The sequence below is a fragment of the Phormidesmis sp. 146-20 genome, from assembly GCF_052939475.1.
Genome location: NZ_JBJPHT010000002.1, coordinates 189,129 through 304,471 on the forward strand (window position 1 = coordinate 189,129; position 115,343 = coordinate 304,471).

The 115,343-nt window shown below is 49.1% G+C and carries 108 protein-coding genes and 3 pseudogenes (1 of these 111 only partly in view); 61 read left to right on the forward strand and 50 right to left on the reverse strand.

Annotated features, from left to right (window positions below; all coding sequences use genetic code 11):
* The first annotated feature begins 105 nt into the window (after positions 1-105).
* Entirely contained in the window at positions 106-1,107 is a 1,002-nt protein-coding gene (locus tag ACKFKH_RS03005) for a GH25 family lysozyme (protein ID WP_446856746.1), read from the forward strand.
* Positions 1,108-1,272: 165 nt separating this feature from the next.
* On the opposite strand, the gene ACKFKH_RS03010 is transcribed toward ACKFKH_RS03005, so the two are convergent.
* Complete coding sequence (locus tag ACKFKH_RS03010) at positions 1,273-1,659, reverse strand: NfeD family protein (RefSeq protein ID WP_446856747.1); 387 nt, start codon at positions 1,657-1,659, stop codon at positions 1,273-1,275.
* 1,195 nt (positions 1,660-2,854) lie between these two features.
* Here ACKFKH_RS03010 and ACKFKH_RS03015 point away from each other — a divergent pair.
* Both ACKFKH_RS03015 and ACKFKH_RS03020 read left to right on the forward strand, forming a co-directional pair.
* Complete coding sequence (locus ACKFKH_RS03015; protein WP_446856748.1) at positions 2,855-3,532, forward strand: type II toxin-antitoxin system HicB family antitoxin; 678 nt, start codon at positions 2,855-2,857, stop codon at positions 3,530-3,532.
* A 681-nt stretch (positions 3,533-4,213) separates the two neighbouring features.
* Positions 4,214-6,286 (forward strand): calcium-binding protein, encoded by a 2,073-nt coding sequence (locus tag ACKFKH_RS03020; RefSeq protein ID WP_446856749.1) that lies wholly within the window; start codon positions 4,214-4,216, stop codon positions 6,284-6,286.
* Positions 6,287-6,390: 104 nt separating this feature from the next.
* Here ACKFKH_RS03020 and ACKFKH_RS03025 read toward each other — a convergent pair whose 3' ends face one another.
* Together ACKFKH_RS03025 and dxr are read right to left on the reverse strand one after the other, a co-directional pair.
* On the reverse strand, positions 6,391-6,612 hold the full coding sequence (locus ACKFKH_RS03025; protein ID WP_446856750.1) for a hypothetical protein: 222 nt from the start codon (positions 6,610-6,612) through the stop codon (positions 6,391-6,393).
* Between the two features lie 192 nt (positions 6,613-6,804).
* Positions 6,805-8,001, reverse strand: coding sequence for a 1-deoxy-D-xylulose-5-phosphate reductoisomerase (dxr, locus tag ACKFKH_RS03030; RefSeq protein WP_446856751.1), 1,197 nt, complete (start codon positions 7,999-8,001; stop codon positions 6,805-6,807).
* Between the two features lie 113 nt (positions 8,002-8,114).
* On the opposite strand from dxr, the gene ACKFKH_RS03035 reads away from it, so the two are divergent.
* Positions 8,115-8,297 carry a hypothetical protein gene (locus ACKFKH_RS03035; protein ID WP_446856752.1) on the forward strand — a complete coding sequence of 61 codons (183 nt, stop codon included), beginning with the start codon at positions 8,115-8,117 and terminating at the stop codon, positions 8,295-8,297.
* On the opposite strand, the gene ACKFKH_RS03040 is transcribed toward ACKFKH_RS03035, so the two are convergent.
* Positions 8,264-9,322: a glycerate kinase gene (locus ACKFKH_RS03040; RefSeq protein WP_446856753.1), complete on the reverse strand. Its 1,059-nt coding sequence runs from the start codon at positions 9,320-9,322 to the stop codon at positions 8,264-8,266. The genes ACKFKH_RS03035 and ACKFKH_RS03040 overlap by 34 nt on opposite strands.
* Before the next feature lie 585 nt (positions 9,323-9,907).
* Between ACKFKH_RS03040 and ACKFKH_RS03045 the strand changes: the two genes are divergently transcribed.
* Entirely contained in the window at positions 9,908-10,231 is a 324-nt protein-coding gene (locus ACKFKH_RS03045; protein WP_446856754.1) for a carbon dioxide-concentrating mechanism protein CcmK, read from the forward strand.
* Between the two features lie 92 nt (positions 10,232-10,323).
* Positions 10,324-11,232: a glutaminase A gene (gene glsA / locus ACKFKH_RS03050; protein WP_446856755.1), complete on the forward strand. Its 909-nt coding sequence runs from the start codon at positions 10,324-10,326 to the stop codon at positions 11,230-11,232.
* Here glsA and ACKFKH_RS03055 read toward each other — a convergent pair.
* Both ACKFKH_RS03055 and ACKFKH_RS03060 read right to left on the reverse strand, forming a co-directional pair.
* Positions 11,229-11,495, reverse strand: coding sequence for a hypothetical protein (locus ACKFKH_RS03055; protein ID WP_446856756.1), 267 nt, complete (start codon positions 11,493-11,495; stop codon positions 11,229-11,231). The two genes, glsA and ACKFKH_RS03055, sit on opposite strands and share 4 nt — an antisense overlap.
* 386 nt (positions 11,496-11,881) lie before the next feature.
* A complete protein-coding gene (locus tag ACKFKH_RS03060) occupies positions 11,882-12,253 on the reverse strand; it encodes a hypothetical protein (protein ID WP_446856757.1) in 372 nt (123 codons plus the stop codon).
* Between the two features lie 228 nt (positions 12,254-12,481).
* On the opposite strand from ACKFKH_RS03060, the gene ACKFKH_RS03065 reads away from it, so the two are divergent.
* From ACKFKH_RS03065 to ACKFKH_RS03085, 5 genes are all read left to right on the forward strand, one after another.
* On the forward strand, positions 12,482-12,718 hold the full coding sequence (locus tag ACKFKH_RS03065) for a hypothetical protein (RefSeq protein WP_446856758.1): 237 nt from the start codon (positions 12,482-12,484) through the stop codon (positions 12,716-12,718).
* A gap of 284 nt (positions 12,719-13,002) precedes the next feature.
* Positions 13,003-13,680, forward strand: coding sequence for a hypothetical protein (locus tag ACKFKH_RS03070; protein ID WP_446856759.1), 678 nt, complete (start codon positions 13,003-13,005; stop codon positions 13,678-13,680).
* 198 nt (positions 13,681-13,878) lie between these two features.
* The gene (locus ACKFKH_RS03075; RefSeq protein WP_446856760.1) at positions 13,879-14,151 is read left to right on the forward strand and encodes a hypothetical protein; all 273 of its coding nucleotides are present in this window, start codon (positions 13,879-13,881) and stop codon (positions 14,149-14,151) included.
* Positions 14,151-14,519, forward strand: coding sequence for a clan AA aspartic protease (locus ACKFKH_RS03080; RefSeq protein ID WP_446856761.1), 369 nt, complete (start codon positions 14,151-14,153; stop codon positions 14,517-14,519). The genes ACKFKH_RS03075 and ACKFKH_RS03080 overlap by 1 nt, the downstream gene beginning before the upstream one ends.
* Positions 14,520-14,586: 67 nt before the next feature.
* Entirely contained in the window at positions 14,587-14,832 is a 246-nt protein-coding gene (locus ACKFKH_RS03085) for a hypothetical protein (protein WP_446856762.1), read from the forward strand.
* A gap of 41 nt (positions 14,833-14,873) precedes the next feature.
* On the opposite strand, the gene ACKFKH_RS03090 is transcribed toward ACKFKH_RS03085, so the two are convergent.
* The 3 genes from ACKFKH_RS03090 to htpG all read right to left on the reverse strand — a co-directional run bounded on the left by ACKFKH_RS03090 (position 14,874) and on the right by htpG (position 17,726).
* Positions 14,874-15,368: a DUF3368 domain-containing protein gene (locus tag ACKFKH_RS03090; protein WP_446856763.1), complete on the reverse strand. Its 495-nt coding sequence runs from the start codon at positions 15,366-15,368 to the stop codon at positions 14,874-14,876.
* The gene (locus ACKFKH_RS03095) at positions 15,365-15,610 is read right to left on the reverse strand and encodes a UPF0175 family protein (RefSeq protein ID WP_446856764.1); all 246 of its coding nucleotides are present in this window, start codon (positions 15,608-15,610) and stop codon (positions 15,365-15,367) included. Before ACKFKH_RS03095 ends, ACKFKH_RS03090 begins: the two co-directional genes overlap by 4 nt.
* 109 nt (positions 15,611-15,719) lie before the next feature.
* A complete protein-coding gene (gene htpG, locus ACKFKH_RS03100; protein WP_446856765.1) occupies positions 15,720-17,726 on the reverse strand; it encodes a molecular chaperone HtpG in 2,007 nt (668 codons plus the stop codon).
* Between the two features lie 207 nt (positions 17,727-17,933).
* Here htpG and ACKFKH_RS03105 point away from each other — a divergent pair, with 207 nt between their 5' ends.
* From ACKFKH_RS03105 to ACKFKH_RS03115, 3 genes are all read left to right on the forward strand, one after another.
* Positions 17,934-19,238: a HEAT repeat domain-containing protein gene (locus tag ACKFKH_RS03105; protein ID WP_446856766.1), complete on the forward strand. Its 1,305-nt coding sequence runs from the start codon at positions 17,934-17,936 to the stop codon at positions 19,236-19,238.
* A 356-nt stretch (positions 19,239-19,594) separates the two neighbouring features.
* Entirely contained in the window at positions 19,595-21,631 is a 2,037-nt protein-coding gene (locus ACKFKH_RS03110; RefSeq protein ID WP_446856767.1) for an adenylate/guanylate cyclase domain-containing protein, read from the forward strand.
* Positions 21,632-21,802: 171 nt separating this feature from the next.
* Entirely contained in the window at positions 21,803-22,939 is a 1,137-nt protein-coding gene (locus tag ACKFKH_RS03115; protein WP_446856768.1) for a tetratricopeptide repeat protein, read from the forward strand.
* 45 nt (positions 22,940-22,984) lie between these two features.
* Here the strand turns inward: ACKFKH_RS03115 and ispD are convergent, their stop codons facing one another.
* A complete protein-coding gene (ispD, locus tag ACKFKH_RS03120) occupies positions 22,985-23,692 on the reverse strand; it encodes a 2-C-methyl-D-erythritol 4-phosphate cytidylyltransferase (RefSeq protein ID WP_446856769.1) in 708 nt (235 codons plus the stop codon).
* Between the two features lie 222 nt (positions 23,693-23,914).
* Between ispD and ACKFKH_RS03125 the strand changes: the two genes are divergently transcribed.
* The 3 genes from ACKFKH_RS03125 (at position 23,915) to ACKFKH_RS03135 (ending at position 26,859) form a co-directional block, all read left to right on the forward strand.
* Positions 23,915-25,177 carry an RNA-guided endonuclease InsQ/TnpB family protein gene (locus ACKFKH_RS03125; protein ID WP_446856770.1) on the forward strand — a complete coding sequence of 421 codons (1,263 nt, stop codon included), beginning with the start codon at positions 23,915-23,917 and terminating at the stop codon, positions 25,175-25,177.
* Between the two features lie 87 nt (positions 25,178-25,264).
* On the forward strand, positions 25,265-26,230 hold the full coding sequence (locus ACKFKH_RS03130) for a glycosyltransferase family 9 protein (protein WP_446856771.1): 966 nt from the start codon (positions 25,265-25,267) through the stop codon (positions 26,228-26,230).
* Between the two features lie 5 nt (positions 26,231-26,235).
* On the forward strand, positions 26,236-26,859 hold the full coding sequence (locus ACKFKH_RS03135; RefSeq protein WP_446856772.1) for a CatB-related O-acetyltransferase: 624 nt from the start codon (positions 26,236-26,238) through the stop codon (positions 26,857-26,859).
* A 115-nt stretch (positions 26,860-26,974) separates the two neighbouring features.
* Here ACKFKH_RS03135 and ACKFKH_RS03140 read toward each other — a convergent pair whose 3' ends face one another.
* The 5 genes from ACKFKH_RS03140 to miaA form a co-directional block, all read right to left on the reverse strand.
* Complete coding sequence (locus ACKFKH_RS03140; protein ID WP_446856773.1) at positions 26,975-27,646, reverse strand: HEAT repeat domain-containing protein; 672 nt, start codon at positions 27,644-27,646, stop codon at positions 26,975-26,977.
* A 196-nt stretch (positions 27,647-27,842) separates the two neighbouring features.
* Positions 27,843-28,634: a YdcF family protein gene (locus tag ACKFKH_RS03145; RefSeq protein ID WP_446856774.1), complete on the reverse strand. Its 792-nt coding sequence runs from the start codon at positions 28,632-28,634 to the stop codon at positions 27,843-27,845.
* A 25-nt stretch (positions 28,635-28,659) separates the two neighbouring features.
* Positions 28,660-29,211 (reverse strand): Uma2 family endonuclease, encoded by a 552-nt coding sequence (locus ACKFKH_RS03150; protein WP_446856775.1) that lies wholly within the window; start codon positions 29,209-29,211, stop codon positions 28,660-28,662.
* Between the two features lie 18 nt (positions 29,212-29,229).
* Positions 29,230-29,712 carry a glutathione peroxidase gene (locus tag ACKFKH_RS03155; RefSeq protein WP_446856776.1) on the reverse strand — a complete coding sequence of 161 codons (483 nt, stop codon included), beginning with the start codon at positions 29,710-29,712 and terminating at the stop codon, positions 29,230-29,232.
* Positions 29,713-29,718: 6 nt separating this feature from the next.
* The gene (gene miaA, locus ACKFKH_RS03160) at positions 29,719-30,786 is read right to left on the reverse strand and encodes a tRNA (adenosine(37)-N6)-dimethylallyltransferase MiaA (RefSeq protein WP_446856777.1); all 1,068 of its coding nucleotides are present in this window, start codon (positions 30,784-30,786) and stop codon (positions 29,719-29,721) included.
* Positions 30,787-30,912: 126 nt separating this feature from the next.
* Here miaA and gyrB point away from each other — a divergent pair, with 126 nt between their 5' ends.
* A complete protein-coding gene (gyrB, locus tag ACKFKH_RS03165) occupies positions 30,913-34,158 on the forward strand; it encodes a DNA topoisomerase (ATP-hydrolyzing) subunit B (RefSeq protein WP_446856778.1) in 3,246 nt (1,081 codons plus the stop codon).
* Between the two features lie 271 nt (positions 34,159-34,429).
* Positions 34,430-35,029 carry a Uma2 family endonuclease gene (locus tag ACKFKH_RS03170; protein ID WP_446856779.1) on the forward strand — a complete coding sequence of 200 codons (600 nt, stop codon included), beginning with the start codon at positions 34,430-34,432 and terminating at the stop codon, positions 35,027-35,029.
* A 637-nt stretch (positions 35,030-35,666) separates the two neighbouring features.
* Here the strand turns inward: ACKFKH_RS03170 and ACKFKH_RS03175 are convergent.
* A complete protein-coding gene (locus ACKFKH_RS03175) occupies positions 35,667-36,209 on the reverse strand; it encodes a DUF3291 domain-containing protein (protein ID WP_446856780.1) in 543 nt (180 codons plus the stop codon).
* Between the two features lie 94 nt (positions 36,210-36,303).
* Here ACKFKH_RS03175 and ACKFKH_RS03180 point away from each other — a divergent pair, with 94 nt between their 5' ends.
* Positions 36,304-36,591 carry a hypothetical protein gene (locus ACKFKH_RS03180; protein WP_446856781.1) on the forward strand — a complete coding sequence of 96 codons (288 nt, stop codon included), beginning with the start codon at positions 36,304-36,306 and terminating at the stop codon, positions 36,589-36,591.
* A 387-nt stretch (positions 36,592-36,978) separates the two neighbouring features.
* Here the strand turns inward: ACKFKH_RS03180 and ACKFKH_RS03185 are convergent, their stop codons facing one another.
* Positions 36,979-38,046, reverse strand: a complete 1,068-nt coding sequence (locus ACKFKH_RS03185; protein ID WP_446856782.1) for a hypothetical protein — start codon at positions 38,044-38,046, stop codon at positions 36,979-36,981.
* Between the two features lie 672 nt (positions 38,047-38,718).
* Between ACKFKH_RS03185 and lysS the strand changes: the two genes are divergently transcribed.
* Positions 38,719-40,248, forward strand: coding sequence for a lysine--tRNA ligase (gene lysS, locus ACKFKH_RS03190; RefSeq protein WP_446856783.1), 1,530 nt, complete (start codon positions 38,719-38,721; stop codon positions 40,246-40,248).
* Positions 40,249-40,410: 162 nt separating this feature from the next.
* On the opposite strand, the gene ACKFKH_RS03195 is transcribed toward lysS, so the two are convergent.
* Complete coding sequence (locus ACKFKH_RS03195; RefSeq protein WP_446856784.1) at positions 40,411-41,100, reverse strand: hypothetical protein; 690 nt, start codon at positions 41,098-41,100, stop codon at positions 40,411-40,413.
* Between the two features lie 164 nt (positions 41,101-41,264).
* Positions 41,265-43,172: an iron uptake porin gene (locus ACKFKH_RS03200; protein WP_446856785.1), complete on the reverse strand. Its 1,908-nt coding sequence runs from the start codon at positions 43,170-43,172 to the stop codon at positions 41,265-41,267.
* Positions 43,173-43,396: 224 nt separating this feature from the next.
* On the opposite strand from ACKFKH_RS03200, the gene ACKFKH_RS03205 reads away from it, so the two are divergent.
* The 12 genes from ACKFKH_RS03205 (at position 43,397) to ACKFKH_RS03260 (ending at position 52,891) form a co-directional block, all read left to right on the forward strand.
* Positions 43,397-44,386: an ABC transporter ATP-binding protein gene (locus tag ACKFKH_RS03205; protein ID WP_446856786.1), complete on the forward strand. Its 990-nt coding sequence runs from the start codon at positions 43,397-43,399 to the stop codon at positions 44,384-44,386.
* Complete coding sequence (locus ACKFKH_RS03210; protein WP_446856787.1) at positions 44,383-44,703, forward strand: nucleotidyltransferase domain-containing protein; 321 nt, start codon at positions 44,383-44,385, stop codon at positions 44,701-44,703. The genes ACKFKH_RS03205 and ACKFKH_RS03210 overlap by 4 nt, the downstream gene beginning before the upstream one ends.
* A complete protein-coding gene (locus ACKFKH_RS03215) occupies positions 44,700-44,999 on the forward strand; it encodes a HEPN domain-containing protein (RefSeq protein ID WP_446856788.1) in 300 nt (99 codons plus the stop codon). Before ACKFKH_RS03210 ends, ACKFKH_RS03215 begins: the two co-directional genes overlap by 4 nt.
* 99 nt (positions 45,000-45,098) lie before the next feature.
* Positions 45,099-45,887 carry an ABC transporter permease gene (locus tag ACKFKH_RS03220; RefSeq protein ID WP_446856789.1) on the forward strand — a complete coding sequence of 263 codons (789 nt, stop codon included), beginning with the start codon at positions 45,099-45,101 and terminating at the stop codon, positions 45,885-45,887.
* A gap of 111 nt (positions 45,888-45,998) precedes the next feature.
* Entirely contained in the window at positions 45,999-46,781 is a 783-nt protein-coding gene (locus ACKFKH_RS03225; protein ID WP_446856790.1) for an ABC transporter permease, read from the forward strand.
* A gap of 77 nt (positions 46,782-46,858) precedes the next feature.
* Entirely contained in the window at positions 46,859-47,554 is a 696-nt protein-coding gene (locus tag ACKFKH_RS03230) for a gamma-glutamyl-gamma-aminobutyrate hydrolase family protein (RefSeq protein ID WP_446856791.1), read from the forward strand.
* 140 nt (positions 47,555-47,694) lie between these two features.
* Positions 47,695-48,678: an ABC transporter ATP-binding protein gene (locus tag ACKFKH_RS03235; protein WP_446856792.1), complete on the forward strand. Its 984-nt coding sequence runs from the start codon at positions 47,695-47,697 to the stop codon at positions 48,676-48,678.
* The gene (locus tag ACKFKH_RS03240) at positions 48,675-49,475 is read left to right on the forward strand and encodes an ABC transporter permease (RefSeq protein WP_446856793.1); all 801 of its coding nucleotides are present in this window, start codon (positions 48,675-48,677) and stop codon (positions 49,473-49,475) included. The genes ACKFKH_RS03235 and ACKFKH_RS03240 overlap by 4 nt, the downstream gene beginning before the upstream one ends.
* 19 nt (positions 49,476-49,494) lie before the next feature.
* Positions 49,495-51,057 (forward strand): GldG family protein, encoded by a 1,563-nt coding sequence (locus ACKFKH_RS03245; RefSeq protein ID WP_446856794.1) that lies wholly within the window; start codon positions 49,495-49,497, stop codon positions 51,055-51,057.
* Between the two features lie 147 nt (positions 51,058-51,204).
* Positions 51,205-51,483, forward strand: coding sequence for a hypothetical protein (locus tag ACKFKH_RS03250; RefSeq protein ID WP_446856795.1), 279 nt, complete (start codon positions 51,205-51,207; stop codon positions 51,481-51,483).
* A 291-nt stretch (positions 51,484-51,774) separates the two neighbouring features.
* Complete coding sequence (locus ACKFKH_RS03255; protein ID WP_446856796.1) at positions 51,775-52,389, forward strand: TetR/AcrR family transcriptional regulator; 615 nt, start codon at positions 51,775-51,777, stop codon at positions 52,387-52,389.
* 103 nt (positions 52,390-52,492) lie between these two features.
* Positions 52,493-52,891: a hypothetical protein gene (locus ACKFKH_RS03260; RefSeq protein ID WP_446856797.1), complete on the forward strand. Its 399-nt coding sequence runs from the start codon at positions 52,493-52,495 to the stop codon at positions 52,889-52,891.
* Positions 52,892-52,894: 3 nt separating this feature from the next.
* On the opposite strand, the gene ACKFKH_RS03265 is transcribed toward ACKFKH_RS03260, so the two are convergent.
* On the reverse strand, positions 52,895-53,029 hold the full coding sequence (locus ACKFKH_RS03265; RefSeq protein WP_446856798.1) for a hypothetical protein: 135 nt from the start codon (positions 53,027-53,029) through the stop codon (positions 52,895-52,897).
* Between ACKFKH_RS03265 and ACKFKH_RS03270 the strand changes: the two genes are divergently transcribed.
* The 6 genes and pseudogenes from ACKFKH_RS03270 to ACKFKH_RS03295 all read left to right on the forward strand — a co-directional run.
* Positions 53,016-53,762, forward strand: coding sequence for a class II glutamine amidotransferase (locus ACKFKH_RS03270; RefSeq protein ID WP_446856799.1), 747 nt, complete (start codon positions 53,016-53,018; stop codon positions 53,760-53,762). The genes ACKFKH_RS03265 and ACKFKH_RS03270 overlap by 14 nt on opposite strands.
* A 151-nt stretch (positions 53,763-53,913) precedes the next feature.
* Positions 53,914-55,005: a sulfate ABC transporter substrate-binding protein gene (locus ACKFKH_RS03275; RefSeq protein WP_446856800.1), complete on the forward strand. Its 1,092-nt coding sequence runs from the start codon at positions 53,914-53,916 to the stop codon at positions 55,003-55,005.
* A 177-nt stretch (positions 55,006-55,182) separates the two neighbouring features.
* Positions 55,183-56,037 carry a sulfate ABC transporter permease subunit CysT gene (gene cysT, locus ACKFKH_RS03280; RefSeq protein WP_446856801.1) on the forward strand — a complete coding sequence of 285 codons (855 nt, stop codon included), beginning with the start codon at positions 55,183-55,185 and terminating at the stop codon, positions 56,035-56,037.
* A complete protein-coding gene (cysW, locus tag ACKFKH_RS03285) occupies positions 56,030-56,896 on the forward strand; it encodes a sulfate ABC transporter permease subunit CysW (protein ID WP_446856802.1) in 867 nt (288 codons plus the stop codon). The genes cysT and cysW overlap by 8 nt, the downstream gene beginning before the upstream one ends.
* 2 nt (positions 56,897-56,898) lie before the next feature.
* Positions 56,899-57,171: an NIL domain-containing protein gene (locus ACKFKH_RS03290; RefSeq protein ID WP_446856803.1), complete on the forward strand. Its 273-nt coding sequence runs from the start codon at positions 56,899-56,901 to the stop codon at positions 57,169-57,171.
* A 386-nt stretch (positions 57,172-57,557) separates the two neighbouring features.
* Positions 57,558-57,686 (forward strand): annotated as a pseudogene (locus ACKFKH_RS03295) (hypothetical protein); the annotation flags it as partial.
* Positions 57,687-57,794: 108 nt separating this feature from the next.
* On the opposite strand, the gene ACKFKH_RS03300 reads toward ACKFKH_RS03295, so the two are convergent.
* On the reverse strand, positions 57,795-58,037 hold the full coding sequence (locus tag ACKFKH_RS03300) for a hypothetical protein (RefSeq protein WP_446856804.1): 243 nt from the start codon (positions 58,035-58,037) through the stop codon (positions 57,795-57,797).
* A 169-nt stretch (positions 58,038-58,206) separates the two neighbouring features.
* Positions 58,207-59,322: a tRNA (guanine-N1)-methyltransferase gene (locus ACKFKH_RS03305; protein WP_446856805.1), complete on the reverse strand. Its 1,116-nt coding sequence runs from the start codon at positions 59,320-59,322 to the stop codon at positions 58,207-58,209.
* Between the two features lie 87 nt (positions 59,323-59,409).
* On the opposite strand from ACKFKH_RS03305, the gene ACKFKH_RS03310 reads away from it, so the two are divergent.
* Together ACKFKH_RS03310 and ACKFKH_RS03315 are read left to right on the forward strand one after the other, a co-directional pair.
* Positions 59,410-61,461, forward strand: a complete 2,052-nt coding sequence (locus ACKFKH_RS03310; protein ID WP_446856806.1) for a hypothetical protein — start codon at positions 59,410-59,412, stop codon at positions 61,459-61,461.
* A 104-nt stretch (positions 61,462-61,565) separates the two neighbouring features.
* Entirely contained in the window at positions 61,566-61,787 is a 222-nt protein-coding gene (locus tag ACKFKH_RS03315) for a DUF4351 domain-containing protein (protein WP_446856807.1), read from the forward strand.
* Here the strand turns inward: ACKFKH_RS03315 and ACKFKH_RS03320 are convergent.
* Positions 61,784-63,118 carry a class I SAM-dependent methyltransferase gene (locus ACKFKH_RS03320; RefSeq protein WP_446856808.1) on the reverse strand — a complete coding sequence of 445 codons (1,335 nt, stop codon included), beginning with the start codon at positions 63,116-63,118 and terminating at the stop codon, positions 61,784-61,786. The genes ACKFKH_RS03315 and ACKFKH_RS03320 overlap by 4 nt on opposite strands.
* Before the next feature lie 54 nt (positions 63,119-63,172).
* Positions 63,173-64,510, reverse strand: coding sequence for a class I SAM-dependent methyltransferase (locus ACKFKH_RS03325; RefSeq protein WP_446856809.1), 1,338 nt, complete (start codon positions 64,508-64,510; stop codon positions 63,173-63,175).
* A gap of 451 nt (positions 64,511-64,961) precedes the next feature.
* Here ACKFKH_RS03325 and trxB point away from each other — a divergent pair, with 451 nt between their 5' ends.
* Together trxB and ACKFKH_RS03335 are read left to right on the forward strand one after the other, a co-directional pair.
* A complete protein-coding gene (trxB, locus tag ACKFKH_RS03330) occupies positions 64,962-66,323 on the forward strand; it encodes a thioredoxin-disulfide reductase (protein WP_446856810.1) in 1,362 nt (453 codons plus the stop codon).
* A 165-nt stretch (positions 66,324-66,488) separates the two neighbouring features.
* Positions 66,489-67,388 (forward strand): ABC transporter permease, encoded by a 900-nt coding sequence (locus tag ACKFKH_RS03335; protein ID WP_446856811.1) that lies wholly within the window; start codon positions 66,489-66,491, stop codon positions 67,386-67,388.
* Between the two features lie 246 nt (positions 67,389-67,634).
* On the opposite strand, the gene ACKFKH_RS03340 is transcribed toward ACKFKH_RS03335, so the two are convergent.
* From ACKFKH_RS03340 to prfC, 4 genes are all read right to left on the reverse strand, one after another.
* Positions 67,635-68,111, reverse strand: coding sequence for an RNA recognition motif domain-containing protein (locus tag ACKFKH_RS03340; RefSeq protein ID WP_446856812.1), 477 nt, complete (start codon positions 68,109-68,111; stop codon positions 67,635-67,637).
* Between the two features lie 72 nt (positions 68,112-68,183).
* A complete protein-coding gene (locus ACKFKH_RS03345; RefSeq protein ID WP_446856813.1) occupies positions 68,184-68,330 on the reverse strand; it encodes a hypothetical protein in 147 nt (48 codons plus the stop codon).
* Positions 68,331-68,690: 360 nt separating this feature from the next.
* Positions 68,691-70,997 (reverse strand): M48 family metalloprotease, encoded by a 2,307-nt coding sequence (locus tag ACKFKH_RS03350; protein ID WP_446856814.1) that lies wholly within the window; start codon positions 70,995-70,997, stop codon positions 68,691-68,693.
* A 236-nt stretch (positions 70,998-71,233) separates the two neighbouring features.
* Positions 71,234-72,862, reverse strand: coding sequence for a peptide chain release factor 3 (prfC, locus tag ACKFKH_RS03355; RefSeq protein ID WP_446856815.1), 1,629 nt, complete (start codon positions 72,860-72,862; stop codon positions 71,234-71,236).
* Positions 72,863-73,139: 277 nt separating this feature from the next.
* Between prfC and ACKFKH_RS03360 the strand changes: the two genes are divergently transcribed.
* The 5 genes from ACKFKH_RS03360 (at position 73,140) to ACKFKH_RS03380 (ending at position 79,899) form a co-directional block, all read left to right on the forward strand.
* Positions 73,140-73,475: a DUF4870 domain-containing protein gene (locus ACKFKH_RS03360; protein WP_446856816.1), complete on the forward strand. Its 336-nt coding sequence runs from the start codon at positions 73,140-73,142 to the stop codon at positions 73,473-73,475.
* Positions 73,476-73,822: 347 nt separating this feature from the next.
* A complete protein-coding gene (locus ACKFKH_RS03365; RefSeq protein ID WP_446856817.1) occupies positions 73,823-75,997 on the forward strand; it encodes an FG-GAP-like repeat-containing protein in 2,175 nt (724 codons plus the stop codon).
* 626 nt (positions 75,998-76,623) lie between these two features.
* A complete protein-coding gene (locus ACKFKH_RS03370) occupies positions 76,624-78,138 on the forward strand; it encodes an MBOAT family O-acyltransferase (RefSeq protein WP_446856818.1) in 1,515 nt (504 codons plus the stop codon).
* Between the two features lie 289 nt (positions 78,139-78,427).
* Entirely contained in the window at positions 78,428-78,844 is a 417-nt protein-coding gene (locus ACKFKH_RS03375; RefSeq protein ID WP_446856819.1) for a phosphomannose isomerase type II C-terminal cupin domain, read from the forward strand.
* 17 nt (positions 78,845-78,861) lie between these two features.
* Entirely contained in the window at positions 78,862-79,899 is a 1,038-nt protein-coding gene (locus tag ACKFKH_RS03380; RefSeq protein WP_446856820.1) for an isochorismatase, read from the forward strand.
* Between the two features lie 23 nt (positions 79,900-79,922).
* Here ACKFKH_RS03380 and ACKFKH_RS03385 read toward each other — a convergent pair whose 3' ends face one another.
* The 5 genes from ACKFKH_RS03385 to cruF form a co-directional block, all read right to left on the reverse strand.
* Positions 79,923-80,555 carry a Uma2 family endonuclease gene (locus tag ACKFKH_RS03385; RefSeq protein WP_446856821.1) on the reverse strand — a complete coding sequence of 211 codons (633 nt, stop codon included), beginning with the start codon at positions 80,553-80,555 and terminating at the stop codon, positions 79,923-79,925.
* 25 nt (positions 80,556-80,580) lie between these two features.
* A complete protein-coding gene (locus ACKFKH_RS03390; protein ID WP_446856822.1) occupies positions 80,581-81,429 on the reverse strand; it encodes a DNA-formamidopyrimidine glycosylase in 849 nt (282 codons plus the stop codon).
* 118 nt (positions 81,430-81,547) lie between these two features.
* Positions 81,548-81,907 (reverse strand): photosystem I reaction center subunit IV, encoded by a 360-nt coding sequence (locus ACKFKH_RS03395; protein WP_446856823.1) that lies wholly within the window; start codon positions 81,905-81,907, stop codon positions 81,548-81,550.
* Positions 81,908-82,092: 185 nt separating this feature from the next.
* Positions 82,093-83,340, reverse strand: coding sequence for a 2'-O-glycosyltransferase CruG (gene cruG, locus ACKFKH_RS03400; RefSeq protein ID WP_446856824.1), 1,248 nt, complete (start codon positions 83,338-83,340; stop codon positions 82,093-82,095).
* An 81-nt stretch (positions 83,341-83,421) separates the two neighbouring features.
* Complete coding sequence (cruF, locus tag ACKFKH_RS03405) at positions 83,422-84,354, reverse strand: gamma-carotene 1'-hydroxylase CruF (protein WP_446856825.1); 933 nt, start codon at positions 84,352-84,354, stop codon at positions 83,422-83,424.
* A gap of 364 nt (positions 84,355-84,718) precedes the next feature.
* On the opposite strand from cruF, the gene ACKFKH_RS03410 reads away from it, so the two are divergent.
* The 4 genes from ACKFKH_RS03410 (at position 84,719) to wecB (ending at position 89,011) form a co-directional block, all read left to right on the forward strand.
* Positions 84,719-85,741, forward strand: a complete 1,023-nt coding sequence (locus ACKFKH_RS03410) for a permease (protein ID WP_446856826.1) — start codon at positions 84,719-84,721, stop codon at positions 85,739-85,741.
* Between the two features lie 79 nt (positions 85,742-85,820).
* Positions 85,821-86,576 (forward strand): TIGR03943 family putative permease subunit, encoded by a 756-nt coding sequence (locus ACKFKH_RS03415; RefSeq protein ID WP_446856827.1) that lies wholly within the window; start codon positions 85,821-85,823, stop codon positions 86,574-86,576.
* Positions 86,577-87,198: 622 nt separating this feature from the next.
* Positions 87,199-87,573 (forward strand): hypothetical protein, encoded by a 375-nt coding sequence (locus ACKFKH_RS03420; protein WP_446856828.1) that lies wholly within the window; start codon positions 87,199-87,201, stop codon positions 87,571-87,573.
* A 325-nt stretch (positions 87,574-87,898) separates the two neighbouring features.
* Positions 87,899-89,011: a non-hydrolyzing UDP-N-acetylglucosamine 2-epimerase gene (wecB, locus tag ACKFKH_RS03425; protein ID WP_446856829.1), complete on the forward strand. Its 1,113-nt coding sequence runs from the start codon at positions 87,899-87,901 to the stop codon at positions 89,009-89,011.
* A gap of 12 nt (positions 89,012-89,023) precedes the next feature.
* Here wecB and ACKFKH_RS03430 read toward each other — a convergent pair whose 3' ends face one another.
* Positions 89,024-89,311 (reverse strand): DUF7219 family protein, encoded by a 288-nt coding sequence (locus ACKFKH_RS03430; RefSeq protein ID WP_446856830.1) that lies wholly within the window; start codon positions 89,309-89,311, stop codon positions 89,024-89,026.
* Positions 89,312-89,417: 106 nt separating this feature from the next.
* A complete protein-coding gene (locus tag ACKFKH_RS03435; protein ID WP_446856831.1) occupies positions 89,418-89,912 on the reverse strand; it encodes a TIGR00725 family protein in 495 nt (164 codons plus the stop codon).
* A gap of 113 nt (positions 89,913-90,025) precedes the next feature.
* Between ACKFKH_RS03435 and ACKFKH_RS03440 the strand changes: the two genes are divergently transcribed.
* The 3 genes from ACKFKH_RS03440 to ACKFKH_RS03450 all read left to right on the forward strand — a co-directional run bounded on the left by ACKFKH_RS03440 (position 90,026) and on the right by ACKFKH_RS03450 (position 92,167).
* Positions 90,026-91,006: a glycosyltransferase gene (locus ACKFKH_RS03440; RefSeq protein WP_446856832.1), complete on the forward strand. Its 981-nt coding sequence runs from the start codon at positions 90,026-90,028 to the stop codon at positions 91,004-91,006.
* Positions 91,007-91,015: 9 nt separating this feature from the next.
* Positions 91,016-91,273, forward strand: coding sequence for a hypothetical protein (locus ACKFKH_RS03445; RefSeq protein ID WP_446856833.1), 258 nt, complete (start codon positions 91,016-91,018; stop codon positions 91,271-91,273).
* A gap of 201 nt (positions 91,274-91,474) precedes the next feature.
* Positions 91,475-92,167 (forward strand): response regulator transcription factor, encoded by a 693-nt coding sequence (locus tag ACKFKH_RS03450; RefSeq protein WP_446856834.1) that lies wholly within the window; start codon positions 91,475-91,477, stop codon positions 92,165-92,167.
* Positions 92,168-92,174: 7 nt separating this feature from the next.
* On the opposite strand, the gene ACKFKH_RS03455 is transcribed toward ACKFKH_RS03450, so the two are convergent.
* Positions 92,175-93,083 carry a sensor histidine kinase gene (locus tag ACKFKH_RS03455; RefSeq protein ID WP_446856835.1) on the reverse strand — a complete coding sequence of 303 codons (909 nt, stop codon included), beginning with the start codon at positions 93,081-93,083 and terminating at the stop codon, positions 92,175-92,177.
* 447 nt (positions 93,084-93,530) lie between these two features.
* Between ACKFKH_RS03455 and ACKFKH_RS03460 the strand changes: the two genes are divergently transcribed.
* The gene (locus tag ACKFKH_RS03460; protein ID WP_446856836.1) at positions 93,531-94,244 is read left to right on the forward strand and encodes a PHP domain-containing protein; all 714 of its coding nucleotides are present in this window, start codon (positions 93,531-93,533) and stop codon (positions 94,242-94,244) included.
* Between the two features lie 471 nt (positions 94,245-94,715).
* Here ACKFKH_RS03460 and uvrC read toward each other — a convergent pair whose 3' ends face one another.
* Positions 94,716-96,653 (reverse strand): excinuclease ABC subunit UvrC, encoded by a 1,938-nt coding sequence (gene uvrC / locus ACKFKH_RS03465; protein ID WP_446856837.1) that lies wholly within the window; start codon positions 96,651-96,653, stop codon positions 94,716-94,718.
* A gap of 221 nt (positions 96,654-96,874) precedes the next feature.
* Between uvrC and ACKFKH_RS03470 the strand changes: the two genes are divergently transcribed.
* Positions 96,875-97,081, forward strand: a complete 207-nt coding sequence (locus ACKFKH_RS03470; protein ID WP_446856838.1) for a hypothetical protein — start codon at positions 96,875-96,877, stop codon at positions 97,079-97,081.
* Between the two features lie 71 nt (positions 97,082-97,152).
* Here ACKFKH_RS03470 and ACKFKH_RS03475 read toward each other — a convergent pair whose 3' ends face one another.
* The 7 genes and pseudogenes from ACKFKH_RS03475 to ACKFKH_RS03505 form a co-directional block, all read right to left on the reverse strand.
* A complete protein-coding gene (locus ACKFKH_RS03475) occupies positions 97,153-97,554 on the reverse strand; it encodes a response regulator (RefSeq protein ID WP_446856839.1) in 402 nt (133 codons plus the stop codon).
* Between the two features lie 265 nt (positions 97,555-97,819).
* Positions 97,820-99,904: a cation:proton antiporter domain-containing protein gene (locus tag ACKFKH_RS03480; RefSeq protein ID WP_446856840.1), complete on the reverse strand. Its 2,085-nt coding sequence runs from the start codon at positions 99,902-99,904 to the stop codon at positions 97,820-97,822.
* A gap of 280 nt (positions 99,905-100,184) precedes the next feature.
* Entirely contained in the window at positions 100,185-100,841 is a 657-nt protein-coding gene (locus tag ACKFKH_RS03485; protein WP_446856841.1) for an HAS-barrel domain-containing protein, read from the reverse strand.
* Positions 100,842-100,945: 104 nt separating this feature from the next.
* Positions 100,946-101,143: pseudogene (locus ACKFKH_RS03490) on the reverse strand (NAD(P)H dehydrogenase subunit NdhS); the annotation flags it as partial.
* Positions 101,144-101,287: 144 nt separating this feature from the next.
* Entirely contained in the window at positions 101,288-102,565 is a 1,278-nt protein-coding gene (gene rodA, locus ACKFKH_RS03495; RefSeq protein ID WP_446856842.1) for a rod shape-determining protein RodA, read from the reverse strand.
* 68 nt (positions 102,566-102,633) lie between these two features.
* Positions 102,634-103,695 (reverse strand): Mrp/NBP35 family ATP-binding protein, encoded by a 1,062-nt coding sequence (locus ACKFKH_RS03500; RefSeq protein WP_446856843.1) that lies wholly within the window; start codon positions 103,693-103,695, stop codon positions 102,634-102,636.
* Positions 103,696-103,821: 126 nt separating this feature from the next.
* A complete protein-coding gene (locus tag ACKFKH_RS03505; protein ID WP_446856844.1) occupies positions 103,822-104,334 on the reverse strand; it encodes an SRPBCC family protein in 513 nt (170 codons plus the stop codon).
* A gap of 500 nt (positions 104,335-104,834) precedes the next feature.
* On the opposite strand from ACKFKH_RS03505, the gene hemF reads away from it, so the two are divergent.
* Positions 104,835-105,878 (forward strand): oxygen-dependent coproporphyrinogen oxidase, encoded by a 1,044-nt coding sequence (gene hemF / locus ACKFKH_RS03510; protein WP_446856845.1) that lies wholly within the window; start codon positions 104,835-104,837, stop codon positions 105,876-105,878.
* A 339-nt stretch (positions 105,879-106,217) separates the two neighbouring features.
* Complete coding sequence (locus ACKFKH_RS03515) at positions 106,218-106,577, forward strand: STAS domain-containing protein (RefSeq protein WP_446856846.1); 360 nt, start codon at positions 106,218-106,220, stop codon at positions 106,575-106,577.
* Positions 106,578-106,722: 145 nt separating this feature from the next.
* On the opposite strand, the gene ACKFKH_RS03520 is transcribed toward ACKFKH_RS03515, so the two are convergent.
* Entirely contained in the window at positions 106,723-107,307 is a 585-nt protein-coding gene (locus ACKFKH_RS03520; protein WP_446856847.1) for a CpcT/CpeT family chromophore lyase, read from the reverse strand.
* A gap of 73 nt (positions 107,308-107,380) precedes the next feature.
* Here ACKFKH_RS03520 and tadA point away from each other — a divergent pair, with 73 nt between their 5' ends.
* Positions 107,381-107,887, forward strand: coding sequence for a tRNA adenosine(34) deaminase TadA (tadA, locus tag ACKFKH_RS03525; RefSeq protein WP_446856848.1), 507 nt, complete (start codon positions 107,381-107,383; stop codon positions 107,885-107,887).
* Between the two features lie 12 nt (positions 107,888-107,899).
* On the opposite strand, the gene ACKFKH_RS03530 is transcribed toward tadA, so the two are convergent.
* The 3 genes from ACKFKH_RS03530 to ACKFKH_RS03540 are packed head-to-tail and all read right to left on the reverse strand — an operon-like array spanning position 107,900 to position 110,228.
* Entirely contained in the window at positions 107,900-108,790 is an 891-nt protein-coding gene (locus ACKFKH_RS03530) for a glycine betaine ABC transporter substrate-binding protein (protein ID WP_446856849.1), read from the reverse strand.
* Between the two features lie 29 nt (positions 108,791-108,819).
* Positions 108,820-109,446, reverse strand: a complete 627-nt coding sequence (locus tag ACKFKH_RS03535) for an ABC transporter permease (RefSeq protein WP_446856850.1) — start codon at positions 109,444-109,446, stop codon at positions 108,820-108,822.
* A complete protein-coding gene (locus tag ACKFKH_RS03540) occupies positions 109,434-110,228 on the reverse strand; it encodes an ATP-binding cassette domain-containing protein (RefSeq protein ID WP_446856851.1) in 795 nt (264 codons plus the stop codon). The genes ACKFKH_RS03535 and ACKFKH_RS03540 overlap by 13 nt, the downstream gene beginning before the upstream one ends.
* A gap of 209 nt (positions 110,229-110,437) precedes the next feature.
* Between ACKFKH_RS03540 and ACKFKH_RS03545 the strand changes: the two genes are divergently transcribed.
* Complete coding sequence (locus tag ACKFKH_RS03545) at positions 110,438-113,047, forward strand: sensor histidine kinase (RefSeq protein ID WP_446856852.1); 2,610 nt, start codon at positions 110,438-110,440, stop codon at positions 113,045-113,047.
* Between the two features lie 36 nt (positions 113,048-113,083).
* Here the strand turns inward: ACKFKH_RS03545 and ACKFKH_RS03550 are convergent, their stop codons facing one another.
* On the reverse strand, positions 113,084-114,859 hold the full coding sequence (locus ACKFKH_RS03550; protein ID WP_446856853.1) for an alpha/beta hydrolase: 1,776 nt from the start codon (positions 114,857-114,859) through the stop codon (positions 113,084-113,086).
* Between the two features lie 159 nt (positions 114,860-115,018).
* A pseudogene (locus ACKFKH_RS03555) lies at positions 115,019-115,343 on the reverse strand (DNA-directed RNA polymerase subunit beta') (it continues 5,690 nt past the right edge of the window).

Genomic DNA, 115,343 nt, shown 5'->3' on the forward strand with positions numbered 1-115,343 from the left:
TGTCTCCAGCCCGTTCTTGCCGCACGATCGCAATTAGCGTTTAAAATTTGGAATTCTGATCCGTTCAATTGAATTGATTAAAACAAGCAGTATAAAGGGGCAAACATGGCTTTAGAAGGAATTGACGTTTCATATTATCAAGGCGATATCGATTGGCCGACGGTGGCCAGTCAGGGCGTTTTTTATGGATTTGCGAAAGCAACCGAGGGCGCAAGCAGCAGTGATCCCTCATTTGCCAAAAATTGGGCTGGCATGAAAACAGTCGGACTGGTGCGCGGTGCCTATCACTTCTTTCGAGCAGGCAAAGATCCGATCGTGCAGGCCAACAACTTTTTACAACAAATCAAAGGCAAATATGAGCCATCCGATTTACCGCCCGTTTTAGATTTAGAAATTTTAGACAATCTGGATGCCGCTACCGTGATCAATCGCGCCGCTCAATGGCTCACAGCGATCGAGTCAGCCACCGGACGCAAACCCCTCATCTATACCTACCCCGTCTTCTGGGAAGAAAAGCTGGGTAACACTACTCGATTTAGCTCCTATCCGCTCTGGATCGCCAACTTTGGCACCCGCACTCCCTTTGTACCAAGCGCCTGGAAATCCTGGGTATTTCATCAATACTCCGAATCCGGAACCGTCAAAGGCATCGATGGCAATGTCGATCTCAATCAATTTAACGGCGATTTAGATGGGCTACAAAAGCTGCTTAAGGGCAAGATTCCCTTAAGTGTGGGCTGCAAAGGTCAGGTCGTCAAAGAACTGCAAAACTTGCTCAACGCTAAAGGCTTTAATCTCGGAACGCCTGACGGTTCATTTGGCCCTCGCACCAAAGCCACTGTGATCACCTTTCAACAGTCTAGAAAACTCCCCGCGACTGGTGTAGTGGGTTCTGAAACCTGGGCCGCCCTGCTCTCTAATCCGACTCCGACTCCAACGCCTGCGCCAACTCCAGCACCAACCCCCGCACCCAGCATCAGTTTGATCAGCGTTGCCAAAAATTACCGATCGCTCCCGCATCAAGACCGGGCACTCGAATGGCTACAGGGGCAAGTTCCTAAAGCGACGATCGACGAATTCGCCAAGCGTTGGCGACAAAACAGTTAGCGTTGACAACTGTATGACAAAGGGTGCCCTCTGACTTTGCATTTCTGTCGGAAGCGCTGTTGCATCTTGTGACTATTGCTTCAACCAATGCGCGATAAAGAACACTCAACCCAAAACCTTTGTTTTCAGAAGAAGCTCTGGTAGCAGTAACTCTCTGAAAGCCCTTCAAGATGATGGCTTCTTGTTTTGATTAGTTGCTTCGCACACCAGAGTACAAAAGGCATTTTTAGCAGAGGTTTCTGGCAGATTTTTAACAGGTCGGGCGAACGGATCAGGGATGACATACTGTGTCAGAACATGTTGTCGAACGATCACGTAAACAATGTCCCCTGGTACTAGGGTCACTTCTTCATAACAGCGAGCCGTCCACCAAGAGCCTTGATATTCAATTTGTCCGGCTCGTCGAGGTGAGATGGTCTGAGTGACGATCGCCTCTTGTTCCGGATTGGGTCTAAATGAGCTATTACACAGTTGGGCAGGTCGGAAAGTCACGATCGACGGACTGCTTTGCGGTGAGAGAAGTTGTTGGAACCAGCTTTTGAGCTTCAACACAGGATGCCTCCGTTTGAGTGAATTGATTTAACGCGAATTCGATGAACCTTTCTGCCACCTGCTCTTTGAGATACCCGTAAGGCACTACCAATCCTAAAGATCTACTTTGGTTCCACAACGCTGACTAGAGTAGGTTCGCCGTCTTGGATTTGATACTAGTCGTTCTCTAATTAAGGGCGTATCAGAGATTGCCGAGAGGGTGACTTGATGGGAGCAGGCGTAGATTGGAAGAAAGACGATCGCTGAACTAATACCAGATTAGCGGCTAAAATTAATATCAATAAAAACAGCAGAAAAGGGTTATGCCGAACTCTATCTCCGATATCACGCTCTAACCCACATTTGAGACAGATATAGCGTCTAGGGCGCTGAGGATCGCTGACAAAGGGACAATTGCTTGGATTGCAGTCAGAAGAACAGGTCATATTTAAGCCCTTTTTGAAAAGTTTGAGTACTTGCTGTTGCCGAGTGAGGCACACTAAAACTCTAAATCAAAGATTTTATGATGTCAATACTGCCCATATTTTTGATATCAAAACTGATACTGCAAAACTCACAAACGGACTAAAATAGTTGACAATGATATTTCGGAGTGATATCATCATCGAATGTGCATCAAAGGTTGGACTAACCGATAGTTTTTGCACCAATCGCTTCAGGTTCTGGATAATTACTGAACGCTAACTGCGAACTCAGTAAAATCCCTTAGCCAGGCTCTAGTATTCATGTGGAGCTTCAGGTTATGCTGAAGTAAAATCTTGGTCAGAAAATTTCTGTCAGGAGGTTTCTGGCTCGTGAGTAATACTGAAATCGCCTGCTCTCAGAAACCTGTCAGCATGGCGACAGCTTTTAGTGTTTGCTCAAGATTTATAGGTCAGTCCAACCTGTGATCACTAAGAATCTGAATGTGCATCTACCCTCGTGAACTTACCAATGAGCAGCAAAACACCCTCACATCTATCCTTACAGAATCACCACCCCCCCGTATCTCCTGGTCGAGTGTGATTGACTTACTCAATGCTCTGAGGGAAATCAGAGTAAGACCCATCGACGACAGAATTTGTGTTGTGGTAATGTGCTCCGGGCGGGTTGTCCTGTTCTTTCGCCGACCGCAAGAAGAAACTGTCACAGATTGTCAACTAATTGATATTCGAGACTTTTTGATCAAGCTGGAAAATGGAGAAGAGTAAGATTCATGCTGACTTACCGGAACTACACGGCATCCCTTTGGGTAGACGAAAAGGCAGGGCTAATCTGTGGCAAAGTGACCAATATTAGTCGTGATTCCTTGCCCTTTGGGGGAAAAACGGTAGAAGAGGCTGAACAAGAATTCCGTAAAACGATCGATACCTATTTAACGTTTTGCGAACAAGAGAACATCGAGCCAGAGAAGCCTGTGACCTTTTCTGGAAAATTGCCCTTCCGCACTAGCTCAGAGATTCATCGAGACATTTCTCATCAGGCGAAACAGGCAGGAAAAAGTATTAATACCTGGCTTGAGGAAGCCGCAATTAAAGCGTTGGGCGAGTCGGCGAGTGAGGCTCCTCCAGAGTCCAGATTGCCCGAACTGCTGCAACAGCTTGAAAAACAGCCCGAACTAATGGAGCGCTTTTTTGAGAAAATCACACCCTACCTAAAAAATCGCGGCCCAGTTGGCACGATTAAGTTTCTTGGTGCGGTAGAGCAAGTTTTACCCAGTTTGGAGACGGTGCGATCGCACTTAAAGGCACCCAACCCCGAAGTGATGGCAGACATTATCAACGCGATCGAAACCTGGACATTAGAGGCTGAAATCACCGATTCAGGTCAACCTGCGCCCAAGCCGTTTGTTAAAGAAGAGCAAAAACCAGGACATTATGTAGTTCGTAAATAACCCACCAAACTCATGAAGATACACAGGTTCTATTGTGCTAGTTGCTTAACCTGCACAGTATTTGACAGGAATCTTGCGGAGTCGCTCATCAATCTCTCTGTGTTTCAGACAATTTTTAGACGTGTATTTGATACAGCGTTTCAGATGCTGTCACAACTGTCACACCTCAATTCCTTTCGTAGAGGCAAAAAATATTACACTCTTCAGTAGTTCTTCTGAGATCGCCCAAGTCTATTCTGCGCTCCGAGAGTTTGAGAGTAATAGTACCTCGGTACTTACTTCATTGTGATAGGCTATGTGACAAGCAGACTACCAGAGAATAAAATCAGAACTGTATTCACTCCTAGCTTTGATTGCTGCCTTGCTGCCTCAATTGAGAGCGCTAAATTTTCCGTTTCTGGAATCGGGAGCTTCTGTACCTGACTCGACCTTTGGTGTTTTTTGTCTGTCTGATAGTTTTTTGGGTTCAGAGGGTTCTGATCTCTTCTTTCATCAACAGGGGTGCAGCGATCAGTGAGTAACAAACCACTGCCAATTCTTCTTGCCTGTGACACTTTAGCCCATCTTTACACCGAAGAGAAACCATATCTCGTAAGAAGTCATCGAACACAATCTGAGCAATTGATTTTAGAAACTCAACGTCTGTTAGTTGATTCTGAAATACGTGTCAGAGTGATTGCAATGACGGCAACACTGAGTTATTTGTTCAGCAGCTTTGAGCCGAGTCGTACGCCCCAGATCCTTCAGAATTTGCAGGAACGGGGCGTTAATGTTTTGCCAAGTCACATCTTTGAGCAAGTGAGCCATGATGACGAGGTGACGCTTTACGAGACTGAGGTAGAGAATGCATTGGAGATTGCATCAGAGATCGCGTGCTCGAAGATAATTTTGGTAACGCATTTCCCCGATCGCTACTCAAGATTTCTCACGGCACAAACGTTAGAGATTTGGGAAGTGGCTAAGTTTCTCAATTTGATTCAACAAAACCAGTTGTACTTACTCAATGAGGAGCAGTGCTTTCAGCCAGAGGAGGCTTCTACCCCAACGGTTGCCCAACACCCAGCGGCTGAATCAGAAGAGCATCCTGATCCTGCAACTCGGTTCATTGTATTAGCCATCCTGCGTCGCTGGTTGCAATCCAAAACCTCTCAAGAAAACGCTTCTACGCCTGTTTCCAGCAAGTCATCTGGTTCAAGACCGATCGAACCCATTCCCGCAAAAAAAGCGACTGCCTTTCATGCCCCCACTGCTTCAGAAACTAACCTTGCTGATGATTTACCGACCATTGGAAGCAACTCAGTTAGCCAGGCTGGATCTGAAAAACTAAACCAATTAGTGACTCGGAGTTTTCAATTTTCTGGATTGGTGACAATTGTTCAAGCTTCAACAAATTACGATCGTTCCTATGCCTTACCTGAGACAACACAACAATTGCCTGCTTCCATCCCTGCCTCTTCAGCGCAGAACTACAATTTGAGTACATTGACAACTGCACGAAACACTGAACGACAGCGCACCAGTTTCCCTAATCGCGCCTCCCCTGAATTTTTTGAATTGAAGGGCGATCCGTCTGTTTCCATCCCCACCTCTTTCACGCTTACCCGCAGCAATTTTAATAACCCAACTGTGGCATTTGACGATGCACTGCTTTTGAGGACTAACGCGCTTACAGAAACGCTCCGCGTACTAGCAGGGGGGCCTTCTCTTCCAGTTGATCGACCGGATTCTATCTCACCGACCAATCCTATCAGCAATCCAACACCGTCGAACGATCGTCCCACTCCAACTACTATAGAGACTCGCGATCCCAGCCCTCAAGTTCCAGAAGATCTAATTGTTCTTTCAGGCGCGATCGTTCCCTCTGATCTAGTTGTGATCACGCCTCCTCAAATCCTGGATGGTGCTGGAGGAACCCGCTCCTTTACGCTGACAACAGGCAGCTATGAAATCAGAAATTTTGGCGGCGTTGGCACCAGTAGAGTTCCATCAGAAGACATCGTTCGAGAAGTAGACACTCTCTATTTTCAGGGGTCACAACTGATCGCCAAAAACCTGCTCCTCAATCAGCAAGGGAAGGATCTGGTCATGACATTTGAAGGAGTGCAAGATATAAGCATTCTGATCAAAAACTTTGAGCTAGAAGATCTCGACAACTTCTTGACAGAAAGCAATGTGCCGACCATGTTGGGCAACATTGTATTTAATGGAGAAACTTCCATTCAAGACTCGTTTGATGTGCTGAATGTGAATGCCATCATTACTCAAATCTTTAACCGCAACTCAGTAACCTTCTTGAATAATTTGGACAACGAGGTGACAGGCTTTGACGATTCTAATGATGTAATCAACGGTCAGGAAGGAAACGACTCTTTACAGGGACTTGGCGGCGATGACATTCTCCGCGGGGGTGCAGGGGACGATATTCTCTGGGGCGGTACAGGGGCCGATATTCTCGATGGCGGAACTGGTAACAACGAATTAACGGGAGGTGACGGTGCTGATGTTTTCAGGCTGTGTCGGGGTGGATTTAGCGAAGTTACGGACTTTCAAGCAGGGATCGATCGCATCGGTTTGCCTGCGGATATCCAACTCAGTGAGGTGGCGATCGAACAGGGAACCGGACTCAACTCCAGCAGCACTTTGATCCGATTTAAGCCAGATGGCTCACTGTTAATGTCGCTATCGGGTATTGCAGCCAGTTCCTTAACAACCGATATCTTTTTGCCAAACGCTTCTAGCTTGATGAGAGAGTAGAAAACTGCAAAATTGAGCGTGCAGAATGCAGAACGTAGAAGCCGTAGCCGTTGGTCATTCTGCATTTAGCAACACCCAAAGAGCCGATTTTTCTACCTGAGCGATTACAGGCTTCGATCGTCGTACTTTTGTCGCCAACAATGTTCGAGCAAATGGAACTCAGACAAGAGCCAGCATCGCTCTAGTTCTTGAACATGGTGATAGCGCTGAAATCGGGATGGTTTGAGAATAAAGGGCTGATTGGGGTGAAAAAGCGGTTGATTGAGGTACGCCCAAAATGGAAAGCGAACTTTCCGAACGTTCTCTGTGTGGGAGCGATCGTTCATGAGACTGTCTGAAGGATAAACGGCTGAAAATTGGCTATCGCAGTGATCACGGTCTATCTCAGCGGTAGCCCCAAGTAGAGATTCAAGAGACAAACCTCTATCTCAGGAATGATTTCAAAATCACCAATCAGCAGATCAGTATGGCACTTTATTTTTAACTTTCACAGAAAGATAGCTTGAAGTGTCAGGGTTTCATGGCTTGGCTAAGAAATATTCACGTTGAGTTGATGATTGGCTGGTCGTTAAAACGGCTTGTCTGGCCCATTGGTCAGCCGCGATGATGTCTTCTAGGCTGGGGTCTGACTTGTTTTGAGATTGGTAGCGATCGCAGGTCTCTTCGATCAGGCGAGGAATGTCCAGGAAGCGAATTTTCTCATCTAAAAAGAGGGCGACCGCTTGTTCGTTAGCGGCATTGAGAACGGCGGGTAAACAGCCTCCAGCGCGACCTGCGGCGTAGGCCAGATTCATACAGGGATATTTTTGGTGATCGGGCGATCGGAAGGTGAGACTGCCGACTTTGACCAGATCGAGACGTTCCCAGCCAGTGGGGATGCGATCGGGGTAGGACAATGCATAGAGGAGGGGCAACCGCATATCAGCCCAGCCCAATTGCGCCAATACGGAGGTATCCTGCAATTCGATCAGCGAGTGAATGATGCTTTGGGGATGGATGACGATTTCGATGTCGTCGTAGTCCCACCCGAACAAGTAATGCGCCTCAATGACTTCCAAGCCTTTGTTCATCAGGGTGGCAGAGTCGATGGTAATTTTGCGACCCATTGACCAGTTGGGGTGCTTGAGTGCGTCGGCGACGGTGACTTCAGAGAGGCGATCGACTTCCCAATCGCGAAACGACCCACCGGACGCAGTGAGAATAATCTTCTTTAGTCCATCTTGAGGAACGCCCTGCAAACACTGGAAGATTGCAGAATGTTCTGAGTCGGCGGGCAGCAGTTTGACGTTGTGTTTTTTGACCAGCGGCAAGACGACCGGCCCGCCTGCAATCAGGGTTTCTTTGTTGGCGAGGGCGATGTCTTTTCCAGCTTTGATCGCGGCGATTGTGGGCAACAACCCAGCACAACCAACAATGCCCGTAACAACCGCTTCTGAGTCGCCATATTGGGCAACTTCGACAACACCCGATTCGCCTGCCAGAATGATGGGTTGGGAATCGAGGTCAGCGATCGCCTCGCGCAGGTCTGATAATTTATCCTGATCACAAATGGCGACGATTTGAGGACGAAACTGGCGAATTTGTTGGGCAAAGAGTTCGACGTTGCGGCCGGCCGCCATGCCAACGATACGAAACTGATCGGGTGCTTGGGCGACAATATCAAGCGTTTGTGTGCCGATAGAACCTGTTGAACCGAGAAGGGTGATTGCTTTCACGATCGCTGATCCGGTGATACTTTAGAGTTATCTTAAGGTTTTGCGGGACTCATTTAGCCGTTGGTGGTCAGGCTCACACTACTTTTTCAGGCTCACACTACTTTTTGATGAATATGGCGACTTCTAAACGTCAAAAAAGAGGGGATGCTTTGTTTTGGTTTGGCTGTCTGGGAATGGCGTATTTTAATGCGTTTTCTAGTTGGGAGATCGGTGGGAGCGTGAGACTGGGAGTGGCGATCGTGCCGATTTTGATTGGAGTTCTCTATGCAATGCGCCGCACGGCTCCGGGTGAATGATCGGGGTTAATTTCAATCACCAAATCGACGAATTCTGACTGGCTGACCAGAGGTTTGATAAACAATTGGGGATGCAACGCCTGCCAAAAGTACTCCACAAAGGCATCAATCTCGGCATCTGACAGTCCAGGTTTACCTTGAGCGATCATTTTGTGTTCGGCTTCTTTGCGCCACGCTTTGCTCAAATGGTAATCGGGAACGTAGAGCACAATTAAGCGATCGAGGTGTTCCCACAGCGGCAAGTAGTTGTGAAGGCGATCGTTCATATCTCGCGCAAAGGTGCGGTCGCTGGCTGTGACGATCGGATCGGGTGCCGTCTCAAAGTCACTCGCCTCAATAGAACGCACTCCTACAAACCAGCCTTCAAAGAGCACAATGTCAACCGCTGAGACGAGTTTTGGATGAATGCGATCGCCTGCCCCCTGCCAGAGTGATTTGTCAAACTGAGGAATCTGAGTCGGTTGACCTTGCTTGAGTTGAGTGAGAATTTGTAAGCCGAGTTTGGTGTCGTGAGTGCCGGGTGGCCCGCGGTGAATGATGCGAGGATCTTGGGCTTGCAGACGTTGGCGATCGTCGTAGGTCAGATATAAGTCATCCAGCGAGAAACTAACAGCATGGTATCCCAGGTGTTTTAGAATCAGTTTTAGAATTTCTGTAAGTGTAGTCTTTCCGGTTCCTTGTCCGCCCAAAAATCCTTGAATTAGAGGATTCGATTTAGCTCTGCGCCAGTCTGCGATTTGTATTGCCAACGGCAACCATAAATTCCATAGTGTCTCATTCGCCAAACTGGTTATTTTAAGTTTGTTTTGGCACAACTCTAGAAATTCAGGATAGACTTTTTGGAACAACTCAATTCTCAAGAGCGTGGTTTCTGTAGCATTCTCTCTAGTGATTCCAAATGCGTTTGCGCGAATGTTATCTTGCAGTATTAGAGCTTCTAGCTGAGGCGCGACTTCTTGCGGGTGACTCGAAGCGATCGATCGTCCTGCAATTAATGCTTCTAGCAGTTGACTAAGTGATTTCATTTTGTGCGAGTTGATTTCTGGGATGAGTGTTTTTTAGGGTGCGATCACAATTCCAAAACGACCCTGGAAGCTTACAAAGTGGGGAGAGGATCGCTAGATTTTACAATTCTCGATCGCTTTGCTGTCATTCTTAATAAATATCGATTCTCATAAAGTTGCATAGATTAGATCCCTCTAGCCCCCTTACAAAAGGGAACCGGACTCTTTTATTTTCCCTCCTTCTTATCTCAACTCAACGTTTACTGGCTACAGATCCTCGCTCCCTAAATCCCGCATTCTGGGGGACTTTGAGGAATTATCTGGCGCAGTCTATTTTCAATTTGGTATTCAAGGGATTAGGGAAGATTTAAAAAACGTGCAGCTTTACAGAGAATTGGTACAAACCACGCAGGGAGACTTAAAAGAAGTCGCAGATTCGCTAAATATGCCGTAGACTCCACTTTTCATGCCTACCCTTGCCTCTCCTCGAACCTTTTCCCCTGCTTTTTTAAGGCATCTCTGTTGAAGAAGCGCCATTTTTGACCAAAAGGTTGAGAAGCTGCGTAAAATGATTCTTGGTATCATGCGATCGGAAGGGAAATTGTCATGGCATATGCGGTGGGTATGGTTGAAGTGCGGGGATTGCCCCCAGCGCTGGCAGTTGCGGACGTAATGGTGAAAGCTGCCCGTGTTACCCTGGTCGAGATGGAAAAGGTGAGCGGCGCTTACATCACAATTATTGTTCGCGGAAACGTTTCTGAAGTTAAGATCTCAGTCGAGGCAGGCATCGCAGCAGCCAAAAAGATGACAGCCTGCAAAGAAGGCGACAAATTGTTCCTTTCGTCACATTACATTCCTCGACCTAACGAAAACTTGATGGCGGTTTTGCCGATCGACTACACCGACGAAACAGATGAGTTTAGAGTGTAGCCGTTGAAAACTGGCGATTTGGTTAGTTAGTCGATCGCAGACCGCCAAAAGCCAACTGCTCAAAACAAAGGCTAATCTTGAGAAATTTCTCAGTGGGACTGAATGCACTAACTCAGGCTGAACTATCTACATGGGTCGATCAAGCTAGAGTGCGGACGCAGTGGGGGCGACTGCCAGATTACATCCCGCTGTTGGCTCAAACCGATGCAAATGTGCTGGCGGTCAAGATTTTGGCGGGAGCAGGGCAAGAATGGTCAGCCGGAGAAAAAAAACAGCGATTTGCCTTGATGAGTGTGATCAAACCCTTTGTGCTGATGTTTTTGCTGGAGCAATCAGGAGCCGAAGAGGTCTTTAAATATGTGGGCATGGAGCCATCTGATCAGCCGTTTCACTCGTTGACACAACTGAGCCAAGATCGAGGTCATCCCCGCAACCCCATGCTCAACAGTGGCGCGATCGCTTTGGCGGCTCGACTCCCTGGCAGAGATGGCTTTTCTCGCTGCGAACAGGTGCGTCAGTGGCTCAACCATTCTGCAAACAGTCACCTCGTGTTGGATCGCAGAATGCTGGAATCGGTGCGATCGCTCTCGAATGAATCGAATCGAGCGATCGCCAAAATGCTGACTCAAGCCGGAAAATTAGACCAGGTAGAAGTCGCTCTCGACACTTATAACCATATTTGCTGTCTGTCTGGCACGGTCGAAGATTTGGCACGTTTGGGGTTGTTGTTGTCCCAGCCTGGGGTCGTCACTCAGTCTCATCAGCAAATCGTCAATGCTTTGATGCTGACCTGTGGGCTGTATGAAGCATCGGCTCAGTTTGCAGTGAAGATTGGGCTACCCATCAAATCGGGAGTCAGTGGGGCCCTGTTGGCGATCGTGCCTCATCAAGGGGCAATTGCTTGTTATAGTCCGGCGATCGATCCGATGGGCAATTCAGTAGCGGGGTTGTTTTTGTTAGAGAAACTGTCAACCAGTCTGCATCTCAGCGTCTTTGGTTAGTCGGGGATGATGAGTGGATGCCAATAGGGGTCGTTCATTTCTTCGAGGCGGGCCATGTCACCTTGATAGTGAGCATTGATTTTTTCGGCTTTGGGTTTGAGGCGATCGGGGACGTAGCACAAATCAACGGGTAGCCCATGCCCCAACAAAAACTCAGCCAACTGGTCAGGATGAATCAAAATTCCTTCTTGGTGTAGTCGGGTCAGCAGTTCGGCAAAGGTGGGCCAGCGATCGGGGTCGTCATTGGGGGCTGGGTGATGCATGACAGGTGACGGCAAGAAGGTTGGAGAAGAGAGCGATCGCCTGACTCCAGTTTGAAGACATGATCTGCATGATCTATGGTAGTGCTGAATACAATCGTTCGATTCCTGGGTTGTGAAAGTTAATCGATCGGTGAGTAAGAACTCATTTTGTTGATTTGGTTTGCAGGCGATTAAGAATGGCGTTACCAGATTGAACTAAATCGCTTTTGATTTGGTAACGCCTGACTTTTTTGGAGTTGATTTTTAGGCATTGCTGATTGAAAGGATGAATCTGTGGGAAGTGTCAACTTTTCCGCCCCCTAAATCCCCCAAAATTGGGGGACTTTGAACATTTAGTTCCCCTTCGCATTAGGGCAATTCATTCCGTGGTTCAGCAATGCCGATTTTTACAGTTGAATTGTTGTCCTGGTGTTGAGTTCCTCCACATAAATCAGGGCTGGATCATCCATCACAATGTCAAATCGAGTAAACGATCTCTGAAGTCGATAGGTGGGCAAAATGCGGATCAGTTGATATTCAGTCATCAAGTCACTGGTGCCATCCCATTTGAGCAGGGCCAATTGATTAGACACGATCTCGCTGAGTTGAGACACAAATTCTTGAATGCTATCGCCAATATCGGGCAGAATGCCAGACGCAACGATCAAAAACCGCTCTTGCAAATCTAAAGTAACCTGAACTCGATAACGTCTACCTGTCGAGAGGTGCAACTCACTGGTGAACGCTACCGAGTCAGGAAAAATAAGCCTGACTGCCATATAAATATGTTCTCCCTGGATTAGTACAAAGAGAACAAAAACATGAGAGCCATTATGCGACTAATGATGCTTGGGGCCTGATTCCAACCTTTCAGAACCCCACAGCAAAGCTGACGGTGTACAATCATGAACGCCTCCTGAGTTAGTGTGTTTAACAAGGGATGGAAGTCCTCGGAGTTCTGATCTGGTACATCAGTTCTTCGGGGCGCTCCTCCACCACTGCGGAGTATGATACACAAATTTTTCGCTTTTTGGAATCCTAAAAATCTTAAATTTGGTTGGCATTGTTCAACGGGGTTTGGGCCAACTTTTAAGCGGATCTCTGAGGAGTCGTTTCGCTGCAAGGTGAGTTGTGACGATCGTCTGCAATACATCGCCCATTACAAATCTGGCTGCGATCGCGCTCAAGTTAGAGAATTTCGGCGGCTTTTGGATGCGGGAGAGGCAGTCTCTGCAATTGATTGACAATCAGATACTCCGTACAAAATTTTGAAGTCATGTGGAAGGATTCAGAGTAATTTCAGTGGAGTCATATACTATGTGAAGAGCTTGGGGGCGGTCGCATTAACAGGGTCAATTGTCCTGAAACTTTCAGTCGAACAAGTTGTTACGCGGCTGAGTCCTTGATAGAGAGGTGACGAGAGTCTACCTGTAACCCATCTGAATTGATACTTTAAAGGGAAATGCTAATCTGTCAGCTTTGTGGACTTGAGAAACAACTCATAAAGGCTCATATAATTCCTAGAAAGTTGTATGAGCCTATTCGAGAATCTAGCAGTAGTGAGCCTCCTAGCGATCAAGTTCCAAGGCTGTACATAGTTGGTTCAAAACAGAAACCAAAGCAATTTCAAAGTGGAATATATGACTCATCTATTTTATGTAGAGAGTGCGACGGTAATCTGATAGGTTCTTGGGACAGATATGGGCAGACATTTTTGCTAAGTCCACCAGATTCAGAGAAATATATTACTGACACTGCTGGCAAACCTGCTTATAAGGTTGATTCCTTCGATTACAAGCAACTCAAGCTCTTTTTCATGTCAATATTATGGCGAGCAGCTATCACCAGCCATGAATTTTTTGCTCAAGTCAAGCTCACTTCTTGGGAGGAGAAGCTGAAGAGAATGATTTTGGCAGAAGATCCAGGTGATGAAAATGATTTTTCAGTAATCCTCTTCAAGTACGAAGGAGATTTCAGTGAAATGATGTACAACCCAATTAAGAAAAGACAAGATGGAATTAACTTTTATCGCTTCAAACTTCCAAGATATACATTTTTAATAAAAGTAGATCAAAGAAGTTTTTCATCTGAATTAGCTCCATTTGTTCTTAGTCCTAATCAGCCTCTCCTGATGTGCATTAGGGAGTATACGGGTTCCAAAGAATACAAGCGAATTTTAGCGGCTTGGAATCAGATCTCTATTTGAATTAGTTGGTGAGTTGTCAAGGGTATCTGCGTTCCTTGAGTGGGAGCGTTAGACCGTTGAATACGATCGTCACCTTACCCAATCAACCTGGCTGTAGTTGAAAGTTCTTGATCAAAGTCTGGGCGATCGCTGCACCTGATCGCAGATAGAACGATCGAAGCTAAAATATAGAGGCATGGTTGAAATGAGGTCAAGCTAATGACAGGTAGACAACCCCGCTATAGCAAAGAAGAGTTCGCTCGACGGGGGAATGAAATCTATGAAGCTCAGGTGCGTTCCCAAGTCGAGGCGAGCAACCACGGAAAGATTGTGGCGATCGATATCGAAACCGGAGCCTTTGAGATCGGCGACGATAGCCTGACCGCTGCCAAGCAACTGCTAAAACGCTACCCTGACGCGCAAATCTTTGGAATTCGGATTGGACATCGTGCCGTCCATCGCCTTGGGTTTCGCCCTACTGTATCTACATGATGATTGGAAGCGTGAATGCAAATCGAGAGGCAATTGTACAATTGGCGGTGCTTGGAAAAGATCAGCAACGCCAAGGAATTAGAGCAGTTATTGACACAGGATATACAGGTTTTCTAACTTTGCCATCTATCGTCATTACCACTTTAGAAATGACTTGGTATATGCAGCAAGAGGGTATTTTGGGTGATGGCAGTCTATGCATGTTTAATGTCTACGAAGCCTCTGTAATTTGGGATGGGCAGGTTAGAACCATTGAAATCAACGAGTCAGAAACCGAGCCATTGGTTGGAATGGGTTTGCTTGAAGGGTATGAGTTGAAGATTCAGAGCATCGCTGGCGGATTGGTGACGATTACAGCATTGCCTTAAAGATTACTTGAGCGCATATCTAAGCCGATTTGTGCCCGTCCACTTACCCGCCAAGAACGTAAAGCTTATGAGTCAGACCTCTGAAATGGATGATGACCTGCGCCCCGAATACGACTTTACCCAAATGCCTGTTGTAGCGCGGGGTCAAGGACGTAAGCGATCGACCCTCACAGTTCAACTTGATCCTGATGTAGCCGCTATGTTTCCTGATGCTGCGGCAGTCAATGAAGCGCTGCGTCTATTGATGAGGACGATTCAACAGGCATCGACTCAGCAAAACGTACAGGATGCAACGACATCACAAGACAAATAGAGGTTCAGAGATTAGGCGATGCAAAATCACCAATAGTGTCATCACAATTTATCTTCGTCAACAAGCCGTAAAACGCTATTGTACAAAGGTTCAGCGACCCAGAACCCAGCTTGGTTAATCAGAGCATCCAACAATGGCCTCACCTCAACAATCAAACCTTGACCTTTGGCCTCAACCAGAATGCCCAAGATTCCTACGTATCGTAGATTGAGTCTAGCCGCCACCAACCGCCCTCGGCGTTCATCAATCAACACCTGATCAGCCTGAACTTCAACCGCCAGAGCAACCGCCTCAGCTTCCCCAACATCAAGTTCATTGCTAAGTGCTTCGACAACTGTGCGATCGCTAACAGCACGAGTTTGAATCCAATCAAAGGTTTGTACTTCAGTTGCACCTGCAACCGGAAAACTGGGATCAGTCAGTTCTCTATAAACAGCTTCAGGAATGAGAACCGTCCCATATAGTCGATGCAAAAGATGAAGGTGATTAATGGCTGCAAGATTGTTGATGGGCGACGTGTCACTGACAATGATCACAACCTACCCATCTCCCGCAAGTTTTTAATATCCTGCTCAAAATCTTCTACATCGTAATGGGCTGAGATGTGACGACTGGCAAGTAAGTGTTGAAAAGCAATGCGGTGCATTCCTGCAAACCGAGCGGCTTGAGCAAGCGTGAGCTTTTCCTTTTGAAAGAGCATGACTGCAATTTCCTGACGCATTTCAGCTTCAGTCATGTGTGTTGCACTTAAAACTTCGTCAGAAACAACAATGCTCATAGCTACATTTCCTTCCCTAGGCCTTATTCTACGACTCTTACCACAGTTTCCTGCCAATGCTGGTAGTCCGCAATGAGAATGACATCACTACGGACTACAGATTTGGGAATTAGGAAGCGCGGCCCGTGAGCTTGGTTAACACCTGGTTCGATCGCTCCACAAACGCCTTCATACCATCTGCGTCAAAGCCTTTTTGGGCCATCAACGCCAGATCGTAGACATGGTGACAGATCAGATTTGCCAACTCCGCAGAAGGAGACTGACCATCAGTTGTGGTAATGGCACCCTGACTCAAATTGATCACATTTTGAATCATTGGATGAGAGGTATTGATCAGCAGAATGTGATCTTCAGGAAACTGCATCACTTGTTGTTGTAATAATGCATTCATCTCCTGCATTCGGCGCAGATGTTCGGGTAACAAGACCATTGCTGGCGGGGTGCTGGCGGGGTCGTCACCTTTGAGCGATTCCGTCCGAATGATCAGTTTGGGCTTGTTGAGCGCTTTTTGGAACAACGCTTTGATCTGTTCGCTGCGAGTCTGATTGGTCGTCGGATCGACAATTTCTGACTGATCTTTGTCAATCAGCGTGTCGTCCAATTCGGCATCAACTCGTGAGAATTTGATGTGAGAATATTCTCGTTCTAGAAACCCGACAAAGTGACTGTCGATAAAGGAATCCATGAACAGCACTTCTAAGCCTTGACTGGTGTGCAGTTGAATGTAGGTGGCTTGTGTGACTTCATCGGTGCAGTAAAAAACGCGATTCTCGTGGCGTTCTTTGTTGCGTTCTAGATATTCTTTGAGTGTGGTGTAAGATTTGCCATCTACGACATTCGTTGCAGCGTTAGATGAGTCTTGCCAAGCGTCTCCTTCGGCGGTTTGCACTTCGATCTTTGGCGTATTGTCGCTCAGATTCGCTGTAGTGCGGTAGATCAGAATATCTTCGATCTGTTTTTTGAATTTGTCGTCGTTGATCGAGCCAAATTTGACAAACGTTCCCAAGTCTTGCCAGCAGCGAATGTATTCTGCCCGATCGTCGCGATACAGTTCTTTTAGTCGATCGCCGACTTTCTTGGCAATGTAGTTGGCAATTTGCCGGACGGTACGATCGTTCTGCAAAAAGCTGCGCGACACATTCAGCGGGATATCTGCACTATCAATCACGCCTCGCAGCGGCAGCAAAAATTTGGGAATAACTTCTTCGCAGTTGTCGCTGACAAACACCTGATTGCAGAAGAGTTTGATCTGACCTTTACTCACATCCACATCGGGCTTGAGCTTGGGAAAGTAGAGAATCCCATTCACAACAAATGGATGATCCGTATTCAGATGTACCCAGAGTAAAGGGTCTTCCTGAAACGGATAGAGATAGCGGTAGAACTCCAGATAATCTTCTTTGGTGAGATTGCGCGGAGACTCCTTCCAGGGGGCTTTTTGGCGGTTGATCTGTTCGGGAGCTTTGACTTCTTCGCCTTCGGTGGGTGGCTCGATCAGTTTGATCGAGAAGGGCATAAAGTCGCAGTAAGTTTTAATTAGCTGACGAATCCGGTATGGCTCCAGATATTCCAGTTCTTCGTCTTGCAGCGTTAGCGTAACTGTTGTACCTCGCGTTGTACGATCGCTATCTGACAGTTTAAATTCAGTCGATCCATCACAAGACCAATTCACTGCTTGCGCGCCAGTCCGATATGAAAGGGTGTCGATCGTGACGTGTTTGGCCACCATAAACGACGAGTAAAAACCCAGACCAAAGTGACCAATAATTTGCTGATCGCTGGTTGCCTTATATTTCTCAACAAACTCCTCAGCGCTAGAGAAAGCCACCTGATTGATGTATTTTTTTACCTCATCGGCGGTCATCCCAATCCCATTGTCAGAAATCGAGAGAGACTGATTGGCTTTGTCGATCGCGATCACAATTTCTGGTTCGCCCACTTCCCCCGAAAAATCATCCGAGTTAGACACCATTTTGAGCTTTTGAATGGCATCCACGGCGTTTGATACCAGTTCTCGAATAAAAATCTCGTGGTCAGAGTAGAGCCACTTTTTGATGATCGGAAAAATATTCTCAGTATGAATACTGATGTTGCCTTGTTCCAGAATGGTTGTCATAGTCAATTCCTGGTTACTCAGAAGACCTCAGACCCTATTTTGGTCGAAGAGGGTGCGATCGCTTCTATTGTAATGAGTACAGGTTTCCGATGAGTGAGATCGGATTTCCCTACCCGTCATTCAGGCCGCGCCGCTTGAGGAAAAATTGTTTCAAATGTGGGAAAGTAAAGCTGGAAACCTACATTTAGCCGATTTGATCGAAAAGCCGTGAACCAAAGCCATCGTGAAATTTTGCAGCAGGCACAACAGGCTGCCCAGCAGGAAGAGTGGTCGATCGTTAGTCAAGACCTTCAGCAACTTCTATTAAGTGAATCTCAGGGTGCGATCGAGACACCCATCGAACTTGACTCACTTCTAGATCTGGCGCTACGGGTTCTTGAGGGCGGCGACTTTCAGGATCGATGGGACGTTGCCAAAGTGTTTCCGACCCTGGGAAACCGAGCGATCGCGCCTCTCATTGCCCTTCTCGAATCTGACGCAGATTCTGAGGCTCAATGGTTTGCGGTGCGTATTTTGGGCGGGTTTGCTCATCCCGATGTGTTGGCGGCGATCGTGCGTCTGCTCAAAACCTCTGATCAAGAAGAACTGCGGGGCATGGCGGTGAGCGTGTTGGTAGCTTTGGGAGAGGGGGCGATCGCAACTTTGCAAGGGTTGCTGCAATCCGATAAGACTCGTTTAGTCGCAGCCCAGGCGTTGACTCAGATGCGTCGTCCGGCAACCGTTCCTTTATTGCTAGAAGTGGTGAATGATGCTGATCCTCAGATTCGGGCGATGGCGATCGAGTCCTTGGGAAGCTTCCATCATCCTGAAATTTCTGCGGCTTTGATCGGTGCGCTTCAAGATCCGATCGCTGCGGTCAGACGCGCTACCGTGATTGCTTTAGGATTTTGTGCCGCCGAAGCGACAGCGCTCGATCTCGTTGCTCACCTGCGTCCGTTGCTGTTGGATTGGAATCTAGACGTGTGCAAACAAACCGCGATCTCCCTGGGTCGATTGGGCAGCTTGGAGGCGATAAAAGCGCTTTTTCAATCTCTTCAGTCGATTCACACCCCCGAACCGTTGGCGATCGAGCTAGTTCGCGCTTTGAGTTGGGCAGGTCGATCAGAGGCGTTACAGTATCTCCATCGCGCCCTGATCCAATTGCCTTTGGCGGAAGCGGTACGTCAGGAGATTTTAGTCGTTTTGGGACGAGTCGATCAGCCTGACCTCAAACCCCAAGCCACCCAAATCTTGTTAGACCTGCTGACTCACGAAGCGGCTTTTGCGCGATCGACCACTGCCCGTCAATCTCTCGCCCTGGCCCTCGGACAACTCGGCGACCCCAACGCTGTCAACCCACTGATCGATCTGCTGGCTGATCCCAGTGTCAACGTCCGGCTGCATGTGATTTCTGCCCTCAAAACCCTCGCGCCTGACACGGCATACCAGCGATTAGAACAGCTATCTCAACGTGAGCGTGATTCAGAACTGGGACGAGGAGTTGCGATCGCCCTTCAAGAATGGAGACGCTAAGGATCGTGAATTAAACAGCCTGTAATTCTCGCGGTTTCGCGTCGTTTAATTCGGCTTCTGCCCCCTAAATCCCTCAAATTTGGCGGACTTTGAACCGCGAAACTGCCTTAAATTCTAGAATGTCTGCTTTCTCAAAGTCCCCCAGACTGGGGGATTTAGGGGGCGAAGCAACCAGGCAATCATCGATCTTATTCAATTCACGCTCCTAAGAACCCAAGCAAAGCGTTGGATCTTTCAACCAGAGTGGGAACTGTAGTCACCAGGGTACGTGCGTCTCAACAGAGTTCTGATGTGAAACAGCTTGAGGTGAGTGTCCACCCCAACAACTTCAAGCGTTTGGTCACAAACTCAGCAGAATGACGGCTCTATTCAAAAACTTATTATCGCTGCGTGGAATTGAATATCTGACGCTCAATCAGCAGCTAGAAATCGTAGAAACCTCGATCGACGTTCATCAATACGCAGACACCTCAGATGGATTTGTCCCCGGAAAGCATTGTTGTCTGGGGTTGCCAGAGTTGTTTGGGGTCGAAGCTGATCTAGAAGCCGTCATACAAGGACAGCGATCGGACTTTCGCCTCAGCGCGATCGCTCGTGCTTTGCCAGATGGTTCTCAGCGTTACTTTGACCTCTACGCCCTCAAGCATAACGAAGGTGACTGCAACCGTTCGCTGATTCTTTTTTTAGAAGACGTTTCTGAACGCATGACGCTCGAACAAAGTCTGGTGCAGGGCGCTAACGAAATGAGCCTGCTTCTTGGCGCATTAGAAACCTCTAAAAAATATGTCGATAAAATCATCACATCGATGGCGGACGCGCTAATCGTCACCACTTCGCTAGGAATCATCAAAACCGTCAATCAAGCGACTCAAGAACTGCTGGAATACGATCGCCAAGACCTCATTCACCAGCCGCTCTCCCTGATCATTGCCGACCCAAACTTTATGCCTCAAGCCATTCAGCCGTCGGTGGCTTTTCAGGGCAGAGTCTTGAGAGAGGTTGAAGTCGTCTGTCAAACCAAAACGGGAGAGAAGCGATCGATTGCTTTTTCTTGCTCAATGATCCAGACCGGACTCGATCAAAACACAGACTTTATCTACATCGGTCGAGATGTCACCGAGCAGCAGCGCACTCAGCAGCGGTTGATGGCTCAGTATACGACCAGCGGCATTCTCTCCAGATCTCCAACGCTGGCGACGGCCGTTGCAAAACTCTTGCCCGCGATTTGTCAAAGCCTGGAATGGGACATCGTTGAACTGTGGATGCCTCAAGAACACGTCACCGAAGAATGGCCCCTTTTGCCAGAAGAATTTCCGCGCTGTTCTGCGTTGGGCTTGCACTGTGTAGAAATCTGGTCTAGACCCTTGAGCGGCGCTCTAAAGTATGTGAAGGCCATGCGCGAGACCACGTTTACCTTCGGCGCAGGGCTGCCCGGACAAATCTGGAAAGACCAATCTCCCCTGTGGATCTCAGATGTAGCTCAGGCAGATTTTTTGCCCTCGACGATTTCTTCGAGTTACCCGCAAGGGGTCGCCGTCCAAGCCGGACTACACGCAGCCTTCGGCGTTCCAATTTACAGCAACAACGAAGTTTTGGGCGTGGTGACATTTTTGAGCCGCGAGGTCAGACAGCCCGACCCTGCCTTGATTCAGACTTTGATGGTAATTGGCAATCAGTTGGGTGAATTTATCCAGCGCAAACGAGCCGAAATCGCCCTTTCTGATCAGCAGCGCCAGACTGAGCATCTCTTGTGCAATGTGCTGCCCCGATCGATTGTCGATCGTCTCAAACAAGAACAAATCAAACTCGAACAACCGGGCAATCAATGGAGCGGTATCGCCGAACAGTTTGATGAGACAACGGTTTTGTTTGCGGATCTGGTGGGGTTTACACAGTTGACAGTCAGCCTTTCGCCGATCGAATTGGTCAGCTTGCTCAACGAAATCTTTTCGGCATTTGATCACTTGAGCGATCGCTACGGGTTAGAAAAAATCAAAACGATCGGGGATGCCTATATGGTTGTAGGAGGCGTGCCCAATCGACGCAAGGATCACGCTCAGGCGATCGCAGAAATGGCGTTAGAAATGCAAGCAGCCCTGGCTCAATTTAATCTCAAGAACCACAAAGAGTTTAGAATGCGGATTGGAATTCACAGTGGCTCGGTCGTCGCAGGCGTGATTGGGGTTAAAAAATTTATTTACGATCTGTGGGGTGACACTGTGAACACTGCAAATCGCATGGAGTCTCACGGATTAACCGGACAAATCCAAGTTTCGGCAACCACTTATCAATTACTAAAGCATCAGTATCACTTCACCAAAAGAGGTGCCATCTCTATCAAAAGCAAAGGAGAAATGAAGACCTATCTCCTCACAGGTCGGCAAATTTTCTGATCGTGTAACGTGAAGTTATGTAAAAGGATGAGATGTTGGTAGAATCATAAAACTTTCTTGGACGGAGCTTTAGTGCTTTCAGGAGGGCAGTCTTTTCCATTTACAAAAACAAGTAATATTACAAAAACAAATAATAACCGATCTGATACTTCCATTCCTCTGCACCGCACCATGTCTAGAATTTCTGATCGATCGCCTTGGCACGGATCAAACGTCGCGCTCTCGAAGAGATATCTGCTGACGCAGATGGCCTGCCTGCTATTGGGCGGATTGTTGATTTTGCCTCCTCAAAGCGTTTTGGCACAAGCGTCTAATCTAAACGCCACCCAGTCAGACCTCAATGATTTGCTGCAACAGGGGCGTGACTTGTTAGACGGAGGCAACCTGGCAGAAGCCCTGGCAATCTATCAGAGAGCCGCCGCGATCGACGAAAAAAATCCCCGAATCTTTTCTGGAATCGGCTACATCCAAGCCCAAAAAGGTAACTTTCAGGCAGCGGTGCAGGCTTATCAGCAAGCGATCGTGCTTGATCCGAGCAATCCTGATTTTGAGTACGCCCTCGCCTTTAGTCTGGCTAATTTAGGAGACGATGCCGCCGCCACGACCGCTTATCGTCGAGCTACTCAGCTTGCTCCCAAAAATCTCAATGCTCATCTGGGTTTGGGAGCCGTTCTACTGCGTCAGGGTCAATACGACAAAGCGATCGAAACCTATCGACGAGTCATCTCTCTCGATCCCAAAAATGCTCAAGCTCAAGCTTCGATCGGGTTCATGCTGCTTCAACAAGATCAGCCCAAACAAGCGATCGCTGCCTTAAATCGCGCCGTTGAGCTTGATCCTCGCAACAGCAACGCTCAAATTGGATTAGGGATGGCCTGGTTGAGTCAGGGCGATCGACCTGCGGCACTAGCAGCTTTTAATCGAGCTATCAAACGCGATCCCACCAACGGCAAGCTGCACCTTCAAGTCGGCAAAATCTTGCAGCAAACGGGCGATATCCAGGGCGCTCTGTCTTCTTATCAACGGGCGGTCAATGTCAGTCCCAAACTGGTGGATGCTCAAGTCGCTTTAGGAGAGTTGGCACTAGAGCAGCAGGAATACATGCGGGCAATTTTGGTTTATCGAGAAGTCATTGAGCTTGAGCCACAAAATCCTCGTGCGTACTTTCAATTAGGAACGGCGCTCCGGGCCCGCAATCGATCCTCTGAGGCAATCTCTGCTTTTGAGCAGGCCCGCTCTCTCTATCAGCAACAGGGCAAGTCCGAAGAAGTCAGTCAAGTAGAGAAGGTGCTCAAAGAGTTGAAGTGAGCCGTTTTTTGGCATGGATTCAATCTTCTCACCGTAACCAGTTACCTACGCTTCTCGTTGTCGAAGAATAAAGTCAGCGATCGCCAAATCCATCGGAGTCGTCACTTTCAAATTGGCTTCTTCGCCTTCAACAATTTGTACGGGCAAGCCACATTTCTCAAACAGGGCTGCGTCGTCTGTCACTTCCCATCCATGCTCACGGCCCTCAGCATGGCACTTCTTAAGTAGCGGGACTGAGAAGCCTTGAGGCGTTTGGGCGGCCCAGAGTTGACTGCGATCGGGCGTACTTTTGACCACGCGATCAGCATCGACGACCTTAATCGTGTCTTTCACGGGAACCGCCGCCACAAATCCCGAACAGGTCAGCAGCGCTTGAGAACAGCGATCGAGCAGATCCGGAGTTGCCAGACATCTCGCCCCATCATGAATCAACACCTGATCTGCATCGGGGGGAAGTGCCTGTAAGCCGTGATACACCGATTCTTGCCGGGTTGCGCCTCCTTGAATGAACTGCACAGATTTGGTGAGCGCCAAGGATGCGATAATCTGCTTAAACGCTTCCCAGTCGTCGGGTTGACCGATTATGCCAATCCAGCGAATCGAGTCGGCAGCTTCTGCGGCAATCAGCGTCCAAGCGATCAGAGGCTTGCCCCGAAGTTGCAGCAGTAGTTTGTTGCGAGGGGGTTTGCCCTGACTTTGCCACGCGCTGCCCATGCGTCGCCCTGATCCGGCTGCGGGAATGAGTAAATACACGAAAATGCCTCAAATTAGAAAGAGAAAAAAGATCAATTGGTCACGTTCGGATGAGTTTAATCGATCTACCTGGATCATGCCGAGAGCCTTCGGTTTCTAACCGAGGGGTGAAAGCTAACCACAGGCTTTAGCCTGCTGTGTGTCCGGGTTCTAGAGTATCTATCGGTTTTCCCGGAATCCTCTTACTAAACAGTATACAATTTAGTAGGAGGGAATTGAACAATGTTAAGCCTAACTTACGAGTACAAAGCAATGCCCACAGATGAGCAAGTCCAGCTAATCGAACACACCTTAACCGTGTGTCGAAAGGTGTGGAATTTTGCGCTTCGTGAGCGTAAAGACTGGCTGAATTCTCGCAAGTGTCCAATTAACGCCTGTTCGATTACTTCTGAATACATCATCTCTGCTGACGAGCCTTCTCCTAACTGGGCTGCACAGTGCAAAACACTGACAGCAGCTAAGGAGCAATTCCCAGAACTTAAAACGGTCAATGCTCAAGTATTGCAGCAAGTTCTGAGAAAGCTGGAAGCGGCTTTTGTAGACATGAAGCGTAAGGGGATGGGATTCCCTCGATTCAAGCACCGATATCGGATGCGCTCGTTTGTGTATCCGCAGTTGGGAAAAGCTCAGTTCCTCAAAGGCAATCAAATCAAGCTGCCTCAGTTGGGCTGGATAGAGTATGTCAAGTCTCGTGAAATACCGGACGGCTTCGTTGTGAAGCAGGTTCGCGTGGTTCGCAAAGCTTCGGGATACTTCCTCATGTTCACGCTCGAAAGTGATGTGAACGTCCCTGATCCAGTTCCGAGTGGGTATCCGCGTGGGATTGATTTGGGACTGGATAAGTTTGCTGCAACGTCCGATGGAGCGTTGATTGAACGCCCTCGATTCTTAGATTCATTGCACCGTAAGCTGAAATTGCTACAACGCAGACTGAAACATAAGCAGAAAGGCTCAAACAATCAACACAAACTCACTCGGAAGATTGCAAGGTTGCATCAGCGGATTGCGGACACTCGTAAAGACTGGCATTTCAAGCTGGCTCACAAACTCTGTGACGAAGCTGGAATGCTGTTTATCGAGGATATCGATTTCCGCACATGGGCGAAAGGAATGCTCGGAAAGCACACGCTCGATGCTGGGTTTGGGCAATTTGCTTCAATCCTGGAATGGGTGTGCTGGAAGCGCGGCGTTTACTTTGACAAGGTGAACAAGGATTACACCTCGCAGGTGTGCCCACAGTGCGATACGCATACCGGAAAAAAACGTTTGAGTGACAGGCTTCATGCTTGTCCTGAATGCGGTTACACGACTCATCGAGATGTGGCAGCCGCACAAGTGATCCGCAATCGCGGCATCTCTGCGCTGGGACGCAGCGTGGATCAAATTGCCTGTGGAGACGGTCTGACGGGGACTGGTAACAGTCTAGTTAAGAGTCCAAGAAGCAGGAAGAAAGGTGGAGAAGTGGTGCTTCAGCCCACTTCATAGCTGCCTTTGAGAATCCCCCGCGCTTCAGCCGGGGAAGTACGTCAAATTCACATAGAATAGTGAGCGGACAGCGCTTAAAGAAATGTTATGAGAATCCTTGCTCTAGTTCCTGGCGGAATTGGCGATCAAATTCTATTCTTCCCGACGATCGAAGATCTCAAAAAGGCGTATCCTGATGCCCAGATCGATGTAGTGGTTGAGCCGAGAGCGAAAGGCGCTTATCGAGTTTCTAAGTCTGTCAACGATACGATTTTGTTTGACTTTAAAGGCAGCAACAGCCTCGCTGATTTTGGCAATCTGTTGGGAGTGATTCGCGATCGCGAGTACGATCTGGCGCTAACACTAGGACAGCGGGGATCGGTGGGATTTTTGCTATGGTTGAGTGGTGTTCCGACGCGGATTGGCTACGGGTCGGGGTCAACGTCGAAGCTGTTTTTGACGAAGACCATTCCGCTTAACTCGGATCAGTATGCGGCGACGATGTACCATGACCTGCTCAAAGGCTTGGGGATCAATACGCCAACGCCAGAATTATCGGTGAGTGTGCCGACCAAAGATTTGGAGTGGGCAGACGGTGAGCGCAAGCGGTTGGGCATTCAAGACGGTCGCTATGTGGTGATTCACGGCGGCGCGAGTGAGCTTTCTCAACAGAAAGGCATCGACAAACTTTATCCCGTCGAAAGCTGGCAAGCGATTATTCGGGATTTTCAGCAACGTCAACCAGAATTACCGATCGTCCTGATCAAAGGCCCGGATGATGGGGCGATCGTCGGCGCTCTGACCCAAACCCTTCCCAAACTCAAAGTCACGTCACCCGACAATATTGGCAAACTGGTAGCGATGATTGCGGGAGCGAGTCTGATGCTCTGTACTGATAGCGCTCCGATGCATTTAGCGATCGCCGCTCAAACTTACACGTTGGCGTTATTTGGGCCGACTGATCCCGACAAACTGCTGCCCAAGAGTGAACGAGTTTTGGGCATTAAGTCCCCTACCGGGAAGATGACAGACCTCTCACCGCAGACGATTCTCGATCGCGTGTGGAATGGCTAGTTGAGATGGAACCTGACCCCCATCAGCGCTATCCGATCGCTCATCAACCGCGCATCTGTTTCCTCAAAAATTGTGTGATGTCGCCCAACATCATCGTGGGTGACTTTTCGTATTATGACGATCCGATCGATCCCCAGGGTTTTGAGCGAAACGTTCTCTACAACTATGGGAGCGATCGACTGATCATCGGTAAGTTTTGCGCCATTGCGACGAATGTTAAGTTCATCATGAATGGCGCAAACCACAAGCTAGATGGCATTTCCACGTATCCATTTCCCATTTTTGGCGGAGACTGGGAAGCCGAAATGTCTAAGCTAATGGATCTGCCCAGTCGAGGCGATACGATAGTCGGAAACGACGTGTGGATTGGCTATGAATCGCTGATCATGCCAGGTGTACAAATTGGAGATGGGGCGGTGATTGCTGCGAAGTCAGTTGTGGTAAAGGACGTTCCGCCTTATACGATCGCGGGGGGAAATCCTGCTCGTGTGCTCAAACTGCGGTTTAGTGAGGCTGAGATTGCCCAACTTTTAGAGATTCAATGGTGGAATTGGGCCATCGACAAGATCACCCGCAACATTGGTTTGATTATGGACACTGACATTCGAGCGCTGAGAAATGCTGAGTAGAAGAATTATCAGATCTCTGGTTCCCTTGAGTGCGATCGAGGCTCGTTTTGATCACTCCAGACTCGATCGGCATTCAACAAATTCTGAATCTGACAAACAAAGGAACCTCTGTCTTTTATGCTTCTTCCCTCATCAGCTTTTGCAGCGACAATCGAGAAGCCTGCGCCACACTGGGGTTGCTGTCTTTTTCTAAATACTTGAGGGCTGAAATACTCTTTTCGCTGGGCATGTGGCTCAACGCTTCGGCCAATCTCTGGCGCACCAGCCAATCGTCGGACTGAGCAAATCTCAACACCTGATCGACTGCATCGACCGCTTTGATTTCACCAAGAGCCGCGATCGCCGCCTGTTGTAGCACGACTTCTTCACTATCCAGGGCGCGAACCAGCACATCTCTGGCGCGAGGATCTTTGAGATTGCCCAACGCGACGGCCGCACTAAATCGCACCAGCCAATCCGTGTCTTCGTAAAAGGCGCGAACTAACGGTTCAAAAGCCCGAATGTCTTCTAGATACCCCAGCGCACCCGCCGCATCTGCACGAATTCCATAGTCTTTCTCATTTTCCAACAGGTGAATCAAAATCGGATAGCATTCGTCGGTTTGCTTGAGTCCCAGTGCAAAGACCGCCATCGATCGAATCTGTAAGCTCTCGTCATTCAACACTTTTTTGATCAACGGCACCGCTTCTTCGGCAGGAATATGTCGCAGAGATGCTAAAGCAATCATGCGATCGCGCGAACTTTCACTGTCAAGCTGGCTCGAAATTTCGTCGATGCTAAGACTCATAATTTTTACAAAACTTTATATTGCTCTCCTATTGTAGAAGCTAGACCAACACTCGAACATTAAAAATACCTCAATTTGACTCCGTGCGGGTCACTCGAAGAGATTGAGGTCTTCCGCTGCGTTATTTGTCCTTCTGCCCCTAATTCTGGAGGACTTTGAGACAAGATTTCTAACCCAAAGAATTTTACAACCTTGGTTAAATCCAGCCTCTTAGCCAATAGACGGCAATACCTACATATTCTTTGAGCGCTCTGGTGGTGCGTCGGAGTTGCTCGGCATCGGGTAGCGTGTTAAGCGTGTTTAACTCTAGACTGGCTCTGGCTTCTGGCTTGTCAAGCTGTAGGGCAGTAAAGTCGGCTGGAGCGGCGATCGCAGTTACGCCCACCCTTTTGAAAATTAATAGCGATCGGGGCATGTGCAATGCAGAAGTGACTAACAAAATTTGTCGAATCTTTTGCGCGTCCATGATCTGTTTTACATTCACAGCATTCTCGCGCGTGTTGAGCGAAGTGGAGTCTTCGAGTATTGCTGATTTGGGTACACCCATCGCTTCTAATAGTGTTGCCATATCGGATGATTCGGCGTTGACTCCACGATTCCACTCAAGGCGGCCACCGCTGAGAATCAAACGGGGTGCTTTGCCCTCGCGGTACAGTTTTGCAGCGTAGAGAACGCGATCGCCTTCTTCTCGAATTTCGACCCAGGGACGCGGGGGAACTTGCGACTCGGTTGCGCCACCCAGGACGACGATCGCCTCTGCTTTGGGCACTTCACCCGATGGAATATTTTGAAATTCGAGCGATCGTACCAGCCAATCACTGGCCCAGGCGCTACTGCTGACGAGAAGAATGATCAAGGTGAGCGCGATCGTAAAGGCGGCTAATCTCGGTCGCTTCCACACCAAAATAAAGGTCACAATCAGCAACAAACAACTCAACCCCAATGGATAAAAAAACAAAGGCAGCAGTTTAGACAGAAATAAAAACATGAATCAAAAAGTAAGGGTGCTCGTCTTATTTCTTCAATAGCTGACTGATAGAAACCGAAATATCTGGGAATGAAATAGGCGTTATTTCTGCTTCATTTAGCGTGATTTGAGATTGATAATTGCCGTCGATCGATTCTCGAAAAACAATTAATTCCATCTTCTGCAAATTAACGACCCAATATTCAGGAATGCTCACTTTTGCATAAATTTTGCTCTTGATCTCTAGATCTTTTGCCAAACTAGAATTAGAGAATTCAATCAGCCAAAAAATGTCTTCTGGATAGGGATGATGATCGAAATAAATATCACCTAAAGATTGAACGATCGCAATGTCGGGTTCGGGTTCTGAATTGCCTGGTAATGTGATCGGTTTGTCTACTCGAATGTGGGCGCGACCTCGCAATAACTCTCTCAAATAGTCAGCCGATCGAGTGCTGAGGTGGGCGTGGGGTTCTCCTTCGAGCGACATTTCTGTGATTTCTCCGTTGAGTAATTCGACGTGGCGATCGTCCAAAATGCCCGCTTCGATCATCTTGTGATAGTCGTCAATTGTCCATTTTGCAAGGATGATAGTCATTGGTCGATCGCTCTCCGATTACTTGGCTAATGCTTGCTCGATCGCACTCGCTAATTCTGAAGAATTGGGTGCCACACTGCTGCGATATCGAGCGATAACTTCACCTGTTTTGCTAATGAGAAATTTCTCAAAATTCCAACTCACATCGCCTGCGGGAATCACAGAATCCGTCAAGGTTTTGTAGAGTGGATGCTGATTGGCTCCTTTGGCGTGAACTTTGTCAAATAGCTCAAACGTTACCCCATAGCTGCTATCGCAAAACTGCACAATTTCCTCATTGGTTCCAGGTTCCTGCGCTCCAAAATCGTTGCAGGGAAAGCCCAACACGCGCAACCCTTTGTCTTTGTATTGTTGATTGAGTTGTTCTAGCCCTTTGTATTGAGGCGTATAACCGCAGTAAGAAGCCACATTGACCACGAGCAACACGTTTCCGGCGTAGTCTGCCAGCTTTTTGTCTGTGCCGTCGATCGTCTTCACTGTAATCTCAGAAACGCTGCTCATAAATTTTCACTCTGCTTTAGCGACTTCATTATCTACAAAATTCTGGATTCGCTGCCAGACCTGTTCTAGTAAATCGGGGCGATCGGCATCAAACCATTCAATTCTCAAATCTGCTCGAAACCAGGTGCGCTGACGTTTGGCAAATTGGCGCGTATGCAGAACGATCGCTTTCTGCGCTTCAGTTAGAGAAATCTCACCTCTAAGATACGATTTCATTTCGCGATATCCGAGCGTATCCAATAGGGGCAAATCTTCGCCATACTTCTCGCACAGCGATCGCACTTCTGTTTCAAATCCCAACTCGATCATTTGGGCTGTGCGTTTTTGAATGCGACGATCTCCTCGAGTTACCCGCAAGGGGTCGCCCGCCTCGACATCGACACAATCCAGTCCAATTTGCAGAATCGGATACATGGGCGGAGTCTCACCCTGCTGCTCAGAAATCGGGCGACCCGTCACATAAAACACTTCCAATGCTCGCAGCGTTCGCACCTGATCATTGGCATGAATCTTTTGAGCGGAAGCGGGATCGACCTGCTGTAAGAAGTGATAAAGCTGACCCTGACCGAGAGATTGAAGCTGCGATCGCAATTCTGGCTGAGGCGAGACTCTGGGAATTTTGAGACCTTGAACGATCGATTTAATATAGAGTCCGGTGCCGCCGACTAAAAGTGAGGCGTGAGGCGTGAGGCGTGAGGCGTTTTTTGTAGAACCTTCTGGTTTGGAGAGGGGAAGTGAGAAACCAGGATGTTGCTCGATCGTTTGTCTTGCTTGCGTTTGATACTCTGCCAGGGTCAGCGTTTCGGTGGGGTCACAAACGTCAATGAGATGGTGGGGAACTTGTTTTTGCTCTGAGAGGGTTGGTTTTGCAGTTCCGATGTTAAACTCTCGATACACTTGACGGGAATCGGCGCTGACAATGGCTGAATTTAACCGTTGGGCGATCGCAAGCGCCAACCCAGATTTTCCTGTGGCGGTGGCTCCACAGATTACAATGAGATAGGGTACGTTTGTATTGGTTTGAGGGAGAGGGCGATCGTTTCCAAAATCTTTAGGCAAAATAGACTGATCCATCCCCATCATGAAATCCGCTTGAGATTGCTCATAAATCGCTTATAAGGCTTTTGTGCTAAAATTTTTATAGAATTTGTCCTCTGAATCATTAGAGAGTTTCAGACTGCCCAATGGAGCGCTTCACTTATGACAACTAACTACGGTGCTGATCAGATTCAAGTCCTCGAAGGTCTTGAGCCTGTTCGGAAGCGGCCCGGAATGTACATCGGAAGTACAGGCCCACGAGGACTTCACCACTTAGTTTACGAGGTTGTAGACAACTCAGTCGATGAGGCGCTGGCGGGCTACTGCAAAAATATCGAAGTCAGCCTCAATGCCGATGGTTCCGTCTCGGTCACAGACGATGGGCGCGGCATCCCGACCGACATTCACCCCCGCACGGGTAAGTCGGCCCTCGAAACGGTCATGACGATCCTCCACGCAGGCGGAAAGTTTGGCGGCGGTGGCTACAAAGTCTCTGGCGGCCTTCACGGCGTGGGGATCTCGGTCGTTAACGCCTTATCTGAATGGGTCGAAGTCAGCGTTTGGCGTGAGAAAAAAGTCCACACTCAGCGCTTTGAGCGCGGCATTGCGATCGGCACTCTAGAAGTCAAACCATCGCCAGACCCCGCTCGTACAGGCACCTCCGTTTCTTTTTTGCCTGATACCACGATTTTTGTAACGAGTATTGAGTTTGACTACTCGACGATCGCCGGCCGCCTCAGAGAGTTGGCCTACTTGAATGGTGGCGTGAGAATCACCTTTAGCGACAGCCGCCCCGACTCGCTCGAAGACGGTCAGCCACACGTCGAAACCTACTTCTATGAAGGCGGGATTCGCGAATACATCAGCTACATGAACCGCGACAAGCAGCCGCTCCACGAAGAAGTGATCTTTGTGCATGGCGAACGCAACAATGTCCAGGTGGAAGTCTCGCTGCAATGGTGTGTGGATGCTTACACCGATAATATTCTCGGCTTTGCCAATAACATTCGCACGATCGACGGCGGCACCCACTTAGAAGGCTTGAAGGCGGTTCTGACTCGAACGCTGAACGCGATCGCTCGTAAACGCAACAAAATCAAAGAAGGCGAATCCAATCTTGCCGGAGAAAACATTCGCGAAGGGTTGACGGGCGTGATTTCGGTCAAAGTCCCTGACCCCGAATTTGAAGGACAAACCAAGACAAAGCTGGGCAATACCGAAGTTCGAGGCATCGTCGATTCGCTGGTGGGCGAGGTGTTGACGGAGTATCTGGAGTTTCGTCCTGGCGTTGCGGATGCCATTCTCGAAAAGGCGATTCAGGCCTTTAATGCGGCAGAAGCGGCCCGTCGAGCTAGAGAATTAGTCCGACGTAAGTCTGTTTTAGAATCTTCGACGCTGCCCGGTAAGCTGGCGGATTGTGCGTCGCGTGACCCTGGCGAATCGGAAATCTTCATCGTGGAAGGTGATTCTGCGGGCGGTTGTTTTCGGGGAGATACACAGGTTGCTTTGGCAGATGGTCGTCATCTCAGCTTTGAAGAAATCGTGGCAGAACAGGCGATCGGCCGAGAGCATTTCTGCTACACCATTCGCAAAGACGGCTCGATCGGACTGGAGCAGATCATCAACCCGCGCATCACAAAACAGAATGCGACTGTCGTCAAGGTCACACTAGACAATGGTGAAGAAATTGTCTGTACGCCTGACCACCGCTTTATGTTACGAGATGGCACCTATAAGCCTGCCGCTGAGTTGACTTCTCACGATTCGCTAATGCCGCTCTACCGCAAGCTCTCCAGCACAGCCGAAAGCGGAATCACGATCGACGGCTACGAAATGGTCTGGAACCCCCGCAGCGACTCATGGCTATTTACCCACGTTTTAGCGGATTGGTATAACTGCTGGCAAGGGGTCTATTCCAAAGCTTCTGGAGATCATCGTCATCACCTTGATTTCAACAAACGCAACAACAATCCCTCCAACATCCAACGCTTATCTGCAACCGAGCATCTAGAACTGCATCGTCTTCAATTATCTAAAACACTGCATCGAGCCGATGTGGTTGAAAAGTGTCGATCAATTCATCAAGATGCGGCATTTCGCGCCAAGATGAGCGATCGCATGAAGCAGCCCAAAACACGCCAAATTCTTTCTGAGCAAGCAAAGGCGCAATGGCAAGATAAGACTTACAAAGCCTACATGATGGCGCAGTGGCAGACGTTCTACAACACAAACTCATTGTATCGTCAGCAAAACGCGGCTTATCTCAATCAGGCGCAGCGAGACTATTGGAGCGTTCAAGAAAACCGTTTAGCTCAATCAGAACGAGTTACTCAGTTCTTTGCACAACATCCTGAAGCACGAGAAATGCTGTCTCAGCAAGCAGAAACACAGTGGCAAGATGCCGATTTGCTGGCTTGGCGGCGACAAAAAACAAAAGAGCAATGGACACCTGAGTTTCGATCGCAGCGCAAACTTGCCTTGCAGCAGACCTATTATCAGAAAACCCTCAAGGTTCTCAAGCAAATTGAAGTTGAGCAAGGAACGACAGATTTGGAGGCTTATCGAGCTTACCGAATCCAAACCAGAGATAAGTCACTGCTGAAGTTTGAAACCTTTTGCGATCGCTATTTTGACGGTTCGCCGAGTCAAGCGCTGGAAGCAGTTTCAAACTATAATCATCGCGTTGTTTCAGTGGAGTCGTTGACTGAGCAGTTTGATGTCTATGACATTGAAGTGCCCCACACTCATAACTTTGCGTTGGCGGGTGGTGTCTTTGTTCATAACAGTGCCAAGCAAGGGCGCGATCGGCGTTTTCAGGCAATCTTGCCGCTGCGGGGTAAGATTCTCAACATTGAGAAAACGGATGACGCGAAAATTTACAAGAATACTGAAATTCAAGCGTTGATCACGGCGTTGGGATTGGGGATTAAAGGTGAAGAGTTTGACTCGTCTCAACTGCGCTATCACCGAATTGTAATCATGACTGATGCAGACGTAGATGGCGCACACATTCGCACGTTGCTGCTGACGTTCTTTTATCGCTATCAGCGGTTGATGGTTGACCAAGGCTTTGTGTATATCGCCTGTCCGCCGCTTTATAAATTAGAGCGAGGACGCAATCATTTCTATTGCTATAGCGATCGCGAGCTGCAACAGCGCATCTCCGAATTTCCCCAAAACGCCAACTACACGATTCAGCGATTTAAGGGACTGGGCGAAATGATGCCTCAGCAACTCTGGGATACGACCATGAATCCTGAAACCCGGACGCTAAAACGAGTTGAGATCGAAGACGCTGCTGAAGCCGATCGCGTGTTTACGGTGCTGATGGGCGATCGAGTCGCTCCCCGTCGCGAGTTTATCGAAACCTATGGGCCGAAGATGAATCTGACCGATCTGGACATTTAAGCTACTGCCTGGTCGCCCGTAAGTTGCAATTTGTCACGCAAAAACTAAAAAATTGTCGCGCAATACTTGCAAATCACTCAGTCCAGTCAGGCTAAAAGTGTCTGTTAAACTCAGCACCAAATCTAGCCATAACCGCACCTGACCCCAGTACTGGTTGAGGTTCGCTGGTGGTTTCTTCTCTGTATGCGAAGTCTAGAACTGATGCTGAGTTTAAAATAGACAAAACGATTTGGCGGATGGATCACAGAGAGCATTTGGAGCGAAGCCAATCATGACACAGGCGCTTGAAAAACCAAGATTGTCAGAAGATAAGGTAGCCGTCTACTACGATCGCACCTGGGAACAATTCAAATGTATTCAAAAGGGCTTAGAAGGACACCCAGGTGTGCGGTTGAGCTTTTATGAAGGAGTGGTTGAAGTATTCATGCCAGGGCAACCGCACGAAATTTTCAAAAAAGTCATCGCGGCTCTCCTCGAAACATTCTTTTTTGAGTGGGATATTCGGATAATTCCGACCGGCGCTGTTACCCAGGAGCAGGAAGGAGTGGCTTCTGCTCAGGCGGATGAATCCTACTGCTTTGGGGAAGCTAAATCCATTCCAGATCTTTCCATTGAGGTCATCTTTACAAGCGGTTCTGTCACAAAGTTAGAACGTTATCAAGCGTTAAGAGTACCTGAAGTTTGGCTTTGGAAGGATGGACTGCTCACCCTGTATCGGTTAGGAGAGAGCGGGTACACCCGAATTTACAAAAGCCAAATTCCCGAACTAGCAAATTTAGACATTGAGCTACTTTCTCGCTGTGTTTTAATTGGCGAAACAGACTGGCTAGAAGCTATGCGGACGTTTAAGAGTGCAATTTCAAGAGTCTAGTAGACAAAGCGTAGAGATAAATTGTGGTTCTAGAGAATTACAGATGCGCGATTCATTTAGTGATTTTGCAACTTAAGTACGAGGAAATTGCAGTTTAATGCGACTAAAAGAATGTAAGAGGATGTCTTAAAAGTCATCTCGCTGCTAGCAGAACGGGTTAGATCCCCCCTAGCACCCTTAAAAAGGGAGGAACCAGGTTTAAAATCCCCCTTTTAAGCGGGCGGGATCTCCGAGTCTCTATCTTCACAACAAAAGACCTTTAAAGCATCCTCTAAAACCTTGCATTCTCGTTCAAACATTTGCAGCCTATGTGCGATCTTATACTGCTCTAGAAACGCTCCCACAATCCCCTATTCTGGAAGAGTTTGAGCCAAAAATCTGGTCTTAAAGTTCTCTAGAATGGGGAGATTGGGGTCCGAGCGCGCAAGCAATAAACTTTCTCGAATTGACGTTAACAATTACGTGAATTCGATGAAATCCTTCGCTGCCGTTACAAATCCGGGCAGCCCCCTAAATCCCCCACGAGTGAGGGACTTTGAACGAAGACTATGATCTAAAAGTCCCCCAGATTGGGGGGTTGGGGGGCAGAAGCGCTGAAGACCGAAGCGAAAAACTCCCATCGAATTCACGTTAACAATTAGACGGCCGTAACCTCTGGAGTGACGATCGCAGATGGGTGAGTCACAGCAACCCCTGGATAACTCGGAGAAATCGCCGCAGGACTAGGAAACGGCTTGCCAAATGAGAAAGCGTAGGCAGTGGAACCGTGTAAACACAAATGTTTCAGGCGTTCTTTGGCCTGCTCAACGGTGGGGAATTCTCCAACTGGGAGCCACCAGAGTGCGAGAATCGGTTGATTGGTTTTGACAAACCAGCGGCGGCGATCGCGCATTACTCCCGCATGAGCACCCTGATAAACATAGTCAGATAGCGCCTGGAGCGATCGCCAAACGGTGAGGGTGATCAAGATGCGATCGTCCTCAAAGGCTCGAATGTTTGTCGCGTCGTCTTCTCCTTCACTGCGTAAGCGCCAGACAAAACCAGGGTCAACATCGGCAACTCGATTGACATCGCGAATTTGGGCGACAAAATCAGCCATCTGTGGGTCGTGTAAAGGAGCGCGAAGCGTTGCAATATTAACTTGGGCAAGATGAAATAATTCCGGGTAAATTCGCTGCATCGTCTAAACCAGGTAGATAGTTAGTGAAAATCTTCGCACAAATCATCTATCTCAAGGGGTATCTATTGACGCGATTTAGTTAATAACTTTAGATATGAAAACAATTGCTCTGTTGCTGTCTCTTTTGCTGTTTGTCGGGATCGTACCTTCGGTAGAGGCTGCAACCTGTCGCACGTTAAACGAGCAGCGGATTTGCATCATTCAAATCAAACGCAGCGCCAAAAACCACTGGGAATATCGTGCATCTGTCAGCGTGGATGGCGTAGTGACTGCGATGGAATTTTATGATTGTCGCCAAAAAATTAAGGTACAAAACGATGGGCGGGTGGTGCACTCCGATCGAGATCCCTCCGTCCAATTAATTTGCAGTTTCTTTAAGTGATGAAAAAGTTTCTTGAATTTGAGCAGTTGTCTCTCAAGTCTCAGATGTCAGGTTTCAACACGAATTCGACAAACTTCTTCACTTCAGTTGCCAATCCGAGAACGCTTCCTAAATCTTTCATAAATAGAGGACTTTGAACTAAAATTCTTGTCTTAAAGTCCCGCAGAATTTGGGGTTGGCAGGCAGAAGCTTGACAGCAAAGCGAAGAAACTTTGTCGAACTTACAGCAGGTTTAACTTCTAGAATCTGGAGTAGTGACCTCGCACCTGTAGCCTTTGGGCAACTATGAGAGAATCTCCCCTAACCGTCGATCGAGGTTATTCAACACGATAAGAGTCTTTGGATTTCAACTTACAAAACTGCTCCTGACACTTCCTGGGTAGCTTACTAAACTCCCTGAAAGACATCTGTCGAAAACATTTCTGATAATGTCCGTAGATAAGGAATCAAGATCGTCATGTCTGCGGGAGAGAGTTGTGCGTATAGCTCCCAGCCGATCACCTGCAACATATCCTGCACCATCTGCCACTTGACCTTTAGGCGAGGATAGAGCATCACACACAGTGGAAACAATTGGCGCTGCACCGAAGAGACATTTCCCTCTAGCGCGCATAGACATAGATAGACCAAAAACATCTCAACATCGCGCAGGCTAGAAGTCCTCACATCTGATGAGTTGAGACTGCCGCTGTAAGTTTGATAACCCGGATTGAGACGACGAATTTGATCACAAACGCGATGGGCGACGCGACTACTAATCGGCAACAAATTTTGCACAGCCACTAGCTCAGGAGAATCGGCATCATGGTTTGCCGCCGCCTGATAAGCATCTCGCAATGGCATATACATGTGATCGTCCATTACTTTGAGGTAGGGCGAAAATAGCAGATGCTCGGCAGGAGAAAGCTGGTCTAAAAGAACCTTGCCCGTATGGTGAAACTGCATACTGACAAAGCCGATCGTGCGCGGATCTTCGGCTGTATATTTTTGGCGGAGCCGCCCGCAGTCATCCCCAATTACGACTGAGAGACGCTGGGGGGTGAGTCGATCGCCATACGCCACTAGGGCCTTCTCAAATAGCTGATGGGAGTCTGCTGCAATTTGCCAGGGGTCAAGCAAATCAGAATCAATCCCATGACGCAACACTTCGACTGCCAAAAGATTTTCGGTCATCGACCAGGCCTGAGCGCTGGCTGATTTTAGACTTTTCATCAGCTTCTCAGTGGTATATTGTCGCCCTTCTAAAGAAGCGTAATCCGAGAAGCGATCGACCTTCTTGATCTGCGCTTCGTCATAATCTGAAGTGACTGAGACGATGTACTTTCTCGCCCAGGCCGCCGCCAGTGTGTGCAGATTTGATTTGGCTGTGTCTGTCGGGGGACGCTCGTCAGAAGGAGTCTCGGAGGTACGAGCAGGGGGAACAATCTGAGTCTGGATGGATACCGATCGCGTCATTGTTTTAGCCCAAACTTGTCAAAAAATTAACGATAAACAGAGTGACCAAACGTACAGCACAAATTGTTTGCGTTCGGTTACTTCTGGAACTTTATTAGAGCAAACTAGCAGCCAGAGGATAACCTGAGTCCAGATCGCTCTTGATGGCTAACCTGGGTAAATACTGAAAATGCCTGAATCAAGATCTCATTTAATGAGAGTAAATATACCGTAAGGAAGAATCAAGCACAACCAGTTTGTGAGATTGGAGATTCTTTTTTCACTAGATTTTTATTATTTCTTAATACCATTCTGCAAGTTTCACTATCTACACACTAGTTATGCGAGGAATGCACTAGCTAAATAATTGTATATTCCAGAGAACACCTACTTATCTTGAAATATGCAGTTTGGGAGCAACCAGGATCGTTTGTCTAAATTCCTACTGATATCGCCAGATGAAGCGATCGTCTCTCCCACCCACTTGCTATCACTGGGCAGAACCCTCCTCCCTCCTCCCTCCTCCCTCCTCCCTCCTCCCTCCTCCCTCCTCCCTCCTCCCTCATTCCTCCTCCCCCATCCCTCCTCAAAAGCTCACGCCGAGGTCTAGCTTGGTATCTTCCCTCTATAATTAAGGATTGTAATTTAGACCCAGAAAGCCCCCTGGTATTGTCCCCAGGAGTTTGTAACCCTATGTCAGAAGAACTTCGTGCCACTCGTATCGAAAAAGCTGAACAACTTAAGCAACTGGGCATTAACCCCTACGCTTATCGCTGGCAGTCAACCCACTCCGCTCACGAACTGCAAGAGAAATATGCTGAGTTGTCCAATGGGGAAGAAATTGAGATCGAGGTGGCGATCGCAGGCAGAATTCTTGCGCGGCGGGTGTTTGGTAAACTGGCGTTTTTTACGTTGCAGGATGAAACAGGCAGCATTCAGCTTTACCTGGATAAGAAGCGCATTCAAGAACACATGGGCGAGGCAGATCCGCAGGCATTTGACCATCTAAAACAGCTTACCGATGTGGGAGATATCATCGGCGCAAAAGGCACGGTAAAACGCACCGAGAAAGGCGAACTCTCGGTCTATGTCAAAGACTATACAATGCTAACGAAATCGCTGCTGCCACTGCCTGATAAATGGCATGGACTCACCGACGTGGCAAAGCGTTACCGCCAGCGATATGTCGATTTGATTGTCAATCCTGAAGTGAGAGAAACGTTTCGACGACGCGCCTTAATCACTGCGGGGATGCGTCGCTACCTTGATCAGCAAGGCTTTATCGAAATCGAAACGCCCGTTCTGATGTCAGAAGCTGGGGGCGCAGATGCTCGTCCGTTTGTGACTTATCACAACACAATGGACATGGACTTGTATCTGCGAATCGCCACAGAATTGCACCTAAAACGGTTGGTCGTCGGCGGGTTTGAAAAGGTGTTTGAGATGGGGCGGATCTTTCGCAATGAGGGGATTTCGACTCGACACAATCCGGAGTTTACGACGATCGAGGTTTATCAAGCCTACGCCGACTATCAAGACATGATGGTTCTGACTGAAACCATGATTACAACCGTCGCGCAAACGGTTTTAGGAACGCTGCAACTCACCTATCAGGGCGAATCGGTTGACCTGACTCCTCCGTGGCGCAGAGTAACCATGCACGACATTGTTCAGGAAAAAACGGGCGTTGATTTTTCGCAATTCTCCTCTCTAGACGAGGCAAAATCGGCTGCCAAAACTGCGGGATTGATGGATGTAGAGAACTGTGACTCGATCGGCAAACTTCTCAACGAAGCCTTTGAGCAAACAGTGGAGACGACCTTAATTCAGCCAACTTTTGTGTTGGATTATCCGATCGAGATTTCTCCGTTAGCCAAGCCCCATCGCACCAAACCTGGACTGGTGGAACGATTTGAGTTATTTATGGTCGGCCGTGAAACTGCCAATAGCTTTTCTGAGTTGACCGACCCCCTAGATCAGCGAGAACGTCTCGAAGCGCAAGCTGCCCGCAAAGCTGCCGGAGATCTCGAAGCGCATGGCGTTGATGAAGACTTCTTAACTGCGCTGGAATATGGAATGCCGCCGACAGGAGGATTGGGGATCGGCATCGATCGTTTGGTGATGGTGCTCACTGATTCCGCTAGTATCCGCGATGTGATCGCCTTCCCATTGTTGAAACCTGAGAAATCTGATTCTGAGGGCGAGGAAGATTCAGAAAGTTAGGGCGAATGAATCCTCTTCGCTTCGGTGTTTCAATTTTCTGCCCCCCAACCTCGAACTCTGAGGAACTTTTAGATACGACGTTCAAAGTCTCTCTCTGCTGGAATTTGGGGAGCGGACTGGACTGACAACCGCAGTGAAAGATTTCCTCGAATCCACGTTTAACTAACATCCGTTGACCAAAGTGCTTCTCGGATCGGCGGGTTCGCTGTTAGAAAGCCAGCCAAAACTGGGTGAAATTCCGAAATTTCTGCCAAACGTTCGCTGGAGGTCAACTTCTACCCACACTTCGCCGTTTGCATCTTTTCGAGTAGTCGTCACCCCTCCAACCTGTGTGACAAAAACGCGCTGATTAGCCCCGACGGCCGCGATCGCCGCTGCCCCACGCTTGGAGTCTCGGCGCACATCCATTGAAATGACGGTACTTCTCACGAGGCGACACACACTCGTTTTGGTGGCATTTGGCGGAGTGACGGGAGTCGTGGGTCTTCCACAATCGAGCGCGGCATAATCCACAAATCCACTCGGCTTAATCTGGACACGGGCAGGCGGAACGCTGGGTAACGGTTCTACTAGAGCCACCGCAGTCCCCACATTCAGCGGACGAATCGGCAGCACCTCTGGGTCTCTAGGATTTGGCGTTCTAAAAACCGAAGTCGTCTTACTGACCACACAAGCCACTTGAGCCAATCGCATCGGAGCAGGTCGAGAAACCGCCAAAACAGGCAACTCTACCGCGATCGTCGCTATCGTCACCCCGGCTAAAACTCTGACCAAAAGGCTGCGATCGTTCACCTTATTCATCCATAAAGCTCCCATATCCATCACACCCAAACCTCTAAATTGCTGAGACATACTGAACTCATATTCTTTCAGTACCACAATTTAACGGGTAAGTCCACAGCTTTAGAAGGTTGTGCGAGAGTTGTGACAATCGGGGAGCCTATAGAACGCGATGGGCAACTTCTTCAGAAATGGTGAGTTACCCACCTGCGAGGTCGTCGTCTACTAACCGCTCGTTAGAAGGAGAAGGTTGTGCGGAGCGTGCCGATCACAGAATCGGCGTTGTTTCTGGACTGATCGGGAGCCGTAACCCAGATAACGCCGGGCGTGATGGAAATCCGATCGTTCACTTGATATCGATAAAACGCTTCGACATGCAGTGAGGTGTCATTGGCCAATCCCAATTGAGTGAGGCTGATGTTGTTGCGATCGACACTGCCAAGATATGGCTCGACCCCAACGACAACCCCACCCAAACTGCCCTTCTTCAACAGATCTGGAAAGGCTAACCCTACGCCGTAGTACCAGATTTCACCATGAAAGGTGCGATCGTTCACCATCAGATCGGTGTAGCCCCCAAAGGCATTGATTGCAATTCCAGGACTGAGCCTAAACGCGACAGATGCCCCATAGGAGTTGGTAAACGCATTTAACCCCAGTCCCGTGTTGAGCGCATTGGCGGGAGCCGTCCCGGTGAGAAAGCGATCGCCGCCCATATCAAAGATCGAATTGCCCGAAAAATGGAAGCCATGTACAAAGGTCAATCCTACTTGCAGCGCAGGACTGGGTTTGAGCGTCAGTTGTCCGACGACCGCATCATTGCCACCAAACAAGCCGCGATCGGTCGCAGGATCAGGCGCATTCTCAGACAGATAACCGCCCGTCAGCACAAATCTCTCGTCACGGTCAAGCGCAAAGCTCACTGCAAAGCCTGCCCCACCCCCAATTCGATAAATGGGATTTTGTTGCCCAAAGGTCGAAATTGAGCCATTGCCACCATCCTGATCATCAAAAAACGGATTAGCCGTCGAGACAAAATGGCTGCTGCGTCCGCCCGTTGCCGCAACATAGACTTTAATTTGTTCGCCAATGGGGAAGGTGTAATCTAAGCGATCGAGCGAAACTTGATTGCCACTATCCCCATTGACGCTTGAACTCAACGTTCCTTCGGCCGTGCCCTGTGGAACAGCAGGCGCGAGACTCGCAGGTGAATTCGGTGTGATGAAATTTCCAGCCGTGAGACGAGTGTGCAAAATGTCTCGACCGCTAAAGCTGGTTTGCAGATCTACCCGCACGCGATCCTGCAAGACGGCGTTGTTGTTGCCAAAATCAGAGGCTTGATCGCCAAAGAAGTCTGTTACCGCAAAAATCGCTTCTCCACTCAGCTTGGTGGTGGTTGAGAACTGCTGCTTTTCTAACGTCGTAGTGCGCGCTTCTAATGCATCAACTCGTCCGCGTAGCGTTGCCAATTCTCCAGCAAATTCTTCTTGCAGTCTTTGTAGCGTCACTAAATCTTCTTTTTTGACGAGATCTGCGGTTGATGCAGCGATTAACTCATTGACGCGATCGAGACACGCATTCAATCCGGCTGCAAATTCATACCGTGTCATGGCTCGATTACCACGATAGGTTTTATCTGGGTATCCCGCGATACATCCGTAGCGTTCCACCAAGGATTGCAGCGCTTGAAAGGCCCAGTCTGTAGGGCGCACGTCTGACAGTTGAGAGACGGAGGTAACTTGAGGCTGCGATGTGTCTGAAGGGGCTTGTGAAGGGGCGGCTTCTGCGGGAACGGACGGGGCGGCGGTGGGAGTTTCTGAAGCCTGTAGCGGGACGGTTTCAATCTTGGGAACAGGAGCGATCGGTTGAGAAGCCTGTGGCGGAGCGGTGACGGGAGCAGCGATCGGCGTTCCTGCTGGCGGCGGGGCAGTTTCGCTAACTGGGTCTGACGGTTTCGGTGGAACAGTTTCGATCTTTGCAGGAATATAGGATGATTCGTCGATCGTTCCAGGAGGCGCGGTCTGCGGCGGCATGGCTTGTGCAATGAGAGAAACCGACGACTCGGCACCTCCAGGACTCGCTAACAAAACGCCCAACATTCCTGAGAGCATCAACACTGCTCCTCTGCCCTTAAGATTCACCATACTAACCTCACAGCTATTAACAACAGGAACTCCAATAGAGTTCGCTTCTATTTAAGGTCAAATTTTGATTTTGGCACGAGAAAGTTTGGAAATGAACAATTAACTTTATAAAAACTAGCGACTTGTGCCTCCTTAAATGCTCCAGGAAAATCCTCCAAGATTGTCAGTTCACAACATTTTCAAATCATCTACGCTAGAAATAGTCCTGCATCGCAAATTTCAACATGTCTACCATCGAGGTCAAACACCTGAGCAAGGTTTATCCGGTCTCAGTTAAAGAATCTGGACTCAAAGGCACTTTCAATCACTTTTTTAAGCGCAACTATCGATTGATCAAAGCAGTTCAGGATGTCTCGTTTCAGATCGAAGCTGGCGAAATGGTCGGATTTTTGGGAGCCAACGGAGCCGGAAAAACCACGACGCTGAAAATGTTAACGGGATTGATTCACCCTTCAGAAGGTCACGTCAACGTTGCGGGACACACACCGTTTGAGCGACGATCGCCCTTTCTCAAAAAAGTTACCCTGGTCATGGGGCAAAAGCAGCAATTGATCTGGGATCTACCTGCAATGGATTCACTTAAGATCAATGCGGCGGTTTATGGGATTCGCGATCGCGACTTTGATCATCGGGTGAGCGAACTTTCAGAAATGCTGTCGCTAGAAGGCAAACTTACGCAGCCTGTTCGCAAACTGTCTCTTGGCGAACGCATGAAAGCCGAACTGTTGGCCGCCTTACTGCACCAGCCCGAAGTTCTGTTTCTGGATGAGCCAACCCTGGGATTAGATGTGAATGCTCAAGTCGCGGTTCGAGAGTTTTTGCGAGACTATAACCAACGCTATCAAGCCACCGTTTTGCTGACCAGTCACTATATGGCAGACATTACTGCATTGTGTCAGCGAGTTTTGATGATTCATCAAGGACAATTAATCTACGACGGCAGTCTTGAAGGGTTAGTCGATCGCTTTGCGCCCTGTCGAGAAGTCAGTGTCGAATTTGCGCGGCCTTACTCAAAAGATCAGCTTTCTATCTATGCAGATCTGCAAGCATTTGACAAACAATCGGCCCGTTTTTTAGTCCGACAAGAACATCTCACAACTGTAGTAGGAAAGCTTTTGGCTGATCTGGAAGTGGTTGATCTAACAGTGACTGATCCGCCGATCGAAGAAGTCATCGGTCAGGTTTTTCAAGCCGGAACCGCACAATTATCATGAATGAGAAAATACAACCAATCTTGGTGCAGTTGCGCTGTCAACTTAATGAAATGTATGGCGATCGCTTGATTCGAGTCGTTCTTTATGGTTCTCAAGCGAGAGGTGATGCACTACCTGATTCAGATATTGATGTGTTAGTTGTTCTGAGAGAACCTGTTAATTTTGCGTTAGAAATTGAGCGCACGAGCCATCTAGTGACCTCTCTTTGTTTGAAACACAATGTTCTACTTTCCTGTACTTTTGTTGGAAGCGATCGTTTTGATCAAACTCAAGGTGGCTTCCTCCGAAACGTTCGCCAAGAAGGCATCACAGTATGACTTCCGAACAGCAAGCTTTGCTGCAAAAAGCGGTGAGAAGTTTAGAAGCTGCAAAAGTTCTTAATCGGGAAGGTTTGCCAGAGTTTGCAGTGACTCGTGCCTATTACACGATGTTTTATATTGTTGAAGCATTTCTAGAAGGAGACAACTTATCTTTTTCTAAACACTCTGCGGTAATTTCAGCATTTGGTCAACGCTTGCAAATACTGGAAGAGTTCCTGTTGAGTTTCACCGCTATCTCATTACAGCCGAACAAATTCGTCGTCAAGGTGATTATGATACAACCCCAGAACTGACCGAAGTACAAACAGCAGAACAAATCCTTCGGGCAGAACAGTTTTTAGAGTTAGCAGCGCAAATGCTAGAAAGTTAATTTACAAGCTCAGTTTACAACTATGAAACGATTATTTAGAGTCATCAAAACCATGCTGCTGGTCTACTACGACTACATGGTGGAATATCGAGCAGAATTGATTTTGTGGGTGTTGTCTGGCTCATTGCCAATCATACTCATGGGCGTGTGGATACAAGCAGCCCAACAGACAAATTTTGGCTTGTCACCGACTGATTTTGCGCGTTATTTTTTGGCGGTTTTTTTGGTCAGACAGTTAACGATCGTCTGGGTAATCTGGGAATTTGAACGAGAAGTGATTGAAGGAAAATTGTCGTTTCGCTTGATGCAGCCGATCGATCCCGCTTTCTATCATGTGATTTCCCACATTTCAGAAAAGTTTGCGCGGGTGCCATTCGCAATTCTGTTGATCGGACTATTCTTCTGGCTGTATCCCACAGCATTTTGGATGCCTAGCTTGACTAACTTCTTGTGGTTCCTATTAGCAACAGGGCTAGCGTTTGCGCTGCAATTTGTCATGCAGTATACGATCGCCATGCTTTCCTTTTGGACAGAACGAGCCAGTGCATTACAAGAATTCTGGTTTTTGTTCTATCTATTTCTCTCTGGTGTGGTGGCTCCATTAGAGGTGTTTCCACCCGAAATTAGAACGATCGCGCTCTTTACGCCGTTCCCCTATTTGATCAATTTTCCCGCTAGTATCCTCGTCGGATTGCCCACTAATTTGCTGCAAGGATTTCTCGTCATGTTGGCCTGGGGACTGGGATTTTTCGCCCTCAATCGCTGGCTGTGGCGCAAAGGCTTGAAGCAGTATTCGGGAATGGGAGCGTAGGGAGGGATGAGGAATGAGGGATGAGGGATGAGGGATGGAGTCGCGTTTTTAGTCTTCGGTCTTCGGTCTTTTGTTTTCGGTCTTCTGTACGACATGCGAGAGGGATGAAAAATGAAAAGATATTTTAGGTTGTTGAGATTGTTTTGGAGTACGGCGATCGCCGCTGAGTTAGAGTATCGGGCCAACTTTGCGATCGCTTCCCTCACTAGCTTGGGTGGGTTGGCAGGTAGTTTGTTTGGGCTGTTTTTGTTTTATCGGACGGGCTACACATTTCAGGGGTGGCGATGGGAAGAAGCGCTGATTGTGCTGGGAATCTTCACCATGCTAGAAGGCTTTTCGGGGACGTTTTTGGCTCCTAACTTAAATCGCATCGTCAAGCATGTACAACAGGGCACTTTGGATTTTGTCCTGCTCAAACCCGTTAGCTCACAGTTTTGGTTATCGGCTCATACGATTTCACCCTGGGGATTGCCCGATCTGATTTTTGGAGCGATCGTCGTTTTCTACGCAGGTAATCAATTAGGGGTGAGTCTTTCTGCTTACTTAACGAGTCTGATACCATTGGCGTTCGGGTTAACGATTTTATACAGTTTGTGGTTTATGTTGGGTGCAACGAGCATTTGGTTTGTCAAAATTTATAATGTGACAGAAGTGCTGCGAGGATTACTAGAAGCGGGACGGTTTCCAATGGCGGCCTATCCCGTTGCCTATCGATTTTTCTTTACCTTTCTAGTTCCTGTAGCGTTCTTGACCACACTTCCCGCCGAAGCCATGTTAGGAAGAGTCCAAATCGGCTGGACGATCGCCGCCGCCCTTTTAGCCACTGCCTTATTCATCGCCGCCTCATTCTTCTGGCGCTTTGCTCTCCGCTTCTACACCAGCGCCTCCAGCTAACCCCTCACGCCTCCTCGCGCAGCGGATTACCGCCCAAGGGGGAACAGATCATCGAAGTTCTCCCTCATCCCTCCAAAATGTCACCGTCGCCCATCATCGGAATCACCACCCATAGCCGCAACGAAGCCGGAGAACTGTGCCTACCCGGAACTTATGTCGATGCGGTGCAACTGGCAGGCGGATCGCCCATTTTGTTGCCGCCCAATCAGCCTGACCAGATTCTCAACATCTTGGATGGACTGATTTTTACAGGGGGCGGTGATATCAATCCTGCTCTCTATGGCGGCGAGGCGCATCCGACGATTTATGCCGTCGATCCCGATCGCGATGAATTTGAGTTAGCGCTGGCAAAAGTCGCCCTGACCACCCAGATCCCAATTTTGGGAATTTGTCGCGGAATGCAGGTGCTAAATGTGGCAACGGGTGGCGATCTGGTGCCCCATGTACCCGACGCTTATGGAGACGCAATCGCGCATCGGCTTGATCATCCTCGTCGCCCCACTCAGCATGATGTACAAGTTTTTCCAGATAGTCGGCTGGCTCAGATTTTAGAAACCAAAGCTTTGACGATCGTCACCTGGCATCATCAAGCCGTTCGCACCTTTTCAGCCGATTGGCGACTGGCAGCCCAAGCGTCTGATGGACTCGTCGAAGCCTTGGAGCATCAGCATCATCCCTGGGCGATCGGACTCCAGTGGCATCCCGAAATGTCAGCCCAAGACCCCGCCCATTTGAAGCTGTTTCAGGCATTGGTCAAAGCAGCCAGAAGTTAGATTTTTGGGAAGGCTAGCCCTGATCCCAATATTCTGATATTCTGACAGGCTGCATCGGATCAATGAAAAGATTTTCAACGATTGGTCACACGATCGTCATTTCTGAGCGTTAAATTGAACCATTCAGCCCCCGCTTTTCTATGATCGAAGTCGAACATCTCAGCAAACTCTACGGATCAACGCCTGCGATCGCCGATGTCACGTTCTCAGTGGAGCCAGGAGAAATTTTGGGCTTTTTGGGCCCCAATGGAGCCGGAAAAACGACGACGATGAGAATTTTGTCGGGCTATCTTCCGGCGACTCAAGGAACGGCCAAAGTTGCGGGATTTGAGGTTCATGAAGACTCGATGGCTGTGCGGCAGCGGATTGGATATTTGCCCGAAACGCCGCCCCTGTACCCGGATATGACGGTCGAAGGCTATCTAAACTTTGTGGCGCAGATCAAAGGAGTCAACGCGGGCGATCGCCCCACTCGCATCCAGTCGGCTCTCGAACGATGCACTCTGCTCGAAAAGCGCAAGACGATCATTCGCAAGCTGTCTAAGGGATTTCGGCAACGGGTCGGCATTGCTCAAGCGATCGTGCATGATCCCCCAGTGATTATTTTGGACGAACCGACCGTCGGACTCGATCCCCGACAGATTATTGAAGTTCGCAATCTGATCAAAAATTTGGCAGGCGATCACACGGTCATTTTATCGACCCACATTTTGCCCGAAGTCAGTATGACCTGTAGCCGAGTGGCTATCATTAATCGAGGTCAGGTCGTCGCCACCAATACGCCTGAGAATTTGATGGCGCAACTGATGGGGCGATCGGGCTATGAGCTAGAGGTCGAGGGCGACTGGGCGGACGTGCAGCGCTGTCTACAATCGGTGGTTGGAGTCAAGTCTGTGGAAACGATCGGGACGTTAAGCACCCGTCTCAAAGTCAAAGTGGTGTCTGATTCAGAAACAGAATTGGGGCGAGATTTGGCGGCGGCCCTGGTCGGTCATCATCTCGGACTCTATGAAATGCGGCGAGTGCAAGCCAGTTTAGAAACCGTATTTTTGCAGCTAACGACTGAGGAGAAGCCTTTAGATCAGCCTGAAACTGATCCGTTAGACTCTGGGGACGAAGTATGAATACGATCGCCTACAATTTTTTGGCCATCTATCGCCGTGAGTTGCAGAGCTATTTTGCGTCTCCGCTGGCTTATGCGATCGCTGCCATTTTTTGGCTATTGGCTGGCATTCTATTCACCGCGACGCTAGACGGCATTATTCAACAAACGGCCGCCTATGATTTGCAGGCTCAGTCAGGGTTTCAGCTTCCGGCTGTGGATGCGCCTTATGAATTCATTCGAGCATTCCTCGGTCTGATGGGGTCGCTGTCGCTGTTTGTGTTGCCGCTGTTGTCAATGGGATTGTACGCCGAAGAACGTAAGCGTGGCACGTTAGAATTATTGGCCACTTCACCCATTACAAATTGGGCCGTTGCAGTTGGTAAATTGTTGGGCGTGTTGACGTTCTTTATTACGATGTCGCTGCCGTTGCTATTGTATGAAGCGATCGCACTCAGTAGTGTCAATCCTCCCGTTCAATTTAGTGTGTTGCTGTTGGGTCATGCTGGCTTGATCTTATTAGCTGCCGCAGTGCTGTCATTGGGAATGTTTATTTCTTCGCTTACAGATAGTACAATTCTCGCGGCGATATTCACGTTTGCGTTGGTGTTGTCGCTCTGGATTGTTGATGTCGCGGCTAAAAGTTTGGGTGGCGCTTTTGGGGATGCGCTATTGCATTTGTCATTATTGAAGCATCACACCAATTTGATCCAGGGCATTGTCGATACGAGTAGTTTAGTCTTGTTTGCCAGCTACACTTTATTGGGCGTTTTTCTGACTGCACAGTCGATCGATGCCCTACGATTTCAGCGTTCCTGACTTTTAAGAAGCCCCTTTTATGAAAACCATCAAGCGCCTCAAGCCTCTCAAATACTTGTTTTGGCTCGGTCTGTTTCTCACCGTGATGGGCATTTCTGCGGGAATCGTCTCAGGCACCTGGGGCGCGACTTCGTTGGGACTGGTGATTGGGGGAGTCGCGATCGTGGGGCTGTGGCTGATTTTTTTGGGACGACTGGAAGACTCGTTTCAGCCAAAATTTTGGAGCCGTCGATCGACCCAATCTGGCACAAACGCGCTGGTGGGGTCGATCGCCATTCTCTTGATTTTGGGGCTGACCAATTTTCTCGCAGTGCGCCACTCCACCCGCATCGACCTGACCGAATCAAAACTCTTCACCCTCGCCCCCGAAACACAGCAGGTTCTAAAGGATCTCAAACAGGGCATCAAAGTCTATGTGTTTGACAATCAGCAAAATCCTCAAGACCGCGATCTGTTAGAAAACTATCAGCGCAAAAATCCTCAATTTAGTTTTGCTTACGTTGATCCAGAAGCCAACCCCGGATTAGCCGAAACCTTTGGCATCAAAAATTCGGGCGAAAACCGCGATGTGTATCTGGAGCTTCAGCCCACCCAACGCAGACAATTTCTGCAAAACGTCAATTCTCAACTTCGTCTCTCAGAGAGCAAGCTGACGAGCGGCATTGTGCAAATTACCAGCGATCGCCGCTCCAAGGTTTACTTTATCCAGGGACATGGAGAACGATCGCTCACCGGAGAAGGCGGCATTTCTCAAGGGGTGAAGGCGCTCGAAGACAAGAACTTTTTTAGCACTCCGCTCAATCTGGCTCAGGCGGGTAAAGTGCCTGCGGATGCAACCGTTGTGGTGATGGCTGGCCCGACTCGTGCCTTGTTAGATGCCGAAGTAAGCGCGATCGAAACTTACCTCAATCAAGGCGGCAATCTGCTGGTCATGGTCGATCCTAAAAACAAATCTGGATTGGAAAGTTTGCTCAATCAGTGGGGCGTAAAGCTGGACGATCGCATTGCTATCAATGGCTCCGATCGCCAGGTCAAAGGCTGGGGCGTGACGGGCATGGTCGTCGATCAGTATGGCACTCACCCGATCACTCAAGATTTTCGCAACGGCATTTCACTCTATCCCCTGGCGCGTCCTTTAGAAATCACAACCGTCTCTGGGGTACAAGCCACTCCCTTACTGTTAACCGACCCCAAAAGCTGGGCAGAAAGTGACCTCAAAGAACAACCCCCCAAATTGAATGGTGGCGATCGACCCGGCCCGCTTGCTCTGGGAGCCGCCTTTACTCGATCGGTGTCCTCAACTACTTCGGGCGCTCAGGCTCGGCTCGTCGTTTTTGGCAACTCCAGCTTTGTCAACGACAGCCTGTTTGGACAACAACTCAATGGTGATGTCTTTCTCAACTCGGTGCGCTGGCTCAGTCAACAAGATGAGCAACCTTTATCGATTCGTCCCAAAGATGTCAAAAACCGCCGCATTGTCTTGACGATCGAGCAGGCAAACGTGTTGGGATTCATCGCTTTGGCAGCCGTTCCATTACTGGGATTGGGGAGTGCTGGTTTTATTTGGTGGCGACGGCGGTAGGGGTGTGACCCTGTGACAGAATCTACCAGGAAAGGGGTAACTTAAGGAGGGTTATTGGGTGAGCCGATTGGAAGATGCTAGTGTATCCTCCCGCCACCGATACTAACCCCTACAGTTAACGTTGCCTTTTGTTGCGGGTGGTCAGTTATGTCAGCAGAGTTTCAAGAACTAGAAGCCTTGGCACAAGAAGACTTTGACTGGGGACAATCCACTTTCCCTGCCCAAATTGAGCAGTTCCGAGATGCTACGCTCGAAGAAGTGGTGGATTTGCTAGATGAAGCGGTCGAAGTCCATCGCCGTCTAGCGCCTACCTTGCCGATTCATTTATTACAAAGTGCCCGTCAAGAAGTTGAGTTTCTGACCACGGTCTGCCGTCAAAGATTTGGCTATCCGCTGTCCGTCCTTTCTCAATACAGCAGATCTTAGGATTATAGATTCAATCAATCCAGTGAATGCAGTTCGCTTCGCAAGTGTCTTCGGCGGTGAGAACTTGACTTCACGGGTTAAAATGCCCTCCTAGTCAGTGAAGGCAGACTTTGTTTTGATAGGCGCGGTTTGAACGACCAGCCAAAATTACGGGTGATTAAATCATCGAGCTTGAGAATTTTAGAAGCGTTTAAAATCTGTAAACTACATAACGCTGCGCTCGATCGTCGGATTTACCCTGGAAAATAGACCCACAGACGTTCTATTTGCGATCGCGTCTGCCTATTATCTATGCCACTGATCAATCGAGTCTCTCAACCCGAAACCGAAACCCGCACCCGCATTCTCAAATCAGCGTTAAAGTTGTTTGCCAAACATGGCTATGACGGCACCACCACTCGCGATTTGGCCGAACACGCAGGCGTGGCTGAAGGAACGCTGTTTCGGCACTTTAGCAACAAAAAAGCGATTTTGATCGAGGTGGCAACGCAGGGATGGATTGACATTCTCACTGACTTGCTGACCGAGTTGAGCGAGATGGGCAGCTACAAAGCGGTGGCTCAAGTGATGCGGCGACGAATGCTCAACCTGCACAAGAATGCTGACATGCTCAAGGTTTGCTTTATGGAGGCGCAGTTTCATCCCGATTTGCGCGATCGCATTCAGATTGAGGTGATCGAGAAAATGACCGATGTTGCCGAAGCGTTTTTTCAGACCGCGATGGATCAAGGCATTTACCGTCCAATGAATCCAAAATTAGTTGCACGAGTGTTTTTGGGCATGTTTGCGGTCGCCGGATTTAGCCAAGACACGATCATGGGCCCCGATAGCTCTCCGGCTGAAATGCAAGAAATGGCAGAAGGGTTGGCTGAGATCTTTTTGAATGGCGTTCTTGTGAAAGGGTGAGGAGTAAGGGGTGACCGATCGCTTGATTCCTCTTGACCCAGTATAAATTCGACAGAATGCTCCCCTAAATCTTTCGCTAATAAGGGACTTTGAACCAGAAATCTTGTCTTATAGTCCCCCAGAATTGGCAGCTTGGGGGGCAGAAGCTCTCCACATCGAAGCGAAAGAACTGCATCAAATTGATGTCAATTTAAACCTCCGCATTCCCCATGTGCCAACTGCTCGGATTGACATCCTCACCGGGCTAAAGCCACGGCGATTCCAAGAATCACTTCTTAGATCTTTCTGCTTCCTAGCACCCGCCTCCCCTCTCAAGGAGTTTTGGTCTTACAGTCGCTCCACAGACTATCCCCGCCAGCCCAGCGGTTCTGATGGGTCGATACTCACAAGGAAATATCTAGGTGTTTTGTTGACTCCAGGGTTGTCTCCATTGCCCTCTCCTCTTTTCCTGGTCTACCGATTTTTCTTCCCCGTTGCAATGGCTTGCAAACTTTGGTGTTAGGGTTTATGTCTCCATCGTCGCGGGTGGGTCAGTGACCAGTTCTAGTGTATCGGTTAGTGCTTCGGCTTGCAAAGCTGTCGTAGAACGACGGGGTTTCCACCCACATTTTTCGATGAACTGCAACGTGCCGACTGACATCTGCTTTTCGTTTGAGGGATTTTGTGCGCGGGGCGGCAAGACTGATGAACACCGAGACGGCTGGGGAATTGCCTTCTTTGAAGGGGCGGGCTGTCGAGTATTTTTGGATGTGAATCCGTCGATCGACTCCCCGATCGCTCAATTCATTCGTCGCTATCCGATTCACTCTAAACATGTGATCGCTCACATTCGCAAAGCGACCTTTGGCGGATTGGCCCTCGAAAACTGTCATCCCTTTCAACGCGAACTTTGGGGACGCTATTGGGCGTTTGCTCACAATGGAGACTTACTCAATTTTTATCCTGAGAATGCTGGATACTACCGTCCCGTCGGTCAGACCGATAGCGAACGGGCGTTTTGCCTGATTTTGGAAACGTTGCGGCAAACATTTCCTGATGGCAAACCAGACTTAAATCAGCTACGGCACATTTTACAAGAGATTACGAACACGATCGCCACCCACGGTACTTTCAATTATCTACTGTCGGATGGAGAGCATTTTTTTGCCCACTGTTCCACAAAGCTTTGCTACATCGTGCGTCAGGCTCCTTTTGCGGCGGCGCATTTGATCGATGAAGATGTCACCGTCGATTTTCAGGAATTGACTCAGATCAGCGATCGCGTTGCGGTCATTGCCACTACTCCTCTCACCGATAACGAAATTTGGACGACGATCGCACCCGGTGAACTGCTCGTCTTTCGAGATGGCTGTCCAGAAAGCGTCAATTTTTGAGCTTCAGAAGCCAGTCTGAGGATAATTCCCACATTCCCGACCGACAAACAGGAATTCTTCTTGCTTTTTCTCAGATTCATCGGTAGGATTTATGATCAGTATCAAATACGGTTACTTGACCAGCAAGCCGTAGATTTCAGGAGCGCGCGCAATGAAGAACTGGCGGTTTAAATTCAATTCGTTGAAAAGCATTATTTCGTGGTTTGTGGTGGGTGTGACGCTGAGTTTTGCGATCGCCGCTTGTGGAAGCAACACGGCTTCGACTTCGACCAGCCCAGGCGGGGGAGCTAGTCCGGTTTCTGACCAAAAGAAAGACATCGAATTGACGCTGGTGGCTTATGCGGTTCCCAAGGCGGCCCATGATGCGATTATTCCTAGGTTTGTTGAGCAGTGGAAAAAAGAAAAAGGTCAGACCGTTATTTTTAGACAAAGCTATGGCGGATCGGGGTCACAAACACGAGCGATCGTCGATGGATTAGAAGCTGATATCACTCACCTGGCACTGGCCGCCGACACCCTAAAGCTGGTGAAAGCGGGACTTGTCAACCCAGACTGGAATACAAAAGTTCCCAATGATGGCATCGTCGCCAAGTCGGTAGCGGCAATCATTACTCGCGAAGGCAATCCCAAAAATATCAAAACCTTCAACGATTTAACGCGAGATGACGTGAAGTGGGTAACCGCAAATCCCAAAACTTCGGGGGGAGCGCGCTGGAACTTTTTGGCTCTGTGGAATGCGGCAATCAAGTCAGGGAGCGACGAAGCTAAGGCAACTGAATTTGTCACCAAAGCCTTCAAAAATGTAGCGGTCTTAGCCAAAGATGCCCGCGAATCAACCGACGCTTTTGCCAAACAGGGACAGGGCGATGCGTTGATCAACTACGAAAATGAAGTAATTTTGGCTCAATCGAAGGGCGAAAAACTGGAATACGTGGTGCCAGAGGTGAACATCTCGATCGACACTCCCCTCGCCGTTGTGGATAAAAATGTAGACAAACATGGCACACGAGAAGTCGCCGAAGCCTTTGCCAAATTTATGTTTACTCCCGAATCGCAGGCGGAGTTTGTCAAGCTAGGATTCAGACCAACGGATGAAGCCTCAGCCAAGCAAAAAGAAAACGCAGACAAGTTTCCCCCTGTGAAGACGTTGGCGACGATCAAAGACTACGGCGGCTGGGATCAAGTCCAGACAAAATTCTTTGAGGACGGTGCAGTGTTTGACAAGATCGAAGCGGGCAAGTAGGAGGGATGAGGGTTGCAATTCTACTGCGATCGCTCCTTGCCACTCATCCACTCTCCCTCTCAATCTTCTCCTATTAAGACATTGAAGGTTAGGAGACAATTAGGAGACAAAAAACCGAACAACGAAGCAAAAAGTCCCAAGTCCCCGCTCATCCCTCATCCCTCATTCCCAGTTCTCATGACGACCACTGCTCCTCAAATCAATACCTCTCCTCGGAAATCGATCGTTCAGCGACTTTCTCAAGTGCCCTGGACTTGGCGAGTGATGTTGGGCTACTTGTCGGTGATGTTGTTTTTGCCGATCGCCGCCATGTTTCTCAAGGCGGCCACTGAGTCTCCTGCTGAGTTTTGGCGAATTGCGACCAGTCCGATCGCGCTGTCTACCTATGATGTTACCTTCACCACTTCGCTGATTGCGGCTCTAATCAATGGCGTATTTGGGACTTTGCTGGCGTGGGTTTTGGTGCGCTATGACTTTCCGCTAAAACGGATCATTGATGCGTCGGTTGATTTACCGTTTGCGTTGCCGACTTCGGTCGCGGGTTTGACGCTGGCAACGATCTATAGTCAAAATGGCTGGGTTGGCTCTCTAGTCGCGCCCTTTGGCATCAAGATCGCCTTTACTCGTCTGGGAGTGGGGGTGGCAATGCTCTTTATCTCGCTGCCCTTTGTCGTGCGGACAGTACAGCCTGTCTTGACAGAAATGGAAAAAGACATTGAGGAAGCAGCTTGGTGTCTGGGAGCCTCACAGCTACAAACTTTTTTGCGCGTTGTGTTGCCGCCGTTGTTGCCGTCTATTCTCACGGGTGTAGCGTTGGGATTCTCTCGTGCAGTCGGTGAGTATGGATCAACTGTAATCATTGCTTCTAACACACCATTCAGAGATCTGATCGCGCCTGTGTTAATTTTTCAGCGACTTGAGCAGTATGACTACTCGGGAGCCACTGTCATTGGAGTGGTCTTACTGATGATCTCGCTGGTGATGTTGTTGGCAATCAATCTTTTGCAAGCTTGGGGTAAGCGATATGGCTAGTGTAGATTCTTCTCTCAGTCCCGCTCGATCGAAGGTGTCTGCTTCAGCTAAGAAAAAAAGCTGGGTGCCGACGATTTTGATTGGGGTGGCGATCGTTTATCTTGCTCTAGTGATTTACATCCCCGCGCTGAATGTGTTCGTTCAAGCCTTTAGTAAGGGCGTGGGGCCGTTTTTTGCAAATCTGGCTCGTCCTGATTTTCAGGTGGCGATTCGATTGACGGTGATGTTGGCGTTGATTGCGGTGCCGTTGAATCTGGTGTTTGGGCTGTGTGCGGCCTGGGCGATCGCGCGTCGGCGGTTTCGGGGTCGGGCCTTTCTTTTGAGCGTGATTGATCTGCCGTTTTCGATTTCGCCTGTCGTGGCTGGTCTGATGATTGTGCTGCTCTATGGGCGCAACGGCTGGTTTGGTGGCTGGCTACAAGCCAATGATTTCAAAATTGTCTTTGCCTTTCCGGGAATGCTTTTGGCTTCGATGTTTGTGAGTATGCCGTTTGTGGCGCGAGAAGTGATTCCTGTTTTAGAAGAAGTGGGGGCTGATCAAGAAGAAGCCGCGCAAACGTTGGGTGCGAATCAGTGGCAGACCTTTTGGCGGGTGACGTTGCCAAGTATTCGCTGGGGCTTGCTGTATGGGTTGATTCTCACTAATGCTCGTGCGATGGGGGAGTTTGGGGCTGTTTCAGTCGTGTCGGGCAACATTGCGGGCAAAACCCAGAGTTTACCGCTGTATGTAGAAGATGCCTATAAACAATATGAAACTCAGGCGGCTTATTCTGCGGCGGTTTTGCTGGCTTTTTTGGCGGTGGTAACGCTGGTGTTAAAGGAGATTGTAGAACGTAAAACTCGCATTAAGGATCAATAGTCATGGGTACGAAAATCGACGATCGCTTAACCGAAAAACAGATCAGAATCCGCATCCCAAAAGAGTATCATCGTGAACCTGTAATCTCTCGATTGGTCTCTGACTACGGTTTGACCGTGAATATCAAAGGTGCAATTTTGGGCGCAAATGCAGTCGGCGACGGCTGGTTTGATCTCGAACTTCAAGGAACTAATCGCCACATCGAAAGTGCGTTGACTTATTTGAATGAACTGGATCTAGAAATCTGGAATAGCAGCGATGCAGACGGTTGGTAATTTTAGAATCAAGCTCCTAGATTTGTCACCTCCTCATTCAGGAGGGGGTTTTTTAATGTGGATTCAGTGAGAGAGTTTGCTTCCTTGTTCAGAGGCTCCTGCGTCCAATAACGAAGCAAAAAACTTGATCGCTTCGAGTGACCCGCAAGGGGTTAAATTCACGTCTAGTTAAAAAGATCTCATTCTTAATTCCTTTTGCTCAGTGCGACAGCGTTGGTAGTTTTTTTGATTTGCCATACGCTGACCTGTTTAAATAGATGTGTAAAATTACCCAACTTTGTAATCAGACTACTGAAATAGATTCCTTCATTTATTCCTTCATTTATATTGACGGCGATCGTCATTCCCACTATTTCAGTTTCTGATCATTCTGTTCTGATCATTCTGTAATGTTGACTTATACTAACTCTGGTTTGATTGGTGCAAGCGTCGCAGTCCTCACAAGCTACTGGACAAAGAATTTGTTATGGACGATCGTACTGGAAATGCTGGCGTTTTTTAGCTGGTGTAAGTAGCTTATAGAAGATCTCAATCCAGTGAAGAAGATCTCGGAAACCAATTCCTCACTGGACTGAGAGCCGTTGTAAGCAGGTAGATCAGAACGTTATTTACCCAACCAGTCGCTAAGGAGAAGTGGTTGGACTAGCAGTGGGCGAAGCGCCAGCACCAGGAGTCGTTTCGGGCGATGCCGTGGGCGCGATCGTCGGGCTTGTCGTCGGAGAAACCGTAGGACTCACAACAGGCGGCTCAGTGACCGCAGGAGAAGTCGTCGTGCCCCCCGTACCATCCGTTCCGCTGGGCCCACAAGCGCCTAATAGCAGGGTTAATCCTAGGGCTGATGTGAGAATGATATATTTGCGATTCATGACTCCTCTCCGGTAAAGTGCAACATGAAAATTTATGAAATAGGGAGGTGTAAAAACCCATCTCAAACGTGCACCATCCTCAGTGATTGACACTCAATTAGCATCTACCTATGGGGATAGTCATTAAACGCTTAGGAAGATAAATACAACGCACACGATATAGAAGATTCTACCCTGGATGGCGAGCCGTCAGAATACAAGTTTGTAGATCAGCATTGGTTTTGATTGCTTGAGCGTGAATATGAGTTGGACTAGCTCGATACCCTACAGTTTGTAACGCTTGAATCAGATACGATCGCTTGGGAATATCCAGTTTTCCGCGTCTTCCAATCTCGCCCAACGTGTAGAAATAGGGCGGCAATTCGGCTTCGTCGGCCATCAGTTTGAGAAGATGGGATTGCTCGATCCAATTCCAGGAAGTGGCAAGTTCTTCAAGCTGCTGAAGTTTTTGTGAATGCTGTAAGGCACCTAACCACAGTGGCCCGGTGAGGGTGAGAGTGTGGCGATCGTAAGGACAATTCACCCGTCCCAAATCGCGCCAAAAGACCGTTTGATAGTCTCCGCAGTGATGACAGTATCCCAAAAAACCGTAGTTCTGACTGTTGAGTAACGGCTGAGAAATTAAGCGCACCATTAATCGATAGGTTTCTCCCACAAACAGAGAGAAAATTGGCTCAATGCCAAATCCTTTGGTCGCAGCAACTTGTTGTAAACTGCCGAATAAAATTCTCAAACCTTGCTCATGAATGGCAGGATGAGAACGTGAATAGGAGCCATAAAGTGCCAGACAACTTTCGGGTTCGTGTCCGGTGACGGTGCGGCCGTCTGTGCTAGTTAAATAGAGAAGTCCGCCAATTTTTGTAGCATCGAGACAGACGCTTAAATAAGAAGCAGGAGATCCAAATCCATCAACATCCACTAAGTCGTAAAAGTCCTGGCGATCGTAACAGTTGAAAAAGATCTTTTTAGCATCCAAACAAGTAATTTGAGCCTGATTTTTAGCAAGGATGGGTTCTAAATTTTGGTGTAAAACAGCGCTGATTTCTGGATTGCCGTCGTTTGTCCAGATCCAATCCGCCTGACTTTCGAGCCAATAGCGAAGCGATCGTACACCTGACCCTGCCATCGCATCCAACACGCGCAACTGACCTGTTTCTTGCTTGTAAATTGCTGCCGCCAAAACGCCCAAGTCTCGCGCAACTTGACCCGACGATCGATAAAAGCTGTTGCCTATTTGAAATCTCGCTTTTCCCTCCGTTTGCCAGTCCATGAGTGTTTTGTTCACGACCTTAGAATTTTACAGACTTCTTTCACGAGACAGAGGGGAATTTTTTCGCCGTCTTCTAAGATTCCCGGAGATGTCGCGGATGTCATGAGTATGAAGGCCCTGTTTCCCTTTCGATCAGCGATCGTCACGATCGTGCTTCTCATTGCGGTGGGAGTGTTGGGCTATACGATCGAGCTTTCTTTTCCTGTCAGGGCACCCAAATTAGAAAATACTTACACGCCCACGATTCAAAAAACGCCGCAGGAAGTTGGCTCGTTTGATGTGTTGGGCAGCGTGGTTTCTAAACGGGAAGCGACTAAACTACTTGAGACAGCCGAAGGACGAGCCAGCCTTGCGCCCGAAAATGGAGCAGTCGAAATTACTCAAGATCTGATCGATTTGGGACGGGATGCGTTTTATCGAGAGACGTTTGGCAATGAGTATTTTTTTACAGATGTGTTGGGCGTGATTGATGGCAAGTTGAATTTGATTTCAATTGGCAAAGCGATCGCCGCTCTCGGCGGCAAACATACGACGAATTTGCAAGTTCCGTTAGATGAAGATGTGACGATCGGAAATCGCCTTTTTAGAGCGGGAAGCGTGGTGAATACAGGGTTAGACGTTCCCGCAGGGTCGCTAATTCCGTTGGGAATGCAAACCTTTAAGCAAGGTGCAAAAATTCGGGTTGGCATCACCTGTGCAGCCTGTCACGCAGCCGTAGACAAAGACACCGGACGCATTCTAGAAGGTGCCCCCAACAACGATTTGGACACGGGACTGTTGCAAGCGTTTGCGACTAATTCGGCGGCAATGTTTCGGCAAACGGGCGTAAATCCGACGAAGATCCCGCTGGGCGATCGTACTTACATTAATGCCGCTGGACAAACCGCAAACTTACCCGACGCAAAAGCCGTAGAAGACGCGGTAGACGCTCAGTTAGTCGGGTGGGCCCCCGGAAATTTTGACTCGACGGGCGACAATCACAACAACCCTTCTCAAAATCCGTCTTCTTATACCTTTGAGAGCTATCCCTATGGCTGGAGCGGGTTTTCATCAGTCGGCTGGTTCCACGGATTATCGACGCTGAATAACAACGTTCACGCCACCAATTCTGATCCGACAACGGGATCATATGCCAGTCAACCAATTTTGGGCATCGACAAAGAAACGTATTTAGGCATCATGTTGCAGAATGCCGCCGATCGTCGCTTTCGATTGCCCAATGGCGCAAAACCTTCAGAATTCTTGGTCAAAGGTGACCCGACTCCGGGTAATCCCGCGATGAATGAAGTGATTAAAATGCCGGGTTATCCGAGAGGTTCAATTTTTATCGTCGATGGCTTGATGGCAAATTCTCCAGGCTATCCGGTGGGTCAACAAATCAACGCCATGTCCGCCTATCAAAATACCTTAGCGCCCCCGCCGACTGAGATGCGCGATCGAACGGCCCTACAACGAGGGGCGGCTGTTTTTGAGAAAGCAAATTGCGCTCAATGTCACAGCGGTCGTTATTTCACCAATCATTCAGTCATCGCGGCCAGCGAAATCAAGTCTCAACCCTCTCGCGCCGCCGCTCTCAAACAGTTTCCCAAAACCTTTATTTCACCAGAAACTTATCCGCCCAATACACCTGTCCCGGTTCCGCCCGATCCGCCTGTGTTAGCGGTGCCGATCGACATTACTCCACAAAGCGATCGTGATTTATCCTACGCAGTGGGCAATGAGGGCGGTTATAAAGTACCTAATTTAATTGGACTTTCGGTAACGGCTCCTTACTTACATGATGGAGGAGTGGCTGCAAGTCAAGATGCGATCTCTTTGAGTAACCCGCAAGGGGTCGAGTTGTCGAGTGATCAATTCATCGTCTCTAACCCCGATCACATGGGCATAGCAGGAACCTCAATGCAGGGGATCTTACCCGATCCGGCGGCGAGTTTGCGGGTGTTAGTCGATCGCACGCTTCGGCAAGTAGCAGTGAATGCCAATCGCAAAAATCGTGACCTACAAATCGACGAAATTGACGGCAGCGGACACGAATACTGGATTGATCCGCAAGCAGGTTTTACAACGCAGGAGCAAACAGATCTGATTCAATTTTTACTGTCGATCGATGATGATCCTGCAATACTTCCGAAATCAGTATCAACAACAGAATAATTGAGAAACGATCATTGGATTGTAATACTGCTGCTGCAAGTAGCAATTACTGAAAACTTCACATCACAGGAGGCCCAAATGGCACTGTCACAAGCATTCCTAAAGTGGGGACAAGCCACTCGACAAAGCGCACGCCAGGAAGGACAGGACAGCGATCGCTCATTCGTCTCCTTTTAGAACAGCGAATTGAACCGCTTTCTCAAGCCCAGAGCGATCGCATTTCCTCCCTAAATTTGGATCAACTTCAGAGGTTAGCGATCGCCCTTCTCAATTTCTCAAATGTGAGTGATGTAGAAACCTGGCTCAGTGATAATCAAGCCGATTAAGCCTTTCTACCTAGAAGCACATAGAGAAAAACCTCTAAACTTCTTAGTAGACCTGTAACTTCCTCAAAAGCCTCTTGTCTGGTTACAGGTGCCAGCGTCGCCGGATCGACCGGCCTAATTTGTAGCCACCGCTCTATCAGGGCCTCGATCGTCTGTACGCCTTCCCAGAGCGGTAACAAACAGGCTGCTTGACTGCCTTCCAAAATGATGGGCGTGATCGAGGAAGTCGGAATATATTTTGAAATCTCAAAGGGGTGGTGCTGCTTGAGTGACTCCAACAAATCGGCTTTGATGCGATCGCTGCTCAAAACTGGATGCAACTGAATCTCGGCATTTTGCCAATCAGACGCTTCCCACTCAGAAACAGGCAGCATCAAAGTTGGCTCAGTGGGATGAGTACACCAAAAATCTAAAAGCCGATGCACGGGATGAAACAATTCAAACAATCGCAACTGTTGGGGTAGAGGAACTTCTGAAAAACTTAACTGCCAAAAAACAGGCAGATCGTCTGGCTCCCTAAACAACTCCATCAAATCCCACTGTCGCCAATTGACCATGCTGAGAAACTCTAAATCAGTGGTTTCCAAAGCGGCAAACATATCGAGAATGGTATAGCCTTTGTCTCCTTGAAGTAGACAATTTAATAAAGTCTCTTCTTTGAGATTGTTTCCTTTTAATAAATCGCCTTCCCAGACTCTTTTCCTGAGTTCGACACTGGGCTTTAGCGCCTTCAAGGTTTCGATCGCAATTTCAATCTCTGAATCTCCCGGCTTAGAATCCATCAAGCCCAATAACTTGAAGACCTTTTGAGCGCGATAAAACCCATATCTTTGAGTCGAGCTATGCAAGTTGCCGCGAATGATTCCTTCCGGCTTTAAAACAGATTTCATTGCTCGCAGAGCCACTTCTGGATCAGGCAAAAGATAGAGAACTTCATCACAGTTAATGTAGTCAAACTCTAACCCTAATGTTGGTAGATCTTCGATCTTCAACACATGAAACTCGGCTTGATCAAATCCATGAAATTGCAGCCGTTGTTTGGCTAAACGAATAGATTCTTCGGATAAGTCAATGCCAACAATTTTTGCGCCTGGATTAGCTTCTGCCAAGATTAGAGAGGCAAAACCAGTCCCACAGCCTGCGTCTAGAATGACTTTTCCTTTTGTGTCGATCGCTGCTTGATGTTTGAGATAGTAAGGCGTGACCAAACTATGGACAAATAGAGAACTGTAATCCTCTTTAGAAGATTGTTCAAGTGGGTTTCTAGGATAGGGAGCGTTATCAAACTGGTGACGGATCTTCTCTAATAATTCGGGTGTTTGTTTGTTCATCTCGATTGCCTCAAAAACTGCTAGTGGGTAGTGGGTCAAGCGTGCCAAAAATCTCTATTTCGATCGCGCTAACAAAACAAATAGACAGCCTTCTAGACCCGTCAGAAGTTGCTTAACTTGCTCAGAGGCTTCCTGCTTGGTCACAGGCTCAAATGCTGCATTCAACGGTTTAAACTTGAGCCAATATTCCACTAATGTTGTAAACGGCTGCTCCTTTTTCCACAGGGGTAATAGACAAGCGATCGCACCAGAATCCATCATAAATCTCGTCTTTGTGGCTTTAGGGACATAGCGAGTGATTTCAAACGGCTGCTGCTGGGAAACGGCCTCCACTAGCTGTTCTTTGATGTGCGAAGTTTTTAGAACAGGATGGAGATGAACGGTTGTCGTTTGCCAATCTAGATCAGTCCACTCAGAAAGAGGCAGCTTAGGATGTGACGTATTAATATGACCACACAAAAAGTCTAGTAGTCGATGCTCAGGTTGAATCAGTTCAATGATTTCTAAGCGCTGCCCGATCGACAACTCCGGCAGTTTGTTTTTCCAAAAGTCAGGCAATTTGTCTGGATCTTGGAAGAGAGACAAGATATCCCACTGTTGCCAGTTTGCCATGTTGATAAACTCTAGATCGGCTCCCTTGATAGCGCTGAACATGTCAGAAATGGTATAGCCGCGATCGCCCAACAAAAGATAATTGACCAGAACTCTCTGTTTAGCTTCTGAAGAGTTTTGTGCATACAATTCAGGCTTGTAAACCATTGTCTTTAAGTTGACTTGATCTTTGAGAGCCTGCATGGTTTCTATTGCAATTTCAACCTCCATATCATCTGGCGTTCCATCCATCAAGCCCATGATCCCAAACGCTTCTTGAGCGCGAAAGAAGCCAAACCTTTGAATCAGACTGTGTAAATTAGCGCGAATAATTCCATTGGGCTTGAGGACAGATCTCATGACTTCTAAACCTGCTTTCATGTCAGGCAGAAGGTAGAGAACTTCATCACAATTAATATAGTCAAACTTTAATCCTAGCTGTGGCAGATCATAGATAGAAAGTGCATGAAATGCTGCGTCATCAAATCCATAAAACCGTAAGCGTTTGTGAGCCAGATCTACAGATTCTTCGGACAGATCAATTCCTACAATTTTTGCGCCTGGGTTTGCTTCTGCCAAAATTAAGGACTTATAGCCGCTCCCACATCCTGCATCTAAAATAACTTTATCCGTTGTGTCAACGACGCTTTGATCTCTCAAGTAATAAGCCGTAACCAAACTGTGAAAGAAAAGCGATTGGTAGTTTTGCTTGGGTGATTCCTCCAGGGGCGTATTGGGATAAGGAACGTTGTTGTACTGCTGACGGATTTTTTCTAGTAGTTCGATGTCCTGATCCTTCATCTGGCTGTCTCCTGTGGGGCTTCAAAAAGCATAATACTTGTGGATTGATCGACTGGGGGCGAGTTTATACGGACGATCGCTCCTCTAAAATTCAAGTCCACATTAGAGTACCCACAGAACTTACTGAGATAAAGCAGCCTGCCGACCAATTTTCAGGGAGGTTACAGCAGCCTTGCTCTAGCTAAATTACTGGTTGAACCCATAAAAGAGGCATGAAGTCTGCCCTCATATGCGCGAAACCACGGAGCTTTTAAGCCTGATATTACTCAGGTGCCCCTTGAGCAATTGCCCCAAAGTTTTAAACAAAATGCTCAAGAAGTATCACAAAATATAAGAAAGCATCATTTGTTTCAGTTCATTGTCAGTCGCTAGTTTCTCTATTCCTTGACCAGGGCGAGAGCAGTTGAATGATGCTATACTATCCGTAGTCGTTATGAGTTTGTATTAAGCTATGGCAAACCCAACCGTAGAAAATTTGGTCATTATTGGTTCTGGCCCAGCAGGATATACGGCAGCCATTTACGCAGGTCGTGCAAACTTGAAGCCTGTCATGTTTGAGGGCTTTGAGGCGGGAGGGCTGCCAGGCGGACAGTTGATGACGACGACCGAAGTCGAAAATTTCCCAGGCTTTCCAGAAGGCATCACGGGGCCCCAACTGATGGATCAGATGAAGGCTCAAGCCATCCGCTGGGGCACTGAGATGCACATGGAAGATGTGACCTCTGTCGATTTTAGTCAGCGTCCGTTTACGATTCGCTCAGAAGAACGCGAAGTCAAAGCCCACAGCGTTGTGATTGCCACAGGTGCCACAGCTAGACGGCTTGGGCTACCCTGCGAAGAACAGTTTTGGAGTAGAGGCATTTCAGCCTGCGCGATTTGTGATGGGGCGACTCCTTTGTTTCGAGGCGCGACGCTGGTAGTGGTAGGCGGCGGAGACACAGCCGCAGAAGAGTCAATTTATCTAACCAAGTACGGCGATCGCGTCAACATGCTAATCCGAACGGACAAAATGCGGGCGAGCAAAGCCATGCAGGATCGGGTGTTGAGTAATCCTAGAATTACCGTCCACTGGAATACCGAACCTATCGATGTAGTGGGCAACGATGAACATATGACGGGCGTAAAAGTCAGAGACACCAAGACGGGCGAAGAAAGCGTGATTGACGCAAAAGGACTGTTTTATGCGATCGGTCACAAGCCCAACACGGCTCTGTTTGCAGGACAGCTAGAACTGGATGAAGTCGGCTATATCGTCACCAAACACGGGTCAGTCGAAACCAGTGTCGAAGGCGTTTTTGCGGCTGGAGACGTTCAAGACCACGAATTTCGGCAAGCCATTACAGCAGCAGGAACAGGCTGCATGGCGGCCATGTTGGCAGAACGCTGGCTCTCATTCAACAACTTGGCGCAAGAATTTAGCCAAACCGAGAAGCCGATCGAAGAAGTTCCTCATGCAGAAATCGAGATTCCCATGACGACTGAGGTGAATGTTGCGGCAACTCGACATGCAGGCGGCTTTGCGCTACGGAAGCTTTACCATGAGAGCGATCGTTTGATTATGGTCAAATACGTGTCTCCTAACTGCGGCCCGTGCCACACCTTGAAGCCAATTCTGAACAAGGTCGTCGATGAATTTGATGGCAGAATTCACTTCATCGAAATCGACATCGACCAAGACCCCGACATCGCTGAATCAGCAGGCGTGATGGGCACTCCTACGATTCAATTCTTCAAAAATAAGGGGATGGTCGCCGAAGTCAAAGGCGTTAAGCAAAAGAGCCAATATCGCGAATTGATTGAGAGCAATCTTTAGGAGGGAGAACTTCGACGATCTGTTCTCCCTTTGGGGGTAATCCGCTTTGCGATGAGGGATGAAAGGGGATTTTAGGTCTTCAGGGTCGATTGTTTAGCAATGCTGAACTTTGAGTTTGAGTTGAAGTCCTCTAAGATTGTCTTCTAAACCCATCCTTCCTCCCTCATGGCTCTGAATCTCCCTCGATCTCTCCGAGTTACCCGCAAGGGGTCGTCCTTCCTTAATTTCTCTGAGCGTCCTAGCCTGTCGTTAAAAATGATGCGGGTGGGGGCGCTTTTGACGTTGATTTTTGTGAGTATTGCGCTGCTGGCTCCGCTGTTTCAAATGATGGGAGCGCTGCAAAGTCCAACTGAGTTTTTAGATAATTCCCCTCACGATTCGCCTTCGATTAGCCACTGGTTTGGGACGACGAGTTTGGGCTATGACGTGTTTTCGCGGACGCTGTTTGGAAGTCAGGCTGCGCTTCAGGTGGTGATATTGGCGACGACCCTGAGTTTGATCATTGGCGTTCCGTTGGGCATGGTGAGCGGCTACCTGGGTGGACGGCTCGATCGCTTCCTCCTCTTCATCATGGATACGATCTACACACTGCCGGGATTGTTGCTTTCGGTGACGCTGGCCTTTGTCGTAGGGCGGGGGGTTTTGAATGCGGCGATCGCCCTCAGTATTGCCTACGTTCCTCAATATTATCGAGTCGTCCGTAATCAGACGGTCAGTGTCAAGACAGAGTTGTTTGTCGAAGCGGCTCAAGCAATGGGAGCTTCCACCTGGCGAGTCCTTTCTCGATACTTATTTTTGAATGTGATTCAGAGTGTCCCTGTCTTATTTACCCTGAATGCGGCGGATGCCATTCTCACATTGGGCGGTCTGGGGTTTCTAGGGTTAGGACTGCCAGATGATGTTGCCGAATGGGGACACGACCTGAGACAAGCATTGGATGCCCTCTCAACTGGGGGAATCTGGTGGACGGCGCTCTTTCCAGGGTTGGCGATGACGCTGATGGTTATCGGACTGTCGCTTTTGGGTGAAGGGTTAAACGAATTGACCGATCGCCAAAAAAGATAAGTCCTATAAGTTCTTCGTTTGAGCACGCTTCTAAAAAACAAAAGCGAGTCACCCAGTCTATCCTGAGAAAACTCGCTCTCTATCATGATGATCACATTGTTGCAGTCTAAAAACAGTGTTGATGCCCACCGAAATAGAAGCTAAGACTAGCCTCTCTTCTACTCCAGCAGGCACCACGCTGTGGGCTAACTGCCCACAAATGATAGAGAACTTAACCCTAGCCAACACCCTGACTCACCGAAGGAATTAGGAGTTAGTCGTTTGAGTTGCCAAAAGCTGCTTGAGCTTCTCAAGGTCTTGTGCCCAGCGGGGATCGGGCTGGATTGAGTCTGGGTCAGAAGCGGCGGGGGCTGTGCGACGAGTTTTGTTGTTGTTGCCGCCACCACTGCCACCTTTGCGACGACCGCCTGCCACAGGCGCAGCGCCCACAGGAGCGCTTACCACAGCACCCTCGGTGTCTTCACCTTTCTCTTTGGCGCGAGGTAAGGCCTTCTCAATTTTGATGACATTCTCTTTAACTTGAAAGCCATTGAACTTTTCGATTAATTCATCAGCAAGTTCATCAGTTTTGACCGTGACGAAGCCAAATCCGCGACATTTTCCGGTCTTACGATCGGTAATAATCTTGGCAGATGCATTGTCACCTGCTTCAGCAAAAACAGCTTCGAGTTCTTGCCGGGTTAGATCTTCGGGCAAATTGCCGACATACAAACGAATGGACATAATGGACACCTCCAGACTTGATCCTAATACACTTGCGTTGAGAGCGTTGACTTGATGTTGGCTGAGGACGGGCTAGACAGACATCTTAGAAACCACCAGGCTCTTCCCCTCACCAACCAGAGCGATCGCTCGTTGCCAGACAGTCTCAGGGTCGGGCTGACGATCGCTGGTAAGGAGACGACGAAATTTGGTCAGTGCTGGAGGGTCGAGGTTTAGCATCTTAACTGCTTCCTCGGATGTTCTTGCCATTCATTAAGGTACCATGCAGGCTCGCGCTCAGGGGGGCTAATTGGTAGATTTCAGCCTTTTGTTCTAGCTCTAGCGTCGCAATCAACGGTCTGTTTCGAGGTTTTTCTATCCAAAAGTAGACAATAAAAACCAGCCTTGGTTTGGCTGGCCAGCTTGCTGTGTTGGAAGGAAAAAACTGATACCAAGACCATCAAACCAAACGATCGCAAGAGACAGGATTGAGCCATGCCTGGAAGTATCAGCCCTCTTGTTAAGAAATGTAATACCTTTGCGAAAGAAACGCAACTATTCTTTACATTCCAACTTTGTCTTGAGTCACTACTAGCGTCCTTAAAGAATGAGTACGATCGCGACCAAGATCGCCACGCCTGCGAGAACGGTAGACCAGATTTGATGACCGCTGCGGAGGGTTCTATTAGCTGTGCGAATTGAGTTCACATCGATCCAGGGAGTAGCACCCCGACGAAACCACCCTGTAACCAGGACGGATTGATTAACCCAATCGACGGGATGAGCAATAAAAAGGTTGCCGATCGCGCCCAGTTGAGAAACGTAGTGGAGTTTGATACAGCCTGTCGAGGTTTGTAGAATCAAGTCCTGTCCGAGCCAGTTGCCCAGTCCAGAGCGTCCAATTAGGGTGCCTTCGAGTTGAACAAGTGGGCTATCGATCGGGACTGCATTTGGCTTAGTCACAAGATCCGATAGAGAGGAGTCTAATGGCTGAGTGCTCTTTGTCAGGATGTCTGGAAAGAAAGCATTAAATCGGAGAAAGGTGCCTAGCCCAAACCCCAGCAGCATAAAGCTGATAAATAGATCGTAGTCGCTGGCCAGCCAGGTGAGTTGGTCAATCCCAAATTGATAGAGAATTTGAGCGACAAACCAAAGAATTTGAGCCACCAAGTAACCTAGCAAAACGCCAAAAAACGGCGCACCTTGAAGCAGGATTCCCCGACTGGCAACTGGGTTCTGAGCTTCGAGATCCAGTTCGGGGGACAGTTGCCAGTGGTGAGCGTAGTTGGTGATCCGTTGGAGGCGATCGCCCATCAGGGGATGAGAATTATTCAAGGCTAACCAGCGGCGATCGGAATTCACTTGATCCCACATTAGTAACGATTTTATTGAAGTGTGGTGATACAAGCTGCCTAAATGGATCGGCGCATCACAGCCCATCGGGGTCAGCAGGTCGAAGGCTTGGAGCAAGTAGTCGGTTTGCTGATGGGTTTGGGTTGTTTGAGCAGTGCCGACAGTCACTTTTAATAAAGCGCGAGTCAATGCGTTGGGGTTGCCCGTCAGATTACAGGCAGTCCGATCGCTGTATTCCAAACGTTGCCTTGAGAGCCACAATCCCGACCAGCGCAGCAGCCAATAGAGTCCGTAGCTGAGAGAAGCGACGATCGCACAAAGGTTTCCACCGATCTCTAACAGAATGGCAATTAGCCGATTTTCTCGCCGTCTCAGGTTGCTTCTTGCTTTTAACCAGCTTCCGGCTCTTGCGGTTTGCCAGTATAAGGTGTAAGGAAATTGCAGGACGAGCGTGACCCAGGACAGCAGACAAAAATCCCAGTGAAGAATGTGCGCCAGTTCGCTGGCATAGAGAGTCGCGATTTCATCATCGGTCAGATGGTCGAGCAAGCCTTGACTAACCACCACTCGCGCAACTTTTGGGTGACACCCGTAGCTAAAAGAGAGCGGAATATCGGTCGGCAAAAGGCTCAACTGAGGCAGCGGCAGTTTTTGCTGTTGGCAGACGCGCTGAATCAATCGATGGGACTCTGGGCTGTACTGTCCTAACGTCGCCGTAGACAGCGGTTTCATGCCATACAGTCCTTTGAGCAATCCGTCTAATAGCCAGGGCGACAGGACAAAAAGAATAATTAGTCCCAGAAGAATCGTGAAAAAGGGAATTTCGACCGACTGAATGGGGGCGCTCCATTTGAGAACGCTGGTGATAAATCGTGTCCAATAAACCGGAATCGTGGCGATCGCTCCATACAATCCACTGACCAGACCAAAAAGTGCGATCGCGGTGCCCAGTTGTGCCCATTGCAGTCGAGCCGGGTGTAATTTTTTGAGCGGTTGCCAACGTTGGAGACGAGCGGGGGATTGAGGTTCAGAAGTTGGGGGTTCAGAAGTTGGGGGTTGAGGAATTGGGGCGATCGGGCGATCAAGCGGTTGCGTAGGGTCTTCGCTGCCAGAGAATTCTTGAGAGGCGACCGGGGCAATGGGGACAAAGACCGATCTCTCCGAGTTACCCGCAAGGGGTCGCTCCGCTCTAATCTGAGCCGCTTCTTGAAATGGGACAAACCCAGTTGAGTCCGGTTCCTCTAATGCGCTGCCTTGCTTGCCTGCTTCCCAAATTTCGCCCAGCGCTTGAGTCGCCCAAGCTCGCACCTTGACATTTTCGCTACGGTTCAATTCTCGGCAAAGGATAGCTGCTTTTTTGGCTCGACCGCTTCGTGCATAGGCCATCACCAATCCCATCTGAGCCTTAGTTGCATCGGGACGATCGAGCGCACCCGCCTGGGCAGCTAAAAACCGCTCCAAAAGCCTGATTGCTTCTGGATAGTTGCCCTGCTTCACGGATGACAAACCTGCTTGTAAAACTTGGTTGGCATCAGCCGAATTGGAGGAAGTCATAACGTTTTGGTAGATTCACAGCGATTTCAGGAAGAAAGAAGAAGGGATGAGGGATGAAGGATGAGGGATGAAGTGAATTGTATGTCTTCGGTTGGGAAAAGTGGACAGCGATCGATCAACTCACCCTAAAGCCTCTTTCCTACAATCCACCCAAAACTCGTCACCTATTTTCGCTCAAGTTCAGATCTTTTTTCATCCCTCATCCCTCATCCCTCATCCCTCATCCCTCATCCCTCCTAAAGCGCCATTGGCTCCTTACCCGACACCACAGGGGCGATCGCGCTCAACTTTAATTCTGGATGGTCTGCCTGGAGTTGTTGACAGTTCCATTCGTTGCGAAACAGCAGTACGGGGCGTTCCCAACTGTCTTTGACAGTCAGCGTGTTAAAGATTCGTCCCACTTTTTGCAAGGACTCCCAGCCGCCATCCACCCAGCGGGCTACGGTGTAGGGCAAAAATTCGACCTGGGTTTCGACTCCATACTCGTTTTGCAAGCGAAATTGCACGACCTCAAATTGCAGTTGACCCACCGCCGCCAGGATCGGATCGCGCTTGGCATCGTCGGCAGAATACATGATCTGGACTGCGCCTTCTTCTCTCAATTCAGAAACGCCTTTGCGAAATTGCTTGAACTTAGACGGGTTGGGGTTTCTCAAGTAGGCAAAAATCTCAGGAGAGAAACAGGGAATGCCTTCGTATTCGAGCTTTTGACCGTTGTAAATGGTGTCACCGATCGCAAACACGCCTGGATTATTTAACCCGATCACATCGCCCGGATAAGCTTCCTCAATGACTTCTCGATCTTGAGCAAACAGCTTTTGAGGACGCGACAACCGAACTGTTTTTCCGGTGCGCGCATGGCTGACGGTCATATCTTTTTCAAATCTGCCAGAGCAAACTCGCACAAACGCCACACGATCGCGGTGTCTTGGATCCATATTGGCTTGCAGCTTGAACACAAATCCCGAAAACTCTGGATAGGTCGGGTCAATTTCGCCCTGAGTGCTGGTGTGTCCGCCGGGTTTGAGGGCGTAGTCCAAAAAGGCATTGAGAAAGGGTTCGACTCCAAAGTTGGTCATGGCGCTGCCAAAAAAGACCGGAGTCATCTGACCGCAATGCACCGCTTCAAGATCGAGTTCGGGGCCGACCCCTTCGACCATTTCTAATTCGTCTTTGAACTGGTAATAGACCTCTTTATCAACCAGTTGTTCGATTCGCGGGTCGTTGAGATCGATGGTGGTGTCGATCGCTTCTCGACTGCCGTGAACGCTGCGCTCAAATAAGTGAACTTTTTTCTCACGCCGATCGTAGACACCTCTAAACTGGTCACCTGTGCCGATCGGATAGTTGACCGCATAAGTCTGCAAGCCCAATTCTTGCTCGATTTCATCCATCAGTTCCAGCGGTGTGCGACTGGGACGATCGAGCTTGTTGACAAACGTAAAAATGGGCAGCGATCGCAGCTTACACACCTCAAATAATTTACGGGTTTGAGGCTCCAATCCTTTGGCCGCGTCGATTAGCATGACAGCATTGTCAGCGGCCGCCAGCGTCCGATAGGTGTCTTCACTAAAATCTTGGTGACCTGGGGTGTCGAGCAGATTAATTTGACAGTTTAAATACTCAAATTGCAGCACGGTTGACGTAATTGAGATACCGCGCTGCTGCTCCATTTCCATCCAGTCAGAAGTTGCGTGACGCTGGGCCCGACGAGCTTTTACCGCGCCTGCTTCATGAATTGCGCCTCCATAGAGCAGCAGTTTTTCGGTGAGCGTGGTTTTTCCTGCGTCAGGGTGAGAAATGATGGCAAAGTTGCGCCGCCGATCGACTGCTTGCTGCAATTCAGCCTGGAGTTCAGTGGACATGCTTAGATGGGGAGAGATAGATTCAAGAAACGATCAAGGGATACCAACAAGTGATACCAATTCGCGGCTGGCGCTACAAGTCTCAAACTTTAGGCCTTAGACATTCGATTAAAGTCCAGTGTCTAGAGTCTTAAGAAGTGAATTGGTCTTACGATACCTCTTTAAAGATAGCGAGGAAAGGTTTGTTAAGGGCGATAATTCTGATCGGGAAACCGTCGATCGCGCAGTGTTGACTCTTTTGATAAGTCCCTTCGATAGAAAGCGGAAGGTTAAGATCATGGAAGACGTTGCTCAACGAAAGCTGTTATCAGCCGTCTGTCACGGTTCAATTTTCTTTAGCTCGCTGATTGTGGCGATCGGGATTCCCATAGCGATTCTCTTGGTTTCAGAAGACCCAGTTGTCAAAGAAAACGCTAAAGAAGCAATCAACTTTCACATTAATTTGTATATCTACGGCATTCTTTTCTCTCTGCTGATTTTTGTGTTGATTGGGATTCCTTTGCTGGTTTTGCTGGCAGTTGCTAGTTTTGTCATGCCTATTATTGCGATCGTCGATGTCGCGAGTACACCTAACAGACCTTATCGATACCCCTTCATCTGGCGATTGCTTTAAAACACGTTCCTCTCTTGTCCGTGAAATTACGGCTTCTTAATCAGAACTTCACTAAAGTGTGACAAATTTTGCTCAATTTACTTTGTAGAATATGTGAGCAACAGTAAGTCTTATAAAGTCCTCTACCGTTGGACAGCCTACTTCAAGCATCTACCGAACTTAGCAAAACACACAGTAGACTCCCGTGAAGACTTGAACGCTGAGGATTTCATTCAGGTCTCATCGCTGCTGCATAGCTCTCTGTGTTCGTGGTAAGTCGGAGCGATGTCGTACTTTTTTATACAAGAAAATAATGAGCCGCTTCAGTGGTTTAGAGGCGACAGTTTCGTGCGTCGGAGGCGATCGTCATGAGAGAAATTAATGGGTCTACTGATCCTTTGCTGACCATCAGCCCCAAGCTTAATAACACTCGATCTCCCCTCGACCCCAAGCCGAATAACGGGCAAGGATATCGCTCCTCCGCTTCGGGCAAAACGTCAATTGCCGCCGTGCAAACTGCCTCCACTCCAGAGCTTTTTTGGTACAACACGAGCACAGCAGCGACGACAACCTGGGTGATGGATGGAACCACGAAAGTGGGCGATCGCCGCCTCATCCCCCTCGCGCCGCTTACCGACCTTAACTGGAACCCAGTCGGCATAGGAGACTACAACCGCGACGGGCAAGACGACATTCTCTGGCGCAACCGAGCCACTGGACAAAACGCCTGGTGGGTGATGAAGGGCGATCGCGTTCAGTCTGTGGCCTATTTAATGACGGTGACTGACCTTAACTGGAACGTGGTCGGTACTGGAGACTACAACCGCGACGGGCAAGACGACATTCTCTGGCGCAATGCTGCAACGGGTGACAATCTGTGGTGGGTGATGAACGGCACAACGATCGCCAGGGTAGGATCTGTGCCGATCGAAAAAGCTCTGTCCAAGACGATCGTCGGGGTGAGTGATTACAACCAGGATGGGCAGCTTGACCTGCTGTGGCGAGACTCGGCGACGGGCGAAAATCGCTGGTGGGTGATGAATGGCAATACGACTACAGATCGACCCCTCCTGCCGCCCGTTGCCCCTGACCTCAACTGGGAAGTCGCTGGGGCAAGTGATCTCAATCGTGATGGTCAGAGCGATCTTGTCTGGCGCAATACGGTCACAGGTGACAACACAATTTGGTTGATGAACGGTACTTCGATCGCGGATGCTGTCACCTTACCCAAAGCCGATCCTAAGCTGCAACTCGTTGGCTTTCTCAAGGGCACTGTGGCTCCTAGGGTGACCCCGACTGTTGCAATTGCGGCCAACCTCGTCGCTGCTCAAAGTATCGATATGAGGGCGATCGCCCAAAGACAACCTTCTGCCAGCTTTTCGTCGAGCGATCGCGTTGACGGCAGCAACCTCAGTGATTTCTATCGCTTTAACGTGTCGCAATCGGGTGTCTTTAGCGCCAATTTGACTGGGCTAACGGGGGATGCTGATGTGCGGCTGATTCAAGATAAAAATCAGAATGGCGCGATCGACTCCGATGAAATTCTCGCGTGGCAATGGGAGCGGGGCACCATCAGCGAATCGATCCGGCGCTTTCTATCCACAGGTGACTATTTTGTGCAGGTGATGAGCTACGGCGGACAGACTGCCAGTTACGCCTTGGGGACAAGCTTCGCCGCCGCTCTATCAGACCCCCAAGCGTTTGAATTTGAAATCAGTTTTGGGCAAAGTCTGAGTGGGATAACCCAAGCTACCAAAGACGCAATCACCTCGGCTGCTGCTTATTGGGAAGGCATTATTACCTCTCGCAGTGCGATTACTCGTTCTGGCCCGCTAAAGATCTTGATTCGCGGGGAGAGCCTCACCAACTCAAACGGAACGCCGGACACGGGCACGCTGGCACTTTCGGGGCCTGACTTTGACCTAGACGGCCCCAATCTCGTCATCAGTGGTGGAAGCAGCACGATCAACCTGCGACGGTTGGCTGAGTTTGATGCTAATCCTGGCTACCTGCGAGAAATCATGATCCACGAGTTTGCTCACATTTTGGGCTTGGGCACGCTGTGGGAACCTGCGAGATTCAGGAACTCAAATGGCACGATCTTTTCGATCGGCAAAAATCTCGTCAATCGAGCCACTTCAACCTACAGCGCCAACTCATATGCAGGTTGGGCTTATGGAGAGTTGTTGGGGACGACTGGACAGGTGGCCGTTCCGATCGAGCCACAGGTTTTTGCCCATTGGGACGAGAGCCGCTTTGATGCAGAACTGATGACCCCCTTTGCAGAAACCCCTGGAGTGACGACTCCGACCAGTAAGCTGACACTGGCAGCTTTACGCGACCTGGGCTGGAACATCAATATGGGGGCGGCTCAGGCTTATACGCTTCCGGGGACAGCGGCGGCCGCTCCTATTCAGACGGCGATCGCTAGCAGTGGGACACGGGCCGCCTATCGAAGCAGTTGTGGCTGTGGTAGCTGTCTGGCAGCAGCGTCACGAATTCATGCAGTCAGCGGGCTTTCGGATGCTTTTCCACAGGTTTAGCGTTGATTTCTTGAACGCTTTTTTAAAATAAAACTGCCCACGACCTGAATTGAGGTTATGGGCATAGGGACAGTTAAACGCTTGGTTGTATTGTCATCAAATTTTCTCGCTTTGAGCCATTCTCTAGGACGGTTGATAGAGTGTCCATTGATCTGACAAGGTATAGGAGTTTCGCCTCAAGTCTGAAGCTCCTTACTGGATCAAAATGGCGGTTGCAAACGCGATCGCAAGCACTTTATCAGATCTTTTGAGCATAGGTTCGATGAATTTTTTCGCTTGGGTATAGTGCTTTGCCTCCAACCTTTCAATTTCGGAGGACTTTGAGACAAGAATTTTAGTTGCGGGGAGATTCATTGAGTTGGGGTTAATTCAGGGCTGTGGAAGAAATGGGATTTTGGATCAATTCCGGTTTAGCGTTTCTTAGCGTTGAGAAATATAGAGAGCCTTTTGAATCTGTGAATGCGGTTGCTTGGGTCGATCGCATCTTTCAGGACATCGACCCTCGTTTCAGGCGGTTTTGGGATTGAACGGGTTGAGCATTGTCTCGTCTCCTGATCAAAAACGGTTCAGGTTGTAGATTTGCCAGTAAACTATGCCGCTAGGACACCTTTTGTTCCCTGGAGACCATGACCTTTCTTTCTCCGCTCTATGGCTTATTTTTGCTCTGCGTCATTGGCATTTATTGGTCTGTGCAACAGCAGTGGTTGCGATCGTGGCTGCTTTTTCTCACCAGTCTGATTTTCTACGCCTCGCTGCAAGCTCAATATATTCCTCTTTTATTGGCGGCGACCTATAGCAATTTTATTTTGGGGCGGGCGATCGGGGCCCCTCCGGATTGGCGTATCGAAGATTGGCAGTTTGCTCAACAAGATTGGAATCGTCGTCGCCTCAAGCTGCTCTGGTTTGGGGTGGTGATGAATGTGCTGCTGTTAGTCAGCTTTAAGTATGTGCCGTTTATTTTGTCGTCGATCGGCGGTCTTTTGGGCTGGTCAAGCGGGTTTCCCGCAGCGAAGCTGTTTGCTCAACAAGGTGCCAACTGGACAGACCAACATCTGATCGCACCGTTGGGGCTGAGTTTCTTTTGCTTTGAGTGTATTGCTTATCTGGTGGATGTCTATCGAGGCGCACCCGCCACCCAGGAATTTTTGGATTTTTCGGCGTACAAGCTGTTTTTTGCCAAGCTGATTTCGGGCCCGATCGTTCGCTATCATCCGTTTGCCGAGCAGGTGCGATCGTTGAAATTTCCGCGAGTTGACCAGATTGCGGAAGGGCTGTGGCTGATTGCCTGTGGTGCGATCAAAAAGGGACTGGTAGCCGATCGCTTGGATATTTTTGTCCGGCTGAGTTTTGACAATGTGCAGCGGGCTGGAAGCGGAGATTTGTGGCTGACTATTTTTGCTTATGGGTTGCAGCTTTATCTCGACTTTAGCGGCTACGTAGATGTGGCGCGGGGCAGTGCGTTGCTGTTGGGCATCAATTTGCCGCAGAATTTTGACTTTCCCTATTTCAGTACGAGTATTGCTGATTTTTGGCGACGCTGGCACATCACGCTGGGCGACTGGTTGCGAAATTACCTTTACTTTCCGTTGGGTGGGTCGCGTCAGGGGTTGGTTCGCACTTGTGGCAATTTGGTGATTGTCATGTTGATTGCGGGTATTTGGCATGGGGCTGCTTGGGGGTTTGTGCTATGGGGAGGACTTCACGGTCTGGCGCTGGCCGTTCATCGATTGACGGATCTTTGGGCACAGCGATCGCCCTCGGTTCAGAAATTTTGGCAAAGCATTCCTGGGGTTCTCGTCGCCTGGTTGTTAACTCAACTGATGGTGTTTGCCGCCTGGATCTTCTTTCGCTTGCCCAATCTTAAGGATTCTCTTTTTGTCGTTCAAAAGCTGTGGGGACAGACGGCAGATATTCAGTTTGCTCAGAAAGTTTATGGAGAAGCGATCGGGCTGTATCCTCCTCAGATTTTTGGGGCGCTGTGTGCGATCGGCTTTTGTATGGGAGTTGCCTATCTGCTGCAACGCAATCTCAAACTACAACTCACCTGGCATATCAAGCTGTTTCTGATTCCGCTCTGTTTGTTTGCGGTGTGGCTGCTGGCTCCCGAAGGAGGGTCAAGATACATTTACTTCGATTTTTAGCGTCCTGTTTGAAGTTTCAAAGTCCCCCAGACTGGGGGATTTAGGGGGCGAGGCGGACTGGAACGGAGCGACAAAAATCTGTTCATGACTCCTTTAGAATTGCTATATTTCAAACCGCAATGGTTCTATTTCAAACCTGAAATTTTCCGGTTTGAAGTGGATTCACACGATGCAAAGCTCTACCAACCACGAAAGAGTTATCAGTCAACCAGGGCATCATTCTTAAATTTTGAGACAACCCACATCTCATCCTGCATCATGGAAGTAGAGTTTCTGAGAGCAACGTCTAATGAGTCAGGAAACGATATCGATCGCGGTGCAGCCGCCCAGTCATTCTGAAAATACGCGCACTCGATTTTGGGGCACCGTCACCCTGTTAGAAGAAGCCAAGCGCTATCGCATCAATCGCATCGAACTCAAGCCCGGACATCACATCACCACGCAAATGCACTACCACCGCAGCGAACATTGGGTCGTCGTTTCGGGGACGGCAAAAGTGATTTGTGATGGAGATGAGAAAATTTTGATCCAAAAGCAATCGACTTACGTCCCGGCTTGTACGGCGCATCGGGTGGAGAATCCGGGTGTGATTCCCTTGGTGCTGATCGAGATTCAAAACGGTGAGTATCTTGGAGAAGATGACATTACTCGCTTTGAGGGCGACCCTGAAGATGAGAATCGTATCAAAGACCAGTCTAAAAATTAGAACTAAGAGTTGAAACCATGAGTCCTCAAGTGATTCAACAATTGCCGATTCCGGGCCATTTCGATCGCGCCAAAGTCGGCGATGTCTGGCGGGTGCCTTATCAACAGCGAGCGATCGACGCAGAAGTTTGGGCAAAACAAAACGGCATTCGTCCGGCGGCTGACGATCGATTTCGGGTGTGTCTACTGGCGATCGATGTGCAAAACACCTTCTGTATCCCAGAGTTTGAGCTATTTGTAGGCGGACGATCGGGGAGAGGGGCGATCGACGACAATCACAGACTTTGTGAATTCATCTACCGCAACCTAGGTCAGATTACCGAAATCGCGCCGACGATGGACACTCACAGAGCGATGCAAATCTTCCATCCGATTTTTTGGATCAATCCAGCGGGCGAACATCCCATCCCGACAGCGACGATGATCACGCTAGACGATGTAAAAACGGGCGCATGGAAGGTCAATCCAGCCGTCGCTTATAGCCTGGGAAATTACGAATCGCTGCAAAGTCATGCGCTCCATTACACGCAGCAGCTAACCGACAATGGCAAATATCCCCTAACAGTTTGGGCGTATCATTCGATGCTGGGCGGAATTGGTCACGCGCTGGTGTCCGCCGTCGAAGAGGCGATGTTTTTTCACTGCATTGCGCGAGGCAGTCAGACAAATTTTGAAATCAAGGGCGACAACTCACTGACTGAGAATTATTCTGTCTTGCGTCCCGAAGTCATGAATGGCGTAGATGGTGTGGCGATCGCTCAAAAAAACAGCCGTCTGATCCAAAAACTGCTCAACTTTGATGCCGTCATCATTGCGGGTCAAGCCAAAAGTCACTGTGTCGCCTGGACGATCGCTGATCTATTGACCGAGATTCAAGCCATCGATCCAAGTTTGGCTAAAAAAGTTTACCTGCTAGAAGATTGCACGTCTCCGGTGGTGGTGCCGGAAGTGATTGACTTTAGCGATCAGGCAGACCAAGCCTTTGATCAATTTGCCGAGGCAGGAATGCACTTAGTTAAATCCACCGAACCCATGAGCGAGTGGCTTTTAAAGTAGAAAATAAAGTAGAAAACGTGCTTTCACACTCCAGCTTTAAAAATTTGGTCAGCCGTTAGCTGAAGATTTGGGAAGGTTGTCGAAAGGATTCGCGCTGCTTCGCAGATACCGCAAGGGTCGTCCCCTCGAAATTGCTGAACCTGATACTCACCATCCATTAACTGATAGATAGAAATCGTCGGAGTTTTGGGAGAACCAATATAACGGACGGCTCCTAACGCTTTGAAGTCTACAATCCAATACTCAGCGATTCCAAACTTCTCGTACTCGGCTAACTTGATCAGATAGTCATCTTGCCAATTGGTGCTGACCACTTCGATCACCAGAGGCGCAGATTCTCCCCGGATAATGGTTGAAGCTTTCTCCCATAACGGCTCGGTGGATAGAGATTGTCGACCGAGTACCACTAAATCCGGTTTGTAAGCATTGCGAGACGTGTTGGGTTTGACGGTACAAGTTCTCGGCAAAAAATAAGGCAACTGCTGACGACGAATCTCAAAATTTAACTCAGCTACCCCAAATGCAATGACTTCTTCATGGCTGCCAGTTGGATTCACCTCAACCATTTCTCCATTGATCAACTCATAAATGCCGCCATCGTCTGGATACTGCGCTAAAAACTCTTCAAAAGTCAGAGGATTCGCGAGTTGAATCATAGGAATTTTCCTCTAAATCTGACACTTAAAGCTGACACTGGGGGCAAAAATGGGACGATCGTCCCGCCAGTTTCATCCGTTTGATCGTCGTCTCGCAAGTCTTACAGGCTTCTCCATCGCGACCGTAAACCCACGCCATGCCACCATAGTTGCCATTCACACCCGACACATCCCGAAAATCGCTAAACGTGGTGCCTCTCGCAGCGATGCTGTCTTGCAAAACTTGAATGACCTTCGATCGCAACCGTTTAATCTGACTTTCCTGTAAATCAGCGCACAGCGTTTTGGGGTGAATGCCGCTCAGGAAAAGGGCTTCATCTGCATAAATATTGCCGACTCCTGCAACCAACGCTTGATCGAGGAGGGCTGTCTTGATCGATCGCTGTCGATTCTTCAATTTTCCTGCAAAATAGTCGTCTGAGAACTCTGTTGAAAAGGGTTCGGCTCCCAGGCGTTGCAGTCCCGTGATGATCGTTTTAGGGTCATGCGCGATCGGCACCCACCACATTTGCCCAAAGGTTCGCTGATCCACAAATCGCAGTTCTCGCTCGTTGGGAAAAAACAGCCGGACTCTCGTGTGTTTATGCAACGGTTCGTCTTGACTGACCCAGAGAAGCTGCCCCGTCATTCGCAAATGAACGCCCAACCAAGACGAATCTGAAGCATTTTCAGGCGTGAGTTCTGCCAGCAAATATTTTCCGTAACGGTGCCACTGAGCGATCGCCATCCCTTGCAGTCCTGTCAAAAACTCGACGCTGGAATGGGGATGAGCGACCGTGCGATCAAGCAACACCTCGCCCCCTTGAATCTGCTGGTTCAGCGTTACCTGATTTAAGCCAATGCGAACCGTTTCAACTTCAGGAAGTTCTGGCACAAAAATAGACCCTAGACAGGAATGAAAAACGAAGGATTGAAAATGAACGGCTGGGTTCATCCTCTCTTCATTTTGACTCATTCCGTCTAAGGCCTTGAGATTGAATTGTCGGAGTGAGTTACCGAGCTTCCGTTCCCTGGTTAGCATCGCCCTGTACTTTGGGGCTGCCGCTGGGGGTTTCTGAGGTTGAGCTTTGTTTGGCTGCGACCCCGCTTCCAGTTTGACGAGTTGCCGCATCGATCGGGGTTTGCTTGCCACCGGGCATTGTTGCAGAGGGCTTCTTACTGGGTGGTGCAACCTCTACAAGCTCGCTCTTGGCGAAGTTGTTGGTGTTAACCCCGGAGTAGCTCACCTTGTCAAACCGAACGATAACATCGTATTTGATGCCACTTTGGTCGATCGACGCAACGGTGCCGACATCTTGAAACCAGTAGGATTCTTTGCGAAGGATACGAACTTTAGAACCACGCTGAACCATGAGTATTTTTTCCTTTTATGATCAAACTTCAACTCATACAGCCAATTGTCATCACTTTACTATGGAGTGGAAAAGCTTCGACTCTCAAGGGCTTGGGTTGAAACAAACCGAAACAATTGGGAAGAAGTGAGGAGTAAGGGGTGAGGCGTGAGGAGAGGGTTTGAAATTCGCCCATGTTCTTGCACTCAGTTTTGATCTTTTGGGTAGCTTCTGCCTCGCCATTGGGTAGGGGTGCGAGTTGAGGAGAGGAAGATTCGCAACACGGCGATCGGATCAGCCAGCGGTGACAGCCAAAACAACCAGGCAGATTGGGCTTGAGTACGATCGTAGGAGGGAGCGATCGCCCAATTCAACGCAATCCGAGTGGCGACTAAAAAGCCGTTTAGTCCGAGGGCTGTCAGCGCAGGAATTGTGGTGTTGCCGCTACCCACTAATAGGGCGGACAATATCAACATCGGTAGGGGCAAGCCTTGAACGGCCGTCAACAGCCACAGATCGCCCCACACTTGACCCGGCGAAGCCGCATCCTTGAGATCGAGCGATCGTCCCCATTCATTCCAGGTTTCTAACGCGCCTTCATACATTCGCACTCTCAGCACTCTTGCGCCATCCAAAAATCCGACTCTAGCTCCGCTGGCGGCGGCAAATCGGGCCAGGGTGACATCATCACAAAAAGAATTTCGAGCACTGGTGTAGCCATCTAACTGAACGAGCAGCGATCGCCGACAAAAGAAACATTGCCCATTCGCCATAATGCGCTCTGGAGCGTTGCCTTTTTCTCCGGCTGGCCCAAACCGATACACCAAGGTCATCAATAGGGCGGGTTGTAGCCAAAGCTCACCGGGATACTTTAAGACAAACTGAGGTGACAGAGAAATCAGATCGTAATTTTCGGAGTAGGCTGTCTCGATCAGGCTGGCGACCAACCCAGGGTGAGGCTGTGTGTCTGCGTCGATGCCCAAAATCCATTCGCTGCGATCGCGACTTGCCAAAAATCCAGAATGCAGCGCCCACGGGCGACCCACCCAATCAGACGGCAGCGGATCATCGTTGATTAAGCGAAACCGTGGGTCAGCTTTTTGGGCCGCTTTCACCAAATCGGGCGTGCCATCTGTGGAATGACTATCGACGACGATAATTTCTCGCACTTCGTAGCTTTGCCGACTTAATCCATCTAGACAGGGCGCAATGCGGTTGGCTTCGTTGAGCGTGGGCACGACGACACTGACCAGACCGACTGAATCTGGGGCAGGCGATCGTGGTTCTAGAGGCGGGTGACGAGTGGGCCCCTTGAGCAATCGGGAAAGCAAAATGGCCACTGCGGGAAGCTGAATCACCAGCAGCGCCAAAAATCCAGCGTCCTGAGTTGCATACGTCTCATTGAAACTGACCACTCCCAGACAAAACACCCCAAATTCCGTTACTATCGTCAACCCCCGACCCTCGCATGTAAGTGATGAAGCAATTTGTGGCACTCATTTCTGAGCATTATTTCTGAGAATTATTTCTGAGAATTACTTCTGAGAAATCACCGAAACCACAGGCGTATCTTGTTTTTGCAAAGAGGATTGTAGGGCATTTTCTAGCTGAGTGGCGGTCGAAATCGGTTTGGCAATCCACCAGAGAACGATCGCAGGCACCACACCCAACAACACACTCAAAGCCGTCGGAATCCAAAATCGAGAATCTAACTCAGCGACGGTAATGATCGCCCCAAACGCAAAGTTGATCAGATAAACCGCCAACGGGACGGTGAGTTGACTTCGGCTCAAGTTCAGCGGCGCTTTGCCCCAAAACAGAGACGCAACCGACATAAAGACTACGCCCGTCCCAAACCAGCCCGACAAGTTGCGGTAAGGCATTCCAAAAAACGCACCTAACTGTTTAAATTCCCAGAAAGGATAGGGAGTTTGGCTCATCGCGGGGTCAAGCACAAAGTCCCATGCCGTTAGTAAGACAGAACCAAGGGCGATCGCTCCCACCAGTCGCGCCCAAACCGGAAGTTTCAGGCTTTCTAACCCTGCTCTTGCCAACACATAACAAGCCAGCCCCACATAAAACCAGGACAGCGGAATCGTAAACGGCACCAGACCCGCAATCTTGTAGCCCAATCCGCTCAGATAGCCATACTCACCAAACGGAAAGCCCGTGCTGGTTCCCAATAGTTCGCTACCCAGAGACAAAAAGATCGACGGCAGCATAAAAGTTAGCCAGTGTCGCAGACCCAAAACTCGGTAGGCGTAGAGGGCGATCGTCACAGCACCCAGCAGAATGTAAGCCACCCCTCCGTTTGCCATACTCCAGCCAAAGGCCGTTTGACCAAAAGGCGGCAGGGCTTGAATAAAATCAGCATTGGGCAACACCAGCAATAGGCCTGCCAACCCAAACGCCAATGCCAAAGTGTGACCAACCAGGCAGAAGCGCTCAATCGTCATCAGTTGCTTCATAGGACTCCTCAGAAAATGGGGCACGCTAAACGCTTGCTATACAGTTTACAAATCTTTAACCGATTTCTCTCATTCGATCCGTGTTTTCTCAGAATTGGGGCGAAAAGGGAGGGGTGAGGGATGAAGGAAACCTTTGTTCCGCTTCGCGAGGAGGGATGAAAAGGAAGCAGTGGCAAGTCGTCGAGTCATTCACCCGGTTTCGCTCGTCTGTAGCCTTTTGATAGCGACGTTCTGAAATTTCAAGATTAATTGGAGAATTACCCTTCCTCCCTCCTCCCTCCTGCCTCATCCCTGCTAAAATCCCCAACAGTTCCTCGCTGTTCTTGGTTAGAATAGCAGCCCTCACCCTGAAGCGATTCGCTGAATGACTCAACTCAATAGTGCATTCACCCTTTTTCTGAGCTTGTTGGTCGAGGCAATCCCCTTTTTGTTGCTGGGGGTATTGTTTTCTGGCTTGCTGCAATTTTTTGTGGATGAGCGACGATTGCTGGCAATTTTACCGAAGAATGCTCTGCTGGGCGCGTTTGTCGGAAGCTGTATCGGTTTTTTGTTTCCCGTGTGCGAGTGTGGCAATGTGCCTGTGGCGCGGCGATTGTTGATGCAGGGTGCTCCAGTTTCGGTGGCGATCGGTTTCCTGCTTGCGGCTCCGACCATTAACCCGATCGTTTTTTGGGCGACATGGACAGCCTTTCGTGATCAGCCAGAAATTGTATTTTTCCGCATCGGATTTTCTTTGCTGATTGCAACTGTAATTGCCTATATTTTTAGCTTTCAAAAAGATCTGCGTCCCTTATTGCAGCCCAGTGTAGCCACGGCGATCGCTGTCCGACGCAAGCGAGACGTACCGGAACTCTCAATTTTGAGTACCAATCAACCTTCTTTGCTTCAGTCAGGAACCTATTTTTTGGGACAATCGGCCAAACCTCTGATCACTGACCCAGCCGAGCTACAAGCGGCCATGGTCGGCATGAAGCCCACTCAATATCGACTCAGACTGCTGCTCGAAAACACGATTCAAGAAATGCGCGAACTGGCGGGTGTGCTGGTCTTAGGAAGTGCGATCGCTGCCCTACTCCAGGTTTTTGCCCCGCGTGAAGTCATTCTGAGTCTGGGTCAAGGCCCTATCACCTCCATTTTGGCCATGATGCTTTTGGCGGCGGTCGTCTCTATTTGCTCAACGGTCGATGCCTTCTTTGCCCTTTCGTTTGCCTCCACGTTTACCAGCGGTTCGCTCGTCGCCTTTTTGGTGTTTGGCCCGATGATCGACCTCAAAGGCATCGGTTTAATGTTGTCCATCTTCAAACCGAGAGCCATCTTCTACCTCTTTGCCCTGGCCGCCCAACTCACCCTGGCTCTTACCCTCTTTCTCAACCTATACGTAAGTTGAGCAGTCAGAAGTTGGCGTTCAGAATCAGTCCAGACTACTAAATCCAGAATTCCAAACCCTCATCCCTCATCCCTCCCCTATGTCCCGCAACTTCTCCCGCTTTTTGCCCTGGTTGGATGTGTTGGCGATCGCCGCCTGGGGTGGTCTGTTGCTCAAATACTGGCTTTCAGAGCGGCTTTATTTGTTAATCCACCCGAGCTATATGTGGCTGACGGTGGGGGCTGGGTTTTGTCTCCTGGTGATTAGTGGTCTTAAAGCGGTGGTGCTGTTGACCAGTCGGCGTGAGCGTCAAGGGCCGCCTGTGCAACATCTGAGCCTGTTTCCGCCGGGGTGGAGTAGTCTATTGCTGTTGGGAATGGCGATCGCAGGTTTACTCATTACCCCGCGAGCTTTTGCCAGTCAGACGGCCCTCGATCGAGGCGTGACGGATGCCATTACGCTGACGCGGGTCAAACCTCAGACTTTTACAGCCTCCTCTCGTACCGAAGATAAGACGTTGATTGATTGGATTCGGACGCTCCAGGTGTATCCCGAACCCGATGCCTACACAGGGCAAAAAGCAAAAGTTCAGGGATTTGTCGTCTATCCGCCCAATGTGCCAGAGCAATATTTTTTAGTTACGCGATTTGTGATTACCTGCTGTGCAGCGGATGTATATCCCGTGAGTTTGCCCGTGAAGTTGACGAAGGGCGATCGTAATGCCTACAAGCCTGATAGCTGGCTAGAAATCGAAGGGCAAATGGTGACTGAAACCTTTGAGGGCAGACGGCAGCTAACGATTCAGGCAGCCAACTTAAAACCAATTCCTGAGCCGAAGAATCCCTATAACTACTAAGAAAGGGATGAGGGAGGAGGGATGAGGGATGAGGGATGGGGGATGAGGGATGAAAGAATCGCTCCAAGCGCAGTTGTATACCTGTGGACTTCTCTTCGATCGCCTCTTTTTAAAGATGACAAACACTTCATGAATCAATGTGTCTTGATCAATGCAGAGTGAGTGATTTTTAACGCATACATCTATACAAAGATAGAGAAAGGAGGGCTTGGGTAAAGCATAATTTTTGCATTTATTTTGCAGCCTCAAGGGTTGTAGCCTGTTGGTAATTCTGAGAGAGCTTGGTCAATTTATTAAGAGTTATTAATTTGCTCTTAAATAGTGAAGCCGCCGCAATTTTTCTTAATCAATAGAGTATTCTGGTCATTTTTTTAATAAAAGCTCAAAGGGTCGCCCCACAACCGATCGACGGCTTAAACCACGCAAAAGATACCCTTCATACTCTGGCTACGTTAAATAAATCAATCATGAGTGTCGCGATTGTGCGTGTGAATTTTCATAAAGTAAGCTTCACTCATCTAGAAGGTTTCCTTATACTAAATTTCACATCGGTGATCTTCGGGGATCGCTACAAAGCCTTTTCAAAACTATCAATAAACCCTTAGCTCTGGGAGAGAGAATCATGGCATTGGCACAAGGTCAAAGTTTTAAAAGTTTCTATTTCTTAACGATGATCAAAAGCTTTTTGATCTGGACTTTTACGCTCACTGTTTGCATGATCGTGATTGGTTTTCCAGCATTGGTTTTAGTGGTTTCAGTGGGCGCTTTGTTGGCGGTGACTTTACATGCCTTGATGCCTTTTAGTGCAGTTTTATTGATTACCGTTGGGATGATTGTCATTCACGCAGTTGGGATTATGTTGGGAGCCGCATACCTGACAAGTCGAGGAATTCATCCTCAAGAAGTCGAATGGTTGCGTTGGCTTCATGGTCAAGAAGACCCCCTTCATACATCCGTTTATGCGGCTTGCCCGCTCACCTGCGACCTCAAGTTTTAGCGTTGAAAACGGTTGAGTTGTGATGTGAAAAGGTTTAGAGAACGTACTTTGAATGTGTGGAGTGTTTTGCTTCTCTAATTCTGATTAGTCATCGGTTAACAGGTCCTGACTGCCCAGCTTCGGCTGGGTTTTTTATTGGCTAATTGAGTTTGAGGATGAAACCGATCGTGGCATTGATCGCGCTCGCACTTTTTGAGCAATCCAGGATTAGCAAGACTTTTTTGCACTCACAAAACCTGTCGGATCTTTGGGGTAAGCTTCAGAAAGCTGGGGAAGGTTGAATTTCTCGATCGCCTGCCGCCCTGTTCCATGATTCAAAATTCTTATGCTCAAGTTTCCCATTCCCGTTTGCATCATCGTGGGCACTCGTCCTGAAGCGATCAAAATGGCTCCTGTGATTCAGGCCTTCAAGCGATCGACGGTGTTTGATACCCAGGTGGTTTTGACGGGTCAACATCGAGAAATGGTCGATCAGGTGATGCAGTTGTTTGATCTAACTCCTGACCACGACCTGGCAATTATGCAGCCCAAACAAACGCTGACCGATATCACCTGCTGGGCGCTGCGCGGACTGGAAGATCTGTTCCAAAAAATTCAGCCCAAAATGGTCTTAGTCCAGGGCGACACGACGACCGCGTTTGCGGCAGCTTTAGCCGCGTTTTATCAAAAAATTCCGGTGGGGCATGTCGAGGCGGGATTGCGTACCGAAGAATTATTTAATCCGTACCCCGAAGAAGCCAATCGGCGGCTGGTTTCTCAGATTACCCAGCTTCACTTTGCGCCCACCGCTTTATCAGTCGAACATTTGCAGCGATCGAGCGTTCTGGGTGAAATTCATCAAACGGGTAATACGGTGATCGACGCACTTTTGGCGGTTGCCGATCGTCAGCCGACCTGTGAAATTCCTGGCTTAGAGTGGGGTAACCATCGCACAATTTTGGCCACAGTTCATCGCCGCGAAAATTGGGGACAGCCGCTCCAAGACATTGCCCAAGGCTTTCTAAAAATCTTGAATCAGTTTGATGACACGGCTCTCTTGCTGCCGTTGCACCGTAACCCCACCGTACGAGACCCTTTGACGGCGATTTTGGGCAGCCATCCCAGAGTATTTTTGACCGAGCCACTCGACTACACTCAACTCGTCGGAGCGATGCAGCGCTGTTATCTGTTGCTCACCGATTCGGGTGGCATCCAGGAAGAAGCGCCAAGTTTGGGTAAGCCTGTGCTGGTGTTGCGAGAAACGACCGAACGCCCAGAAGCCGTCATAGCCGGAACTGCAAAACTGATTGGGACAAATCCTGACAAGATTTTTGAAGCTGCCAGCAAGTTGTTGAGCGATCCGCAAGCCTATCAGGTCATGGCGAATGCAACCAGTCCGTTTGGAGATGGGTATGCAGCCGATCGCATCCTACAGATCGTTGAAAAGTATCTGCACTAGCTTCGCAAAAGCTCACTCCTCTGGGGGCGGTTCTGGACGTTCTTGCTGTTGATCCAGAAGGGCTTTTTTTGAGTCTTTAAGCTGATTCCACAGGTTTTTGATTTCTCTGTAAGCGTCCTCTGGCGGGATTTTGCCTCCCGTTTCTAGCCCACAGAGCAGCGATACGCGACTGGCAAATTCTTGAAGGTTGGCGTTGAAGGCCAAATGTTCGGGTGTAAATTCGCCTCGATAGCGCCCGATCGGGGTTAAAAGGTCTTGTTTCTCGATTTCTTTATTGTCAACTTCTTTATTGTCAACCACGAGTTTTCTTTGGGTGTAAGGTTTAGGGACAATCTCAACATCGAGTCGCTTCCGCTAACTTAATGGTAAGTTTAATCCCGTTTAAAGGAAATCGGGACATAGCCAGTCACAAAGCATTTTTTAGCACTGCGCCTATTTGCTCGATCGCTTCGTCAACATCTTTTGCAACAAAAACCTGATCTTTCGCTAAGTCAGTAAAGAACCTTTGGCTCATCACATCATCGTTCAGAAGAATGATTTGCTTGTTGGCCTTGAGCGCCAGCGCAATTTCTGAAACGGTTCCGACTCCCATTCCACAGGCGATCACCACTCGGCTTGACAACACGTTGATGTTATTGCGGGCATTTCCCAAATCAGTGACGATCGCGATATCCACCGCCGGAGATGGACAAGTCTGAACATAGGGGAGAATGCCGATCGTCAGTCCTCCAACACTTTTTGCGCCTCGGCTGGCTGCATCCATCACACCGACTGTTCGTCCCCCTGTGAGAACGATCCAGCCTGCTTGAGCAATGCGTTGACCCAATTGGTAAGCGCGATCACAATCTGCCTGAGTCGCGTGTTCTCCGGCTCCCATTACACCGATAATTATTTTGCTCATCAGACCATAAGGATTCTTGGTCTCTCTGAGTGTAATAAGTTAGTAGGACGGTGAGACGGGTCACACTACAAAAAGACTCGACCTTTAAGACTCGACCAAGACTTGATCGCCCTATGCCAGATTCCTCTTTTTTGCCCCAGGTTTCGGTAGTTGTGCCGATTTATAACGGTGAAGCGGATTTGCCCGATCTGCTGGAATGCTTGCTTGCCCAAACCTATTCCTGCGATCGAGTGGAATATCTGCTAGTTGACAATGGGAGTGACGATCGCACCTCTGAGCAACTGCAAGCCGCAAGTCAGCAAGTCTCTACAATTCATGCTCTGACCGAGACGCAAATTCAAAGCTCCTACGCCGCCAGAAACACAGGAATCCGGGCTGCCAAGAGCAAAATTTTGGCCTTCACAGACGCGGACTGTCGCCCAGAACCCAATTGGCTACTCAATCTGGTACAGCCTTTTGTCGATCCTGCGGTGGGCTTGGTCGCTGGAGAAATCAAAGCGCTTCCGGGTCACAGTTTGCTAGAAAGACACGCCGATCGCCAGGAAACGCTCTCTCAAAAGCACACGTTAGCGAATGCGTTTTGCCCCTATGGGCAGACGGCCAATCTTGCAGTCCGGCGACAAGCTTTTGAAACAGTCGGATTGTTTCGTCCCTATCTGACCACAGGCGGCGATGCTGATATCTGTTGGCGCATTCTCAAAGAAACCGCTTTTGAATTACGCTTTGCCGAAACTGCGATCGTTCGTCATCGTCACCGAGCCACGCTGTTAGACCTGCAAAGCCAATGGCGCAGATACGGCAAATCAAATCGCTACCTGCATGAGCTTCACGGCGTAGACCTGATGCGCGAACCCAATCTGCAAGAATACCGCTACCGTCTAACTCGCTGGCTGCTCAAAGAACTCCCGATCGCCACCGTCAAAACGATCGTCGGCAAAGCCACCCTTGTCGATCTATTGGGAACGCCGATCGGACTGATTTGTGCCCAAGCCCGCGCCACCGGACAGCAACAGGCAAAGCTTCCCCCCCAAGCCCATCAAATCGATCGCCTGGTCGAAGATCACACTTCACGCGACCCTCTACCTCATTCCTAACCGTTTATCATGCTGGTTAAGTTGTTGATTCTTGCGCTGCTGGTTTTAGCGGCGTGGCTGCTCTACTCAAAGTCATTTCGTCCAGGAAACGCGCGATCGTCTCGGCGCTCATCCCCTCCCAGAAAGTTAATCTCTCTGCTCAACGGAGACACTGCCGCCGCCCATCGCCTATTTGACAAAGCCCAACAGAGAAACCCCGGACAATCGAACCAATGGTACTGGGAAAAAGTCACCTGGGATCTGGAGCGCGATCGCCGACGCTGGTAAGAAAGGGATGAGGGAGAACTTCGATGATCTGTTCCCCCTTTGGGGGTAATCCGCTTCGCGAGGAGGGATGAGACACTGGACATTAAACACAAAAAGCTTGAAGTCTAAAGTCTAAAGTCTTTCCCCTCCCCCCAGTCTTTGCCATTCCCCCGTCCCCAACAATCACTAAAATGAGAGAACAGTTTAAGGGGAGCGCAATTCATGCCAGGGCAACTAGTCTTAGTCGATGACGAACCTGGACTTCGAGAGGCCGTGCAAGCTTATCTCGAAGACAGCGACTTTACAGTTCATACTGCCAGCAATGCCCGTGAAGGGTGGGATCTCGTTCAGCAAAAGCTCCCCGATCTGGTAATTACCGATGTGATGATGCCCCAGGTAGACGGCTACCAATTTCTCAAACAGCTTCGAGATGACCCCAGGTTTAAATCTTTGCCAGTGGTCTTTCTAACCGCACGCGGCATGACGGGCGATCGCATTCAAGGCTACGAAGCTGGCTGTGACGCTTACCTTCCCAAACCCTTTGACCCCGATGAATTGGTGGCGATCGTCAATCGACTGCTGCAACAGCGGGCCACCCTCAAAGCCAACAGTGCCGAAGGTGAAATGCCAGACGTAGCGGATATGGCCAGACAGATCGCAGAAATTCGGGCAATTTTGACTCAGCGAGGGGCGATCGTGCAGACTCCTTCTCCGGTCAAGTTGGACTTTACGCCACGCGAGCAAAGCGTCCTTGATCTGGTAGTTGATGGTTTGATGAATAAAGAAATTGCGCGGCGGCTTGAAACCAGTGTCCGCAACGTTGAAAAATACGTCAGTCGGCTTTTTAGCAAAACGGGCACCAATAGCCGGACTGAGTTGGTACGCTTTGCCCTAGAACATGGATTGACCAAGTAAAAGCGGGTTAGGGGCGTTCTTGATTCTGTCTATTAAACCGAATGGTGAAGGTGGTGCGGTCTCTTTGAGTTGCCCGCGAGGAGTCGCTCTGAGTTGCCCGCGAGGGGTCGCTTTGCTCGATTTCTAGCACCCCATTGATCTGTCTGACCAGCGATTGAACAAGCTGTAAACCAAGGGAGTTGGGTGAGTTGAGGTCAAAATCAGCGAAGCCTGATCCTTCAGCAGAAAATTCGCTTGAATTGGTGACTGATAGCGTCACTTCTCCGTCTGAACCAACCCTCAAATCAAGCCGCACTTCGCCCCTAACCGTACGATCGAACCCATGCTTTAAAGCGTTTGAAATCAACTCATTGAGAATCAGACCCACCGGAATTGCCTTGTCAGAATGGACAGAGACCTCTGCAAACTCTTCTAGCCGTAGCTTAATGCGATCGGGATCAACGGCATACACCCTAAAAATAGTCGTCGCCAAACTTCGCACATACTCAGAGAAATTGATTTCCGTCAGATTGGGCGATTCAGACAAACTCTGGTGCAGCAGCGCAATCAAACGAATGCGGCTCTGGTTACTTTGCAGCAAGTCTCGCACTCCCGGATCGTCAGTCTGCATCATTTGCAAATCCAGAAGACTTGCCACCAGTTGCAGATTATTTTTGACACGGTGGTGAATTTCTCTCAGCAAAATTTCCCCTTGCGCCAGGGGGGATGGGTCAACCGGGGGTGACTCTGCTGGCAGGGGATCGATGTGAGTAATGGTCTCTTGTGCCGTTTCTAGCACTGCCAGAGCCGCCTGCAATTCCCCAACAATTTGTGTTTGCAGATCGGTCTGAATCGGGTCTACTTGAATGCGATCGCGCAACTCCGCCAGTCGCCCTCGCATTGCCGCTATCTGTTGGGCAACCTCGCGATTAGTCATTCCGAAAACAATCCACGCAACGCTCTTAGGAACTCAATCAAAACCCATTAGATGCCCGGTGCATTGCTTTTTCTGCAAGGGCTGATTAGCTTGAGTGCGGTTTTGGCGAGAGGAGAGCGTCTTTGCAGGGGAGCGATCGTGTCGCTTTCACCCCCAGGCCTGGTCAAGCAAGGAGAGAATTGATTATGCATATCCAAAAAACTTTCACAGCACGAATGGAAAACAAACCTACCATGCGACCTGGGTTCGTTTGCCTTGTCATGTGCCACTTTTGGGCGATCGGGGCATCCAGTTGACCCGCGTGAATCCTCTTTGAAATGCACGGATGCGAAATGCTTTCCCCGCGTTTTTACTGTTTCTGTAGGGATCTGACAGTCTTTTAAATCCGTAGATTACAGTAGAGAGAGTAACGATATTTAAACAAGCCACTTCACTATTGAGGCGTTTATGGCTGCTAATCTAGCGACTGTTTCTACATCTGGGAAGCCAGCAGCGCAGGATGTGGCGGCACTCAGACAGGTGTTTTCATCGATCACGGCTGAGAGTTGCCCCTATTCCTACAACTTCCACATGCACACGACGCACTCTGATGGGCAGTTGCAACCTGAGCGATTGATGGAGCAAGCGATCGCCCTTTCGCTCCAGGGGTTTGCAATTACGGATCACCATCGCGTCAGCGGCTATCAAGCAGCCCAGCAGTGGCTCGACGGTTGGCAACAGTCCGATGAAGCGATCGACCGATTCATTCCCCATCTCTGGATTGGCACCGAGATCACGTCCCAGCTATTAGAGACTGAGGTGCATATTTTGGGGTTTGCTTTTGACCCCAGCCACGAGGCGATCGCGTCTTACCTACAAGGCAGTGCACCTAGAGGCGAATCGGCTCAGGCGGCGCGGGTGATTTCTGCAATTCAGCAGGCGGGCGGTTTGGCAATGTTGGCTCATCCGGCTCGCTATCGACGATCGTACCGAGAGTTGATCCCGGCGGCGGTGAACTGCGGCGTTGATGGCGTAGAAACTTACTATGCGTACAACAATCCCAAACCCTGGCGACCCAGCCCCGACGAAACGCAGCAGGTTCGTCAACTCAGCACCCAGTATCAGTTGCTTAACAGTTGTGGGACAGATACACACGGCTTGAGTTTGTTACAGCGAGTCTAGGGTTGGCGATCGTACAGCGACCAAAGCTAAAAAGCAGAAGCCACTCAAAAATGACTCCTGCTTGCTTTTATTATGAGAAAACGGGCGATACACTCAGAAAAATTATTAAGGATTGTGAATTGTCTGAATCATTCGCGGCGTTGTCTAAAGTACACTTCAGAAGGTGAAATGTTAAGGGATAGCGATCGCTTTTAGTTCAATTGTGAAATAAGGGTGATAAACCCAACGCAAGTCAGCGCAAACAACGCAACCATTCCCACCGATTGACCGAGGTGCTTATTTGAAGTCTGCATAATAGAACCTTAATGTTTTTGAAAGTTTCTAAAAGATATCAGGCTCCTATCAGAATCCGATAGAAAAGTAATGCAACTTAAGTTCTCGTTACTTAACTTAAGAATGCACTTATTTTCTAGCATTAGAAGTTTAGAGGAATAAGCCGAATGTGGGGGTTTACCCTTTCATTTGCCTTCATCATTCCTCGCCCCTGTCTAGAGCATTCGGGTGAAAATAATCGTAAATTTGCTGCGCCAACCGAGGGCCCACACCTGGAACAGTCGCCAGTTGGGTTGGAGAAGCTTCGCGAATGTAGTCGATCGACCTGAAGGTAGCCAAAAGTTGTTTCTGTCGGTGGTGCCCCAATCCTGGAATCTCATCCAGGCTCGATCGTCTCATGCGTTCGGTTCTTTTTTGACGGTGAAAGCTCACAGCAAATCGGTGGGCTTCATCTCGGAGTCGGCGCAGAAGTTGTACTCCGGGCTGGTCAGCATCAGTCTGCAACGGCAAAGACTCACCCGGCAAGAAAATCTCTTCTCGCTGTTTGGCTAGACTTACCACTTTCACATCTTCGAGCAAATTCATCTCGCGCAGCACAGCGACTACAGCCGAGAGTTGCCCTTTGCCTCCGTCAATCATCACCACATCGGGAAAATCAGCAAACGATGAGGTGTGCGTTTTGAGTACAGAAGACTCGCGATCGAGCGTTTCTCCTCGCGCTTTGGCTGCTGCATATTTACGAAACCGCCGACCCAACACTTCAGCCATGCTGGCAAAGTCGTCAGAATGACCCGATGTGACTTTGGGATTCTTGATTTTGTAGTGGCGATAGTGCTGTTTGGCGGGCAGTCCATCCACAAAGACAACCTGAGAAGCGACGGCATCTGACCCCTGAATGTGGGAAATATCGTAGCCCTCAATGCGGCGCGGCAACTCTGGTAGATCCAAAATCTCTGCCAGATCTAGGACAGACTGAGCGGTACGATCGGCAAATCGCTGGGTTCGAGCCAGTTCATATTCCGCATTGCGCTCGACCATATCTAGCAGTTCGGCTTTCATTTGGCGCTGAGGGGCCACGATCGAAACTTTTCGCCCTTTGGCTTGGCTCAGATACTCGGCCAGCATTTCACTGTCGGGCAATTCATGCTGCACAATAATCTCAGCGGGAATCTCAACCGGATCAACCGTTTGAAAGTGTTCTTCTAAAACGCGCTGCAAAATGGCTCCAGGTTCCCCTGATTTGGCATCAGCGACGAAGCCCAACCGTCCGACCAGCCGACCCGCCCGAATCTGAAAAAGCTGTACACAGGCATGATCTTCATCGGCAGCCAGAGCGATCGCGTCTCGTGAAATAGTGTCGTCTGGCAAGGCCACCTTTTGGTCGGCACCCAGGGTTTTGAGTCCGGCAATCTGATCGCGCAGTCGAGCCGCATGTTCAAAGTTGAGCGCTTCGGCGGCTTTTTCCATTTGAGCGGTGAGCATTTCCTCTAATTCACCCGTCCGCCCCTGAAAAATCATCGCCACTTTTTGCATGGTTTTGCGATAGTCTTCGGGAGAAATCATTGACTGACACACGCCCGGACAGCGCCCAATGTCATAGTTTAGGCAAGTCCGATCCTTAAACAACGGTTGAGGACGCTGCTTGAGTGGGAAAATTCGCTTGACTAAATGCAGGGTGTTTCTTAGCGCCTTGGAGTCTACATAAGGGCCATAGTAACGATCGCGCTCTTTTCCCATGCGCCGTTTGCGAGTGATGAAGATGCGCGGATATTCTTCTGTCCAGGTGATGCAGAGATAGGGATACTTTTTGTCATCCTTGAGCAGCACGTTGAAGTGAGGCTGATGCTGGCGAATTAGATTGGCTTCAAGGGCCAGCGCTTCCGCTTCAGTGTCCGTAACAATGAATTCGATTTCGACCACCTGCCGCATCATCAGCGCAATGCGAGGCCGGGTGTCGTGGCCGTTGAAATAAGAGCGAAGGCGCGATCGCAGCTTTTTGGATTTGCCAATGTAGAGAATCTGATCGCTGGCATCGCGCATGGAATAAACCCCCGGTTCGGGTGGAATTTCTTTGAGGCGAGCTTCCAGGCGATCGGGGTCTTGAATAAGCGGAATCGTTTTGGTGGATAAAGTCACAAGTGTTCCAGGTTGACAATCTTGGAGAGGATCGATCGTTTGCAAGAGCGCTCCACACTAAATTCTCAGTTTCTCAGAATGTCCCTGATTTAAAGGCTTCGTCTTCACATTTCTATCTTTATCTTAAATTTTAAATCAACGGATCACTGGGACGGATCTCACGCAGTCTCCGTAGTGTCTATCCTAGTAAGTAGCAAATTAGACAATCACTACTGAAACCTATGAATCTTGATGAGTTTGAGAGCCAAACTCGCGACAGTTTAGAAAAAGCGCTGAATCAACTACAGACAGCGACTCTGTTGCTATCGGCATTAGAGCTACAAATTTTGGAGTCGGGCAACACGATCAAAACCCTCAGTAGAGTTGTTGAAACTTTTGTGACTGAAAAACGGCAAGACGGCGAGGCTCCCCTGCGTGTTCAGCGATAGGGCTTTAGAGGCTGTTGATTTCTGAGCTTTGGACAGAATGCCCTTTTAGTCTAACGTCTTCATCTGATCCGTTAGCTGCTTTCACCCGGCTCTAACTCTTCTCGAATCACGTCAGTCAACTGTGAGAGCCGAATCGGTTTGACGAGATAGCGACTGGCTCCTAATTCTAAAGCACGCTGTTGATCACGCTGAAAGGCGTAAGCCGACACCACAATCACAGGCACCGATCGCCAGTCTTCTCGCTGTCGAATCTGCGTTAATAAGGTGTAACCGTCGATCGTCGGCAGCTTGAGATCTAGCAAAATGATGTGCGGCCGAAACTGCTCCATCACAGAGGCTAATTGTGTTCCTTCTGACAGCGCACAGACACTGTAGCCACAATAGCTGAGGTAGTCACCCATCAAGCGGCGGTTAGCTTCGTTGTCCTCAATGAGGAGAATTCGGGTTGGTAGTTCTGATTTTTGAACAGTCATCGCATATGCACCCTTGTTGACTATATTCTCGGTCAACGCTGTGACTAAATGGGAGCGATTACCTGAAGGGAAACTGGTCTGGCAAATCGCGGCTGCGTCTATTCTGCCTACACATGTATAAAAACTTACAAGTTGCTGCAAAGAAATGCGAAGATTTTCTGGGAGTTTCTACGACCTCCCCAACCTCTGATCCGCAGATGAAATGCCTTCTCCGGACGACTATTCCTATTATCAGGGTACAAATTATCAGGGTACAAAGTGTAGGTTAAGTAACCAAAACTGCGATCGGAGGACGATGCGGCTCCCCAAGCATGACGACAGAGCAGGAAATTTGTTGCGTTGCTTGAGCAGTAATATCACTGATAGACAGCCCCCCAGCGCTGGTGTGGCGGCGCGAAGAGCGAAGGATTACTAAGTCGTGAAGTTTTGAGGCGTTGACAATTGCCCTGACTACTTCATCATCTGGGAGGATTTGAATTTGAGGATCACACGAGGGGGTGATTTTGTCTGCTAGAAGAGATAGCTGAGATTCGATCCAGGCCATTTTGCTGCGAGACGTGGTGCGATCGCAGACATGGAGAAGTGTCAACTGTCCCTGGTTTTCGGTCGCGAGAATTTGAGCAAATTTTAAAACGGCGATCGACTGCTGACTTAAGTTCTCGATCGGCACCAGCACCCGACGCAAATTCATTGGAGAATCTAGCAGTCTCGAAACCGCTACGGGACAGTGAGATGCCCACAATACGCTGTCAATCAGGTTGCCAAACAGACGGATCGGCAAGCGCGATTGTCGCCCCCAGCCCATCACGACTAGACTGGCTTCTTGTTCGCGGCTGGCCCGACTGATGCCCTGAGCTACGTCGTCGTCGATTCGTAAAAGCGGATTGGCGATAACGGCGAGTTCTTGGCTGACCTCAGCAGCACTGGCGAGGAGAGATTCACTGCGCTGGATGGCTTTGTCCAATTGAGGAGCATCCATTTTGGCGTGGGCGTGAGCGATCGCCAGGGGCATAATTCGCCCGTTTTTATGACGTGCCAGCAGTGCAGCCATTTCTAACAAATATGGCTCTGTGCGGGGATTGTAAATCGGCACGACGACGACAAAGGGGTCTTCTGAATCGCTGCCCCATTCAGGCGAAGCTTCGGGGTCGAGGGCAACGGTGCCAGGTGTCGTTAACCCATCTGCAAATCGAGCCGTGAGAATTGGCCCCAGCGTCGAAGTGACGAGCATTAAGACAATTACGCTGTTGAGAACGGCTTCGGTGAGCAGACCTGCTCGATATCCAACCAGCGTTGCGGCCAGGGTAGCGGCGACTTGAGGAAGGGACAAAGACCACATGGTCAGGGTTTCTTGCCAGCTATAGCGATAAGCGAGCTTGGCCAAAAAGGCGGCTCCAAATTTACTGCCAATCAGCCCAGCGACGATCGTGACGGTCATTCCCACAAGCTGAGGTGACGTAAGGCTTTGCACAAAGGCAGGAATCCGAATCAGCAGCCCCATGTTGACAAAGAAAATCGGGATGAACAGGACGCTACCCACAAACATCACTTTTTCTTTGACGGCTCCGTCTCCGACGACGCGATTAACGGCCAACCCCGACAAAAACGCGCCCACAATTTTCTCAACGCCGATGAGTTGGGCCCCCACGGCGGCCAAAAATACAGCCAACAGCACAAATAAAAATTGACTTCCTTCTTCGGCGCTCGATCGTGCAAAAAAGGCCCGCCCTGCCCGCTCAAAACCAAACAGCACCACAACGCTATAGACTGCCAGCGACCCCAACAGGGTAAATAGTTTGAATATCGTGAAGTTGCCCGCATGGATGCCGATGCAGATTGCCAGAACTAAAAGCGCACCGACATCTGTGAAAATAGTTGCGCCGATCGTCACCGTCACCGCTTCATTGCCCACTACGCCCAACCGACTGACAATCGGATACGCCAGCAGCGTGTGTGAAGCAAACAGAGAGCCGATCAAAATCGAGGCATTCCAATCAAAGCCAAACAGCCGTCCAACGATCGTGCCTGTGATTTGGGGAACCAGAAAGGTAAAACTGCCGAAGCCGATCGAGCGATTTTTGGTTTTGAGAAACTGGTCGAGATCAACTTCTAACCCAGCGACAAACATCAGATAGACTAACCCAATATCTGAAAGCAGCTTCATCGTTTCAGAGTCGTTGTGCAAGACTCGCAGCCCATCAGGGCCCAGGGCAACGCCTGCCGCCAACAATCCCACTAATCCGGGTAGGCGAATCCGCTCGAACAGAGACGGGACAAACAAAATCACTGCCAAGAGAATCAAGAAGGAGACGATCGGTTCTCCTTGCAGAGAGTGTAAAGCGGAGTTCATGCACTGGTGACGTAGAGGCTACTGACGACTGAGACCAATTCCCTTGGGGGCTGTAGGTCTGGCAGAGGAGTTTGGACGTTGGGGTCTGGACGTTGACTCTAGACATTGGACTCTGGACTTTAGACAGAACAGCATCAAGGCTTCGGTCTTTGTCTTCTAAAAGGGTTAGCATCTAAAGTCTTTGCCGATTTTATAGCGCCAATCTAGAAATGGCGTAAATGGGTGAGCAAAGATTGTCAAAACTCAATCAATATCAAACTGGACTGCTTGAGAAACCTGTCTAGAGATGAATCTGACTGAGAATAATGCGTAGGCGATCGTAGTCGTCCTTGAGCAGCAAACTTAGCATTCGTCCGGCTTGCACGAGCCAGGGGCGATCGGCTTTGCGGAGTTGGTAGATCTCACGAATGGCGGCAGCTGTCAGCGCATCGACAGGGGCCCCATTGACCTGAAGCAGCGTTCTCAGAAAATCGAGTGCTTCACTAAATTGAATGACTTCTTCAGAATCACAACTGTAGACGGCCTGGTGAATCTGAGGCGGACGAGGTGGCAAATGTTGATAGACGGCTGCTCCCCCGTTGCGCTTTTCAGGATTGGGACGAAACCCCACGATCGCCGCCCGAAATTCGGTCTTTAGCATGGCAAAGATCTGAGGCTGCTGCTCTCGCAATTCTTCTAGCGACAATCCCAACGCTCTGGCTCGATGAACGGAATCGATCGGGCTAGTCGTCGCATGATAAACCACCGCGTAGATTAGATTCCCCGATTCCTCATCCGCAGACTTGACCCAACTTCCAAAGGGCGGCATAACCGGAAAGCTGAGATTTTCTGGCTCCAGACATTGAGCAAGAAATTCGGTCGTTGCTGTCTCGATCACTTCTGCAATGTGGTTAGAAGGGCGATTTTGGGCAGCAAATTGAGGGAGGGGAAGGCGCATAAGGAGTGTAAGGGATGAAGTGAATGATTTGAACGAAGGCTTCACAACACACCTTGGAGGGTTTTAATCTGACTTAACCTAAAATTTAAAACCCATCGCTCAAGCTATTTTGCTTTTTTCTTGCCTGCGGTGACTTCGACGAGTGCGAGTTCGGATAGGCGAAAGGTGACTAGTTTGTCCCAGTTGCCCCCTTCAAACAAAACAGCGACTTTGCCATCACTAATCCGTTGGACTAACCCCTGAAAGCCGTAGTAAGTATCGTTAGCATTGGTCACTCGAACCGCAGAACCTGGAAGAATCATAGTCATGGTTTGGAGAGCTTTTCTAGTAGTGTACTGGGCTGCTGTGATGTTTAGCTGATGTTTAGCCATTGAGGATTTGTCTTGAGTCGATGGGTGTCAATCAATCGTTCAGCATCGCCCAATTCAAAACGCAGCCTGGTCGCCTCAAAACTTTAGCCGCTGTCGATAATTTGACACCGATTGCACCAGCCCGATCGCCAAAAAATTCATCAACAGGGCTGCATTTCCATAACTGAGCCACGGCAGCGGAATGCCCGTCACCGGAGAAAGATTGATCGTCATCCCAATATTGATCACGACCTGAAAGACAATCATCGAAAACACGCCGATCGCCAGTAGTGAGCCAAAATCATCCTTGGCATTCTGAGCAATCACCAACAGCCGAAAGCAAATCAATAAAAACGTCAGCAAGACGGCCGCCGCCCCAATAAAGCCCAACTCTTCACCGATCGCCGTAAAAATAAAATCCGTGTGCTGTTCTGGAATGAAGTTTAGCTGGGTCTGGGTGCCTTTGTGCAGTCCTCGTCCGGTGAGTTCGCCAGCGCCGATTGCAATCCGGGACTGAATCAAGTGATACCCCCCGCCCAGGGGATCGCGATCGGGATTTGCAAACATGATAATCCGCTGCTTCTGGTAATCCTTGAGCACATATTCCCACAGCACTCGCCCCAGTCCGCCTGCGATTAGATTAAGCACAACGGGTGCCAGATTGCCGTAGGTAGACCAGGGAAGGGTTCTCAAAGATACCCAACCGATTATCAAAATCCAAACTGCAATGACGGCAATTCCGTACCCCCAAATTGGCAGCATCACATTAAACAAAATCGCCGAAATCACTGGAGAAACCAGCAGCAACAACCAACCTGGTTTAGCGTTTCCCCAATACAGCATCCCCATCGTGATCGACCCAAACACCAGAGACGTACCCAGATTTGGCTCCAAAAAGACCAGCATCCAGGGAACGGCTGCGATCAGTAATACTTTGACCATCGTGGGAATGGTGGATGCCGATCGATGGTGCAATAGGGCGGCGATCGTAATGATGATTCCCAACTTGGCAAATTCAGACGGCTGGACATTGAAGCCAAGAATACTAATCCAGCGCTGCGCCCCCAATTCTTCTCGCCCAACAAACATCACAAGCAGCAAAGAAGCGTTGGTAATTCCATAAATGAGCCACTTCCATTGCAGCAGTTGGTCATAGCGCCAGCGAGCAATCAGCACCGAGAGCAGCAGCCCAACTCCACCTGTGATCCAGTGTCGCCACCAGTCTGTCCACCCGGCGTTGAGTTCTACACTGCGAATCATCACGCCTCCCAAAACAGTAAGCGCGATCGGAGCCGCAAACAGCCACCAATCGACCTCTTGCCAGGGCTGTACCCAGTGTTTCAGGTTCGTCGGGAAAAAGGATTTTCGGAACATGGAGACGCTAAGGAAGATTAAGTTTGAAGTTTTGAGTTCTGAACGTTATTGGTCAGTCCAAAACTTGACTAGGTGAGTGCCGCAATTGACACTTTAGCAGCAATCTGCTCGGCGATCCCTTTTAACGCTCTGGCAGAGGCACAATCCGGATCAGCGGCTACGATCGGGATTCCACGATCGCCCCCTTCTCTGAGCGGAATTTCTAAAGGCACACAGCCCAACAGTGGAATCCCCAATTCTTTAGCAGTTTTTTCGCCCCCAGCCGATCCAAAAATGTCGTACTGGCGATCGGGCATGTCGGGGGGAATGAAGTAGCTCATATTTTCGACGATGCCCAAGACCGGAACGCCCAACTGCTGAAACATCTTTAACCCACGTCGAGAGTCAGACAGGGCGACACTTTGAGGAGTCGTGACGATCACAGCTCCCGCCATCGGGACGGCCTGCGTCATCGTCAACTGAGCGTCTCCCGTTCCGGGTGGCATATCGACAATCAGATAATCTAAATCGCCCCAGGAAACTTGATAAAGAAACTGCCGAATTACTCCATTCAGCATCGGCCCGCGCCAAATCACAGGTTGGTCTTTGTCAATCAAAAATCCCATTGAGACGAGCTTGACTCCGTGATTAAAGGCTGGCTCCAAGATTTCTCCCTGGTTGCCCTGACGCACGGTGATCCCCGCTCCTTCTAGTCCCAGCATCATCGGAGCGTTGGGGCCATAGATATCAGCATCAATCATCCCCACTTTGGCTCCTGCTTGTGCCAGAGCAACGGCTACATTCACAGCAACACTACTTTTACCCACACCACCCTTGCCGCTGGAAATCGCAATGATATTTTTTACGCCGTCGATGCCAGTGCGATCGGGCAGTGATTTTTGCTGGGGAGTCTCGGCAGTCACTTCGACATCAATGGTTTGCACACCGGGCAGGGTTTTGATCGCCCGCTCACAGTCTTCGACAATAAACTGGCGCAGCGGACAGGCGGGAGTCGTCAACACGAGGGTAAAGCTCACGTGACCTTCTTGAATTTTGACATTGCGAATCATGTTCAATTCAACCAAACTTTTGCGGAGTTCAGGGTCTTGCACAGGTTTGAGGACTTCTAAAACTGAGTTAGCGTTAAGCATTGTGTTCTCTGCCTACTGCGGCGATCGAGTCCAGGTGTATTGGCTTTTCGATCTTACCGTCAGGAGGGCGCATCCTTGGGGTCAGAGTCATTGCAGAGATTCCAGGATCACGATTATCAAGGGTCTTTAAAAGTCAAAGCAGCCCCGATCGGGCGGTTCTAGATTTCCCGAAATGGACTGCTCGGTGGCTTGAGCCAAATCAGAGGCGACTCTCGCAGAATAAGGCTTGATCAGTGACCAGACTAACGGAGACAGCCACCCTTGCAGCGTCACTGAATACGCGACAGAAGTGCCACAGACGGTTGATTTGACCTGATACGTCACCCGCTCCTCGATCCCAGGTAGTGCCAAAATCCGAATGCTCAACAACTCCCGGTGATCAACCCGCTCAACAAAAATCCGAACCGGAAATGGCCCCAGTCGCGTCACGGCTTCATAAATTAGTCCCGGTTTGGCTACCAGCCCTCGCGGAACATTGGTGCTAGACAGCAGAGGATGCCACGACACATCTGCCAGGTCAATTATTTTTTTCCACAAGTCGTCGACTGACGCAGTGCTGATGGTTTGATACGTCCTCGCCAGAGTATGCTGAACGCGGCGACGTTTGCGGCGAAGAAATCTAGATGGAAGCTTGAGCATGACGATCGCCCTCCTACGCTCGACCCAACAGGGAATTCATTATCCTAGACACGTCCATTCCTAAATTGCCATCTCCCCTAAGACTGCTGTTAAGCATACCCTTAGAGACTGAGCGATCGAGATCCCCTCTACGACGCTACGATCATTAGGGCAGGGTTTGAAGTCAAAAATTATTAACTGCTGAGTCACCACTCATTCAAGTTCACACAGGTTCATAGAATTTAACAGTAGCTCAACCCCTTGATTTCACTAAGCAAGAAGCCTTTTGGCAAGGAGTTAGCGAGTTGGTTGTCGTCACAATTCACGATAGTCTAAATAAGCGCATTAAATCGGGAAGCTCACAGTCCTCAAATTGCCTCTACAAAAGACTTTTTTAGGCACTGTCATTCTTGGACAACCGACTTTTCGCAAACTTTTGCAAACTCAATTTAGACCGCAAACTTTTGCAAATTCCATCTTTGACCGCGTAAACCTTTTTGATCCAACTTTCCAGGGAACTTATGACGGCCTTTTCCACTGAAGTCTCCACCTCTCAAGCGTTTCCCCCTTCTGATTCTCGTGAGCGAGTCAGCCACTGGATGAAAACTCTGCAAGATAAAATTTGCCAGGGGTTAGAACAACTAGACGGGGAAGGCAAGTTTCAACAAGACAACTGGGAGCGGGCAGAAGGCGGCGGTGGGCGATCGCGCGTCATGAAAGAAGGCAAAATCTTTGAGCAGGGCGGTGTTGGCTTCTCTGAAGTCTGGGGAAAAGATTTGCCCCCTTCGATCCTGGTACAGCGCCCCGAAGCGGGCGGACATGGCTTTTATGCGACTGGAACCTCAATGGTGCTGCATCCTCGCAATCCCTACGTGCCGACCGTTCACCTCAACTATCGATACTTTGAGGCGGGGCCCGTCTGGTGGTTTGGCGGCGGCATTGACCTGACTCCCTACTATCCCTTTGCCGAAGACGCGCAGCACTTCCACACCACGCTGAAAAATGCCTGTGACGCTCACCATCCTGAGTATTACCCGACCTTTAAGCTCTGGTGCGACGAATATTTTTACCTCAAGCATCGCGGAGAAACTCGTGGCGTAGGTGGGATTTTCTTTGATTATCAAGACACTCAGGGCATTCTCTATCCGGTCTCTTATCCCGGTTCTCAGTTAGATACAGCCGCTGCACAGTATAGCCAGAAAGCCGGAGCCGTCAAGAATCGTACCTGGGAAGATTTATTTTCTTTTGTGCAAGACTGCGGAAATGCCTTTTTGCCAGCCTACGTGCCGATCGTCGAGCGACGAAATGGACTGGAATACGGCGAACATCAGCGCAACTTCCAACTCTACCGACGCGGACGCTATGTAGAATTTAACCTGGTGTACGATCGCGGCACGATTTTTGGACTACAAACCAACGGCCGCACCGAATCAATCCTGATGTCACTCCCGCCAATGGTACGCTGGGAATACGGCTACCAACCCCAGCCAGGCTCTCCCGAAGCAGAACTCTACGACACCTTTCTCAAGCCTCAAGACTGGGTAAACTGGACTGCAAAATCCTAAAAGACCGCTTTTCTCGCAACAATGCTGGCTGATTCCTGGCTGATGGGCTGCTCTAGCACTCCGTCACCAGGATTATTTTATTCTGGTAAGATTTAGAGGATTGCCTGCGTGATCAAAGGAGACGATCGCGTTAGAAAAGCTCGCTCTGTGGGCATAACTGAGACTGTCATGGCCATGACCTGCTCAATCTTGAGCGCTTTTATCGGCACGGACGTTCAGCATCTACGGGTAAAGTGATTTGCCTTGCATCCCAAAAGGGGCATGTCTCGGCTTCTCTGCTAACCCAAATCCACAGCAAGAGGGGAGTCAATGGTTTACATGGAGCAGAAGTCAATCCATATGGAGCAAACAACGCACACGACCCACGATGGCACGCTCGTAATCATTCTCACTCCGACAGGGCGGCTTGACATCACGACAGCATGGCAGTTTCGCCTCAAGCTTCAAGAATGTATTGCCAAACTTAGCCGTCATGTGGTGGTCAATCTAGGGCAGGTTAACTTTATCGATAGCTCTGGGCTAACGTCTCTCGTCGCTGGAATGCGGGACGCTGATAAGGTCAGAGGTAGTTTTCGCATCTGTAACGTCCATCCTGAAGCTAAGCTAGTCTTTGAGGTCACGATGATGGATTCAGTTTTTGAGATTTTTGAGACTGAAGACGAGGCATTAGAAGGGGTGCCCAGGGGAGTCGCAAGTTAGACGAGCGGCATCGGCTTTCTTGACTGCGGTACAAAACCCTTGAAGCCGATAGACCAGATACATTGAACCGAAAACCTTAAATGCTGTTCAGTCTAAAGTCCTTTCGATCTCTTCGAGTTACCCGCAAGGGGTCGCTTTGAGTTAGTCACGAGGGGCGCTTTGTAAATTCGTAGGCACCCATCACTGCTCCCCAAAGGGCTGTACCCGTGTTGGGGTCGATGCCTTTGTCATAGCTGAGAAATTTGCCAGGACTGACTTCAAAGCCTAAAGCAACCTGACGAGTTTCACCCTCGTATGAGAAGTAGCAGCAGGTGTCCGCAGGTGGCATTGCCTGAAAGCGATCGCTCTCCTGAGTTTTCTGGTGAGCAACTTGAAGAACACAGCCTGGTAAGAGTTCGATGTCTGCCTCTGTGATTTGCTGCAATCGCGCTGGATTTTGTCCGGCTCCCTTCACGGCTGCATAATCTTTGAAGCTGTAGTATTGCACCTTAAGCGGAAACGCCTCCTCGCCTGTCGGTTGAATTCTTAACAATCGCTGACGATAGGGTTGGTCAAGTTTCAGAACGTTGGCTTGTTCGGCAAAAATCGTGATGCTGTCTTCGGTAAAGAGCGCTACCTGACGGTGCCAGAGTTGTAGATGGACATACCAAACAGGGTCGGCGATCGCCTGTTCTCGGTTGTCAAATTCGCCTGTCAGATGAGTGGCCAGAGTTGTCAAAAAAGAAGGCATAGGCAAGTATAGAAGGAGCTTCTCGAACAAAGCTTACAGTATTCTCAAGACCTGATCGCCCCTCATTTCCCTCTTGCCGTTCTTCATTCCTCCACCACCGATTGAGCATCCTGACTACTTGACTCACCGCCGCTGGATGACGCGATCGCTTGAATTAGCAGAATCTGCTGGAAAGGCGGGTGATGTGCCTGTGGGAGCCGTGGTAGTCGATTCAAAGGGAAATTTAGTTGCAGAGGCAGAAAATCGACGAGAGCGTGATCGTGATCCCACGGCCCACGCTGAAATTCTCGCATTGAGAGCGGCGGGTCGATCGCTGCAAAACTGGCATCTCAATCACTGCACGCTGTATGTGACGCTGGAGCCTTGTCCGATGTGTGCAGGAGCGCTGGTTTTGGCTCGATTGGGGCTGTTGGTTTATGGGGCAGATGATTCCAAAGCGGGGGCGATTCGCACGGTGTTGAATGTGCCAGATGGTGCCGCTTCTAATCATCGGTTGGCTGTGTTGGGGGGCGTATTGGAGTCGGCTTGTCGTCAGCAGTTGCGGGATTGGTTTCACGATCGTCGCCACACGCCGCTTTAGCGATACGCTGCCTTAGCTACCAGACAAAAACTCACGAACCACTTGTTTAACATCTTCTTTTTTGCCATCGACCCGATAGTTGAGTTGCTGCATTTTCTGTTCGGTGATCTTGCCCCCCAAATCGTTGAGGGCTTGACGTAATTCGGGATGTTTTTGCAGGATTTCTTGACGCACGATCGCCGCCGCTTCGTAGGGTGGAAAATATTGTTTGTCGTCCTTGAGAACGGCTAAATCCAAAGTTGGAATCAAGCCATCTGTAGAGTTTCCAGCTACTAAGTCAACTTGCTTTTCTGTTAGAGCGCGATACAACAAACCCAGATCCATGACTTTAGGTTGACCTTTAAACTTCAAGCCATAAGTTTTTGATAAGCCAGGAAACCCATCTTCTCGATTGAGAAATTCAAAGCCAAATCCTGCTTGCCATTCGGGAGTATATTTCGCAGCTTCTGACAGCGTTTGTACGCCCAACTTGCGAGCGTCTTCTCCCCGAATAATCATCGCAAACGAGTTGCTAAACCCAAACGGGGCAGACCATTCCAGCTTAAAGCGTTGAGGATATTCTTCTTTGACTTTGTTGAATACCTGTTGAGCATCACCGACCCCTTGCGGGTAACTCGAAGAGATCGCAGGCTGCTTTAAAATCGAGGTGTAAGCCGTACCCGTGTATTCAGGATAGAGGTCAATTTCGCCAGTCTTAATCGCTTCGTGACAGATAAAAGTGCCATTGAGATTAAAGCGACGATCAACCTTTAGCTTTGTTTTGCTCTCGATTTGTTGAGATAGAATTTCGCCTAAGATCACCTGCTCTGTGAAATTTTTGGTGCCAACAACCACGCGATCGCTACTTTGAGGACTGCTGTTTTGAGAACAGGCGGCGATCGTCCCAATCAAGACAAGAGGCAACAGGAAAAAGGAAAAAAAGTTTCTTAGCTTCATTTCTTCACCATAAGGCGACGCTCGATCCAGCCTAGAGCAAAATCGGCACTGAGAGCCATGATCGCAGCGGGAATTGCGCCAGCCAAAATTAGTTGACTATCGACCACCGCAACGCCTCGAAAAATCAATTCACCCAATCCGCCTGCACTGATCGTGGCCGCGATCGTCGCCAAACCCACCCCAATCACCACAGCTAACCGAATGCCCGCCAAAATCACGCCCGCCGCCAGCGGAAGCTCGACCTGAAACAACAGTTGGCGATCGGTCATGCCCATTCCCCGCCCCGCTTCGCGAATAGCCGGATCGACGCTGATAATGCCCACATAGGTATTACGAATGATCGGCAATAAAGAATAAAGAATCAGGGCAACGATCGCCGATCGCGGGCCAATTCCCCCAATCCAGGGCACCGGGATCAAAAAGCCAAGCAGCGCCAAACTGGGCATCGTCTGGATCGCATTCGCAAAACCCAGAATTGGTCGGGTTAACTTTGGCTGGCGGGTGATCAAAATGCCTAAAGGCACCCCAATCAAAACGGCGATTCCGGTAGAAATCAAGACTAGAAATAAATGCTGACCTGATTTTTGTAAAATTTCTTCACCATAGCGAGTCAGAAAATCCATGATCCACCCTTCACGGCTAAGAAGGCTTTGGCTTCGGGATGGGTCGATCGCTCAAATTCCTCCGGCGTTGCCAACACGACCAGCTCTCCAGCTTGCATCAAGCCAATTTGAGAACCGAGCCTGAAGGCTTCTTGAATGTCGTGAGTCACAAAAACAACGGTTTTGCCCAAACGCTGCTGAAGGTCATGAAATTCTCGCTGAATCTCAACCCGCGTAATCGGATCAAGGGCCCCAAACGGCTCATCCATCAGTAATAGCGGCGGATCGGCAGCCAAGGCCCGCGCCACCCCGACTCGTTGCCGTTGACCACCCGACAGTTGATGAGGATAGCGATCGGCAAACGCTGGCCCCAGACCCACCAGTTCCATCAGTTCCAGGACGCGCGATCGAATTCTCGCTGGCTCCCAGTTTTCTAACGTGGGAACGACACTAATATTGCGGGCAACGGTGAAGTGAGGAAACAAGCCAATTTCTTGAATCACATAGCCAATGCGTCGTCTAAGGGCGATCGGGTTCCACTTCTGCGTCGAAATGCCCTCAACTTGAATCTCTCCAGCCGTGGGATTGAGTAATCGATTGATCAGTCGCAAAGTAGTCGTTTTGCCACAGCCACTCCGCCCCAACAGCACCAGCGTTTCGCCCTGTGGAATGCCAAAAGTGAGCCGAGACACGAGCGATCGAGAATGCAGATCATAGGTCACCTCATGAAACTCAACTGCGTTCCCCATGCCAACTGCCTCGTCTCCTATGGCTTCAAGTATTCTAGAAGAGATGTGAGTCATTCTATGCGCCTGCTCACCCAACTGGGGGAAGGCGGACTTCTGACTCCCACCCTACCTTAAATTTAGATGGAACTCGATCTGGGGCGACAGTGAATGCGGATTCATACTTGCTCGATCGCGCCTGCTCAAAGGATTGCTTCAGTTGTCCGAATTGCCCAATGAGAGAAGCCGAGAATGCTGGTAACGGGGTTGATGGCTCAGAAAATTTTATGTCTCTGAGTACGAGGCGATTCTGGCGTTTTGGTTTGCTCATTGGCGCGATCGCTGTCGCCTACTTTTTGAGTGCCAAATTTGCCTTTTCCCTGGTACAACTGGGCACAGATGCAACAGCTTCGGCGTTCTATCCGCCTGCGGGCATCTCTCTGGCAGCCTTGCTGTTGTTTGGACGATCCGCCTGGGTTGGCGTGGCTCTCGGCGCTTTGCTGTTTGCGCGATCGCTCTCTGGCGTAACTTGGGTGACGGCGATCGGCGCGACGATCGGCAGTACTTTAGAAGCGGTGAGCGGTGAGTTTTTGTTGCAAAGAGTGGGCTTTCGTCCTTCCCTGCGGCGGTTGCAGGATGTGTCTTCATTTGTAGCGATCGGAGCCGCCTTCTCATCGGCAGTCAACGCCACAATCAGCACACTTAACGGCTATTTAGCGGGATTAGTGCCAGAGCAGGGACTTCTTGACAATTGGTGGACTGTCTGGCTGGGAGATGGCGTTGGGATTTTGGTCGTGACTCCTGCTTTACTGACCTGGTTGAGTCAGCCCGTCCAGCGTCGGCCGTCTGTGAGCGCTTTAGTGAAAGCGTGGAGAGAGCATCGATCGTTTCGACGGCGATCGGTCGAAGTGATGCTTTGGCTGGGGTTGCTGATTCTGTGCGCCTGGGTGGTTCTGGTTGCTCCGGGGCGATTGGGTGAGGATGCGTCTGGGCTGGCGCGATACCTGCTTCACTATTTGCCGTTTTTGGTCTTAGGGTGGGCGGCCTTGCGTCTGGGACAGTGGGGAACCGTTTTGAGCAGCTTAATTTTCTCAGCGATCGCCCTTTGGGGAGTTATCCAAAATCGGGACTGGATGCGGGTTGGTGATTCTCAGCAGGCGATTTCTCAGGTGCAGGCGTTTGTCGGGGTGACGACCGTGATGGCGTTGATGTTGGCGGCGGCGATCGCAGAACGTCAGCAGGCAGAAGATCTTTTACGCAAACAAGAAGCCAGTTTGACGAATGCCCAGCGCGTTGCTCAAATTGGCAATTGGGATTGGGATGAGTCTCCGTGTTCGACGCAGATATCGCTGTCCTGGTCAGACGAACTGTATCGAATTTTGGGATACGTACCCCGATCTCTACGCCCCACTCCAGAGAATTTTTTGCGACGGGTACATCACGACGATCGCAATCAAGTAAGACAAGCTTTAGAAAGGGCACGATTGTTGCACAAACCTTATCGGCTGTGTTATCGGATTGTGTTGCCCAACGGATTAGAACGCACGGTCAGCGAACAAGTCGAAGTAAATGGCATGAATATCACGGGAACGGTGCAGGACATTACAGAACAACAGCGGTTGAGTGAGCGCGATCGACTGCTCAATGAAATCACGCTGCAAGTCAGACAGTCACTCCAAATTGAGGAAATTCTCAACACGACCGTGGCTGAAGTGCAGCAGTTTTTGGGGGTCGATCGCGTGTTTTTTTCGCAGTTTGACGAGCGGGGCTATGCCAAAGTTGTTGCAGAATCGGTCGATCCAATCTGGCGATCGGTGCTGGGCACAGAATCTCCGATGAGCATTTTGAATGACGTTCGAGAGACGTTTGGGTTGTCTCATATTCGCGTCAATCACGATTCTGATCAGGCTGAAAAAACCCCTTTTATTAATGCTTACTATGAGCAATATCAAATTCGTGCCAGTATTGCGATCGCGATCTTCCAAGACAATCAAATGTTTGGTGTGTTGAATGTCAATCAATGCTCTGAGGCGCGTCAGTGGCAATCTTTTGAAATTGAACTGTTAGAAAAGTTAGCCACTCAAGTCGAAATTGCAATTCAGCAAGGAACGCTCTATCAGCAAGTTCAAACGCTGGCAAATAGCTTAGAACATCAAGTGACAGAGCGGACACTTCAGCTTCAGCAAAATATGGAGCAGCTTCAGGCCACCAATCAGGTGAAAGATACGCTTCTTCATGCCGTTACTCATGATTTGAGAACACCCATCTTGGGAATGCTCATGGTTTTGAGACGGTTACAAAATAAGCCCGACCAAGAGATTGTGCTTTCGCGATCGGTTCTCAACTGCATGATTGAAAGTAGCGAACATCAAATTAGTTTAATCCGATCGTTGTCTGAAGCTGGCTCACAAGACACTCAGGAAAATATACTCAGTCGTCAACCCTTTCAATTGTCTCAATTAGTACGATCGGTGCTTTGTGATCTGCATCCTTTATTGATTGAAAACAACGTCCAATTAGAGACTTTGCTATCTGAGAATTTGCCGCTTGTCGTTGCCGATTCTACGAATATCCGTCAAGTTTTAGAGAACTTAATTACGAATGCAGTTAAGCATAATCATCCTGGATTGAGAATTACGATCGCAGCCGAATTAATCGATGGACTGCTGCGCTGTACGATCACAGACAATGGCGTAGGAATGAGTCAAGAACAATGCGCTCAAGTCTTTGAAAAGCCGTATTTGAGAGGATTTCACAATCACCACCTCACCGGACTTGGACTCGGACTCTTTTTGTGTCATCAGATCATCACAGCCCATCAGGGACAAATGGGAGTTGTCAGTTCTCCAAATCTGGGTGCAGCATTCTGGTTTACATTGCCGATTAGCAGGCTTTAAGCAATCAATTTTCAACACCCATTCTGATATTTGAAATTAGTAGCCATCTCGATCAGTTTCTCCTCCTAACACATCCACTGCATAGCGTTCGGGTGCTAACAAAACCTGAATTCCTTTGCTTCCACACAAATAGGAGAGGGTTTGTAACAAAGCGAGTTCTTTTTGTTGATTGGGAGCTAACTCCGATCGCTGAACTCTAACGTCTTCGAGCAATTTGGGAAATAAAGGATCAGCCTCTAGAGAGTCCAGAAACTTCTCAAATCCAAGACAGCTTAAGCCATAAATCAGCCGTTTACTCAAGTTAGCGTGAGGGCTAAAAATATAGCCGCCATGCGTGTCAACTTTACCCGTAAAAAAGTCCAGACTCAGAGAAATATAGTCCCAAAAACTAAGAAAAGGTTTGTCGATCGCCTTGCTGACAATGCCGATCTCTTTCTCTTGTTGGGTCTTAGGATCAAGGTACTTTTCTTTATAGTTGGTACAGTCGAAATAGGTAAACAATTTAGCGATCGACTTCTGTTTTTCTCCCAGTCCAATTAGTTCTTGTCGAGACGCTAAAGAAGTCCTTTCTCGAATAAACAAGTAGTTCAAAAACGTTGAATCTTTAGCAACCAAATGATCATCAGCAGGTGTTATCAGTTGCCCAGTTTCTGATAGATTAACAATCCCGCCCAAATTACGCTTCCGGTTTTGCAGCTTATTTCTAACATTGACATTTCCCAGACGATAGCCCCCATCACGAGTTTTGGCAGGAAAGGTAAAGTAGTTGGCCGACGTAGAAGCAAGTCGGAGCGCCATATCGCCCTCATTACAAAAGAGATAAGCTTCCTCAAATCGACGCAGAGACGATCGCAGCGTATTCGCTCGACCTGAGATAATCGACTCTGCGGGAATGTCAGGAGCCACCAAGACGAGCTTACTCAATCGAAAGACATTACCAATCTCAGACGAAGGGCACTTATCGCGGTTGTTGACATCCAAATTTCCGATCGAACCGGGGTCAAACACATCAGAAAGAATTCGCATGGCGTTGGTGACAACAAAGGCTCCCATGCTGTGACCAATAAACGATAACCGCACTTTTCTTTGACTCCAAGCCGCCAGTTTTTGAGCGCGATCGTCACCTTCAGATTGCTCAACTAGCGCACTATCCAACTGTCGAATTAACTCAACAAAATCTGCTACACCATAATTACTTGCTCGGAAAGTATCTCGAAAATAAACGGTCAATCTCAGCGCAACAATCGTCAAAATTGGCGCAACCGCAACCAGCGAAAGAATCAGCAAAACGACAAAACTAAGCAGCAGTTCTAAGCCAGTGTAAACCCTAGATAGCGTGATCAAAATACTGATTAAAGTGCCCACCACGCCTACAATCAGACCCACAATGCCCGATCGCGTCACAAGGCTCATCAGCTTGGGTAAAGCCTGTTTTGCTGCCGCTTGTTTATCTTTAAAGCTGCCCGATTCATCTTCTACAATTTGCTCAGATGGCCAGCGATAGCCGATCGCCAGCAATCCTTTAGGAATCTCTGTATAGTGCTGAGAAATATATTCACAAGTGCTTTTATACCAATACTCAGCCCCTGATCTGGGGGTGTTATAGCCGTGAATCATCACCAGAATTTCGGCATCTTCTTTGTGCTCTTTCAGGTATTGAGTCATTTCATGAATTGCCTGGTCGGGGTCAACTTTTGGATCAGTTTGAGACCGATCTTCTACATTGATGGGGGCGGTGCTGACAACAAAGTAGCCCGGAAACTTCCCATTCTCCACAGCCAATTTTTGAATCGCGAGTAGATGGTTGCTCATCGGTTTTCTGAAGCGACGTTCTGCTATACAAATTTCGTCGCAATCATAGCGCCTTTGCCCCGATTCATTGCCAAACTCTAGAATCATTACATAAAAAATCCTCCCCATTGTGTCAACAGGGAGGAACGATTCGCGAGTCAATTAAGAATCAGCCGAACTTTACAGATCGTCATCGTCCATTTCGTCATCTTCATCGTCGTCGTCAACGCCATCATCAATTAGATCGTCGTCGTCATCTAATACAGGCGAGAACGGCTCGGCATCGACATCAGCGACAGGACTGCCAAAGCTCTCAAAGCTAAAGCTCGGACGCTCATCAAAGCTGTCTAAACCGTAACTGCGAGCCGTGCGATCGTCCAGTACGACATCGGTCAAATCCCCTTCGTCGTCAAAGGCGATCGACCCGTCGTAAGCCATATCTACATCCGGCGTACCCGATTCTTCGTAAGCGTTAAATCCGGTTCCAGCAGGAATTAGACGACCA

Excerpts from the sequence above, each read along its gene's own strand:
- gyrB (WP_446856778.1), top strand. The coding sequence starts at position 30,913 with ATGACAACTAACTACGGTGCTGATCAGATTCAAGTCCTCGAAGGTCTT.
- ACKFKH_RS03125 (WP_446856770.1), top strand. The coding sequence starts at position 23,915 with ATGTTAAGCCTAACTTACGAGTACAAAGCAATGCCCACAGATGAGCAA.
- ACKFKH_RS03225 (WP_446856790.1), top strand. The coding sequence starts at position 45,999 with ATGAAAAGATATTTTAGGTTGTTGAGATTGTTTTGGAGTACGGCGATC.
- ACKFKH_RS03245 (WP_446856794.1), top strand. The coding sequence starts at position 49,495 with ATGAAAACCATCAAGCGCCTCAAGCCTCTCAAATACTTGTTTTGGCTC.
- ACKFKH_RS03535 (WP_446856850.1), bottom strand. The coding sequence starts at position 109,446 with ATGGATTTTCTGACTCGCTATGGTGAAGAAATTTTACAAAAATCAGGT.
- ACKFKH_RS03275 (WP_446856800.1), top strand. The coding sequence starts at position 53,914 with ATGAAGAACTGGCGGTTTAAATTCAATTCGTTGAAAAGCATTATTTCG.
- ACKFKH_RS03075 (WP_446856760.1), top strand. The coding sequence starts at position 13,879 with ATGACAGGTAGACAACCCCGCTATAGCAAAGAAGAGTTCGCTCGACGG.
- ACKFKH_RS03470 (WP_446856838.1), top strand. The coding sequence starts at position 96,875 with ATGAATCTTGATGAGTTTGAGAGCCAAACTCGCGACAGTTTAGAAAAA.
- ACKFKH_RS03515 (WP_446856846.1), top strand. The coding sequence starts at position 106,218 with ATGGAGCAAACAACGCACACGACCCACGATGGCACGCTCGTAATCATT.
- ACKFKH_RS03340 (WP_446856812.1), bottom strand. The coding sequence starts at position 68,111 with ATGTCCATTCGTTTGTATGTCGGCAATTTGCCCGAAGATCTAACCCGG.
- miaA (WP_446856777.1), bottom strand. The coding sequence starts at position 30,786 with ATGGATCAGTCTATTTTGCCTAAAGATTTTGGAAACGATCGCCCTCTC.
- ACKFKH_RS03345 (WP_446856813.1), bottom strand. The coding sequence starts at position 68,330 with ATGCTAAACCTCGACCCTCCAGCACTGACCAAATTTCGTCGTCTCCTT.
- htpG (WP_446856765.1), bottom strand. The coding sequence starts at position 17,726 with ATGACAACCATTCTGGAACAAGGCAACATCAGTATTCATACTGAGAAT.
- wecB (WP_446856829.1), top strand. The coding sequence starts at position 87,899 with ATGCTCAAGTTTCCCATTCCCGTTTGCATCATCGTGGGCACTCGTCCT.
- ACKFKH_RS03065 (WP_446856758.1), top strand. The coding sequence starts at position 12,482 with ATGATACACAAATTTTTCGCTTTTTGGAATCCTAAAAATCTTAAATTT.
- ACKFKH_RS03235 (WP_446856792.1), top strand. The coding sequence starts at position 47,695 with ATGATCGAAGTCGAACATCTCAGCAAACTCTACGGATCAACGCCTGCG.
- ACKFKH_RS03150 (WP_446856775.1), bottom strand. The coding sequence starts at position 29,211 with ATGACTATCATCCTTGCAAAATGGACAATTGACGACTATCACAAGATG.
- ACKFKH_RS03230 (WP_446856791.1), top strand. The coding sequence starts at position 46,859 with ATGTCACCGTCGCCCATCATCGGAATCACCACCCATAGCCGCAACGAA.
- ACKFKH_RS03185 (WP_446856782.1), bottom strand. The coding sequence starts at position 38,046 with ATGACGCGATCGGTATCCATCCAGACTCAGATTGTTCCCCCTGCTCGT.
- ACKFKH_RS03240 (WP_446856793.1), top strand. The coding sequence starts at position 48,675 with ATGAATACGATCGCCTACAATTTTTTGGCCATCTATCGCCGTGAGTTG.
- ACKFKH_RS03370 (WP_446856818.1), top strand. The coding sequence starts at position 76,624 with ATGACCTTTCTTTCTCCGCTCTATGGCTTATTTTTGCTCTGCGTCATT.
- cysT (WP_446856801.1), top strand. The coding sequence starts at position 55,183 with ATGACGACCACTGCTCCTCAAATCAATACCTCTCCTCGGAAATCGATC.
- ACKFKH_RS03415 (WP_446856827.1), top strand. The coding sequence starts at position 85,821 with ATGTCCCGCAACTTCTCCCGCTTTTTGCCCTGGTTGGATGTGTTGGCG.
- ACKFKH_RS03005 (WP_446856746.1), top strand. The coding sequence starts at position 106 with ATGGCTTTAGAAGGAATTGACGTTTCATATTATCAAGGCGATATCGAT.
- hemF (WP_446856845.1), top strand. The coding sequence starts at position 104,835 with ATGACGGCCTTTTCCACTGAAGTCTCCACCTCTCAAGCGTTTCCCCCT.
- lysS (WP_446856783.1), top strand. The coding sequence starts at position 38,719 with ATGTCAGAAGAACTTCGTGCCACTCGTATCGAAAAAGCTGAACAACTT.
- ACKFKH_RS03375 (WP_446856819.1), top strand. The coding sequence starts at position 78,428 with ATGAGTCAGGAAACGATATCGATCGCGGTGCAGCCGCCCAGTCATTCT.
- ACKFKH_RS03410 (WP_446856826.1), top strand. The coding sequence starts at position 84,719 with ATGACTCAACTCAATAGTGCATTCACCCTTTTTCTGAGCTTGTTGGTC.
- ACKFKH_RS03540 (WP_446856851.1), bottom strand. The coding sequence starts at position 110,228 with ATGACTCACATCTCTTCTAGAATACTTGAAGCCATAGGAGACGAGGCA.
- ACKFKH_RS03220 (WP_446856789.1), top strand. The coding sequence starts at position 45,099 with ATGAAACGATTATTTAGAGTCATCAAAACCATGCTGCTGGTCTACTAC.
- ACKFKH_RS03440 (WP_446856832.1), top strand. The coding sequence starts at position 90,026 with ATGCCAGATTCCTCTTTTTTGCCCCAGGTTTCGGTAGTTGTGCCGATT.
- ACKFKH_RS03060 (WP_446856757.1), bottom strand. The coding sequence starts at position 12,253 with ATGGCAGTCAGGCTTATTTTTCCTGACTCGGTAGCGTTCACCAGTGAG.
- ACKFKH_RS03460 (WP_446856836.1), top strand. The coding sequence starts at position 93,531 with ATGGCTGCTAATCTAGCGACTGTTTCTACATCTGGGAAGCCAGCAGCG.
- ACKFKH_RS03210 (WP_446856787.1), top strand. The coding sequence starts at position 44,383 with ATGAATGAGAAAATACAACCAATCTTGGTGCAGTTGCGCTGTCAACTT.
- rodA (WP_446856842.1), bottom strand. The coding sequence starts at position 102,565 with ATGTTCCGAAAATCCTTTTTCCCGACGAACCTGAAACACTGGGTACAG.
- ACKFKH_RS03170 (WP_446856779.1), top strand. The coding sequence starts at position 34,430 with ATGACACAGGCGCTTGAAAAACCAAGATTGTCAGAAGATAAGGTAGCC.
- ACKFKH_RS03300 (WP_446856804.1), bottom strand. The coding sequence starts at position 58,037 with ATGAATCGCAAATATATCATTCTCACATCAGCCCTAGGATTAACCCTG.
- ACKFKH_RS03385 (WP_446856821.1), bottom strand. The coding sequence starts at position 80,555 with ATGATTCAACTCGCGAATCCTCTGACTTTTGAAGAGTTTTTAGCGCAG.
- ACKFKH_RS03445 (WP_446856833.1), top strand. The coding sequence starts at position 91,016 with ATGCTGGTTAAGTTGTTGATTCTTGCGCTGCTGGTTTTAGCGGCGTGG.
- ACKFKH_RS03545 (WP_446856852.1), top strand. The coding sequence starts at position 110,438 with ATGTCTCTGAGTACGAGGCGATTCTGGCGTTTTGGTTTGCTCATTGGC.
- ACKFKH_RS03505 (WP_446856844.1), bottom strand. The coding sequence starts at position 104,334 with ATGCTCAAGCTTCCATCTAGATTTCTTCGCCGCAAACGTCGCCGCGTT.
- ACKFKH_RS03325 (WP_446856809.1), bottom strand. The coding sequence starts at position 64,510 with ATGAAGGATCAGGACATCGAACTACTAGAAAAAATCCGTCAGCAGTAC.
- ACKFKH_RS03320 (WP_446856808.1), bottom strand. The coding sequence starts at position 63,118 with ATGAACAAACAAACACCCGAATTATTAGAGAAGATCCGTCACCAGTTT.
- ACKFKH_RS03140 (WP_446856773.1), bottom strand. The coding sequence starts at position 27,646 with ATGAGTCTTAGCATCGACGAAATTTCGAGCCAGCTTGACAGTGAAAGT.
- ACKFKH_RS03435 (WP_446856831.1), bottom strand. The coding sequence starts at position 89,912 with ATGAGCAAAATAATTATCGGTGTAATGGGAGCCGGAGAACACGCGACT.
- ACKFKH_RS03095 (WP_446856764.1), bottom strand. The coding sequence starts at position 15,610 with ATGAGCATTGTTGTTTCTGACGAAGTTTTAAGTGCAACACACATGACT.
- ACKFKH_RS03155 (WP_446856776.1), bottom strand. The coding sequence starts at position 29,712 with ATGAGCAGCGTTTCTGAGATTACAGTGAAGACGATCGACGGCACAGAC.
- ACKFKH_RS03255 (WP_446856796.1), top strand. The coding sequence starts at position 51,775 with ATGCCACTGATCAATCGAGTCTCTCAACCCGAAACCGAAACCCGCACC.
- ACKFKH_RS03040 (WP_446856753.1), bottom strand. The coding sequence starts at position 9,322 with ATGAAATCACTTAGTCAACTGCTAGAAGCATTAATTGCAGGACGATCG.
- ACKFKH_RS03195 (WP_446856784.1), bottom strand. The coding sequence starts at position 41,100 with ATGTCTCAGCAATTTAGAGGTTTGGGTGTGATGGATATGGGAGCTTTA.
- ACKFKH_RS03130 (WP_446856771.1), top strand. The coding sequence starts at position 25,265 with ATGAGAATCCTTGCTCTAGTTCCTGGCGGAATTGGCGATCAAATTCTA.
- cruF (WP_446856825.1), bottom strand. The coding sequence starts at position 84,354 with ATGAAGCAACTGATGACGATTGAGCGCTTCTGCCTGGTTGGTCACACT.
- ACKFKH_RS03350 (WP_446856814.1), bottom strand. The coding sequence starts at position 70,997 with ATGACTTCCTCCAATTCGGCTGATGCCAACCAAGTTTTACAAGCAGGT.
- ACKFKH_RS03310 (WP_446856806.1), top strand. The coding sequence starts at position 59,410 with ATGAGTATGAAGGCCCTGTTTCCCTTTCGATCAGCGATCGTCACGATC.
- ACKFKH_RS03250 (WP_446856795.1), top strand. The coding sequence starts at position 51,205 with ATGTCAGCAGAGTTTCAAGAACTAGAAGCCTTGGCACAAGAAGACTTT.
- ACKFKH_RS03045 (WP_446856754.1), top strand. The coding sequence starts at position 9,908 with ATGGCATATGCGGTGGGTATGGTTGAAGTGCGGGGATTGCCCCCAGCG.
- prfC (WP_446856815.1), bottom strand. The coding sequence starts at position 72,862 with ATGTCCACTGAACTCCAGGCTGAATTGCAGCAAGCAGTCGATCGGCGG.
- ACKFKH_RS03395 (WP_446856823.1), bottom strand. The coding sequence starts at position 81,907 with ATGGTTCAGCGTGGTTCTAAAGTTCGTATCCTTCGCAAAGAATCCTAC.
- ACKFKH_RS03085 (WP_446856762.1), top strand. The coding sequence starts at position 14,587 with ATGAGTCAGACCTCTGAAATGGATGATGACCTGCGCCCCGAATACGAC.
- ACKFKH_RS03115 (WP_446856768.1), top strand. The coding sequence starts at position 21,803 with ATGTCTAGAATTTCTGATCGATCGCCTTGGCACGGATCAAACGTCGCG.
- cysW (WP_446856802.1), top strand. The coding sequence starts at position 56,030 with ATGGCTAGTGTAGATTCTTCTCTCAGTCCCGCTCGATCGAAGGTGTCT.
- ACKFKH_RS03205 (WP_446856786.1), top strand. The coding sequence starts at position 43,397 with ATGTCTACCATCGAGGTCAAACACCTGAGCAAGGTTTATCCGGTCTCA.
- ACKFKH_RS03110 (WP_446856767.1), top strand. The coding sequence starts at position 19,595 with ATGACGGCTCTATTCAAAAACTTATTATCGCTGCGTGGAATTGAATAT.
- ACKFKH_RS03020 (WP_446856749.1), top strand. The coding sequence starts at position 4,214 with ATGACGGCAACACTGAGTTATTTGTTCAGCAGCTTTGAGCCGAGTCGT.
- ACKFKH_RS03500 (WP_446856843.1), bottom strand. The coding sequence starts at position 103,695 with ATGCTTAACGCTAACTCAGTTTTAGAAGTCCTCAAACCTGTGCAAGAC.
- ACKFKH_RS03485 (WP_446856841.1), bottom strand. The coding sequence starts at position 100,841 with ATGCGCCTTCCCCTCCCTCAATTTGCTGCCCAAAATCGCCCTTCTAAC.
- ACKFKH_RS03215 (WP_446856788.1), top strand. The coding sequence starts at position 44,700 with ATGACTTCCGAACAGCAAGCTTTGCTGCAAAAAGCGGTGAGAAGTTTA.
- ACKFKH_RS03475 (WP_446856839.1), bottom strand. The coding sequence starts at position 97,554 with ATGACTGTTCAAAAATCAGAACTACCAACCCGAATTCTCCTCATTGAG.
- ACKFKH_RS03420 (WP_446856828.1), top strand. The coding sequence starts at position 87,199 with ATGGCATTGGCACAAGGTCAAAGTTTTAAAAGTTTCTATTTCTTAACG.
- ACKFKH_RS03380 (WP_446856820.1), top strand. The coding sequence starts at position 78,862 with ATGAGTCCTCAAGTGATTCAACAATTGCCGATTCCGGGCCATTTCGAT.
- ACKFKH_RS03550 (WP_446856853.1), bottom strand. The coding sequence starts at position 114,859 with ATGAGCAACCATCTACTCGCGATTCAAAAATTGGCTGTGGAGAATGGG.
- ACKFKH_RS03180 (WP_446856781.1), top strand. The coding sequence starts at position 36,304 with ATGAAAACAATTGCTCTGTTGCTGTCTCTTTTGCTGTTTGTCGGGATC.
- ACKFKH_RS03335 (WP_446856811.1), top strand. The coding sequence starts at position 66,489 with ATGGCTCTGAATCTCCCTCGATCTCTCCGAGTTACCCGCAAGGGGTCG.
- ACKFKH_RS03520 (WP_446856847.1), bottom strand. The coding sequence starts at position 107,307 with ATGCCTTCTTTTTTGACAACTCTGGCCACTCATCTGACAGGCGAATTT.
- ACKFKH_RS03035 (WP_446856752.1), top strand. The coding sequence starts at position 8,115 with ATGGCGACTTCTAAACGTCAAAAAAGAGGGGATGCTTTGTTTTGGTTT.
- ACKFKH_RS03365 (WP_446856817.1), top strand. The coding sequence starts at position 73,823 with ATGAGAGAAATTAATGGGTCTACTGATCCTTTGCTGACCATCAGCCCC.
- ACKFKH_RS03480 (WP_446856840.1), bottom strand. The coding sequence starts at position 99,904 with ATGAACTCCGCTTTACACTCTCTGCAAGGAGAACCGATCGTCTCCTTC.
- ACKFKH_RS03145 (WP_446856774.1), bottom strand. The coding sequence starts at position 28,634 with ATGTTTTTATTTCTGTCTAAACTGCTGCCTTTGTTTTTTTATCCATTG.
- ACKFKH_RS03265 (WP_446856798.1), bottom strand. The coding sequence starts at position 53,029 with ATGTCAGTCGGCACGTTGCAGTTCATCGAAAAATGTGGGTGGAAACCC.
- ACKFKH_RS03080 (WP_446856761.1), top strand. The coding sequence starts at position 14,151 with ATGATTGGAAGCGTGAATGCAAATCGAGAGGCAATTGTACAATTGGCG.
- ACKFKH_RS03175 (WP_446856780.1), bottom strand. The coding sequence starts at position 36,209 with ATGCAGCGAATTTACCCGGAATTATTTCATCTTGCCCAAGTTAATATT.
- ACKFKH_RS03135 (WP_446856772.1), top strand. The coding sequence starts at position 26,236 with ATGGAACCTGACCCCCATCAGCGCTATCCGATCGCTCATCAACCGCGC.
- ACKFKH_RS03015 (WP_446856748.1), top strand. The coding sequence starts at position 2,855 with ATGCTGACTTACCGGAACTACACGGCATCCCTTTGGGTAGACGAAAAG.
- ACKFKH_RS03450 (WP_446856834.1), top strand. The coding sequence starts at position 91,475 with ATGCCAGGGCAACTAGTCTTAGTCGATGACGAACCTGGACTTCGAGAG.
- ACKFKH_RS03055 (WP_446856756.1), bottom strand. The coding sequence starts at position 11,495 with ATGCATCACCCAGCCCCCAATGACGACCCCGATCGCTGGCCCACCTTT.
- trxB (WP_446856810.1), top strand. The coding sequence starts at position 64,962 with ATGGCAAACCCAACCGTAGAAAATTTGGTCATTATTGGTTCTGGCCCA.
- ACKFKH_RS03025 (WP_446856750.1), bottom strand. The coding sequence starts at position 6,612 with ATGAACGATCGCTCCCACACAGAGAACGTTCGGAAAGTTCGCTTTCCA.
- ACKFKH_RS03455 (WP_446856835.1), bottom strand. The coding sequence starts at position 93,083 with ATGACTAATCGCGAGGTTGCCCAACAGATAGCGGCAATGCGAGGGCGA.
- ACKFKH_RS03200 (WP_446856785.1), bottom strand. The coding sequence starts at position 43,172 with ATGGTGAATCTTAAGGGCAGAGGAGCAGTGTTGATGCTCTCAGGAATG.
- ACKFKH_RS03290 (WP_446856803.1), top strand. The coding sequence starts at position 56,899 with ATGGGTACGAAAATCGACGATCGCTTAACCGAAAAACAGATCAGAATC.
- ACKFKH_RS03360 (WP_446856816.1), top strand. The coding sequence starts at position 73,140 with ATGGAAGACGTTGCTCAACGAAAGCTGTTATCAGCCGTCTGTCACGGT.